At 55.2% G+C, this 87,928-nt stretch carries 77 protein-coding genes and 1 pseudogene; 45 read left to right on the forward strand and 33 right to left on the reverse strand.

Translation table 11 applies throughout. The features are described 5' to 3' along the window. The 10 genes from AC0L7R_RS18030 to AC0L7R_RS18075 form a co-directional block, all read left to right on the forward strand. Positions 1-662 (forward strand): polysaccharide biosynthesis protein (locus AC0L7R_RS18030; RefSeq protein WP_473660562.1); only part of this gene is annotated, 662 nt, incomplete at its 5' end. 11 nt (positions 663-673) lie between these two features. Beyond that, on the forward strand, positions 674-1,693 hold the full coding sequence (neuB, locus tag AC0L7R_RS18035; RefSeq protein WP_473660564.1) for an N-acetylneuraminate synthase: 1,020 nt from the start codon (positions 674-676) through the stop codon (positions 1,691-1,693). Continuing rightward, positions 1,683-2,321 carry a PglD-related sugar-binding protein gene (locus AC0L7R_RS18040; protein ID WP_473660567.1) on the forward strand — a complete coding sequence of 213 codons (639 nt, stop codon included), beginning with the start codon at positions 1,683-1,685 and terminating at the stop codon, positions 2,319-2,321. Before neuB ends, AC0L7R_RS18040 begins: the two co-directional genes overlap by 11 nt. Positions 2,322-2,323: 2 nt before the next feature. Further along, positions 2,324-3,304 (forward strand): Gfo/Idh/MocA family oxidoreductase, encoded by a 981-nt coding sequence (locus tag AC0L7R_RS18045; RefSeq protein WP_473660569.1) that lies wholly within the window; start codon positions 2,324-2,326, stop codon positions 3,302-3,304. Continuing rightward, the gene (locus AC0L7R_RS18050; protein WP_247129534.1) at positions 3,301-4,008 is read left to right on the forward strand and encodes an acylneuraminate cytidylyltransferase family protein; all 708 of its coding nucleotides are present in this window, start codon (positions 3,301-3,303) and stop codon (positions 4,006-4,008) included. The genes AC0L7R_RS18045 and AC0L7R_RS18050 overlap by 4 nt, the downstream gene beginning before the upstream one ends. Continuing rightward, positions 3,998-4,780, forward strand: a complete 783-nt coding sequence (locus AC0L7R_RS18055) for an SDR family oxidoreductase (protein WP_473660571.1) — start codon at positions 3,998-4,000, stop codon at positions 4,778-4,780. Before AC0L7R_RS18050 ends, AC0L7R_RS18055 begins: the two co-directional genes overlap by 11 nt. Further along, a complete protein-coding gene (locus AC0L7R_RS18060; RefSeq protein WP_473660573.1) occupies positions 4,774-5,724 on the forward strand; it encodes a Gfo/Idh/MocA family oxidoreductase in 951 nt (316 codons plus the stop codon). Before AC0L7R_RS18055 ends, AC0L7R_RS18060 begins: the two co-directional genes overlap by 7 nt. A 22-nt stretch (positions 5,725-5,746) precedes the next feature. Further along, positions 5,747-6,727: a Gfo/Idh/MocA family oxidoreductase gene (locus AC0L7R_RS18065; protein WP_473660576.1), complete on the forward strand. Its 981-nt coding sequence runs from the start codon at positions 5,747-5,749 to the stop codon at positions 6,725-6,727. Further along, positions 6,724-7,647, forward strand: a complete 924-nt coding sequence (locus AC0L7R_RS18070) for a GDSL-type esterase/lipase family protein (protein ID WP_473660578.1) — start codon at positions 6,724-6,726, stop codon at positions 7,645-7,647. The genes AC0L7R_RS18065 and AC0L7R_RS18070 overlap by 4 nt, the downstream gene beginning before the upstream one ends. Further along, complete coding sequence (locus AC0L7R_RS18075) at positions 7,644-8,852, forward strand: glycosyltransferase (protein WP_247129538.1); 1,209 nt, start codon at positions 7,644-7,646, stop codon at positions 8,850-8,852. The genes AC0L7R_RS18070 and AC0L7R_RS18075 overlap by 4 nt, the downstream gene beginning before the upstream one ends. Here the strand turns inward: AC0L7R_RS18075 and AC0L7R_RS18080 are convergent. After that, entirely contained in the window at positions 8,832-9,899 is a 1,068-nt protein-coding gene (locus AC0L7R_RS18080; RefSeq protein ID WP_473660580.1) for a polysialyltransferase family glycosyltransferase, read from the reverse strand. The genes AC0L7R_RS18075 and AC0L7R_RS18080 overlap by 21 nt on opposite strands. A gap of 90 nt (positions 9,900-9,989) precedes the next feature. Between AC0L7R_RS18080 and AC0L7R_RS18085 the strand changes: the two genes are divergently transcribed. Further along, positions 9,990-10,724, forward strand: a complete 735-nt coding sequence (locus AC0L7R_RS18085; RefSeq protein WP_473660583.1) for a glycosyltransferase — start codon at positions 9,990-9,992, stop codon at positions 10,722-10,724. A 31-nt stretch (positions 10,725-10,755) separates the two neighbouring features. Here the strand turns inward: AC0L7R_RS18085 and AC0L7R_RS18090 are convergent, their stop codons facing one another. Both AC0L7R_RS18090 and AC0L7R_RS18095 read right to left on the reverse strand, forming a co-directional pair. Continuing rightward, complete coding sequence (locus AC0L7R_RS18090) at positions 10,756-11,415, reverse strand: ATP-binding cassette domain-containing protein (protein WP_473660585.1); 660 nt, start codon at positions 11,413-11,415, stop codon at positions 10,756-10,758. A gap of 1 nt (position 11,416) precedes the next feature. Beyond that, positions 11,417-12,646, reverse strand: coding sequence for a KpsE/RkpR family capsule polysaccharide export protein (locus AC0L7R_RS18095; RefSeq protein ID WP_473660587.1), 1,230 nt, complete (start codon positions 12,644-12,646; stop codon positions 11,417-11,419). A gap of 99 nt (positions 12,647-12,745) precedes the next feature. Between AC0L7R_RS18095 and AC0L7R_RS18100 the strand changes: the two genes are divergently transcribed. Next, a complete protein-coding gene (locus AC0L7R_RS18100; protein WP_473660589.1) occupies positions 12,746-13,555 on the forward strand; it encodes an ABC transporter permease in 810 nt (269 codons plus the stop codon). 43 nt (positions 13,556-13,598) lie between these two features. On the opposite strand, the gene AC0L7R_RS18105 is transcribed toward AC0L7R_RS18100, so the two are convergent. The 3 genes and pseudogenes from AC0L7R_RS18105 to AC0L7R_RS18115 form a co-directional block, all read right to left on the reverse strand. Then, entirely contained in the window at positions 13,599-14,210 is a 612-nt protein-coding gene (locus AC0L7R_RS18105; RefSeq protein ID WP_473660591.1) for a sugar transferase, read from the reverse strand. Then, the gene (locus tag AC0L7R_RS18110) at positions 14,207-14,380 is read right to left on the reverse strand and encodes a hypothetical protein (RefSeq protein WP_247129545.1); all 174 of its coding nucleotides are present in this window, start codon (positions 14,378-14,380) and stop codon (positions 14,207-14,209) included. Before AC0L7R_RS18110 ends, AC0L7R_RS18105 begins: the two co-directional genes overlap by 4 nt. Positions 14,381-14,569: 189 nt before the next feature. Continuing rightward, positions 14,570-15,043: pseudogene (locus tag AC0L7R_RS18115) on the reverse strand (NAD-dependent epimerase/dehydratase family protein); the annotation flags it as partial. A 298-nt stretch (positions 15,044-15,341) separates the two neighbouring features. Between AC0L7R_RS18115 and AC0L7R_RS18120 the strand changes: the two are divergent. Then, complete coding sequence (locus AC0L7R_RS18120; protein ID WP_473660593.1) at positions 15,342-17,228, forward strand: polysaccharide biosynthesis protein; 1,887 nt, start codon at positions 15,342-15,344, stop codon at positions 17,226-17,228. A 21-nt stretch (positions 17,229-17,249) separates the two neighbouring features. Here the strand turns inward: AC0L7R_RS18120 and AC0L7R_RS18125 are convergent, their stop codons facing one another. Continuing rightward, a complete protein-coding gene (locus tag AC0L7R_RS18125) occupies positions 17,250-18,359 on the reverse strand; it encodes a polysaccharide biosynthesis/export family protein (RefSeq protein ID WP_473660595.1) in 1,110 nt (369 codons plus the stop codon). A gap of 140 nt (positions 18,360-18,499) precedes the next feature. Here AC0L7R_RS18125 and AC0L7R_RS18130 point away from each other — a divergent pair, with 140 nt between their 5' ends. Both AC0L7R_RS18130 and galE read left to right on the forward strand, forming a co-directional pair. Then, entirely contained in the window at positions 18,500-19,252 is a 753-nt protein-coding gene (locus AC0L7R_RS18130) for a metallophosphoesterase (protein ID WP_473660597.1), read from the forward strand. A gap of 33 nt (positions 19,253-19,285) precedes the next feature. Further along, positions 19,286-20,302: a UDP-glucose 4-epimerase GalE gene (gene galE / locus AC0L7R_RS18135; protein WP_473660599.1), complete on the forward strand. Its 1,017-nt coding sequence runs from the start codon at positions 19,286-19,288 to the stop codon at positions 20,300-20,302. 44 nt (positions 20,303-20,346) lie between these two features. On the opposite strand, the gene AC0L7R_RS18140 is transcribed toward galE, so the two are convergent. Beyond that, entirely contained in the window at positions 20,347-21,006 is a 660-nt protein-coding gene (locus tag AC0L7R_RS18140; protein WP_473660602.1) for a hypothetical protein, read from the reverse strand. Between the two features lie 119 nt (positions 21,007-21,125). Further along, positions 21,126-22,235 (reverse strand): glycosyltransferase family 61 protein, encoded by a 1,110-nt coding sequence (locus AC0L7R_RS18145; protein ID WP_247129551.1) that lies wholly within the window; start codon positions 22,233-22,235, stop codon positions 21,126-21,128. A gap of 196 nt (positions 22,236-22,431) precedes the next feature. Here AC0L7R_RS18145 and AC0L7R_RS18150 point away from each other — a divergent pair, with 196 nt between their 5' ends. Genes AC0L7R_RS18150 through rfbB form a run of 4 tightly spaced genes read left to right on the forward strand, consistent with a single transcriptional unit; the run spans position 22,432 to position 27,375 of the window. Next, positions 22,432-24,387, forward strand: coding sequence for a glycosyltransferase family 2 protein (locus AC0L7R_RS18150; protein ID WP_473660605.1), 1,956 nt, complete (start codon positions 22,432-22,434; stop codon positions 24,385-24,387). Further along, positions 24,384-25,721, forward strand: a complete 1,338-nt coding sequence (locus tag AC0L7R_RS18155) for a GSCFA domain-containing protein (RefSeq protein ID WP_473660607.1) — start codon at positions 24,384-24,386, stop codon at positions 25,719-25,721. The genes AC0L7R_RS18150 and AC0L7R_RS18155 overlap by 4 nt, the downstream gene beginning before the upstream one ends. Positions 25,722-25,771: 50 nt before the next feature. After that, a complete protein-coding gene (gene rfbC, locus AC0L7R_RS18160) occupies positions 25,772-26,341 on the forward strand; it encodes a dTDP-4-dehydrorhamnose 3,5-epimerase (protein ID WP_247129554.1) in 570 nt (189 codons plus the stop codon). Then, positions 26,338-27,375 (forward strand): dTDP-glucose 4,6-dehydratase, encoded by a 1,038-nt coding sequence (gene rfbB, locus AC0L7R_RS18165; RefSeq protein ID WP_473660610.1) that lies wholly within the window; start codon positions 26,338-26,340, stop codon positions 27,373-27,375. The genes rfbC and rfbB overlap by 4 nt, the downstream gene beginning before the upstream one ends. Here rfbB and AC0L7R_RS18170 read toward each other — a convergent pair. Next, positions 27,335-28,396 (reverse strand): acyltransferase family protein, encoded by a 1,062-nt coding sequence (locus AC0L7R_RS18170; RefSeq protein ID WP_473660613.1) that lies wholly within the window; start codon positions 28,394-28,396, stop codon positions 27,335-27,337. The two genes, rfbB and AC0L7R_RS18170, sit on opposite strands and share 41 nt — an antisense overlap. A gap of 21 nt (positions 28,397-28,417) precedes the next feature. On the opposite strand from AC0L7R_RS18170, the gene rfbD reads away from it, so the two are divergent. The 5 genes from rfbD to kdsA are packed head-to-tail and all read left to right on the forward strand — an operon-like array spanning position 28,418 to position 32,776. Further along, positions 28,418-29,326, forward strand: coding sequence for a dTDP-4-dehydrorhamnose reductase (gene rfbD, locus AC0L7R_RS18175; RefSeq protein ID WP_473660615.1), 909 nt, complete (start codon positions 28,418-28,420; stop codon positions 29,324-29,326). Then, the gene (gene rfbA, locus AC0L7R_RS18180) at positions 29,323-30,192 is read left to right on the forward strand and encodes a glucose-1-phosphate thymidylyltransferase RfbA (RefSeq protein WP_473660618.1); all 870 of its coding nucleotides are present in this window, start codon (positions 29,323-29,325) and stop codon (positions 30,190-30,192) included. Before rfbD ends, rfbA begins: the two co-directional genes overlap by 4 nt. A gap of 4 nt (positions 30,193-30,196) precedes the next feature. Further along, positions 30,197-31,156: a KpsF/GutQ family sugar-phosphate isomerase gene (locus AC0L7R_RS18185; protein ID WP_348107574.1), complete on the forward strand. Its 960-nt coding sequence runs from the start codon at positions 30,197-30,199 to the stop codon at positions 31,154-31,156. Position 31,157: 1 nt separating this feature from the next. Next, positions 31,158-31,946, forward strand: a complete 789-nt coding sequence (locus AC0L7R_RS18190; RefSeq protein ID WP_473660621.1) for a 3-deoxy-manno-octulosonate cytidylyltransferase — start codon at positions 31,158-31,160, stop codon at positions 31,944-31,946. After that, positions 31,943-32,776 (forward strand): 3-deoxy-8-phosphooctulonate synthase, encoded by an 834-nt coding sequence (kdsA, locus tag AC0L7R_RS18195; protein WP_473660623.1) that lies wholly within the window; start codon positions 31,943-31,945, stop codon positions 32,774-32,776. The genes AC0L7R_RS18190 and kdsA overlap by 4 nt, the downstream gene beginning before the upstream one ends. Positions 32,777-32,779: 3 nt before the next feature. Here the strand turns inward: kdsA and AC0L7R_RS18200 are convergent, their stop codons facing one another. Further along, a complete protein-coding gene (locus tag AC0L7R_RS18200; RefSeq protein ID WP_473660626.1) occupies positions 32,780-35,413 on the reverse strand; it encodes a sialate O-acetylesterase in 2,634 nt (877 codons plus the stop codon). A gap of 207 nt (positions 35,414-35,620) precedes the next feature. Here AC0L7R_RS18200 and AC0L7R_RS18205 point away from each other — a divergent pair, with 207 nt between their 5' ends. Continuing rightward, positions 35,621-36,382: a DUF2793 domain-containing protein gene (locus AC0L7R_RS18205; RefSeq protein WP_473660628.1), complete on the forward strand. Its 762-nt coding sequence runs from the start codon at positions 35,621-35,623 to the stop codon at positions 36,380-36,382. Positions 36,383-36,412: 30 nt separating this feature from the next. Here the strand turns inward: AC0L7R_RS18205 and AC0L7R_RS18210 are convergent, their stop codons facing one another. After that, on the reverse strand, positions 36,413-38,062 hold the full coding sequence (locus AC0L7R_RS18210) for a methyl-accepting chemotaxis protein (protein WP_473660630.1): 1,650 nt from the start codon (positions 38,060-38,062) through the stop codon (positions 36,413-36,415). 16 nt (positions 38,063-38,078) lie between these two features. Next, positions 38,079-38,429, reverse strand: coding sequence for a hypothetical protein (locus AC0L7R_RS18215; protein ID WP_473660633.1), 351 nt, complete (start codon positions 38,427-38,429; stop codon positions 38,079-38,081). A gap of 173 nt (positions 38,430-38,602) precedes the next feature. Between AC0L7R_RS18215 and AC0L7R_RS18220 the strand changes: the two genes are divergently transcribed. Together AC0L7R_RS18220 and xrtD are read left to right on the forward strand one after the other, a co-directional pair. Continuing rightward, the gene (locus AC0L7R_RS18220) at positions 38,603-39,574 is read left to right on the forward strand and encodes an acyltransferase family protein (RefSeq protein ID WP_473660635.1); all 972 of its coding nucleotides are present in this window, start codon (positions 38,603-38,605) and stop codon (positions 39,572-39,574) included. 45 nt (positions 39,575-39,619) lie between these two features. Beyond that, a complete protein-coding gene (gene xrtD / locus AC0L7R_RS18225) occupies positions 39,620-41,212 on the forward strand; it encodes a VPLPA-CTERM-specific exosortase XrtD (RefSeq protein ID WP_473660637.1) in 1,593 nt (530 codons plus the stop codon). Between the two features lie 244 nt (positions 41,213-41,456). On the opposite strand, the gene AC0L7R_RS18230 is transcribed toward xrtD, so the two are convergent. Next, positions 41,457-42,674, reverse strand: a complete 1,218-nt coding sequence (locus AC0L7R_RS18230) for a glycosyltransferase (protein WP_473660639.1) — start codon at positions 42,672-42,674, stop codon at positions 41,457-41,459. Between the two features lie 213 nt (positions 42,675-42,887). On the opposite strand from AC0L7R_RS18230, the gene AC0L7R_RS18235 reads away from it, so the two are divergent. Continuing rightward, on the forward strand, positions 42,888-44,993 hold the full coding sequence (locus tag AC0L7R_RS18235) for a YjbH domain-containing protein (protein ID WP_473660641.1): 2,106 nt from the start codon (positions 42,888-42,890) through the stop codon (positions 44,991-44,993). After that, a complete protein-coding gene (locus AC0L7R_RS18240) occupies positions 44,990-45,646 on the forward strand; it encodes a YjbF family lipoprotein (RefSeq protein WP_473660643.1) in 657 nt (218 codons plus the stop codon). The genes AC0L7R_RS18235 and AC0L7R_RS18240 overlap by 4 nt, the downstream gene beginning before the upstream one ends. A 220-nt stretch (positions 45,647-45,866) precedes the next feature. Here AC0L7R_RS18240 and AC0L7R_RS18245 read toward each other — a convergent pair whose 3' ends face one another. Then, complete coding sequence (locus tag AC0L7R_RS18245; protein WP_473660645.1) at positions 45,867-46,841, reverse strand: glycosyltransferase; 975 nt, start codon at positions 46,839-46,841, stop codon at positions 45,867-45,869. 123 nt (positions 46,842-46,964) lie between these two features. Between AC0L7R_RS18245 and AC0L7R_RS18250 the strand changes: the two genes are divergently transcribed. The 3 genes from AC0L7R_RS18250 to AC0L7R_RS18260 are packed head-to-tail and all read left to right on the forward strand — an operon-like array spanning position 46,965 to position 49,502. Continuing rightward, positions 46,965-47,630 (forward strand): polysaccharide deacetylase family protein, encoded by a 666-nt coding sequence (locus AC0L7R_RS18250; RefSeq protein ID WP_473660647.1) that lies wholly within the window; start codon positions 46,965-46,967, stop codon positions 47,628-47,630. A gap of 1 nt (position 47,631) precedes the next feature. Further along, on the forward strand, positions 47,632-48,783 hold the full coding sequence (locus tag AC0L7R_RS18255; RefSeq protein WP_473660649.1) for a hypothetical protein: 1,152 nt from the start codon (positions 47,632-47,634) through the stop codon (positions 48,781-48,783). Then, complete coding sequence (locus tag AC0L7R_RS18260; RefSeq protein ID WP_473660651.1) at positions 48,780-49,502, forward strand: PHP domain-containing protein; 723 nt, start codon at positions 48,780-48,782, stop codon at positions 49,500-49,502. The genes AC0L7R_RS18255 and AC0L7R_RS18260 overlap by 4 nt, the downstream gene beginning before the upstream one ends. A gap of 60 nt (positions 49,503-49,562) precedes the next feature. On the opposite strand, the gene AC0L7R_RS18265 is transcribed toward AC0L7R_RS18260, so the two are convergent. Continuing rightward, complete coding sequence (locus AC0L7R_RS18265; RefSeq protein WP_473660653.1) at positions 49,563-50,918, reverse strand: phosphomannomutase; 1,356 nt, start codon at positions 50,916-50,918, stop codon at positions 49,563-49,565. Positions 50,919-51,146: 228 nt separating this feature from the next. On the opposite strand from AC0L7R_RS18265, the gene AC0L7R_RS18270 reads away from it, so the two are divergent. Then, the gene (locus tag AC0L7R_RS18270) at positions 51,147-53,225 is read left to right on the forward strand and encodes a calcium-binding protein (RefSeq protein WP_473660655.1); all 2,079 of its coding nucleotides are present in this window, start codon (positions 51,147-51,149) and stop codon (positions 53,223-53,225) included. Between the two features lie 2 nt (positions 53,226-53,227). Here the strand turns inward: AC0L7R_RS18270 and AC0L7R_RS18275 are convergent, their stop codons facing one another. From AC0L7R_RS18275 to AC0L7R_RS18290, 4 genes are all read right to left on the reverse strand, one after another. Further along, positions 53,228-53,836, reverse strand: coding sequence for a methyltransferase domain-containing protein (locus tag AC0L7R_RS18275; RefSeq protein ID WP_473660657.1), 609 nt, complete (start codon positions 53,834-53,836; stop codon positions 53,228-53,230). A 130-nt stretch (positions 53,837-53,966) separates the two neighbouring features. Then, on the reverse strand, positions 53,967-55,376 hold the full coding sequence (locus AC0L7R_RS18280) for a CAP domain-containing protein (protein ID WP_473660659.1): 1,410 nt from the start codon (positions 55,374-55,376) through the stop codon (positions 53,967-53,969). A 193-nt stretch (positions 55,377-55,569) separates the two neighbouring features. Further along, on the reverse strand, positions 55,570-56,571 hold the full coding sequence (locus AC0L7R_RS18285) for a ParB N-terminal domain-containing protein (protein WP_473660661.1): 1,002 nt from the start codon (positions 56,569-56,571) through the stop codon (positions 55,570-55,572). A 97-nt stretch (positions 56,572-56,668) separates the two neighbouring features. After that, positions 56,669-58,054, reverse strand: coding sequence for an AAA family ATPase (locus tag AC0L7R_RS18290; RefSeq protein ID WP_473660663.1), 1,386 nt, complete (start codon positions 58,052-58,054; stop codon positions 56,669-56,671). Positions 58,055-58,488: 434 nt separating this feature from the next. On the opposite strand from AC0L7R_RS18290, the gene AC0L7R_RS18295 reads away from it, so the two are divergent. Next, positions 58,489-59,475 (forward strand): replication initiator protein A, encoded by a 987-nt coding sequence (locus tag AC0L7R_RS18295; protein ID WP_196616674.1) that lies wholly within the window; start codon positions 58,489-58,491, stop codon positions 59,473-59,475. A 130-nt stretch (positions 59,476-59,605) separates the two neighbouring features. Here the strand turns inward: AC0L7R_RS18295 and AC0L7R_RS18300 are convergent, their stop codons facing one another. From AC0L7R_RS18300 to AC0L7R_RS18315, 4 genes are all read right to left on the reverse strand, one after another. Then, positions 59,606-60,283 carry a methyltransferase domain-containing protein gene (locus AC0L7R_RS18300; RefSeq protein ID WP_473660665.1) on the reverse strand — a complete coding sequence of 226 codons (678 nt, stop codon included), beginning with the start codon at positions 60,281-60,283 and terminating at the stop codon, positions 59,606-59,608. Positions 60,284-60,305: 22 nt separating this feature from the next. Continuing rightward, positions 60,306-61,607, reverse strand: coding sequence for a TonB-dependent receptor (locus tag AC0L7R_RS18305; RefSeq protein WP_473660667.1), 1,302 nt, complete (start codon positions 61,605-61,607; stop codon positions 60,306-60,308). 154 nt (positions 61,608-61,761) lie between these two features. Beyond that, entirely contained in the window at positions 61,762-62,376 is a 615-nt protein-coding gene (locus AC0L7R_RS18310) for a polysaccharide biosynthesis/export family protein (protein ID WP_247129509.1), read from the reverse strand. Positions 62,377-62,651: 275 nt separating this feature from the next. Continuing rightward, positions 62,652-65,084, reverse strand: a complete 2,433-nt coding sequence (locus tag AC0L7R_RS18315) for a tetratricopeptide repeat protein (RefSeq protein ID WP_473660669.1) — start codon at positions 65,082-65,084, stop codon at positions 62,652-62,654. A 250-nt stretch (positions 65,085-65,334) separates the two neighbouring features. Between AC0L7R_RS18315 and AC0L7R_RS18320 the strand changes: the two genes are divergently transcribed. Continuing rightward, entirely contained in the window at positions 65,335-65,670 is a 336-nt protein-coding gene (locus AC0L7R_RS18320; protein WP_247129511.1) for a hypothetical protein, read from the forward strand. 39 nt (positions 65,671-65,709) lie between these two features. Here AC0L7R_RS18320 and AC0L7R_RS18325 read toward each other — a convergent pair whose 3' ends face one another. Further along, positions 65,710-66,423, reverse strand: coding sequence for a sugar transferase (locus AC0L7R_RS18325; RefSeq protein ID WP_473660671.1), 714 nt, complete (start codon positions 66,421-66,423; stop codon positions 65,710-65,712). Positions 66,424-66,857: 434 nt separating this feature from the next. Here AC0L7R_RS18325 and AC0L7R_RS18330 point away from each other — a divergent pair, with 434 nt between their 5' ends. From AC0L7R_RS18330 to AC0L7R_RS18345, 4 genes are read left to right on the forward strand one after another with little or no spacing between them, the layout of a single operon-like run. After that, complete coding sequence (locus AC0L7R_RS18330) at positions 66,858-67,739, forward strand: ExeA family protein (RefSeq protein ID WP_247129513.1); 882 nt, start codon at positions 66,858-66,860, stop codon at positions 67,737-67,739. A 24-nt stretch (positions 67,740-67,763) separates the two neighbouring features. Then, positions 67,764-69,338 carry a Wzz/FepE/Etk N-terminal domain-containing protein gene (locus tag AC0L7R_RS18335; RefSeq protein ID WP_473660673.1) on the forward strand — a complete coding sequence of 525 codons (1,575 nt, stop codon included), beginning with the start codon at positions 67,764-67,766 and terminating at the stop codon, positions 69,336-69,338. Continuing rightward, positions 69,335-70,129, forward strand: a complete 795-nt coding sequence (locus tag AC0L7R_RS18340) for a P-loop NTPase (RefSeq protein WP_473660675.1) — start codon at positions 69,335-69,337, stop codon at positions 70,127-70,129. The genes AC0L7R_RS18335 and AC0L7R_RS18340 overlap by 4 nt, the downstream gene beginning before the upstream one ends. Continuing rightward, positions 70,113-71,003, forward strand: a complete 891-nt coding sequence (locus AC0L7R_RS18345) for a glycosyltransferase (RefSeq protein WP_473660677.1) — start codon at positions 70,113-70,115, stop codon at positions 71,001-71,003. The genes AC0L7R_RS18340 and AC0L7R_RS18345 overlap by 17 nt, the downstream gene beginning before the upstream one ends. Positions 71,004-71,070: 67 nt before the next feature. Here AC0L7R_RS18345 and AC0L7R_RS18350 read toward each other — a convergent pair whose 3' ends face one another. Further along, a complete protein-coding gene (locus AC0L7R_RS18350; RefSeq protein WP_473660680.1) occupies positions 71,071-72,246 on the reverse strand; it encodes a polysaccharide pyruvyl transferase family protein in 1,176 nt (391 codons plus the stop codon). Between the two features lie 137 nt (positions 72,247-72,383). Between AC0L7R_RS18350 and AC0L7R_RS18355 the strand changes: the two genes are divergently transcribed. Further along, positions 72,384-73,718, forward strand: coding sequence for an oligosaccharide flippase family protein (locus tag AC0L7R_RS18355; protein ID WP_473660682.1), 1,335 nt, complete (start codon positions 72,384-72,386; stop codon positions 73,716-73,718). Between the two features lie 26 nt (positions 73,719-73,744). Here the strand turns inward: AC0L7R_RS18355 and AC0L7R_RS18360 are convergent, their stop codons facing one another. Next, positions 73,745-75,304 (reverse strand): hypothetical protein, encoded by a 1,560-nt coding sequence (locus AC0L7R_RS18360; protein WP_473660684.1) that lies wholly within the window; start codon positions 75,302-75,304, stop codon positions 73,745-73,747. Further along, complete coding sequence (locus AC0L7R_RS18365) at positions 75,304-75,570, reverse strand: spike base protein, RCAP_Rcc01079 family (RefSeq protein ID WP_348107541.1); 267 nt, start codon at positions 75,568-75,570, stop codon at positions 75,304-75,306. Before AC0L7R_RS18365 ends, AC0L7R_RS18360 begins: the two co-directional genes overlap by 1 nt. 235 nt (positions 75,571-75,805) lie before the next feature. On the opposite strand from AC0L7R_RS18365, the gene AC0L7R_RS18370 reads away from it, so the two are divergent. Both AC0L7R_RS18370 and AC0L7R_RS18375 read left to right on the forward strand, forming a co-directional pair. After that, positions 75,806-77,263: an O-antigen ligase family protein gene (locus AC0L7R_RS18370; protein WP_473660687.1), complete on the forward strand. Its 1,458-nt coding sequence runs from the start codon at positions 75,806-75,808 to the stop codon at positions 77,261-77,263. 8 nt (positions 77,264-77,271) lie between these two features. Beyond that, a complete protein-coding gene (locus AC0L7R_RS18375; protein ID WP_473660689.1) occupies positions 77,272-78,252 on the forward strand; it encodes a nitroreductase family protein in 981 nt (326 codons plus the stop codon). 102 nt (positions 78,253-78,354) lie between these two features. On the opposite strand, the gene AC0L7R_RS18380 is transcribed toward AC0L7R_RS18375, so the two are convergent. The 5 genes from AC0L7R_RS18380 to AC0L7R_RS18400 form a co-directional block, all read right to left on the reverse strand. Next, complete coding sequence (locus AC0L7R_RS18380) at positions 78,355-79,248, reverse strand: hypothetical protein (RefSeq protein ID WP_247129523.1); 894 nt, start codon at positions 79,246-79,248, stop codon at positions 78,355-78,357. A 216-nt stretch (positions 79,249-79,464) separates the two neighbouring features. Continuing rightward, entirely contained in the window at positions 79,465-82,131 is a 2,667-nt protein-coding gene (locus AC0L7R_RS18385) for a hypothetical protein (protein ID WP_473660693.1), read from the reverse strand. A 9-nt stretch (positions 82,132-82,140) separates the two neighbouring features. After that, on the reverse strand, positions 82,141-82,794 hold the full coding sequence (locus AC0L7R_RS18390; RefSeq protein ID WP_473660695.1) for a PIG-L family deacetylase: 654 nt from the start codon (positions 82,792-82,794) through the stop codon (positions 82,141-82,143). Between the two features lie 26 nt (positions 82,795-82,820). After that, complete coding sequence (gene neuC / locus AC0L7R_RS18395; protein ID WP_247129526.1) at positions 82,821-83,993, reverse strand: UDP-N-acetylglucosamine 2-epimerase; 1,173 nt, start codon at positions 83,991-83,993, stop codon at positions 82,821-82,823. 9 nt (positions 83,994-84,002) lie between these two features. Then, the gene (locus AC0L7R_RS18400) at positions 84,003-84,956 is read right to left on the reverse strand and encodes a GNAT family N-acetyltransferase (RefSeq protein WP_473660698.1); all 954 of its coding nucleotides are present in this window, start codon (positions 84,954-84,956) and stop codon (positions 84,003-84,005) included. A gap of 159 nt (positions 84,957-85,115) precedes the next feature. Here AC0L7R_RS18400 and AC0L7R_RS18405 point away from each other — a divergent pair, with 159 nt between their 5' ends. The 3 genes from AC0L7R_RS18405 to AC0L7R_RS18415 form a co-directional block, all read left to right on the forward strand. Then, positions 85,116-86,282 carry a DegT/DnrJ/EryC1/StrS family aminotransferase gene (locus tag AC0L7R_RS18405; RefSeq protein ID WP_473660701.1) on the forward strand — a complete coding sequence of 389 codons (1,167 nt, stop codon included), beginning with the start codon at positions 85,116-85,118 and terminating at the stop codon, positions 86,280-86,282. Then, positions 86,279-87,349 carry a sugar phosphate nucleotidyltransferase gene (locus AC0L7R_RS18410; protein WP_473660704.1) on the forward strand — a complete coding sequence of 357 codons (1,071 nt, stop codon included), beginning with the start codon at positions 86,279-86,281 and terminating at the stop codon, positions 87,347-87,349. Before AC0L7R_RS18405 ends, AC0L7R_RS18410 begins: the two co-directional genes overlap by 4 nt. After that, a partial coding sequence (locus tag AC0L7R_RS18415) for a polysaccharide biosynthesis protein (protein WP_473660706.1) occupies positions 87,346-87,928 on the forward strand: 583 nt, incomplete at its 3' end. The genes AC0L7R_RS18410 and AC0L7R_RS18415, both read left to right, overlap by 4 nt.

Below are 87,928 nucleotides of genomic sequence, written 5' to 3' on the forward strand. Positions count from 1 at the left end.
CGGATCTTGCTTGGTCACAAAACACTGAAATCACGTCCGCTCGTTTTGCCAACGTTGCTATGTCAAATGGCTCGTTGTTACAAAGTTGGCAACTACGTCAGGCCGCAGGACAACCAATGGCATGTCCCGAAGGGTGTCGGCGTTTCTTTGTGTCTTTGGCAGAGTCCGGGCATTTATGCACACTTGCGGCGTTTCTAGGGCCCGATCGTAGCGTTGTCATTCCTGACCTAAATCCTGCAGACCATCTGGTTTTACTTCAAGATGTGGCCGCCTGGTACTTGGATGCTCAAGGACTTAAGCCGTGGTTCACCTATAACGAAGACGAAGCAAGAGCATCGGTCGCCGCATGCAGAACCCGGAACGAATGGCCGGTGTTGCTTACCCCTCTCGATACGGCCGGAGAGAAGCCCTACGAAGAATTCGTGGGAGTAGGCGAAAGTGTTCAGTCGACAAAACTTTCAACACTCAACAGTGTGGCATACCTTCCGCCAGCAGATGATCGCGTGTTCCCAGTTTTCGTAGAGAAATTACGAGTCTTTTTGACTCAAAACCAAACGTCCCCTTTGACGGAAACAATCCTCAAGGACGCCATTGCGGAAGTCGAACCGGCCTTTGCAAAGAGCCACCGCACTAGCGAGAAATCGCTGGATGCCCGCGTTTAGGAAACGAACCCATGCGCCAGCCTTGCTACGTCATTGCCGAAATCGGCGTAAACCATAATGGGTCGCTTGACCTCGCTCGCCAAATGATTGACGCGGCCGTTGACGCAAAAGCTGATGCAGTCAAATTTCAAACATTCAGAGCTGAAGATTTGGTGACCGCTTCGGCGCAAAAGGCCGACTACCAACGGGCAAATACCCACAACAACGACAGCCAATTCTCAATGTTAAAATCGCTAGAGCTTTCATCCAGCGATTTCGAAACGTTAGCACAATACTGTCAAAGCAAGGAGATCGAATTTCTTTCGACTCCATTTAGTATGGATGCTGTCGACCTTTTGGCCGAAATAGGCGTTGACCGTTACAAGGTTAGTTCGGGCGATTTGACGTACCTTGGGTTGCTGACCCATATTGCGCGAAAAGGTAAACCCGTCATCTTGTCGACAGGTATGGGAACTCTGTCAGAGGTTGAAGCGGCCGTCGCAGCGATTACGGCAAGCGGCAATACACAACTTTCACTGTTGCACTGTGTCTCGAACTACCCGGCCTCTCCGGACGACTGCAATCTTGCGGCGATAGACACGATGGCTCAAGCGTTCCAGATTCCAGTTGGCTGGTCCGACCACAGTATTGGGTCGGCTATTTCATGGGCCGCAGTTGCCCGTGGGGCGACTATTATTGAAAAGCACATCACCACGGATCAAGCTTTACCTGGACCTGACCAAAAGGCCTCTATGGAGCCTGCAGAATTCAAGTCATTTGTGGCCGGAATTCGAATGATTGAAAGCGCGATTGGAACCGGAATAAAAGCCCCAACCGCGGCCGAGAAACGTACTGCCTTGGCAGGACGGCGGTCGATTACTTCGTCGCGCGCGTTGACGCGTGGGACTGTTTTGACGGATGAATGCATCAAGATCGTCCGTCCTGGGACAGGACTCGCACCGGGCCACTTGCCGCTTGTTTTGGGCTGCGCTTTGACACGCGATATCGATGTAGATACGCCGATAACCACTGACGACATTCATGCGAGATAAGCCATTGGTGATCATAGGGGGCGGCGGGCACGCCTGTGTAGTAGCAGAGGCAGCAGTCTTGTCGGGGTGGACCATAATCGGGCATATTGCACCCGAAGCCGGATCCGACCCGCTTTTAGGGGTATGGCTCGGCGACGACGAGAAATTGATCGAAATAGTAGACAAGCATATCTCACTCGCGATTGGCATTGGGTTTGTCACCTCAAGAGGTGCTCAGATCCGTGCAGGGATCATGTCGCAAATTCCTGTAGATTGCTTAGCTACTATCACTCATCCTAACGCGACAGTCTCTCCCTCGTCCCGCGTTGATCCGGGAGTATTCGTTGCTGCCGGTGCGATTATCGGGACCGGTGCTCGCCTTGACGTCGGCGTTTTGGTTAACAGCGCTGCTGTTGTTGAACACCATTGCCATATAGGGCGTAACTCTCATGTTGCCACCGGCGCGCATATAACAGGCGCTGTCACAACAGGCTGTGATGTCCTTATTGGTGCCGGAGCAGTTGTGCGCCAAGGTCTGTCTATTGGCGATGCTGCAGTTATTGGCGCGGGTTCGGTTTTGCTTAAAAACGCTACTGTAGGGACCGTCTGGATTGGTCATCCCGCACGTCAGATTGAGCTGGAAACTTGATTGTGGACTCTATTTTGATAATTGGGTTGGGTTCGATTGGCCGGCGACATCTACGCAATGCGGCAACTCGGTTTCCGAATGCAAAACTAACGGTCTTGCGCCACCGTCAGGAACCTGATCTGGAAGCGGAAAACCTTGGGGCTACCATTATATCTGATCCTGATGAGGCGTTCGGACAGGAATTTGACATGGTCGTTCTGGCAACTCCTTCCGCAAATCACATCGATATTTTACCCGACCTTATTGCGCGTGGTTATAACCTATTGGTCGAGAAACCGGTTGTCTCAGCGGTCGCTGATTGTGATACAATCATTCAGTCCTTAAAGACCGCACCCGCTGCCACCCGCACGGCGGGTTTTAATTTTCGATACCTTCCATCATTGCAAAAGGCTAAGGATGCAATCGATACTGGCACACTCGGCCGGCCGGCGCGAGCGAATTTTACTGCCGGATTGTGGTTGCCTGATTGGCGACCGACGCAAGACTATCGAACCTGCTATTCCGCAGATGCGGCTCGTGGTGGCGGTGTCGAGTTGGATCTTGTCCACGAAATAGATGTCGCACGTTGGTTCTTTGGAGAATTGAAGCTGGAACATGCGCATTGCGCCCGCTTAAGTAATTTGGAAATAAACGCCAATGACACCGCACTGATGACACTATCGGGACAAGGTGGTGCACCGTTAATCCACGTCGCATTAGATTATGTGTCACGCCAAAGAGTGCGCCACTATGAAATCATTGGCGACGAAACAGGGCTTCAATGGGATCTTTCAGGGCATCTTAATCGCCTGACACCTAATAGTATTGAGACCGTGACGGTGCAAAACGCCGATTTCGATGTGCCACAAACCTATTTATCCATGTTTGATCGGATCGCGAGCGCTATCCAGGGTAATGCGGAACCGCACCTTCAAACACTTGAAGACGGAATCGCAAGTACACGACTAGCCTTGCAAGCACGAGACCAAGGAACATTAATATGACGACAGTTTGTACGATTTGCGCGCGCGGGGGATCCAAAGGTGTCCCGCGTAAGAACGTTCGGGACTTAATGGGTAAACCCTTGATTGTTCACAGTATAGAGCAAGCACAAAGCTGCCCCCAAATTGATGCTGTTTATGTGTCCACCGATGATGATGAAATCGCACAAGTTGCACGTGATGCCGGTGCTATCGTACCTTTCAAAAGACCCGAGTCTCTCGCAACATCGGAGGCTGGAAAATTACCGGTTATCATCCACCTTGTTGAAGAAATCATTGCCTCTGGCGTAGAAGTCACAAAAATCATTGACCTTGATCCGACTTCGCCACTGCGAACTATAGAGGATATTACTGCAGCGTTTGAATTGCTGGATAACGAAACAGACGCCGTCATTACAGGTTATGTCGCAGACAAGAACCCCTATTTCAATATGGTCGAACCGCAATCTGACGGAAATATACGGTTGGTGAAAAAAATCGAAGGTAACATCGTTTCACGACAAGTCGCACCAGACGTCTATTCTATGAACGCCTCAATCTACGTTTGGCACGAACACACCCTTGCTCTTGGTTTGTGGGAAGGACGTACGCGCTTGCATGTCATGCCACACGAACGTTCAGTCGATATCGACAATGAAATCGATTTCAAATTAGTCGAGCTTCTCATGCGCGAAGAACACGAAAGGAACATCAAAAATGGCCAATAGCACCAAGACAATTGTTTTGACCGGAGGCGGTGGATTCTTGGGAACTGCTATGACCAAAAAACTCACGTCAGATGGGCATCGCGTTGCGGTCGTTGACCGTGATTTAGCCACAGCAACTCTCTCTGCAAATGGAGCGGACCCCAACGGATTGGGCCGCGCTTATAGTTGTGACGTGTCGGATCGGGATGCGTTAGTGGATCTAAAGAAGGCCGTCGAAAATGACTTTGGGGAAGTCGATGTTTTGATCTGCGGAGCCGCAACAAAGTCTGACAATTTCTTCGAACCATTTGAGACGTTCCCACTCGAAGACTGGGACTATGTCATGCGGGTAAACCTGACCGGACCCGCTATGTGCGCGCAGGTATTTGGTGGGCCCATGGCTGTTAGAGGCAATGGAGCAATCGTGAATATCTTGTCGATCTACGGCGTTGCCGCGCCCGACCAGCGCATCTATGACGGCGCGCTTTATGAGGGACATAAAATTAACACCCCTGCAATTTACTCGGCGTCAAAAGCAGGTCTCTGGGGTCTCACAAAATATTTGGCAAGCTATTGGGGTGATCAAGGTGTCAGGGTCAATGCTGTGACACCCGGGGGCATTTTTAGCGGCCAGAATGACAAATTCGTCGATAATTATTCCGCCAGAACCATGGTTGGAAGAATGGGAGAGCCGCACGAAATCGCTGATGCCGTCGCATACCTCGCATCCGATCAGTCAAGCTATGTCACGGGACAAAACCTTATTGTAGATGGAGGGCTCACGGCATGGTGAAACAGATTTTGCTTTGCGGATGTGGGAACATCGGATTTCGCCATTTGCAGGCGATGTCCACGATGAAGACATCGGCGCATATTACAATTGTCGAGCCGTTTCATGCTGCCCACGAACGGATTTCCGATTTCATATCAAGCCAGGCAGCAAGTGACAAACATGGCTATTCGCTGGTCGCAGAAGTCCCTGCCAGCCCGCAAGCGTTTGATCTCGTGGTCATTGCGACCAATGCCGACACGCGGCAGGCTGCCTTCGAAAACATTATCGCACATCACAGTGTAGGCGTCGTCATTTTCGAGAAAATTCTATTCCAATCTGTCCAAGCTATTGATGTAGTACAGGCCGCTTTGAAGACACACAAAATTCGTGGATTTGTAAACTGCGGGCGGCGGGGATTTGATAGCTATCATGCGCTGTTTGATGAACTGTCCAAAAACCAACCAACCAACGTCAGCGTCACAGGTGGCGCATTCGGTTTGGCTTCTAACGCCGTTCACTTTTTGGATTTAGTCGAGTTTTTGAACCAATCAGGTTTGGCGACCGTCGATTTGTCCAACCTTCAACCCAATGCCGTTGAAAGTAAGCGTGCCGGGTTTTACGAGATTTTTGGTACGCTTAAAGCAACGCTGGAAAATGGTGCGGAACTGTCTGTCAACTGCGAAGACACTGATACTATGCATATCAGCATTTTGGTGCAGAACGGCGAAACAAACTATGAGATTAACGAGTTGAAGGGGACTATGACACGGGAAGGACGTATTGATCCTTTCGAAATTAAATACGTCTCTGGCATGCCTCATCTCTATGACCAAGCCTTAGAAACCGGAGATCCGGGCCTCACGCCATATGCTGACTCTGCAAACCAACACCGTCTTTACTTGCAAGCGATGTGCAAGTACCTAGGTCTGCCCGCAGCAGATGAAACTCTGTGTCCGATTAGTTAAACCAAGCGACGAAAGCCCTGATATGTCTGACCAATCTAGCGTTCTTTTAATCGGTGCTGGCGGCATGGCCGTGGCCTATGCAAACGTTCTGAAGGCAATGGACATTGTTCCCGTTGTTCTCGGACGTGGGACAGCCTCTGCTGAGAAATTCGCAGCGGAAACCGGGATCACGGCTCAAACCGGTGTTCTGGGCGAACAACTTGCGAATATTCCCACGGATGTTGCCGCGATTGTAACAGTAAATGCCCATGCTTTGGCCGAGGTCACAGGTCAACTGATCGATCACGGAATCAAACGGATATTGGTCGAGAAACCGGCTGCGTTGGATGTCGCCGAAATGTCTGTTTTACTTGCCAAGGCTCAGGCCGCAAAAGCAGAAGTTTACGTTGGCTACAATCGGCGGTTCTTAAGTTCAGTCACCGAAGCTGACCGCATCATATCCGAAGATGGTGGATTGGTGAGCCTGAGGTTTGATTTCTCTGAACCGGCACGTCGCATTGGCGCGTTGGGCAAGCACCCTCGGGAATTAGACACCTGGTTTTACGGAAACTCCACGCATGTCATCGATCTGGCATTTCACTTCTTTGGCGCACCAGACGCATTGGAAGCCCGTATCGCCGGGCAAGATGGCGTTGGTTGGCACCCCGACGCGGGTGTTTTCGTAGGCTTTGGCCATCGCGCAGATCAAGCGACGATTGCATGGCACGCCAATTGGGTTTCCCCTGGGCGTTGGGGCATGGAAGTTCTGACGAAGGAACGCCGCCTGATCCTACAGCCATTGGAAAAGCTCAGGGTTCAAACCCATGACAGTTTTGCTGAGGTGGAAATTGCACTCGACGACGAGGATGATCAGCGCTTCAAGCCTGGTGTATTGCGCCAAACCCGGGCGTTTCTAACCGGGCAAGACAAAGACCGCCTCGTTACGCTTGAGCATCACGCCGCGAACATGGACTTCTACGAAGCGATCCGGACCGGCCGTAGCTTTAGAAAGACGGATATATGACAGAAGACCAAGTATCAGTCGTCCGCGCCACAATTGAAGCTGCCTTCGAAGCTGCGCAAGCAAATGAACTGCAGATCGCGGTTCAACAGTTTGCTCTGTCACGAGCCCAAGCTCTTAATCTGGTTGATACTGATAAGCTTAAGGCTGCAATTTCGCGCGAACACGCAACATATGCGCGTGAACGTACTATGTATCGGGATTTTTATCCTCCAAAGACTGATACCTCCCGCCATGTGTTGATCATGGGTGATAGCCTTGGGCTTCCGCGTCCCAACGACAACAACGGAGAAAAGAAGGGTGCGGAGCGCACCTATACGGGTCGAATATACGAAAAATATCCTGACAGGTCTGTCACGAGTATGTGCCAACGCTTCTTTACGACGACGGAAGTCAGAAACCTGCTGTTTGAAAATGCGGATTTGGGACGGGACTCAGATTTTCTGCTTCATGTTGGTCTGAACGACTGTGCCAATCGGATGTTTTTGGAAAATGAACGCATTGCATTGTCGTTTCTTGATCCCGACACCAGAAACCGTTTGATCGAATTTTCGCGCAAGTATCGTCGCGATATTATCATTCGGTTACCGCCGCACCATTACGTGCCACCAACGCAATTCCGCGATAACCTAAGCGCGATCGTCAGTATGCTACGATCCCGGAATGCAGGGCGGATCATTCTCACGACAATTATTCTTCCCCCCGCCAAATCATGGCCAGGGACACCGTCAATGAACCGCAATTTCGCAGCGTATAATCTGGATATCATGAATACAGTGTACGACTATGGGATCGACTTAATGGATTTTGATCGCCACATCTGGCAGGCTCAAAATCGGCAAGTCCTCTTGCCCGACGGGATGCATCTGACTGATGCTGGGCACCAGCTTTTTGCGGACAAATGTGATCCGTTTCTAAGATGACATCCACACCGTTACGGGTCTGTTTTGTCATCCAAAAGCTTTTGGGTCTATCTGGCGGTGCAGAACGGGTGTTCGTTGAAACCGCTCAAGCAATGGCCGCACGCGGGATAGATGTAGAGATTCTAATCTATGATAACGGCGCAGGTCGTGCCATGTATGAGACGAACAGTATCGTTGTTAAGAACCTGTTTCCGTTCAGGCGTCCGAATCTCGACACACCGCGCACTAACAACACCCCATCGTCCATCAAGAAGCTCCCCCATGGGCACATCATGGGACATGTGAAATGGGGCCTGACGCACGAATTGTTTATCCGTACACTACGACGCCACTTACAACGGCACCCGCCCGATGTGGTCGTGGGCTTTTTGCCGCCTGCCATTACGGCCTGCGTTCGTGCCGCGGCACCTTTGAGCATTCCCGTCATTGCTTCTATTCATAACTTGCCTGAGCAGGACTTTGGAAACAGCATCCGCTGGGATCAAAATCCCATCTACCGGCGCCGTGCTAAGAAGGCTTTAACCGACGCTGATGCTGTTACGGTACTATTGGAAGATTTTAGGGATTGGTTTCCGGCACAGCAACAACCGTACATCCACGTTATCCCGAATGCAGTTGCACGGGTTTCGCCACAGGATGATCCCCGCCCAACTCGCCAAAAAACTATACTTGCGGTCGGAAGACTAACTGATGTGAAACGCTTTGATCTTTTGGTTGATGCGTGGACTTTGTTACACACAGATTTTCCAGACTGGCAGGTCAAAATATACGGTGAGGGACCAAATCATAACGCCCTGAATTCCCAGATTTCGGCCAGCAAACTTGGGTCTTCTATCCAACTTTGCGGAACGACGCCCCAGCTTGGGCCTATCTATGATCAGGCATCTATATTCTGCCATCCAGCGGCCTTCGAGGGATTCGGGCTTGTCGTTGCAGAAGCGATGGCGCACGGACTACCCGTTGTCGGTTTCGAGCACTGCACAGGGGTCAATACACTGATCCAAGACGGCATTAACGGACAGCTTGTCGGCGGCAGTGCAAAAGAGCTGTCCGATGGGTTGCGGCGCTATATTGAAAACCCCAAAAACCGCCAAAATGCCGGCAAAGCCGCCCTATCTATTGGTGAAACGTACGCACCTGAAATAATTTACACTCAATGGGAAACGTTATTGCGAGAGCTTTCTCTAAAGAGACAAGTTTTTTAATGCGGATGGCCAGTCCTGCATCAATGCTTTGCAACCTGCGGCGGTGAAAGCGTCAGGCAGCATCAGTTGCTGAACACGTTCTGCCAGCAGAAATTCACCTTCGACCAAAGACGCTGAACACAGCGCCACAGCTAAATCAAACCGAGGCAGACGCAACGCAGGCCAAAGTTCGATGGGAAAACTCGCTTGCACGGTCTTGGCATCTTCCAAAGCAAAGGAAGTGTCGGTCGGGTGATGTTTCACATAGACCTGATACCCCTGTTTCTTAAGATGTATCGCGATGTGTGTGTAAATCTGCCTTTTCTCGGTTTCCGAAGATAACCCGATCTTATCTAATGGTTGCGTCAATATCAGCGCTGCTGGCCCGTTTTGAGTATCTATCACTGGTGGATTAGGTAAAAATACCGCCGCCAATCGACAAACTTGATCGGGCTTTAAGCTTTCATAAACTTCGGTAAACCCATGTTGACGCGCTTTAACTCGCACCCGTTCAGGTAACCGGCCGGGATTAGTAACTTCGATAGCATCCACCCAGGGTTCTTCTCCCCATGTTTGCTCGCGCCATGACAATCCACAAAGCGCCCGCGTCACCGCTTTCAACCCCGACACTGGATGCGTCACATAATTGTTTAGGCCCGCCTCACGCATCACCAAATAGTCACAGCTTGCCCTTATTGGTTTGGATGTAAAAAATCCCGGATGGTAAATATACCCCGTCGTAAAACGACGTCCACCTAACATAGGCAATTTCCAACCAGTCGCGCGCGTCCCACTCGGGCGCAAATTGCGCCTCAGGATATCAGGAAAAGAGGCGGGAAATCCGGAGAAATGCGCAATCTCGGCCGCATCTGTCGAAAAAAGAACTCTGATTCTTCGCTCAAACACAGCCAATCGGGACTTCATGGCAGCATCTAAAGGTACGTCATCTTCAAGATAAACAACAACGGCACGGACATCACGTCCAAGGGCATCTGCTAATGCAAAAAACAAATGACGAGGGTTATTACAAAGATGTAATTCTACCCCTTTTCCATCTGTCTTTGTCATTTTTTTTTCCATGCACTAAAAGTAGTTGCGTCCGCTTACCGCGAGGCACACACAACCGTCAACGCCGGCACGAAAGGAGCGCGCGCGCCAATGCCAACCGTCTCAATTTTGATGCCTGCCTACAATGCTAGCACAACGATTGGCTCTGCCATTGCCTCAGTTCAGTCTCAAACTGAAACAGATTGGACCCTACACGTCATTGATGACTTATCCGATGATGATACCTTCTCGATTGTGAACGCATTGGCCATGAAAGACCCCCGTATTCAGCTGTCGCGCAACCCAGGCCCCCGCGGAGCGGCCTATGCTCGCAATCATGGACTGGACCAAGCGCAGGGGCGCTACATTGCGTTTCTCGATGCTGATGACCTGTGGAAGCCTAGCAAACTAACACGACAAATTGCACTTCTACGCCAAACAGGTGCCGTCTTAAGTTACTGCGGCTTTACCCGAAGGCGCCATGGGCACCCGGACATACATGTGCAGGTGCCAGAAAAATTAGATTATGAGACACTATTAAGGGGAAACATTATCGGATGCCTTACCGCAATCTATGATACTGAGTGCTGCGGTAAGATCCCCATGCCGTTGATCCACCGGCGTCATGATTTTGCATTGTGGTTAAAAATTTTGAACCATCATGGACCTGCGTACGGTATAAATGAACCATTAGCAGTTTTGCGTATGTCAGCGACATCTCTTTCCGCCAATAAAGTGAAAGCAACCTATGGAACATGGCGTATGTACCGCGATATCATAGGGTTATCGATAATAGCCTCAACTGCAAATCTGTGCCGCCATCTATTTCAAAGGATGTTCCGCTGAATCGCTATGGCATGCAAAGAATTTTGATAGCTTAGCCTTTGGCCATTTGGCTCTCGTATGTGGCAATACCTTCTTCAAGATTGTCGTAATATGTCAGACGCCCATTTTCCAAGATGGCCGCAGCGTCACACATTTTTCTTATCTGTGGGAGCGAATGCGTCACCACGACGGATCCTGCAGTTTCCATACGTTGGTTAAACATATCAATACTGGTTTTACGAAAAGTAGCATCGCCGACAGATGTTACCTCGTCGACCAAGTATGTATCAAAGGCGATCCCCATAGAACATCCAAACGCGAGGCGGGATCGCATTCCAGAGGAATAAGTCATGATTGGCATATGATAGTGTCCGCCTAACTTTGCGAATGTCTCGACAAAGTCTGACAATTCATCAGTATCTACCCCGTAAATGCGTGCGATAAACCGGACATTCTGCGCACCCGTTAAATCGCGGTGAAACGATCCAGCAAAGCCCACAGGCCACGATATTGTCCCTGTTGATGCGATGCGCCCCGATGTTGGATCCATCGTCCCCGATATCATCCGTAGCAGCGTCGATTTACCGGCACCATTACGCCCCAACAAAGCAACTGATCGGCCCGTCGGGAATGTCACATTGATATTATCCGCCACCAACTTGCGCGATTTTTTAAGCACAAAAGTCTTAGTTAAGTTCTCGAAACGGATCATCCTAGCGACGATCCCTGAGCGAATATGACACCAAAACAAAGATCGACCATGCCAAAAACAAAAACACCCCCACCATAGCCAACAATTGAAGCCGTTGCGGATACTGCGCCCGCTCAGCAGATGTCGGAAGCACATGCGCGGCTAGATAGCGGCTTTGGCGCCTCGCATCTGCACTCGCCGCATCGTAGCCAGCCAAGGCACCAATATAAGCCTGTTCGGCAAATTCACGATCGACGGCCAAACGTTCAAACTCACCTACAAGATCAGCAAACACTTCACCGTCTTCGACGCCATTGCCGATACCCAGTTTGCGCCGTTCTTCTTGAATACGAGCTTCGATAACTGTGACGCGGCGTTCTGCTTGGTCGATGCGCGGATCTCCTGATCGCGTAGACCCCGTCAAAATATCGAGTTCAATTAATGCCTCGGCTTGCTGTGCTTGCAAATTTCCCAACAGTCCTGCCTGTGCCTGCATGTCAACAACGGGATCTACAATTTGGGTCCGGTTACGAAAAGCGGTCAACGCCGTGCGAGCAACTTTCAGGCGTTCAACGGCTGCTGCCAATTCATCTTGTGCATAGCCCAAAGCATCTTCACGCGCAGCATCGTTGAGCGCGTTAATCATATCAGAGCTTTCAGAGAATATCACTTCAGCGATTCGGGTCGCGTCCTGCGGAGCAAACGCGAGCGAGCGAATTTCAATAAGGCCTGACCCGCTATCATAATTGATCCGAACCATCCTGTTCCAGTGGCCAACAAGATCTTCAATTGTACCTGAAGGGTCATACGCAAAAACAGGATCATTTTCCGGTTTGGACCACAAAGCACCCAGGCCGAGCTGCCTGTCCACACGGGACACGAGCTCTTGGCTTTGAATGAACTCATACAAAATGTCTGTATCTGACGAACCTGAACCGGACAAAGCGCTAATGCCGCCGAGGAGTTCAATCGGCGATGTGGCGTCTTCTGTGCGCACAGAAAACGCGACTGTGGATGCGTATTGGTCAGCCGCACGTTCATAGAGATACCAACCCGCAAAACAGGTTGGCAAAATAACGAAGACAACAAAACTAACCAGTACCCCCCAATGCCGTTTTCTTACACGTGCAGGCTTGGCCGGAGAAGCCACCATTGGTGCTGCAGCTGCAGGCCGGCGGTTCACAGCTTTCAGCGGCGGCTTTGCTTTGGCCGCAACTGGCGCATTAGGTTTTGTGGGTTTGGGTTGGGTCAAAACCTCATCCTAACAGGCAATTGCTCATTTTTCGTTCTTAGTACATAAAAGCGGCCACAATGGCTAGCCATTGCACTCCACACCTAGAGGCCGACAACTGTGGTAATCCCCCCGCCTTTACAGCCCCGTTATGCGACACCACGGCGCCGATTTGCGAGCATACGCGCTATATTAGCTCTCATGTTACGAGAGATGGCAACGACTTACGGCCGCTCGCCAGGTGGGTATATCTGGGCGGTTCTAGAACCAATTGGTGCCATTGCACTTTTAACAATCATCTTCTCATTGGGGTTTAGGGACCCTCCCCTTGGTACCAACTTTCCTATTTTTTATGCAACGGGCATGGTTCCATTTCTTATGTTTATGGATATTTCATCCAAGACGGCGACATCTTTAACATTCTCGAAAGCGTTGCTCAGCTACCCATCCGTGACCTTCATAGATGCCCTCTTGGGAAGATTCATTTTGAACGTCATGACACAAATTCTAGTCGCCTATATTGTATTCATCGGCATCCTGTTGATCTTTGAAACACGTACTACACTCTACCTGCCATCAGTCGCTTTAAGCCTCACAATGGCTGCGGTTTTGGCGATTGGTGTTGGCAGCCTAAACTGCTTTTTGTTCACAATGTTCCCGATATGGGCTCGGATTTGGTCTGTTTTGACACGACCACTTTTCATCATTTCATGCACATTGTTTCTGTTTGATACAATCCCACAGCCCTTTAGGGACGTCCTGTGGTACAACCCGCTAGTGCAAGTGGTTGGGCAAATGCGCAGTGGGTTCTATCCCAACTATGATGCTCATTATGTCAATCTACCTTATGTATTTGGCATCGGGCTAGTGCTGATGCTGATCGGTCTTTTGTTTTTGCGGCGCTATCATCGGGACCTTCTATACAAATGAACCACAGCAACCTTTCCAGCGCCGCCTACGGCAACTGGCCAGCTTACCTGCGGCGCAAGACCCGCGTTGCAGTTTCCCAAATCAGGGCTAAATCAAAACAAAAACTTTGATGACGCTGATAAATCAGATCAAGGATCGCTTTACGTGGTACGCACCGAGTACGGTAAACGTGATCAGTTTGGGCTGCAGTTGTGGTCTTAGCAAGCAGCATTTCTTCATGCGCATGGAACCGCAACGACGCAAGTCCTGTGATACCCGGACGGTTTCGAAGCACCTGAGCATATAGCGTTGGAAAGTCTTCGACATAAATACGTAGTGGTGGACGGGGGCCAACAAATGACATCTGACCGCGCAATACATTGAGCAATTGCGGAACTTCGTCAAAACGACTTTTCCGCAATGCTTTGTAGATCGGAGAAATCCGCCCTTCTTTGTCGCCCCCTGTGACGCCTGTGTTCCCAGCCGACGCCCGCATGGTACGTAACTTGATTAAAGCAAAGGCTCTGTCGGGTGTCATCATGCGCTCTGATACATAAAACAAGGGCCTGCCCTCGATTAACAAGAGTACCAGTAAGAGCATCACAAACGGAACAAACAGCAAAACACTTAATACAAGCGCCAGAATCACATCCAAGAGGCGTTTGGACCACGTCATGCCTGCCATCCCGTCGCCCGAACCTCTGCCATGATTGCAATCGGATCGGCGTCCGGCATCGCAATCAGGTGTTGTAGCTTAGTCAAATCCATATCCAACGCAGGAATGGCCGTGACGGGGGCCGGTTGCCAGTTCCACGTCGCACCGGCTGCTGTCAATAAATCAGCCATCGCGACGAGCCTAGGTTGAGCAAGGTTCAAAATTGGTGCCTTAATAGGCCCTAGAGCCAGGAGATCAACGCAGGCGCGCGCCAATGTCAAAGGTCCAATCATCATACGACGGGGTCCCTGCCCGTCACTAAATTGATCCAACTTGACTGGCCCGTGTCGCACAGCCCGCAAGAGTGCATCCGCCCCAATGACATTTCCAATCCGCAAACTCGTCACATTTGGATTATGCGTGATGGCCTGTTCTGCAGCCAGCTTAGCGCGGCCGTAGTCGGTTTGCGGTTGGCAGGGGGTTGTTTCCCTCAGAGCGCCCTGCTGAACTCCATAAACAGCTTGACTTGAAGCAAATAAAACAGGCGCACCCCGTGCAACCGCCACCGCAGCATGAGCCAAGTCTGTATTGAAGTGAATATCTGGGCCACGTGTAATTCCTGATAGACAGATGACAGCCGTTGGGGTGATATCTGGCAAAGGACCATGCAAATTATCCCACACACAAATTTGACCTCCATTTGTGTCCGGGCTCCGCATCTGCCATATCGGCGAAACTCCGAAATCAAGCAATCCTTTCATCCAAAGCTTGCGCCACATCTGACCAACTTGACCACTGGCTCCCAAAATGAGTAGCCCAGACCGTCGCGATCCGGATAAAATGGCAGAGGGCATAAGGGCTATGTTCAAACAAATAAGACAGCTAGGATCAGCCCTCCAAAAATACGCTCAGGATCAGCCTTGTCAATTAAGACCATTCCCCTGCTTACCATGCGTCAACAAAAACAACGGCGCAGCATAGTGTTCCACAGACCACCGTGACTTACGCAGACTGCGTAATACGTCCTTAACCTTGCCAAAAGACCTTTGTTTACGCTAGGCAAACCACCTGATCAGCTGTTACTAAAGTAGCTTGGAGATATAAATGTATCGATTTGTTAGCAGGCTTCCACGCTCCGCCAAATGGGTGATTATGCTTGCTTTAGATACGCTGCTTGCTCCCATTGCGCTACTGCTTGGCTTTGCCCTATTCCACAATGGATTTTCTCTTGAGCAGACCCCACTCTTTTCTGTACGTGCGATTTTACTCATTATGCTGATTTCGGGCCTGTTGGCCGTTGTAATGGATATTTACAGAATTCAACTAAAGGCTTATGAAAATAGGGCCATCGGCCTATCGGCAATTCATGCAATTGCCTTGGGACTGTCTGCAATCACGCTTGATGGTTTAACGGGACACAACAATCCAGTTTCTGGGTTTATCATATTCGCAATTATCTTCTTTTTGTTGGCTGTCGTGAGCCGCTTGGCTTTGTTACAAGTCCTGCTCAGCGTTTACCGTGACAAAGACACGAAGCAATCGCGGGTCCTGATTTATGGCGCCGGCCCGACGGGGCGGCAATTAGCGGCCGCGCTGCGGATGGACGACACGATCATTCCTGTAGCGTTCATAGATGATAACACCACACTGCAGGGCAGTATTGTACAAGGATTGCGTGTCTACTCTCCAGAGAAAGTCCGCAAGTTACAACGCACCCGGCAAGTAGACCGGGTGCTGCTCGCGATGCCTTCAATCGGCCGACCACGGATGTTGGAACTGACTAAGCAATTCAATTCATGGGACTTGGACGTACAAGCGCTGCCGTCCTTTGCACAGCTTGCACGGGGCACAACACTTGTTGGACAATTGACTACTGTCGCCCCCGGACAGTTCCTAGGACGACCCGCATTTGAAGACGATATGCTGGACGGAATAGCCACCTACCGCGACCGCTGCGTGTTTATCACAGGCGCTGGTGGGTCAATTGGGTCTGAACTGTGTCGGCAGGTGCTCGATTACAAACCTCGCTGTTTGGTTCTCCTCGAGATGAGCGAACTCGCATTGTACGAAATCGATAAAGAACTGCGGGAACAGCAGAACAATGAAACCGCAATCGAAATTGTTCCGTTCCTCGGTTCCGTCATGGATGCCCCTCTAATGCGACAGATCATGGAGCGGCACAGCGTCGAGATCGTGCTGCACGCCGCTGCCTACAAACATGTGCCTCTGGTTGAACGTAACGCCATTGTAGGCGTCAGCAACAACGTCTTTGGCACACAAACTTTGGCTATAGCTGCGGCTGAAGCGGGCGTAGCTCAGTTTATCCTTATTTCCAGCGACAAGGCCGTACGTCCAACCAATGCAATGGGTGCATCCAAACGGCTTGCCGAAATCCTGATTCAGGATCTGGCAAACCGCACGGCTCAGATAGGTCAGGGCAAAACGATCTTTTCGATGGTCCGCTTTGGCAATGTTTTGGGGTCATCGGGATCCGTCGTGCCCCTGTTCCAAGACCAAATCCGCAAAGGTGGTCCTATCACCCTGACGCATCGCGACGTGACGCGATACTTTATGACCATTCCTGAAGCGTCACGGCTAGTGTTGGCCGCAGGTGCGTTGGCCGTGGGGGGCGACGTGTTTGTGTTGGATATGGGCGATCCGGTACTAATCTACGACCTTGCGCGCCAGATGATCGAAGCCGCAGGATACACTCCACGTGATGTTAACAATCCAAACGGTGACATCGACATTGTCATGACCGGGTTACGCCCGGGTGAAAAACTATATGAAGAACTCCTCATCGGCACCGAAAGTCGACCAACCATGCATCCCAAAATTGTGCGCGCGCGCGAACCGCAATTAAGCGAAATTGAAGTCGCGGCAGTCCTTAAAGCCGTTCGATCCGCAATCAATACATTGGATGAAGACGCTTTACGGAATGCGTTAACTCAGTGGATAGAGCAGATTAGGATGACAAATCCACCGACGGTCTTACCAGTACAATCAACAGATACGTCGACGAAACCGGCATCACTTTAAAGGGGTTTCATCCCCCCGTCATCATAGCGCCGACGCCACACCCAATGTTGCGCCAAACAACGCCAGAATGCTGCGGGCCGATGTGACCGGGCTTTCGGTGCCGTAGATCAGATCGCCGGGCATCACTTCGAATGATTTGGCGCTGAACAGACCGTCAGCAGACGTCAAATCAAGCGTAAACACGACCCACGGTTTTGACGGACCGTTCTGCCCTATTGCCCGATGTGGATAGGTGCGCAGGATCAAAATGCCTTCAGCATTGGCGCGGTCTTCGGCCAAGCCGCCGATAATGGCCAAAGCGTCCAATGCGCTGACCTGATCATCGGGGAACAGATGCTGGGCTTGGGTACCCGTCGCACCCAGCGACAGGAACATCCGGTCTTCTTCTTCGACAATCACACGGTCGCGGCCCTGCAAAGTCGTGTCCAGCGCAGGGTTCGCAAACAGCCGTTCGACGGATGTGCTATAGATCCGTTCGCCGCGAAACAGTTTGATCTGCGGATTCACCAAACCGGAATCGATACCGCCGCCCTCGGACAGCAGCGATAGAACGCCATAAGACCGATCCGGCAAAGGATACCGCCCCGGCGCGCGGACACCCGATACAAGGTTCACCGTCTTGCCTTGGCCTGGCGTCATACTCAGCTGCACTTGGGCCGACGGGCTGGTGTTCAGCAGTTTTGTCTCGATCCGCGACCTTGCCGCGGCAGCCGTCAGACCTGTAACACTGACATCGCCAACAAAAGGCAGGAAAATCTCGCCGTTTGGCGCGACTTCAAGATTCTCAAGTTGCGTCACACGTTGCCCTGCCCCCACCAGCAACGAATTCTCGGCTGCATCCCAGATCGTAATCGACAACACATCACCCGCCGCAATTACCGGCGCCCCTACCCCCGCAGATCGGTTCAGCCATCCGTGCCGCGCAGGGCCCACGCGGGGCCAGCTTTGTAACACAGCCAAACGGTCGCGCGTCACAGGTTCAACGGCAAAATCATATTGGGCGTCGGCGTCATGGGTCGCGACTTCAGATGCGGCCAAAACTTCGGACTGGAAACCGGCACCCCGCGGGGCATTGCAACCCGTCAGCACAGCGCAAAGGCAAAGCGCCGTAAACCCGCGAAAAGATAGCATGAAGTGGTCCCCCTGCTGGCTGTCCAGCACCGGCGAAAATACTGCCCCCCCCGTGGGTGTCAATCACCCCTTGGGGTAAGGGACAAAACCGCTTAGGTTTGCCCGACACCGATTGACACAAAACGAACCCAAAGGCCCTTATGTCTTTTCTGAAACGTCTTTTTGGCGGCAATGCGCCACCACGCTTTGATACGCCTGTTACCCCTGACAGCCCTGCTTTCATTATCGGTGATCTACATGGATGTAAGCCTCAGTTGATGACGCTCTTGGCGAAGATGGACGCCCTTGATCCGGATGCACCGCGTGTTTTTGTCGGCGATTACGTAGATCGCGGCGAGGACAGCGCAGGCGTGCTGCGCACATTGTTCGAAATCAAAAATGATCCGCAAGTGACCTGCCTTATCGGGAACCACGAAGACATGATGTTGGGGTTCTTGGATAAACCAGAGACCAAAGGCCAGCGCTGGCTGCGCTATGGCGGGCTGCAAACGCTCGCGAGCTTTGGCATCGGTGGGGTTACCAATAGCAGCGAAGGCGCAGCCCTGATCACCGCTCGTGATGCGCTTTTGGATGCAATGGGGGCGGATATGCATGACTGGCTGCGCAATTTGCCTGCGACATGGAAAACCGGCAATCTGACCGTGGTTCATGCGGGTGCAGATCCGGTCACACCGCTTGCATTACAACCTGACAAAACCTTCAAATGGGGGCACAGGGATTTTGCAACGACACTGCGCACCGATGGCATATGGGTCGCCCATGGCCATACGATCGTGGATGCGGCAAACAGCGATGGCGGCAAGATCGCCGTGGACACAGGCGCCTATGCGACGGGCATTTTGACGGCGGCTTATGTGACCCAAGGGGATGTCACATTCGTGCAAACCCGCTAAAGACCTGATCAGATTTCAAAGAAGGCTATTGTTATGCGCGTATTGGTCACTGGTGGTGCCGGTTATATCGGGTCTCACACTTTGGTGGAACTTTTAGGTCAGGCCCATGCGGTTTGCGTACTCGATAACTACGATAATGCATCACCAGAGGTCCTGACCCGCGTCCGCGCCCTGACCAACGGACCGATCACCGCGTTTGAAGGCGACGTGCGCGACGGCACCATGCTGGACGACGTCATGTCTGATTTCAAACCGGACGTTGTGATCCATTTTGCGGGCCTCAAGGCGGTTGGGGATTCCATGACCGACCCGCTGGGCTATTACGACGTGAATGTGCGCGGCACGCTGCAATTGCTCGCCGCGATGAACCGCCACAATGTGCGCCGGATCATCTTTTCATCCTCCGCCACGGTCTACGGTGAACCTGTCTACCTGCCCTACGACGAAGCGCACCCCACCAATCCGACATCCGTCTACGGGCGGACCAAATTGATGTCCGAGCAGATCATCAGCGATTGGGCCGCGACCCACGCGGATGCATCCGCCGTGTTGCTGCGCTATTTCAATCCGGTGGGGGCACATGCCTCGACCCAGATCGGTGAACACCCCGACGGCGTGCCCAATAACCTGATGCCGTTCATCGCACAGGTGGCTGTGGGCACACGCGCCGAGCTGCAAGTCTTCGGGGATGATTACGACACACCTGACGGGACCGGCCTGCGCGATTACATCCATGTGGTCGATCTGGCGCGGGCGCATGTGGCAGCCGTTGATTACAGCCAAACTGCGACTGGTGCGCGGGTGTTTAACGTCGGCACAGGCACCAGCTATTCGGTACACGACATGGTCTCGGCCTTCGCCAAAGCATGCGGTCGCGATATCCCTTGCGTGATCAAACCACGCAGAGCCGGTGATATCGCCGCGATGCAGGCCAATGCACAACGGGCCAATTCAGAACTAGGATGGACTGCCACCCATACCCTTGATGATATGGCGCGCAGCACATGGGACTGGCAATCCGCAAATCCTAATGGATACGAAGACAGCTAGGCACACCACCTGCGTGACGCCATGATTGTTCGTTGAAAAACCGTCTAGCGTTCCGCGATAAACCCGCCGTCAAAGTTTTGATCGACGCCACCCACACTGACACCGCCCAAAGCGTTGCCACCAATGGCGTTATAGGCTCCACCTAGAAAATCGCCTTCCAGCTGCACCCCAAAATCAAGGGCATTGTCTGCCGTATCGGTCAGAACGCCAGCCACATTAACCCGCACCACAGTCGCATCACTTGCCGGATTACCATCGCGGTCCAACATGCCACCGCTGACCGCCAGCGATCCCGTCAAATCTGCGTCTTCGCTATCGACAAAATCATCGGCACTGCCGGTAAAAGACGCACCACCAGCGGTAAAGCTGGCCGTCAGGGTCAAAGACCCGATCACGCTATCGGTAATATCATCCGCTTCATTCGACAGGTTGCCGAACAGATACCCGTCATAGCTGGCCGCACCTGTTGTCGGGATCGTCGCAAGATCGGTGTAAACGGGCGGATTGGTCGGGGCCCATGTATTCAACAATGCTTGCGCTGACGCACGCTGGCCATTGGTGCTGGTATCATCGGGTGTTGTCGTGTCCGGCACATCAGGGATCGCCACATCATCAACCGGATCAGAACCACCCCCGCCGCCACAGGCCGCAAGGCCGGACAACATCACACAGGCCATCGCTGGCCGCAAAAAAGCAAAAGTCATCATAACGCCCTTGTTCCAAAGCAGTCGGCCATGAATGCGGTCAAACTCTGGCTTTTTAGCGAAAAGTGCAGACCACGCGGGATGATCTACACCTATGATGTTGCTATTCGCTTAAGGCGTTAGGGTTTGACGTAGCGCTTGAAGCCGACCTTTTGGGCCACAGCCAGTTCTGCGATCAATTCATCCAGATCAGTCTCAGAGAATGGCGCCCAACGTTCGCCCCCCGCGATAAACCCGCCTTCAAGCAGACGGTCATACAGGATGCCAAAATCAACCTCGCCAAAGGACACACGGCTTGGACGGTTATCCGTTTCTGGAATCCAGTTCTGTTTCAGCGCTGAAATCGTTGTGGTCTCGATGCCTTGGAACGCTTTCAGCTGGCGTGCGAAAATCTCGTCCAGATCACCAGCGCGGCGTGCAATACAGGCCACCTTCTGGTTCGCATCGCAAACCAAAGCCGCCATATGCAGCGGTGATCCGTCGATCGAAATGATATGCGTCGCCGCCTTATAGGCCGCGATCTGTTCTTCGAAATTGTGCTTTTGCGGATGAAACGCGGTGTAACCTTCGGCCTCTAACAACGCCTCAAGCCGTTTTTCACCCAACAAAGACCCGCGTGCAGGTGGCAAAGCCGACCGCGATACGTAGATCTTTTTCTCGCCTTGGGGGGCCACGCCTTTGCCGCCTTTGGATTTGATCCAATCGCGGAATTCAGGTGCACCTTCGATCATCTCGAACATGCCAAAGCCCTGTTGTGGGACATAGAGCGTTTCAACGCGGGTCGGATCTTCGATGTTGATGACAGGGACATCCACGCCCAGCATTTCGATCAGCGGACGGAACACACCGACCACATGCTGCGGACGGTTCTGGAATTTCGGCACAAAGGCGATCCCGTCAATCTTCCCCTTCAGGTGATCCACAGCCCAGAACCGGCAAATGCTTTCCACAAGAAAATGGCCAAAGTGACCGAACAAAGGCCCCGCGAACATATAAGACCCCTCTAGGGTCTGGATGTCCTCGGCGGCAGGCATCGGTGGTTCCAGATTGATCTGGTTGGTGTTGCGCCATGTGATCGAATTTTCAACAAACGCCCCGTCTGCATCCAGCACGCCCGATTTCTGCACCGACCTATTTTGATCGCCCTTTGGCGGGGGCACCACCAATGCGCCTTTCAAGCAGACGGTGTTATCAACAATCGGATCAGCAAGAGAAGGTGCAGTGAACATGAACGGGCCTGTTTTATCGTTTACGGCTTCCCCGATAACCTGCTCGGGGTATCAAAGCAATGAACCGCACGCACGTGGCATATCTATGGCGGCCTGTAGAATTCCCGTACAGCGCCGTTTGCTTGCGCCATATCCACGCCCTCTTTAGGGTTTAGACATAGGAAAAGCCGCATTCAGACGGACAGAGCAGATGACCATGACGACCACACTTATTGCGACAGCCCGCAACGAAGGCCCGTTTCTTTTGGAATGGGTGGCCTACCACCGTGCCATCGGGTTTGACCGGATCATCGTGCTGTCCGACATCAGCGAAGACGGGTCCGAGGTGTTGCTCGATGCGTTGGACGCTGTGGGTGCGGTCACCCATATCCCGAAATCGGCACTGACATCCGCCCCCGGAAACGGGCATCGCAACCGCGCCTATGCCTACGCACTGGCCTTGCCCGAGGTCCAAGCATCCGACTGGGTCATGGTGCTGGATATCGACGAATTCCTGAACGTGCATGCAGGCGACGGCACGGTTAGCGATCTGTTGGGCGAAATGATCGATCTGGGCGACACCGATGTAATCAGCCCGAACTGGCGCATCTTTGGCAATGCGGGTCACGCGCTTTATGCGGATCAGCCGATCATGACGACCCTGACACGCGCAAACCCCGAAACGCCCGTGCTGCATGACAAACACCTTGGCATCAAATCCATGTTCCGCCCCGGTCCTGTGACCCGCATCGGACCGCACCGCCCGCAATTGAATGGCCAGCACACCGGCGGCCAGCTACCCACCGTCTGGCGTAACGGGTCGGGCGATGATGTGACCGACAGGTTGTTGATCAAAGGTTGGTCGGTGAATGCCAAAACACGCGGGAGCGCGCTTGCGCAAATCAATCATTATATGGTCCGGTCAAACGCTGTTTTTGCTCTGCATAATCTGATTGATCCACCACTGGGGGGCGAACAAAGCCCGTTGTCGATGGCTGATCATAGCGTATTCAACACCAATCAGGTGGAAGACACATCCATCACCCGTTGGAGCAAAGCCACTGCCCGCGAAGTCAAACGCCTGCGCGGTGATGCCGCCGTTGATCAAGCGCACACAGACAGCGTTGCAGCGTTTCAGAAGCTGATTGGCCAGATGCAGATCAACGCCGCCAAAGATGCGACCGACCCGATCAATGCCCTGCTTTCGCCCGAAAAAACCCGCGCAATCATGCAGGCGCAACTGCCCAAACCAGAGACTGATGACGATGATGACAGCGTCATGCAACTGGTGGACCCCGACGATATCGCGCCACGCTGGCTGGCTGATTTGCGCAGGTCCGATCACCGCCGCGGCTGGTATTATTCGGACGAAAAATTCGCGCTGCAAATGACCTATCGCAGCACAGACACCCTAATCGTATCCTTCGACAACCTGTCATCGGTCAAGGAACCGTCGCTTGCCCGCGAAACATGGGGCTATCCGTTCTACCGCTCTGAAGGCTGGTCGCACTTGGGCGTCATGGCGTTCGAGAAGAACTGGTTCCGCGACGAGGCCCTGTTCAATTTCATCGAAGGCCAAGCCAAATCGGGTCTGTTCAAGCGTTTCCGCCGCGTCGTGATGACCGGCACCTCAATGGGGGCCTATGCGGCAACGGCGTTTTCATCCCTTGCACCGGGCTGCACCGTGATGGCGTTTTCGCCGCAATCGACATTGGATAAAAAACTGGTGCCGTGGGAAGAACGGTTCGGGTCGGGACGCAAACAGGATTGGTCAGGCCGCTACCGCGATGCGCCGGACTGTTGCGGGCAAGCAAAAGACGTCTTCATCATCTACGATCCGTATTTTGAACCGGACCGTCTGCATGCGGAACGCTACCAAGGCTGCAATATCCACCATCTGAAAAGCTGGTATTCCTCGCATAAATCAGCGCTCTTCATGCGCCGTGCCGATATGCTGAAAGGTGTGATGCAGGCCGCTGTTGCGGGCGAAATGACCCCGCATTTGTACTATCAGATGTTCCGGTCGCGCCGTGATCTGCCGTGGTATTATCACGGGCTGGCCGATCACGCGATTAAGGCGGGGCACAAAGGTCTGGCTGGCACCATGGCGGGTTATCTGGCCAAAAACGGGCGTCCCGCGATTGCCAAATCGATTGAGGCCCGCATCAAATGACCGATAAACCCCTGTCCAGCATTTCGGCCGTCGACGCCTACGCCAACGCCAAAGCGAACAAACTACGCAGCTACCCGTCCCCTGATCGGGGCGGTGACAGATTATACCCGCTGGCAAGCCCGTCTGCCAAACCATCGTTCACGATGAAACCCACCGACTCTGTGTTCACCATCGGGTCCTGTTTTGCGCGCAACGTGGAATCCGCCTTGTTAGAGACGGGTATGAAAGTCACCAGCAACGAAAATCAGCTGGGCGTGGTCGGCGACAGTCTTGGGTTCACGCCGAATTTCTTCAACAAATACTCGATCCATTCGATCTATAACGACCTGAAATGGGCGTTTGAACGCGACACCTACCCCGGCGATGACATCATCTACCCGATGCACAAAGACGGGCTGTATGCCGATATGCAGCTTGGCATGTCGAAGCTGGAATTTCCGATGGATGATATCCGCGATTTCCGCACGCGGTATTTGGATGTGATGGCACGGGCCAAAGACGCGGATGTCGTGATCATCACGCTGGGCTATGTGGAAACGTGGTATGACAATAAACTCGGGCTGTACCTGAACACATCCCCGCCACAGCCGCTGATCAAAGCGGAACCAGACCGGTTTGAATTCCGCGTGCTGTCTTACAATGACATTCTGGGTGCGCTGCACGACGTTCATGCACTGCTGCTAAAACACCGGACAAAGCCGCTGAAAATGCTGGTCACGGTCAGCCCTGTGCCGCTGCTGTCCACCTTCCGCGATGTGGATGTGCTGGTGGCCAATACATACTCTAAATCAGTGCAAAGGGCCGCAATCGACGAATTCATCCGCGATGCGGAAGGCGTGGATTACTTCCCGTCTTATGAATTTGTGATCCTGTCGAACCCTGAACTGGCATGGTCGCGCGGCGATTACCGCCATGTATCCCCCGATCTGGTCGCCCGCATCATGTCCAACGTGGTGACCCAATATGTCGAAGGGGCCGAAGACCAGACAATGACCGTGGGCGCGCTGCAAGGGTCTGCCCGCATGCTCTATAAGATCGAAGACTACGCAGGCATCAAAGCCCTGCACGCCAAACATCCGGACGTTTTCGCAAGCGACGCAGATTTGCTGGTCATGCTCGGCAATGCCCACACAAAAACCCGCGACATAGAGACTGCTTTTGGGCTGTTCGCGCAGGCCCACACGCTGGCCCCCGAAAAAGCGGCCCCTATTGAACGCCTGATCACACTGTGCCGCCCGATGCGTGATCCTGAACAGGCCCAGCGGCTGATGGTCCGCCACGAACAACTGTTCCCCAAACGGGGAAACTTCCGCAAGAATGCCACTTTTTGGTAGGGGCTGAACGCGTTACACAGCCCGTAAATTTGTTATGAAAGATTGACCCGATGCAAATCACGCCGACTGCCTTGCCCGAGGTTCTGGAGATCACCCCTGCCCGTTTTGGCGATCATCGCGGGTTTTTCTCTGAGACGTGGAACCGTAAAGCACTGGCTGAGGCAGGGATCGACATTGATTTTTGTCAGGACAACCATTCGCTGTCGGCGGAACGCCACACGTTGCGGGGCTTGCATTTTCAAGCACCACCGTCAGCGCAGGACAAGCTGATCCGCGTGATTGCCGGCACGATTCTTGATGTTGCCGTCGATATCCGCAAAGGATCCCCCACCTATGCGCAGTGGGTCGCGGTGCCGCTGTCTGCCGATGAAGGCAACCAATTGTTCGTGCCAAAGGGGTTCTTGCACGGGTTCCTCACGCTGACCCCTGACGTGCAGGTGGTCTACAAATGCTCTGACTATTACGCGCCAGAGACCGACGGCGGCATCCGCTGGAACGACCCGACCATCGCGATTGATTGGGGCGTTGATGCGGACGACGTGACCCTGTCCGGCAAAGACGCCGAGGCACCGTTCCTTGCCGATTTCGACACACCATTCACCTATGAGGCCCAATCATGAAGCTTTTGGTTACCGGCGGTGCCGGTTTTATCGGGTCAGCCGTTGTGCGCCAGGCGATCCGTGACGGGCACACCGTCGTCAATCTGGATAAGCTGACCTATGCCGCCTGCCTCGAAAACGTGGCCTCTGTCGCGGATCACGAAAACTACAGCTTTGTGCAGGCCGATATCTGCGATCGCGCTGCGTTAGACACTATTTTTGCCGATCACCAACCCGACGCGATCATGCATCTCGCTGCTGAATCGCACGTTGATCGGTCGATTGACGGCCCCGGTGAGTTCATCATCACCAACATCAACGGCACCTACACGATGCTGGAAGCGGCACGGTCTTATTGGGAAGCCAAGGGCAAACCCGACGACTTCCGGTTCCACCATATCTCGACCGACGAAGTGTTCGGGTCACTCGGCAAGACCGGCATGTTCACCGAAGATACGTCCTACGATCCGCGCAGCCCCTATTCCGCGTCCAAAGCCTCATCCGACCACCTCGTTCGCGCGTGGCATGAAACCTACGGGCTGCCTGTGGTCCTGTCGAATTGTTCGAACAACTACGGCCCCTACCATTTCCCCGAAAAACTGATCCCTGTTGTGATCCTGAACGCGCTGGCGGGCAAGCCGATCCCGATCTACGGGGCGGGCGATAACATCCGCGACTGGCTTTATGTGGAAGACCACGCCGATGCGCTGCTGACCGTGGTGCAAAAGGGCGAACTCGGCCGCAGCTACAACATCGGCGGCGAAAACGAGGCGACAAACCTTGATCTGGTCCGCATGATTTGCACCATCTTAGACACGCAAAAACCGGGTGCGGCGCCTTACGCCGACCTGATCACCTTTGTCACAGACCGCCCCGGCCATGACGCGCGCTACGCGATTGACCCTCAGCGGATCAGTAAAGAGCTCGGTTGGCGGCCCTCGGTAACCCTTGAACAGGGTCTGGAAAAGACCGTCACTTGGTATCTCGATAACGAAGACTGGTGGAAACCGCTTCTTAGCCGTGGGGGCGTAGGGCAGCGGTTGGGGAAAGCCTAAACCGACCTTCCATCGCAGGACGTTCGACCACATGCCAAGACGCCACCGCACAGATCAACGTCAGTGGGGTGGCAATCGCGATGTTCAGCCAAGGGCCTTGACCCGGGACCAACCACACGGCCAGCCCTTGCAGCGGAAACGCGTAAATATACAACCCGTAGGAATAATCACCGACCTTGTTGTAGGCGCGGATGACCCCACCGGGCACGTAAGCCAGCCAAAAAGTGGCATAGCTGATCGCGATGACAAAAGCAGGCACAGCACATACAGTATTGTGTAATAAAATCGCTGGCAGAAACCCCAGCACGGCAATCGCACCATGCAAAGGCACGCGATCACGCCACAGATAAAACGCCATGCCGATGATAAACGGCAAGGACAGCTGATGCAGGGCCGTCAGTTTGGGATGCAATGCAGTGCCGGTCATCGAAAGCCATGCAACTGCATAGATTACCCCCCCAACAGCCATCGCGCGGCGTTTGTGCAGCAGGCCCATCATGCCCACAATCAGCACACCAACGTAGCACAAGACCTCGTAGAACAATGTCCAGATTGATCCGACAACATCCGTGTAAGGTTGGGTCTCAAACACGCCGGGCAGGTGGAATTGCGGCATAGCCATCAGCACATTGTGCCACAGGAACGATCCGGTTGCAGGGTCTGACAGATAGGCGGCCAAGGGCAATGTCGTCACAATCGGACCGATGACAAAGGCCACAAAGATCACGCTGACGATCAATCCGGGGATCAAGCGACGTGCACGGGCCAGCACAAAACGGGGCACATCATCCGTGCGCACAAAGCTAAGCGTGATCAAATAACCAGAGATCGCAAAGAAAACCCAAACCGACAGGGTGCCTAAGGTCTGGCCCGTCAACGCCTTCAGCGGTTGTACAGCTTGCGGGCCTAAGGCAATCGGCCACGCGTGGCTGACCAACACGGCAAAGGCCGCGATCATGCGGATCAGATTGAGATTATTGTCACGGCTGACCGCCACCTGTCCCAGAAACACCATGCCCATCTTGCCCCATAGGTCGTTTGTATGAAAAACGTCAGGGGTAATTTGCCGAAGGATCAAAGCATTAATATGGCGTTAACCATTCTTAATTTTGGCGAGACCGGCCAAGTGGCGCAAGCCTTGCAAAAACGTGCGGGCGATGATGTGGCGATGATCTGCTTGGGCCGCGATCAGGCGGATCTTGGCACGCCCGATATGCTGCGCGCCGCGATTGAGGGCACGGATGCGGATGTGATCATTAACGCCGCTGCCTATACGGCCGTCGATAAGGCTGAGTCAGACACTGATCAGGCTGAACAAGTTAACCATTTGGCCGTCGGCACTATGGCGCGTGCCGCCGCCAAGCGCGGCATCCCCTTCCTGCATATCTCGACCGATTATGTGTTTCCGGGGGATGGCGACCAGCCATGGAAACCCGATGACGCAACCGGTGCGCTTGGCGTTTACGGTGCCACCAAACGGCGCGGCGAAGAAGCCATCGAAATGGCGGGTGGCGTTTACGCCATCTTGCGGACCTCTTGGGTGGTCTCTGCAACCGGCAATAACTTTGTGAAGACGATGCTCAAACTCGGGGCGGACCGCGATGCCCTGACCATCATCGATGATCAGGTGGGCGGGCCGACCGCAGCCGATGATATCGCCGATGCGCTGCTCACCATGGCACGCGCCTACGCAAATGGGCACACACAAAGCGGCATCTACCACTTCTCAGGCGCACCCGATTGCACATGGGCGGATTTTGCGAGCGAGATCTTCAAACAGGCGGGCATCACCTGCACCGTCACTCCGATCCCGACCACAGATTACCCGACGCCAGCCGCACGACCGCTGAACTCGCGGCTTGATTGCACTACGTTAGAGACTGATTTTGGCATCACGCGCCCCGACTGGCGGATCAGCCTAAGCACAATTTTAAAGGACCTCACCACATGACACGCAAAGGCATTATTCTGGCCGGTGGGTCCGGCACGCGGCTGTATCCGATCACCATGGCGGTTTCGAAACAGCTGCTGCCGATCTATGACAAGCCGATGATCTATTATCCGATCAGCACGCTGATGCTGTCCGGTATCCGCGAGATCGCGCTGATCACCACACCGCAAGATCAGGACCAGTTCAAACGGGTGTTGGGCGACGGGTCGCAATGGGGCGTGTCGTTCACCTACATCGTGCAAGACAGCCCTGATGGCTTGGCGCAGGCCTATCTGCTGGCCGAGGAGTTCCTTGATGGTGCGCCTTCCGCGATGGTCCTCGGCGACAACCTGTTCTTTGGACACGGGCTGACAGAACTGCTGCAAAAGGCCAATGGCAGAGACGAAAACTCGGTCTTCGGCTACCAAGTCCGCGATCCGGAACGCTACGGTGTTGTGGGGTTCGACGACGATGGTGCGGTCACCAGCATTATCGAAAAACCGGAAAAACCTGCGTCGAATTTTGCGGTCACAGGGCTTTACTTCCTCGATGGGGATGCGCCGAAAAAAGCGCGCGAGATCAAACCATCCCCGCGCGGCGAGCTGGAAATCACCACGCTGTTGGAGCTTTACCTCGCCGAGGATAACTTGAAGGTCCACAAAATGGGTCGCGGTTATGCGTGGCTGGATACCGGCACACATGCGTCGTTGCTGGACGCGGGCAACTTCGCACGTACGCTGGAAAACCGGCAAGGCCTACAAACCGGCTGCCTCGAAGAAATCGCCTTCGAGAACGGTTGGATCACCCCAGACCAACTCCGCGAACGCGCCGCACTATTTGCCAAAAACGCCTACGGTGACTATCTGCTGCGTCTCATAGACGGATAACCCCATGACAAACGACGTCTCGACCCTTGCCTTTACCCAAGCGGCCATGCGGCTGGAGGCCGACGCGATCTACAAACTCGCAGACGACATGCCCGCTGATTTCATGCCGTTGATCCAGCGGATTTTGGGCACGTCGGGGCGGTTGATCGTGTCTGGCATTGGCAAATCCGGCCATATCGCCCGCAAAATCGCCGCGACCTGTATGTCGACCGGCACGCCCTGCATGTACCTGCATCCCGCAGAGGCAAGCCATGGCGATCTGGGCATGATCCAGCGCGATGACATCTGCCTACTCGTGTCTAACTCGGGCGAAACGCGTGAATTATCCGACATCATCGCTTATACGCGTAGGTTCAACATTCCGATGGCTGCGATCAGCGCCAAGCCTGACAGCACCCTGATCAAGGCGGCCGATTATAAACTCATCCTTCCGCCGTTCAAAGAAGCCTGCCCCATGGGCCTTGCCCCCACCACATCGACGACCGTGACGCTTGCCTTAGGCGATGCGATTGCGATTGCGCTGATGGTGGAACGCGGGTTTCAGGCGGAGGATTTTCAGGTCTTTCATCCGGGCGGCAAGCTCGGCGCGCAGCTGGCCCGCGTGGGTGAGATCATGCATGGCGCAGACACTATTCCAGTGGTTTCTGCCGATATGCCGATGCCAGAGGTGTTGATCGCCATGACATCGGGTGGCTTTGGCGTGGCTTGTGTGACCCAAGATGACATCCTGCTTGGCATCGTCACCGACGGCGATTTGCGTCGCAACATGGATGATCTGATGGCGCGTAACGCAGGTGAAATCGCTACATTAGACCCTGTAACCGTGCAGATAGACACGCTCGCCGTGTCCGCCCTTGCGATCATGAACAACAGCAAAATCACCGCATTGGTCGTGGTCGACGATGCCAAACATCCCGTCGGTATGATCCATCTGCATGATCTGCTGCGGGCCGGAGTTGCCTGATATGAAAACCGCGATCCTGATCCCTGCCCGTTACGCCTCGACCCGTTATCCGGGCAAACCGCTGGTCGAACTGACGCAGCCTGACGGCACCAAAAAGTCGCTAATTGAGATGTCGTTTAACTGTGCACAACGCGTGCACAACCCGTGCACCGTGCATGTCCTGACTGACGACGACCGGATTGCGGATCATGCGCGTGGTTTTGGTGCTGATGTGATCATGACCAGCAGTGATTGCGACAACGGAACCGAACGTTGTGCAGAGGCCGCCCATCAGATCGACGCCGACCTGATCGTAAACCTGCAAGGGGACGCGCCGCTAACACCGCCGTGGTTCATCGACGATCTGATCACTGCGATGGCAAATGATCCAGACGCGATGGTTGCGACCCCTGTCTTGCGTTGCGACGCGCAGACCTACGCGCATTTCACAGCCGACCGCAAAGAGGGCCGCGTTGGTGGCACCACGGCTGTGTTTGATAACCGCGGTCACGGGCTGTATTTCTCGAAAGAAGTCATCCCTTTCATCGACCCCGGCAAACTGCCCGACCCGATCCCTGTGTTTCACCATGTTGGTGTCTACGCCTACCGCCCCGACGCGCTCAAACGTTACATGACGTGGCCGACAGGCACGTTAGAGGCCCGCGAAGGGTTGGAACAACTGCGGTTTTTGGAAAACGGCCATACAGTCGCTTGTGTCGAAGTCGATGGCAAAGGCCGCGTGTTTTGGGAACTCAACAACCCCGCTGATGTGGAGCGCATCGAAACTGCTTTGAAGGATAACACCCAATGATAGACCCTAAAATTGTGACCGTTGGCGATATCCCGATTGGCGGGTCACATCCGATTGCGATGATCACCGGCCCATGCCAGCTGGAATCCCTCGACCATGCCCGCATGATGGCCGAAAAGATCGCAGAGGCCTGCGCGGAAACCGGCACACAGTTCATTTTCAAAGCCAGCTACGACAAGGCCAACCGGTCATCCGTGACGACAAAACGCGGATTGGGCATGGAGGCAGGGTTAGAAATCCTTGGTCGCATCAAGGAAGAATTCGGCGTGCCGATCCTGACCGACGTGCATGACGCCCGCCAATGTGCGCCTGCGGCTGAGGTTTGCGATATCCTACAAATCCCCGCGTTTCTGTGCCGCCAAACCGATCTGTTGCTGGCCGCCGGTGAAACCGGTGCTGCGATCAACGTCAAAAAGGGGCAGTTTCTGGCGCCTTGGGACATGGGCAATGTGGCCGAGAAAATCGCAAGCACAGGCAACGAACGGATCATGCTCTGCGATCGCGGCACATCGTTTGGGTACAACACGCTGGTCTCTGATTTCCGTGGCCTGCCGATCATGGCGCAGACGGGTTACCCGACCGTGTTCGACGCCACGCATTCGGTCCAACAACCGGGCGGGCAAGGCACGACCAGCGGCGGGCAACGCGAATTCGCACCTGTGCTGGCACGGGCGGCCTGTGCTGTTGGGGTATCCGCGATCTTTATGGAAACCCACGAAGATCCCGATAGCGCGCCATCAGACGGGCCAAACATGATCCCTGTGGATCAGATGGCCCGCGTGATTAAGACGCTGCGCGCCCATGATGCTTTGGCGAAAGAGCCTGTTTAGACCCTAAACAAAGACGAATTGGTCTTCGTTTAACGTCTCTGGCGTGATGTCGGACAATTGCACCCGATCGTCGCCGATTTCGATGATCGTGCGCCCGTTGCCTTGGCGGATCGTGGCCCCTGCTTCAAAATCAGCGAAGTCGTCAAAGCCAAAGCCGTTCAGTTGCACCACATCGGTCGCATCAAAATCGCGAACGTAGAGTTCTTCATCGCCACGCGCAAAGATGAACGTATCAGATCCGGCACCGCCGTAGGCCTGATCATTACCACGGTTGACCAAAATCCGGTCATCGCCATCGCCACCATAAAGCCGGTCATCGCCCGCATCGCCGCGCAACACATCGTCGCCGCCGTTGCCATACAAACGGTCCGCGCCGTCATTGCCGCGCAAATCATTGCGCCCGTCAGAGCCCCAGATGTAGTTATCCGCCGCATCGCCCTGCACGTTGAACCGGCCTTCGCCATAGAAATACGCACGCGGCGCTGTTTCCGACAGGACAAAGTCACCACGGATCGATGCGTCGCCTTTGATGTGCTGGGTATCGACCACAAGCGTAACAGGCGCCCCGTCACCAAAGGCCGCCTGATCCAGAATTTCCAGACCACGGTTGCGCGGCAGTGCATCCAGACCTGTTTCAAGATCACGGTAGCTGCGGATGGCTTCGTCGAAATTGCGGTTGTTAAAAACAGTCACCAAAGGAGTGGCTTCTGTGATGGTCAGATCAATCTCGATCCGGTCACCATCAAGGTCATAATCATTGGCATAAAGAAACAGCGTGTAATTGCCCGCATGGTCATAGCTTGGCGTCAGGATCAATTCGTCTGTGTCCTGATCGGTGTTGTAGAGATAGGTGTTCCGCTTATTGAGGTATGAATAGTAATACAGGTCATCCCCTTCGGCGTCGCTAAAGAAGTCGGACACGTCCAGACGCAATTCCTGCCCTTCGGCCAATGTGATCTGGTCAGGCACAGGCGCATCAATCGCAGGCGTCGGGGCTGTGTTCGGATCAGCGACCAAGCCAGACAGGATGCCCTGCAACACATCCACATAGCGTCCTGCAAATTCAGTGAGCGATGCGCCGTTGAAATGCACACCGCTCAATTCATCCGAAATCAGCCCCGCAGAGCTGACAACGGCAATGTTAGGGTCTGTATTTTCCAGCTCGATCTCTTGCAGGGCGATGTTTTGCGCCCAGTTCACGCCTTGCTTGGACAGCTCACCAAACAGGAACGGCAGATCGTCATTCGCCCAATCGGTGCCGCGCACTTGGTCCACCAGTTCCAGCGCCAGCGCTTTGTAGGTCGCGGTCGGTAGCGGGTAATCGCTTTCGCCTTGGTGCCACAGGAACGCATCTGCGGTGTCTTGGCCCACCAGTTCCAGTGCACGGGTCACTTCGGGATTCAGGTTCGCCCAGTTTTCACCAGTGCCGCTTTCCAGCCAAGTGCTGATCACAGAGCCAGGCACCGCATGGGCCACAACCAAAACCGGTTGCCCCAGATCGGCGGCCAGTTCGGTTGCCGCAGGGAAATAGAAGTTGTTTTTCAGCGTCGATCCGGACCGTGCCGCACCGCCCGCAGGGGCTGCGTCGTAGGCTGATAGAACCAGTTCATCGTTGACCCAATCATAGGCCACAACATCATCACTGCGGATAAATTCGCCGTCTCTGGCGCTGCCTTCGGCGTTCGACTGCCCGCCCACAACCATCACAAAGTAATCGGGCGACCAATAAACACCATTGCCATCGACCAGTTTATAGCTCGCGTGCAGTGGTTCTTCAGCGCGGCGTTTATACGTCACGCCACCAATGTCGATCTCGTCCACATCATCCGCAGGCGTGTACCCCAGGTCGCCAGCATCACCGCCGCCGCCATCACCTGTGCCACCGCCATCGTTGGAGAAGCGGAAATCATCAGCATTCAGGTCCGCCAGATCAAAATCACGCAGCTGGATTTGAATGTCACCATAGCTGACGATGACATTGTCTTTGGATTGATAGGCGCGACCCCCTTTGGCCAGCAGATCATCAAGGCTGGTGGCACCCGCAAGACCACCCAGATCAATCACATCACCTGCGTCGAAATCATAGATGAACAGCTGGTTCTTGGCAGATGTATCCACCACATAGGTGTCATCGCCCGCACCGCCGTAAACACGGTTCTGGCCTGTGCCTGCGTGGATAATATCATCACCGTCACCGCCATAAGCCCTGTCGCGACCGGTACCCGTGGTCAGGATGTCATTGCCGCCGCCGCCATAAAGCACGTCGTCGCCAGTGCGCCCGTCCATCGTATCCACGCCGTCACCACCATAAAGCACGTCACGCGCGGTGTTGCCGATGTAGGTGTTATCCGCGTCGTTGCCGTAAACCCGTGTATCAACAGCGGCTGTTTGGACGGTGAAATCGCCCTCTCCTGCCAGCCGGAACAACCGGGCAATCGGGCTAAGCGTGACATCCGCCCCGTCCACATCAGCGCGCAGCGTCACACCATATTCGTCAATCGTGACATCATCGCGCACGCCGTCATCGGGACCCAAATCAATCGTATTGTTGCGCTGTAGGAAATCGAGTGCCCCTTGAAGAGCATCAAAAACACCAAGCAGCCGACCGCCAAAGAAGTCGCGAAAAATAGAAAACATTTGAATCTCTTAAATAAAAAATAACACCCCACCCCTTCGTCGCGGGTTTCGGCAATTGTGTCAAGAAAATGGCCGAAATAAGCCCACCAAGTGGTGAAACATAGCGTTGCCAAAACGGGGACAATACCGTGCGTAGGCTTGAGAAAACTTTCATGCCCTACGGGCCACCTAGGGCTGACCCACAGCTTTCGGAAAGGCGCGCGCCCCATGTCCCAGACATCAACTCATTTGAACCTGCCCTATATTCAGCCCGCGCAGGCCCAAAAACACGTCACCCACAATGAGGCGATCGAGCTGCTCGACATGATCGTTCAGCTGAGCGTGCAAGACTTTGACGCCACCACGCCGCCCGCATCGCCCGCCGAAGGGGACACATGGGCGCTGGGGCTGGCGCCCGTTGATGCCTGGGCCGGACAGGCAGGCAAAATCGCTAGTTTTCGTGGTGGTGGCTGGTTGTTTGTGACCCCGCAACTAGGATGGCAGGCCTATAACATCGCCACCAGCACGGTCAGCGTGTACACAGGCAGCGTCTGGGTCAGCACGCAGCCCACACCGTCGTTCGACAACCTGTCTGGCGTGGGTGTGAATGCATCCGCAGATGCGACCAATAAGCTATCCGTCGCATCAGAGGCCGTGTTGTTTAATCACGCAGGCGCCAGCCATCAGTTGAAGCTGAACAAAGCCAGCACTGCCGACACCGCCAGCCTGCTGTTCCAATCAAATTGGTCAGGCCGCGCCGAAATGGGGCTAGCGGGCGACGATGACTTTGCCATCAAAGTCAGCGATGGGTCCGCTTGGTTCACCGGTTTGCGCGTCATTGGCAGCACCGGTGCCGTGCAAATCAACGAAGTTCTGTCACTGCCCCCTCGCGCAGAACCGGCAAGCGGGGCCGCGGGGGACGTCTATTTTGACAGTACAACAGCCAAACTGCGGTGCCATGACGGCAGCCTTTGGCAAGACCTGTTTTGATCCCGTCAGGGCCGCACCGGTCCGCGTCTATTACGCGGCCGTTTGAACCGGCTTAGGATGGTGGGGCGCACTTGCATTGGATTGCCCGTTAAAGTGCCCCATCGCGGCCCCCAATCGTTGCACCTGATTTTTCAAGCGTTGCGATTTTTGGAAATATTCTTCCGCCGTGCCAGCCGTGCGTTGTGTTGTATGATCAATGCCCATCACGGCGGACGACATTTCGGTGATGCTGTGGGACTGATCGGTGCTGGTGGTGGCAATTTGTTTGGCCATATCCGCCACTTCCGACACCGAGGTGATGATGCTTTGCAGTGTCGTGCCAAGCAGATCAACCAGCGTCACGCCTTCGGTCACATTGGCAGAACTTTCCTCGATCAGTTCACGGATGTCGCGGGCTGAATCAGCTGATCGCATCGCAAGCGCGCGCACCTCTTGGGCCACGACGCCGAACCCCTGACCGGCATCACCTGCACGGGCCGCCTCTACAGAGGCATTCAGGGCCAGTAAATTGGTCTGGAACGCAATTTCATCGATCATGTTCACGATCTCGCGGATGCGATCCGAACTATCCGACATCTTGCGCATCGCCCCTGTCGCATCTTCTGCGGTGGTCCGGCTTGATTGCGCTTTTTGTGAGGTATCGGTGGCGACCTGCGACATCTCTTGAGCCGCATCCACATTCAGCTTTACCGACGAAGTCAGTTCCTGCATGGCCGCTGATGTTTCTTCAACCGATGCAGCCTGCTGGCCTGCCTGATCGGACAGGCCTTCGGCCCCTTGTGAAATGCCGGTTGTCTCGGTCGAGATTTCGGTGCTCACCCTGTGAATTTCGGACACCACATCACGCAATGTGCCAATGGTTGTGTTCACATTGTCCTGCAAATCACCAAAGGCCCCGGCAAAGGTCCCTTCAACATGGGCAGATAAATCACCTTTTGCCAGATTGGACATCACCAGACAGGTCGTCGAAATCCCGTGATCGACACTGCCCACAAGATCATTGGTGCCATCCGCAATCCCTTGCAAACGCGGGTCATCGAACGTGGTCGTGATCCGGTTTTTGAAATCACCCTGCACACCGGCCTGCACGACATGACCGACCGACGTTTGCAGTTGATCAATCATCTTTTCGTTCGCTTCTGCGCTTTTTTGTGCTTCCCAATTGATGGCAGCCAAAGCCTGACTTGCATAGGCAAGCGCCAATGTCGCCAGCACCAAGATCACCGCATGCATGATCGTCCGGCCAAGATCGGTGCCCCCCGGATAAATCATTTCAGGCAGCGCGAAATTCAGGATCAAATGATGTGCAGCGACCGCCGCCGCCCCTGCCAGAATAGCCCTGTGATCAACCAACAAAATCAGGATGCCCATCGTGGCAAAGAAATGCATATGCGCATCCACCTGCCACGTATGCCCGGCAAAAGCCCCCACAATCACCGCCACCTGCGCCTGTGCCAAAATCGCAAAGATTGCACGGAAAGTTGCCCTATTTTTATCGGACCACAGGCAAATGAAGCCGCCCACACCAAACGCAGATGCCAGCAGCGCGACGGCAAGCGTCGGACCACCCGTCAACACACTGGCCCCGATCGCGGCCAGCGTGTTGATCACAAGCAATCCATACAACCACCGGCGACCGTCCTGTCGAAATTGCGCTAACCTATTCATACTTTTATCCATTTCTTGATCCCGACCATCATTCTGATGTCACCACACAAAGCCCCGCTGCAAACGATCCATCCATCGCCCAAAGCGCACCATTGGCATAAAGATGCTGTGCAAAATCAGCGTCCGGACTGATGCCCACGACAACACCTTTGAACGCCCCGAAATCGATCATCGCCCCCCCGGCCTGGGTGATCCGTGCATCGATTTGATCCAAACTCCACCACGGCGGGAAAAAGATCGCGACCGGCAGACCGGTACGCGGCCAACTGGCCAGAACAACGACCGCCAACATGCAGACGGTCAGCACAGCCGCACAGGGCCAAAGCAAAAGCCTGTCAGACGGGGAATCCGTCTCAAAAGAAGGGTAAACAACGCTCATACCCTGTCGCTACACGCTAAATCTGAATTCTTTATTGAGACCAGACGCCCCATTGGGCGCGGATTAAGAAAAACATGGAAATTCAGGAAGGCCGCGTTCTTTTCCCGCAGGATTTAACCCTTTGGTAACCACAAAATCCGACACTCAACCGGCTTGCCAAAGGAGCCGCCACCATGATGTCTGACCCAATCCGCAACGCCAGCTTCGATTATGTTCGCCTGATTGCCGTGATCGGGATCATCTGGTTTCACACCGGCGCACCGCACAGTGATATCGGCTATGCGGGTCTTTCGTATTTCCTGATCCTGCTGGTCTTTCTGGCGATCCCGAAAATCAGCCATATCCGGTGCACCCGACACAGGGCCCCTGCGATTTTACGTTATGCGGCGACACGTGGGCGGCGTTTGATCCTGCCATGGTTGGCCGCATCCGCGCTTTATGGCGGGCTCAAACTGGCAGAGGTATCGCGCGGGGCCACATGGGGGTCCGAATTTGACACCACGATGTGGCTGACAGGCACGGCACAACACCTGTGGTTTTTGCCCTTTGCCTTTGTGACCTGCCTTGCACTTTGGCCTTTGGGGCGCTGGATGCCCGTGATGAAACGATCGGTGCAATTGCACCTGTGTATGACATTGATGTGCCTGTCGTTGACGACCCTTGCGATGTGGCAAATGGCAAGCTGGCCAAGCCCTGTAGCGGAATGGGCCTACGCGCTGCCTGCCGTATTGTTGGGCGCTGCACTGGCCCTGACGGGGGGCAGTGTGTTGCGGATGACCGGCGTGGCGTGTCTGTTCTTTTGCATGGCGTTGTCGGCGAATTGGACGCTGGGCCTGCTGCAATTGGGCATTGCTGTTGTGGCTTTGATCCTGTGTCAGATCATTCCTATGAGGCCGACCCAGATCTCTGCTTTCGCCGCGCGGGCGTCATTAGGGGTCTATCTGATCCATCCGGCCGTCGCAGCCGTGGTGATGCGCAGCCACCTGATTGCGGATCACAGCACGACATTCGCTGTGGTCGTCACCCTTGGGTCGCTTGGCATTGTGTCGCTTTGGGAAACAATTAGAGCCACCACATCGGGCCCAAAATTACTGCTTTCCGGTATATTTCCGCGCAGCTTACACCATCACCAAAAGTCTCCCTGATCGCGCCACCATTTTGCCCTGATTGTTGCCTAACTGGGAACAGTCATGACCGAGATCCACCATATCCCCGCGCAAGCGCGCCTACCGCAGATCAACTGGCTTGGTCTGGGTCTGCTGATTGGCCTGATCGCCATCGCATTGCCTGTCTTTTGGTCCGGCTTTGTACTGCTCGGATCGGCGTGGATCACCCCTGAATACAGCCACGGGCCGCTGATCCCGGTGATCTCGCTCTATCTGTTTTTGCGCGAACGGCGGTTGATCACCGCCCCCCATAGACCAAAACGAGCCGTGCCCGGCATCATCCTGACCCTGTTTGCACTGGCTTTGGGGGTATTTGGCAACCTCGTGGCGATCCCCGATATCGTGGCTTATGCGCTGATCCTATGGGTTGGCGGCGTGATGCTGACTTGCATGGGCTGGGACCAAGGGCGGCACCATTGGGCGCCTGTGCTACACCTGATCTTCATGCTGCCGCTGCCGCAGATCCTGTACTGGGAACTGACGATTGCGCTGCAGTTGATTTCATCAGAACTGGGGGTCTGGTTAATCCGGCTTGCCGACATTCCCGTGTTCCTTGAAGGCAATATCATCGACCTTGGGGTCTACAAACTGCAAGTGGCCGACGCTTGTTCTGGCCTGCGCTACCTGTTCCCGATCCTGTCGTTCTCCTACCTGATGGCGATCCTTTACCGCGGGCCGTTCTGGCATAAAGCGGTGCTGTTTGCGCTGGCTTTGCCCCTGACGGTCATGATGAATTCCGTGCGGATCGGGATTATCGGCATGCTGGTCAACGCCTACGGGATTGGGCAGGCCGAAGGGTTTCTGCACTTCTTTGAAGGCTGGGTGATCTTCGGGGCCTGTATCGCGATCCTGTTTGCGATGGCGCTGACGCTGCAACGGCTCACACGCGATCCCAAACCGCTGCGGGACGTGGTTGATCTGGACACAGACGGGTTGGGCGGGGAAGCGGCACAGGTGCTGACGGTTGCCCCCACACGCGGCATGGTCATGGGGCTGGTGCTGTCGACACTCATCACCGCAGCCTTCGTCTTTACCCCCGCACCACCACGGGTCATGCCTGACCGCGACGTCTTTGCGCTGTTCCCGCGCACCATCGCAGGCTGGCAAGGGCAGGTGATCCCGTTGGATCCCGATATTGAAACGACTTTGGGTGCGACCGACTACATCAACGCGACCTACCGCGCACCAGACAGTGCCGCGACAGTCAACGTCTTTGCAGCATGGTATGCGACACAAACCGACGGGGCAGGTATCCATTCGCCAGAGGTCTGTCTGCCCGTGGGTGGGTGGGAAGTTTTTTCGCTTGACCCCCACGCCATATCTTTGCCCACCACGATCTACGGTGATTTCGCAGTCAATCGGGCCGTGATCCAGAAAGGCCTGTCCAAACAGCTGGTCTATTACTGGTTCGACCAACGGGGTCGGCGCATGACAAGCGACTACGCGGCCAAAGCCACCGTGGTCTACGACAGCTTCACACGCGGGCGGACCGACGGGGCGATGGTGCGGTTCGTGACCCCAATCGCAGAGCATGAGACGACAGCACACGCCGACGCCCGTCTGCAAGGGTTCATGGCAGACGTGTTGCAAAAACTGCCCGCGTTTATTCCTGAATAGACGTCGATTGGGGGCCAGCCCCCGCCCTGCGGCCCCCCCCCGGGATTTAGAAAGACCCAAAGAAGCAAAGCGTTGATCTTATATTAACCAAACCGGTATTTAGTTCGAAAGCGGTCTAGGCAGGGATGCGGACGACCGTACCCGAAGAAGCCGCCACCCTGTTGTGATGCAACCGTATGATGACTGGGTGGCGCGCTCTGGTTTCTTTGGGTCTTTCTAAATCCCCGCGCGGCGCGCTCCCGCACTATCCCCGTTTTGCAAACACCCGATCGTAGGCTGCCAACAGATGCGGCACCGAATGCGCCCATGACAGCGCCCCAAGCACCCGTTCGCGGCCTTCTTTTCCCATCCGCGCGCGCGCGTCTGGATCGTCCATCAGTTGGGCGATCTTATCGCCAAAATCAATCGGATCATTGGCCGTCGCATACAGCGATGCGCCTTGCGCCGACACGCGTCCTTCGGTCAGGTCGAACTGCACCGTTGGTTTTTCCAGCGTCATATATTCCATGACTTTGTTCATCGTGGAAATGTCGTTCATTGCGTTCTTGGGATCAGGTGACACGCCGATGTCGATGCAATTGAGCACCGCGAGCATATCATCCCCATACAAAGGTCCCGTGAAGGTAAAATAAGGCTCTAACCCGTGGTCTTTGACGTCGGCTTGCACGATTTCCAGATGCGGCCCAAAGCCCACGATCGCAAAATGCACATCCGTTTTGCCCAGCGTATTGATCAGATGATCTGCGGCCTCCACCAGCAGATCCATGCCTTCCTGTTGGCCGATCACACCCACATAGCCCATCACGGTGCCTGCCCCCTTACGGTACGACAGATCCCCGGGGCCCGGCACAAAGTTATCCAACTTGGGCGCAGAGCGGACCACGAACACGTCATCAGGGTTCATTTTGCCGCGCCGTACCGCGATCTTCTTGAAGCTTTCGTTCGTCGCAATCGACACAGAAGCGCTCGCAAAGGTGATCCGTTCCCACACCAGCATGATCTTGTAGAAGAGACCTTTCTTTTCGAATTTGGCCTCGAACAATTCGGGACAGACATCGTGGTGATCAAACAGATAGGTGACCCCCCAAAGCCTATACCACCACGCGAGCACAAAAATCAGATCGGGCGGGTTACACCCGTGGATCACATCAAAGCCGCGCTCAACCCAGACAACACGGGCCAACCGAAACCACGCCTTCATCGCGTGCCAGTATTCCTTGATATAGGCCCCTGCCCCTGCGTGAGCTTCTGGTGGTTCCGTGTGGCGATAGATGTGCACGCCTTCGATTTCTTCATAGGTTTTATCCCACCCCTTTCCCATCGGGCAGATCACGCTGACGGCATAACCCGCCTTGACCAAGGTTGTGGCCTCAAGCCAGACGCGGCGGTCCAACGGCACAGGTAGGTTTTCCACGACGATCAGAATGCGGCGCGGGGTCGAAAATACGGGGACGGTCGTCATATTAGGTACTGCTTTTTATCTTTTGCGTCAGACTAAAAGAAAGTACCGGCCACCGATACTGGGCCGATCAAAGCACACCACACCTGTTGTGCGATTGCACAGGCCGGAAATCACACATCCTTTTCGGCAGATTCTGCCACATTTTGACGGCATGCCGTTTCCCCTGTTCCGGATATACGCTAGCCTGCGACAAAAGACGGGGAAGAGCAGCACATGCAGATCAGGCACATGATGGCCAGTGGGACCGCGATTATCGCGCTCTTGGCGGGAACCCACGCAGTGGCCCAAGACCGGAGCTATAACCTTTACGGTGTGCCGGGCTTGATCGACACGCCAAACGCACACTCCGCCCCTGATGCCGAGATTGCAGCGACTGTTGGCGGGTTTATCTTGCAACAGCGCGGGAGCTTTACGTTCCAGTTGTTGCCCAACCTGTCAGGGACGTTTCGCTATTCGGGGCTTGATGAACAAAATGGTCCTGGCACGGATGGGACTTTTGATCGCAGTTTCGACCTGCGTTATCAAATCTTGTCAGAAACCGATGTGCGTCCCGCGATTGCGGTCGGTTTGCAAGATTTTCTAGGGACCGGATATCTGGCTAGCGAATACATCGTCGCCACCAAAGCCGTCACACCCCAGATTGATGTCACGGCCGGTCTTGGTTGGGGCAGACTTGGCAGTCGCAATGGTTTTGACAACCCGCTTGGCATACTGAGTGACACCTTTTTGACGCGCCCTGCGTTGCGCAACGCCGCAAAGGGTGAAGGTGGGCAAATTGATGCGGCGCAGTTCTTTCGCGGGGATGCGGCTGTCTTTGGCGGGGTCAGCTACCGCTATTCCGACAGGCTGACCTTCAAGGCCGAATATTCGTCGGATGGATATACGAGTGAAACCGGGGTTGGGTCACTCGATTATAATTCCCCGATCAACGTCGGGCTGAACTATACCTACCGTCCCGGACTGGATGTGCAGTTGGCCTATCTCTACGGGTCCGAACTGGCCGCCGGCGCCACGCTGACACTGAACCCGCGGACCCGCCTTGCCCCCGGTGGGCGCGAAACAGCGCCGACACCTGTGCGGGTACGGCCCAACGATCTGTCGGCCGCTGCATCTTGGGGCACAGATGAACAAACCCTGATACAGACACTGAAAGACGCAGGGATTACCCTCAACGGCTATGACGTGACATCCGACACCGTAGCCCGCGTGCGCTACACCAACGACACCTTCCGGTCAGAAGCACAGGCCATGGGGCGCGTGGCGCGTATCCTGTCGGCTGAACTGCCAGCAGCGGTTGAGACCTTTGTGTTAGAGCCACAACAGCGCGGTATTCCCCTGCAAGCCACAACGATCCAGCGCCGTGATCTCGAGACGCTGGAAAACCGTGCGCAGGGTGCGGCCCTGATCGCGCAAAACAGCGTGACCACCGACGCCCAACCGGGCACCGGCCTGACCTACACCCTTGATACAGAGCCTGCGTTCACGTGGGGGCTGGGGCCATATGCCAAGCTGATCGTGTTCAACGGGGATGCGCCTGTGCAGATCGACGGCGGGATAGAGCTGAAAGCGAAGTACACATTCGCCCCCAACATCATCGCCAAAGGTGTGATCCGGCAAAGTCTGCGGGACCTGCCCTTAGCAGACGAGACTGAAAACGAAGACGACCTGCAAAACGTGCGCACCGATGGGCGGCTATACGGGCAAGACGGCAATCCTGTTATACAGACACTAACGCTGGCGCATTACGGGCGTCCCAGCACAGACCTGTATAGCCGCGTGACGGCCGGTTATCTGGAAGATCAGCACGGTGGGATATCATCCGAACTGCTATGGAAACCGGTTGATAGCCGCATCGCAGTCGGGGCCGAACTGAATTACACCGCACAACGCGACTACGACCAGTTGTTCGGGTTCCAAGACTATGACGTCGTGACCGGCCACCTGTCGGGCTACTACAGCTTTGACAACGGGTTCCACGCGCAGGTCGACGTGGGCCGGTATCTGGCGGGGGACTGGGGCGCGACCTTTGGACTGGACCGTGAATTTGACAATGGTTGGCGGGTAGGCGCGTATTTCACGCTGACCGATGTGCCATTCGAAGAGTTTGGCGAAGGGTCATTCGACAAAGGCATCCGTATCACCGTGCCGAACGACTTCTTCTTGGGAAATGCCACGCGGGACAAAGTCAGCACCAACCTACAATCCCTGCAACGGGACGGCGGGGCGCGGATCAACGTCGATGGCAGATTGTATGACATCGTGCGCGACGGACATACTGCGGGACGATTTGGCGATACATTTGGGCGGTTCTGGCGATGAATAATTTCACGAAAACCCTGTGTTCGGGTCTTATTCTGGCAGGCCTGTCGGCCTGTGGCCCCTTGAACCAAGACGGGCTTGGAACCACATTTCTGAATGCCGGGCGCTCATTGACAGGTATCGGCGCAGATGATGCACCCGCAACCCCTGCAATTTCACCCGCAGTGGCCAATGCAGCGCCCGGTGATGTGCTGCTCGTCAAGATCATCGCGCGCGACGCAGTGGCGCCCATGACCAAAGTGGCGCAGAACGGACGCAACATCACATGGATCAGCCCCGGTCAGGTCACAATGGCCTTTGAAGACGGCATTCTTGTGGGGACACGCGGGCTCGACGACGATCTGATGGGTGTGGACCCCATCGGTGTGCGGGCCGCCTTGAACGCAGGCGGCGGCACAGCCCAACGGCGGCAAAGCTTTCTGACCCCTGAAGATCAAATCGCCACGCGCGACCTGACTTGCGACATCACGCGTGTAGGACGCGAAGACGTGCAAATCATCGGCGGAGCGCGCACGGCCACGAAGTTCGAAGAAGACTGCAAAGGGCCCGCGCTAGAATTCAAAAACACCTACTGGCTGGCAGGTGGTGAAATCATCAGATCACGCCAAGCCGTATCGGCCGGTGTGGGTTTCATCCAAGCGGACCAGCTTTAGACAGATGTCGGATGGGGGCCAGCCCCCGCCCTGCGGGCTCCCCCGGGATTTGAAAAGCGTCAAAGAAACACAAAGTGCGCCGTCTCGTCGTCATGTCGTGCATAACACCCGAGACGGCGGCTTCTTCGACGACGGTCGTCCGCATCCCTGCCTAGACCGCACGATAATCAAACACAGATTTGGTAAATAAAACGCAAACGCCTAGCTTCTTTGACGTTCTCTATATCCCGGGGGGGCTGGGGGGCTGGCCCCCCAGTGTCGCGACGGGCTTTATGTCCGGCGCAAATCCGTCTTGCCACTCCGCTCGTCGTGCCCAGACCTGATACCATTCCCCTGCTTTTTCGCGGCGCACCACCGACAAGGCCAAAGCGCGCGACAACGGCCAGAACCGCAACAGATGTCGCCCCAAACCACGGGTCGTCGGCGAAAAATGCCGTTCTATCAATTCCGCCTTTGCCGAAAGCAGACGCACGACCTTATCCGCTTGCACAGTCTCTGATGCGGCCCCGTAGTGCACAATCGTCGCCGTCGGTGTGACCGTGGGCTGCATGCCTTGCGCCTTCGCGCGCAGGCATAGGTCGGCTTCTTCGCCGTACATATGAAAAATCGGGTCTAAACCACCCAAATCATCCCATGTTTGCCGTGTGAGCAAGAATAAACAGCCCGCCACGATATCGACTTCGCGTACTGTATCACGGGGCCAATCCCCAAAGGCTTCGGGGTTAAACACAGCCGATTTCGGAAACACGCCCGTCAGCCCGGATGTCCGGCAGAACAATGACCACAGCGTCATCCGCCCCCAGCATGAATAGGGGTTCAACGTCCCATCCGCATAGACCGTCCGTCCGCCCCAGATCCCCGCCGCAGGCCGTTCTTTTGCAAAGGCCAGCAGTTTGTCCAGCGCCCCGTCCAGCACCAGCGTGTCGGGGTTCAACAACAAAACCCAAGGCGCCGTCACATGGGGCATCGCAATGTGGTGCGCCCCAGCAAAGCCATGGTTGTGGGTCTCGGCCAGCACGGTCGCTTGCGGATAGGCCGCCGCAATCGCATCAGCCGATCCATCTGACGACGCGTTATCCACCACGATCACCTCAAACGGAGACTGTGTCTGCGCATAGACCGACGCGAGGCAGGCCAGCGTCATGTCCCGCGTGTTGTAGCTGATGATGATAATCGACAAGATGGGGCTGGTCATAGACGGTCCAATGGGATGATTTTGACACATCTGTAGAACAAAGGCGCTGGCGAAACTCCTATCTTCCCTGCGGACAGACTAGGCTGCGGGCGAATGTTGCAAACCGGACCCAGAAGGCAGCCTATGCGTCACGTGATCCTCAATTTCCACGGGCTTGGCGCCCCGGACCAGCGGCCGCTTGAGCCGGGCGAGGATCGCTATTGGGTTGAAGCACAGGTTTTGCGCGACACAATTGATCTGTCGCAGCAGTTGCGCAACAAGGTGGATTTAAAATTTACTTTTGATGACGGTAACTTAAGCGATTTCACCATTGGTGCGCCACTGTTGAACGCGGCAAACATCAGCGCCCAGTTCTTTGTTCTCGCCGACCGTATTGATCAGCCCGGATCGCTGAGCACCGCGCAGATACGCGAACTTGTCGCCCAAGGCCATCAGATCGGGTCACATGGTGCCGCCCATGTGAATTGGAAAACGGCTGATATGGCCCGTGAATTAGGCTCTGATACACGCCAAAAGATCGCAGATGCTGCAGGGATGCCGATCACACGGGCCGCGATCCCGTTCGGGGCTTACAATGGGCGTGTGGTGCGGGCCCTGCGCGATGCGGGGTACACGCAGTGCTATTCGTCAGACGGTGGGGCGTATGACAAATCGCAATACCCGATCCCGCGCACGTCGATCCGTGCTGATATGACGATGGACGATATCAGGGCGATTATCTTAGGCCATGAACCTGCCAAAGCCCGTGTCCGTCGCGCCCTTGCCCATTTTATCAAAAAGCGGATCTAACATGGGTCAATTGCACATCTGTATCGGCTTTGCCGAAGCTCTGCCCGCCCCCGAAGTTGTCTTTGATCTACGCAACGCAGGTTACCGTGTCTCTGCCTTTGCACGCACTGCGCGCCCGACGTTGATCCATCTTGGGGTGAACATTACCCAAATCCCCGCCCCAGAACAGGATGTGCAGGCTGCAACCGCCGCCATTCAGACCCTGATGCAGGGACATGATGCGCCTGATTATATTTTGCCGCTTGATGATACCGGGCTTTGGTTGGTCGATCGCGCCATCGGGGATGACCCGCGTAATGCCGGTGCAAGCGGGGCGCAGGCCACCGTCGCCTTGGATAAGGCCCAACAGACACGCGCGGCACAGGCTGCTGGTCTGGATGTTCCACCCACACAGATCACGGGTGAACCTGATGATACGCAGGTTCCCTATCCCGCCATTGCCCGCCCTGCCCTTGCGGTGCGTGTGACGAACAATCAGCTGGGTAAGGACGAGCCCGTTTACCTTGTTTCAGACACTGACGCTGGTCAACTTGATCCATCGAACGGCCCTTACCTGATCCAGCCGCTCATCACTGGCACGGGTGAAGGGATGTTTGGCGTCATGACCGATCAAGGTGTGATGGCCTGGTCAGGGCATCGTCGTTTGCGCATGATGAACCCACATGGATCGGGGGCCTCTGCCTGCCAATCGATCACGCCTGATCCGGCACTTTGCGCCAAGATAGAGACGTTTTTGCATGATATCGGCTGGCGCGGTCCGTTTATGATTGAACTGCTGTGCGATGCGGAGGGCACGCGCTGGTTTATGGAGTTGAACGGGCGGCAATGGGGATCACTCGCGCTCGCGCGGCGTCAGGGGTTTGCTTATCCGACGTGGGCGATTGCACAGAAGACCGACGCTGATTTCACACCGCCTGCGATCAAACAGGCCCCGCGCATCCAACGCCATCTGGGGCGTGAGCTGCTGCATCTGCTTTTCGTCTTACGCGGACCCAAAAGCGACTTTCACAAAGCAAGCTGGCCGTCGTTCTGGGCGAGCCTACGGGGTGTCTTCACCCCTGCCCCGCTGTCCAGTTTCTACAATTACGATCCAAAGCATCGCGGGTACCTGATCCGCGACACACTTGCGACGCTGAAGAAGGTGCTGCGATGACCCAGATCCGCGTTGTTCTGCATGCCCATTCCACATGGTCCTATGACGGGCGACACCGCCTACGCCAGATCGCGCGGCTTTACGGCGCGCTTGGGGTGCGGGCGGTGATGATGACGGAACATGACACGGGTTTTGCGCCTGATCAGTTCGACGCATACCGACAGGCCTGTGCGGATGCGTCCACCAAGCGCTGCACCCTGATCCCGGGTATCGAATATTCCAGCCCTGATAACCGCGTGCATATTCTGACATGGGGGCTGGATCGTTTCCTAGGGGAACATCGCCCTGTGTTAGAGACCCTTCGTGATGTGCAGACCGCTGGTGGCGTCGCGATCTTTGCGCATCCGGTCCGGCAAGACGCATGGCAGGTATTTGATCCGGCTTGGGTGCCATATCTGGCGGGGATCGAGTTGTGGAACCGCAAATCCGATGGGATCACATGGGGTACACGGGCCCAAGATCTGATTGCGCGGACCGGCCTGCCTGCAACGGTGGGGCATGATTTTCATCGACTGCGGCAGATCTATCCGTTGACGCAACGCTTTGATGTGGATGAAAGCGCTGCGTTAGAGCCACAATTGGTGACCGACTTGGCCAAGGGCAACAGCAGCCCGCAGGCGTTTCGCGGCGATCTATCTTTGGGCAGCGCACTGCATCCGCGGCTGGAACAGATACGGCGAAAAGCCCGTGACGGTTTGCGTCGGATCAAACGGGGTTAAGGGGGCCAGCCCCCGCCCTGCGGGCCCCCCGGGATTTAGAAAGACCCAAAGAAGCGAAAGCTAAGCGCGCAATTCGGATTCCAGTGCAGCAAGACCTTGTGTCAGCGCCGCTTGCGCCGCGTCGGGGCTGTCGGCCTCTGCATAAAACCGGCATTCGGGGGCATTGCCGGAAGGGCGCAGATGCACAATGCGCCCGTCGGTCAGGGTCATGCGTAGACCATCTGTGCGATCAACCGTCACCTCAGTGCCGTCGATGCTTGCAAGAAATGCGGCCCGCGCGTCAAAATCAGTATCTAACACGGCCACAAAGGCGAGCGATACATCCGTTGGCACGCCTTCAACACGTCCCGTAGCGGTGAACCGCGCGGGTTGCGCTTTGACCATCGCCGCGACCCCCTGCCCTTTGGCCACCATCAGCGGCGCGATCAGCGGTAGAACAGCGTCGCGCGTCATCAGGGGCGCCAACCCGTTCGCAGCGAACCCCAACAGGAAGCCGCCATTCGCCTCGTACCCCACGATCTTACCACCGCAGTCCATTCTCGCGATCACATGGGGCGATCCGATCTTTGTGCGCAGCACGCGATCAAAAATAGTCTCTGCACCAGTGTTTGAGGACACAGGCGTGACCGCAATCTCCGCCCCAAGGAAATCACCCGTGATCTGTCCCAGCACATCGCCCGGCACAACCTGCCCCGTCGCATCCGTCAACAACGGACGGTCCCCGTCCCCGTCGAGCGACACAATCGCGTCGACCGGATGAGATGCGGCCCAAGCGATCAGCTGCGCGCGGGTTTTGGGATCAACCGCTTCCGTATCGACGGGGATGAATTTGTCGGATCGGCCCAGTTCAATCACCTGTGCGCCGAGCCGTTCAAGGATATGCATCAACAGATCGCGGCCCACCGTTGAATGGGTGTAAACGCCGATTGTCATGCCCGATAGCGCATCCCCGCCAAAGGCATCCACATAACGCGCAGCATAGGCGATAGGCACCGCGATATCGTGGCCACGCGGGGCGGGTTTGACGTCTATTTTCGACCCTAACGCGGACAAAATGGCTGTCTCGTGGTCTTTGGTGATTTCGCCTTCAGGCGTATAGAACTTCAACCCGTTGCGGTCCGCCGGAATATGGCTGCCTGTGATCATCACAGCCGCGGCCCCTGCGTTCATCGCAGCAAGCGCAAGCGCGGGCGTCGGCACATCACCGCAATCCACCACAGGGACACCCGCAGATGTCGCCGCCTGCATCACCATGCCCGCGATCTTGGGCGACGATGGCCGCAGATCACGCCCCACCCAGATGCCCGTCCCCACAGGGCAGGCCGCAATAAACGCCTGCACGTGATCGGCCACCAAAGCCGGGGTGAGTTCCACAACAAGGCCACGCAGGCCGCTGGTTCCAAACTTAGGGGGCATCAGATCAACTTTCGCAAAATACGGGTGCCTGTGCTGTATCCCAAATGGGTTCCCAAATGGAAAACACCAAATTGAGGTAAATACGCGTAGGCGTTTAACATATCCGGCTTTCGTAAAAACGTGGGCAAGGTCCGCATCACGGCCACATTTGTGCCGCCCCGCCAGCACAGCAATCACCGACATCTTAGATACCAGCCCGGGGTGACCGGGCGCAGTTGGCCAACACAGATGCCCGCGTTCACACTTGCCCAGATGATCCAGCGTCCAACAGACGCAGGCACGTCGCGGATCACTGATCTTGCGCTCGGGACAGGTGCGTTGTCGGATGTGCTGTATAGCACGACGCGCTATGACGGGCAGATCGACAGTTGGGATATTGCAGGCAACGGAATAGTCGCGCTGGACAGTGACAGCTTTGCGATTGGGCCGATTGCCGGGAATAACCCACGACTGACCTTTGTGGATGGACAATTGTTGACGGGCGGCGGGGCTGGCGGTGCGTTGACGTTGCGCAGCCTTGGCACAGACGGCAGCCTTGGGGCGGCGGTTGATTTGGCTGGCACCACAGGTTTTGACGGATCGTTGATTGATCCGATTGTCACGACGCTCGCGAATGGGAATACCAGTGTCTATGCCGGTCTTTCGAACGGCTCCGGCATAGTCCAGATCGTGTTGGACAGCGCAGGTAATGTGATCAGCACCGCCGAGATTGACGACAAAGGCCGCACCGCTGCAGACGAGACCACCGCGATGACCACAAGCGTGATCGACGGGGTCAGCTTTGTCTTCACCGCGAGCGCCTCTGATCTGGGGATCAGCGCATGGCAGGTCCGCGACGCAGGCAACATGACCGCACGCGAAACATTGCGACCGGAAACGGGATTATGGGCCTCTGCCCCGACCGCGATAGAAGCGATCACTGTGAATGGTCAAGACTATGTGGTGATGGCCGCCGCAGGGTCCAGTTCGTTGAGCGTGATATCAACGGGGCCTGTGGGCGAATTGGTTGTGGTGGATCATGTGATCGATGACCGCACCACCCGCTTTGACGGGGTCACGGCGATCACCACGACCACACATCAGGGTCAAACATGGGTATTTGCTGGGGGTGCGGACGACGGGATCACCGCGTTTCAGGTTCTGGATGGCGGCAGATTGCTGGCGCGTGCCCATATCGCAGACACAACGACGATGACGCTGGCCAATGTCAGTGCACTGGCTGCACGGTCCAACGGGGCGACAATCGATATCTTTGCGGCCTCTGCGACAGAGGTCGGTTTGACCCGCCTAAGCCTCGACATAGACCCTGATGAGGACGTCATTATAGACACCGCGCAAAGCGATACGTTGACCGGGGGGGCAGGTGCCGATGTGTTTGTCATGACCGCAGACGGGCAGGTGGATACGGTCAGTGATTTCACATTGGGCGAAGACACGCTTGATCTGACCGATTGGAATGGGCTGCGCGGTATCAACCAGCTATTTTTCGACCCTATATCAGGGGGAATCCAGATCACTTACGGGGACGAGGTTCTGATCCTGATCAGTGCGGACGGGTCCGATATTGCAGCCTCCAGCTTCACGCAAACCGACCTGATTGCGCCCGCCCGCATTCCGCAGGTGATCACACCCGGCCATCCTGGTCCCATCACCGAGGTGCCTGATCTTCCCCAGCGTCCCGAACTGGGCGATCCTGTGCCTGATCTGGTGGACCTGCCGCAGACCATCGCGTTGTATGGCACCCGCAATGCGGACACGATCACGGGCACGGACGATAATGACCTGATCTACGGTATGGGCGCAGATGACCGGCTTTCAGGTGGGGCAGGGGCCGATCTTTTATTTGGGGGGCAGGGCAGCGACCTGCTGCGCGGGGATGCGGGCCATGATTATCTGTTTGGCGGTGACGGGCGCGATGGCGGCTGGCAAAACCCGTTGCGCCCTACCGCATCCACAAACGCAGACAGGTTAGAAGGCGGAACAGGCAATGATGAACTGTACGGGCAAGCCGGGGCTGACCGTCTTGATGGCGGGCAGGGGAATGATCTGCTGTCAGGTGGTGGCGGGCGCGACACCTTTGTGTTTCGCAGCGGACAAGACAGGGCTGTGGATTTCAATCCTGTGACGGATCGGATTGCGTTGGATGATGCGTTATGGGCTGGCACATTAACCGCCACACAGGTCGTGGATCGTTATGCGACAGACACCGGATCAGACACTATTCTGGCGTTTGAGGGCGGAAATAGCCTGCACCTTGATGATTTTGACGATCTTGGCGTGCTCGCCGATCGGATCGATATCTTTTAGGATCATGACGCCTGCGACTGCGTCAACCAAACCGTTGCGCCCCCACAGTCCGGATCTTCTGAAATATGTTTGATGACCGCAAATCCATGGTGTGCCAGCAAGCTGCGGTATTCATCCGGATCAAGGCTGGCGTGATACAGTGGTTCGCCTTCGAACGTCCCGATTGCTTCGCCGTCAGATGGACCACTGGTGAACATCAAAGCCGCGCCCGGTGCCGCATGACGTTGGAACACAGCAAACATGGCGCGTTGGTCGTCTTGGGACAGGTGAAAGAAACTGTGCCACGCCAAAATGCCCGCAAATTGTGTGTCTAACGCGAGGCTACGCATGTCGGCTGGGATCCAAGTGGCCTCTGGCAGGCCCTTTGTGGCGATTGCCAGCAGCTCTGGTGAGGTATCAACGCCCGTCACGGCATGACCTTGCCCGATGATATGACGCGCATTCGGCACACCCGTGCCGCATCCCACATCCAACACATGTGCCTGCGCTGGCAAAAGGGCGGTGAACCGGTCCATCCAGATCGCTTCGCCCGGGATGCCCTGTCGCCGTTTATGCCATGCCTGCGCATGACGGCGGTAAAGCGAGATGATATTGGCGGCGGATGGATGCATACCGTCTTGTACCGCGCCTGGGCTGACCTGCAAAGCGGTGTCACTGTTCGCCGCGAAACAGGCTCTGTTTCATGCAAAAAGGCCCCAATCACACTGGATCAGGGCCTTTTGTAAAGCTGTTGGTCAGTCTCTAGTAAACCAGCAGGTCGTTCATCAGCAGGTCCAGATTATCCACGTCATTGATCCGCAAGCTGTCACTGCCAAAGTCAAAGACCGCATTGCCGTTGACGATCTGGCCAAGCGCCAGTGCTTCATCAACCGTGGTCACACCCAAGGCATCACCATCCAACTGAATGCTGTCCACGTTATCGGTGAAATCGAGGATCACATCATCGCCGTCGGCAAAAACGAACGTGTCACGCCCGCCGCCACCGGTCATCCGGTCATCGCCCGCGCCACCGTTCAGCACATCCGCACCGGATTGGCCATGTAAGCGGTCGTCGCCTGCCCCACCACTGAGCATATCAGCATTGGCAGCGGCATCCGCACCGTCGTGATCCAGACTATCCCAACTGACATCACGGCCTTCGCCGCCTTTCAGCACGTCAGAACCATCACCGCCATAGAGCCGGTCGGCCCCTTCGCCGCCCAAAAGCTTATCGTCACCGTCGCCGCCATCCAGCGTGTTTTCACCGCTGTTGCCCGTCAGGACGTTATCCGCATCGCTGCCTGTCAGGCTAAGATCACCGGCCCCGAGCAGAACCGCGTCCGCAATACCCGTATACAGGGTCGCATCTGCGGATAGGGCCAGTATCTGGCTGCCATCATTGGCCGTCACGACGTCCAGCTTGGCGTTTCCGTTGGTCATATCAATCGCAAGGGTCGCAAGCGTTGCGGCCCCAAGGCTGACTGTGACGGCAACCGCAGCATCTGCGCCAACCGCCAGACCGTAGCCGCCGGCGGCAGCCGTTGTAGTGGCAGTGCCATCTGCGGTGATCGTCAGTCCGGCCTCGCCTTCGCCGACACCGTAGAAATCATCCCCATCGCTATCGGTGTAAGCCACCCCCGTGATGAAGTAATCCGATCCGGTACTTGCGAAATTCAACGTCAGCATCGATGCGTTATAGGTGGTCCCAGACTGCGTGAAATCGCCCGCAACCTGCGCAATCCCGATTTCGCGGATATCAGAGGCAAATGTGTTCTCGCGGTGCCCTGCACTGCGGTACAGGCCTTCGTGGTGATCTTCGATCGCTTGTTCGAGGTTCACAGCACTCGTTGATCCGGTCCATGCAAGGTTTTCCCGCCATGTCCATGATCCGGTCAGCGTATATCCCGCGTCGACAATCCTGTCCCCTGGGTCCGACCCGTTGACACCCGTATGTGAAAACGTGTCTTCGTCCAGCATCCACGCCGAATGATCCAGCGCCGATTGTTCAAGGTCTGTATTGAACGCAAGCACCTGACGTGGTGTGCCCGAAATGGTCCCGGCAGAAAGACCTGCGTTTAACGATAAACCAAAGCGGGCCGCTTCGGCTTGTGGATCAAGCCGTGCCCGGTTGATCAATTCAAGTAAGTACTGTTCAGCAGCAGAAACAGTCATTGGCTTCCTTCCATCTAGTCCGCCCCCCCGAGCGGTCTAATGTGAAGCCTCTAACATCGCGTAAAACCTGACACTGCTTAGGTTCAGGTGTGTCAGAACTTGGGCAATTTAGCCTTTGTCTGAAACAGATTGTTTCGCACGCGAAACATATTATGTTCACCTAACCTTGCAGACCCTTATAAAAATAAGGGGGTCAGGTCGCATTCTTGGTTAAAAACGCCTGTAGCTTTTGCCTAAAATCAGCGTCATCTAATTGGGCGCCACTGAGAACAATGTCTCCTTTTGCCGTCCTTTTGTATCGCAAGCCCTGTCCCAGATCGCGGGGCGGCTCTGCCATGCTTTGCGCGGGTTGCTTAGGGGCGGCAGGCGCGGATTTGTCAGCAAGCGCATCCATCAGGATCGCGGTTTCCGCTTCGGCCGTTTCCGGCGCATGTGCACGCAGGGCCGTGATGATCTGATCCGCCTTACCCGCATCCGCATCAAGCGCCTGCGCCAGCGACAGCCCCACCCGTTCGGTCAGCGCCGTGGGGAACCGCAGGTGATCATCCAAAGCCCGTACGATGGTGATGAAAGACCCGATCTTGGACCGCTTGGGGCGCGATGCAGCATGGAACAGCGTCACAAGCCCCACACGGTCGGTCCGGTAGATCCCTTGATCCACCGCACGCGCCACGATGCGGGCGCGTTCATAGTAGGACAGGCCGACACGGATTTCGTTTTCTTCGACCATCGCCAGATAGGCATCCGCGCTATCGGCAGGGGTCCGGATGATCGCCAGCACATCAGCGGCCTCTAATTGGCGCAATGCCTGCAGCCGTCGCCAGCCAGAGATCAGACCGTAGCGTCCGTCGTCCAGCGCTGTGACCTCGATCGCGGTCTGCTGGCCGCGTTCCCGTAGACTGTCCACCAGCGTGGCCATTTCGGCGTCATCGACAGCGATCCGGTCACGCACCAGATAATCGTCGCTGATCCGGTCTAACGCGACCTTCTGGATCAACCGCCCTTCAGCGCGCGCATCGGTTAGGGTCTGGGCAATCTCGGTCAGGGCTGCTGACGCCGACGCATCCTGCGCCACATCCGCAATCGGCGCGCGGGTTTTGGGGGCCACACCTAGCGGGTAGCGCGGCATTGCCTTCGTTTCCAGCGCAGGCGTGTCTGTGATGACAGCGGGGGTCAGGCGTTTGCGTTTGGCCATGGGTCGTCTCCTTGTTCATGGGTCTTTTGACCCAGATGCGTGACCGAATGGGAAACCCACCGCACGCCAGATGTTTCGCACACGAAACGTATTATGTTCACTTTTTCATCTCGGCTTTCGCCGCCAATTCGTCACGTCTCCACGTCCCAAGAAGCAACGTCTTGAAGGCCGCATAGGTGTTATCAAAGGTCTCGCGACCCCGCGCATAGGTCTCGCGGTTGAAATCACGGTAATCAGCCTCGTAGATGCCCTGCACCTGTTCACCGGCCTGTCCGATGAGTGCGGTAAAGTCCTGACGGTGCGGCGACAGGGTGGTGCCAAGGTAGGCCTGCATCAAAGCTGCCAATTCAGCCTGCTGAGAGCCATCATAGCGCGTGACGACCGCACGGACCGCATCCCACTGGAACGCCATCTCAGGACGCCCTAAGGCACGTGCGGCGAGGTTTTCGCCCTCTTCAATCGAACTGAAGGTCGTGTGCAGCATGTCAAAGAACCGACCGGTACTGTCGAATTCCAAGAACGACGCGCCCACAGGGACCAGCAGGATGTCAGCGGCGGCCAACCCGTTAATGGTCAGATAGCCAAGGGCAGGGGGGGTATCGACGAAGATGATATCGTATTCATCCAACACACCGTCATCATCCAAAACATCCGTCAGCGCATCCCACAGTTTCCAGCCACGGCCCTGCATCCGCCAGACCGGCACCTGGAATTCAGCCCAATAGAGGTTCAGCTGGGCACCAATCAGATCAATGTTGGGCCAATGGGTGTCTTGGATCAGGCTTTGCGCCTTCACATCCAAAGCTTCCGTCAGGGTGTCGTCCAGCGGGATCGGATTTTCACCGCGGTCCATCCGGCGCTGATTGTCCTCGCGCAGATGGGTGGCGTAATGGCGGGCGAGCAGCGGAAAGACGGTTTTCCATTCATCTTCAACCTTGCCGCCAAAAACGGAGGTCATCGAGGCCTGTGAATCCAGATCAATCACCAGCACCTTGTAGCCATCCAAAGCGGCGGACATGGCCAGATGGGCGGCAGTACTGGTCTTGCCAACCCCGCCTTTAAAGTTCGCGACTGCGACGATCTTCGCGGGCAGACCTTCAGGACGGTAAGGTTGGTATTCTTTTGCCTTTGATCCGGTAGATCCGAAATGCGCGCGGAGTTTGAGGACCTCATCAAGGGTAAACCACTTAGCCCCACCTGTTGTCTCGGACGCGCCTTGCGGCAGATCAGGGTTCTGTTTCAGCACACGACGGAAATGAGCGGTGGCGACGGGGATCAGATAGCGGGTGATTTCCCATGTGGAAAACTTGCGCAATTTGCGCTGACCGTCTGCATTCAATCCACGGCTTGCCAGATCATCACGTCCGGCTTCACAGGCGCGAGCAATGGCGGAAAACCCGTCAGTGGACGTGGGCGCATCAAGGGCTTTGAGCGCCTCATCAGGGTTGATGCTGAAATAGGGTGGGATGTCTGTGCTGCTCATGATCGCCTGCTATGTGCGTTGTTTTTGCATAGATACCACAAAACACAGCACATGGAAGAAAAGGTTGCACACCCCCTCACTTTTCTCAGCAAAACAACGGATATCAGGGGGACAGCTGTGCGTAGAGTGGTGTGAAAACAAATAAAAGGAAAGTTAGAATCTGTTAGTATTACGTTATGGGATGCCGGCTTTTCCTCAGAAGCCACAAAAAAAAGGGCATGGGGCGACTCTGAAACGACAATGCGACTCTGAAACCCCGATAAGGCGACTCTGATCCGACGAGCCTGCGACTCTGAAACCCCATTGGATCGCGCTGGCAGGACTCGACAGATGCCTGTGGATAACTTTAGGGTGTCACTGAAACCCCGAATAGAGGGTTGGGCGATTCCATGACGGTTAATGATCGTGGGAGGCCCGAGGCAAAGGCAGGTAAGATGACAGCAATTCCCCAATCGGGAATGCGGGACTTCTTCGTATGTGACTTATTCGATGCCAGTCCAAAGGCGGACTTGGGGTCAATGGAACATCCGATGTTCTCGCTTTCCACACGGCCCGACAGGACCATCCGGTCTTATGTGCGCGGCGATGTTGAAGTGACAGTGACCCCTTCGGTGCGCGGCCGTGCGACAATCCACGACAAAGACATCCTGATCTATTGCATCAGCCAGCTGATGGCGGCGGTGAATGCGGGCCGGACTATTTCACGTAAACTGACGCTGACGGCCCATGACCTGCTGGTGGCCGTGCGGCGTGATACCGGCGGTGACAGCTACACCCGCCTGCGCGAAGCGTTTGAGCGGCTGGCAGGCACACGCATCACCACCAACATCGTGACAGGCGATGAAGAAACCACATCCGGCTTTGGTCTGATTGAGGCATGGGAAATCGTGCGCAAGACCCGTGGCGGGCGCATGGTGTCGGTGACGGTCACGCTGTCGGAATGGCTGTTCCGCGCGGTCACGGCGAAATCGGTCCTCACCCTGTCGCGTGATTACTTTTCCCTGCGCAAACCGCTGGAACGCCGCGTCTATGAAATCGCGCGCAAACATTGCGGCAACCAACGTGAATGGCGGGTGACGGTGGCGACGTTGCACGAAAAGGCCGGATCAGACGCGCCGGTCCGTGTGTTCCGTGCCGCGGTGCGCAAAATGATCGCTGCCGACAATCTGCCCGATTACACATTGGTGGAAGACGACGGCGATGTGATCCGGTTCTCGCGCAAACGTCTGGTCGAGGACGTGCCCGGCTTGCCTGCCTTCAGCACAGACACGATGGACCAAGCCCGCACCATGGCGCCCGGTTTTGACGTCTACGCGTTGGAAGCGGAATGGCGGGCGTTCTGGGTCACCGCAGGGCGTCAGAAATTGACAAACCCCGACAAGGCGTTCTTGGGCTGGCTGCGTGGCCGCGTGAAACGGTAGTTTTGTTATGAGACTGCGGGAGCCTCCGGCGGGGATTTGGAAAGACCCAAAGAAACACGGGGACTGATCCTCGCTTCTTTGGGTTTTTCTATATCCCGGGGGAGCCCGCAGGGCGGGGGCTGGCCCCCAATCAACCGAAGTTACGGTACACGATCAGGGATTTGTTGAGGCCGAAGAACTTTTCGCTCTCGTGCACGCCGTCGGGCATCAGGTGCCGCAAGAGGCGTCGTGATACGATCCGCGTGTGGTCGATCCGCACCAGCGCGTCTTCAAAGCTGCATTTGCGCGCAAAGCCTACGTTGAATGTCGAATGACACCACAGCCGCGTGGGTTCGGGCAGCCAGTGCACGAAGGGCACGCCGTAGTGCGGTTCTAGCGGAAACCAGAAGTTGGGCGTTTGCAGGTAGTAGGCGCGCCCCACTCGCATGGTCTCAGCCGCAAGGCCCGCCATATCCCGATACAGACCCACGTGTTCGATCACCGAATTGGAATGCGTCATGTCAAAAGACCCGTCGCCGTATTCCGGCATATGGGTCCCATCCCCAACAACAGTCTCTATTTTGATGCCGATATCTTCGACGCTTTCTTTACCCACGTCTTCTTCGGTGTTCAGGATCGTGATGGTAATCCGATCGTGGTATTTGGGATCAAGCAGCTTCCAATAATCGCGACGTCCCCCGATATCGAGGATCGTCGCATGATCTTTCGCCGCCAAAATCTGGTCGAGCAGTTTTTCGACCCAAACAAAGCGCGCGCGTCGCATTTTGTAACGGATTGAGGTCGGATCATTGGCGTCGGGGCGTTGCATTTTCAGTGTCTTTCAAAGGGAATTAGCGGCGCAGATCGAAGGTGCGCGCGAGGCCAAGCGATAGACTTGTGGATTCTGTCGCGGTCTCGTCACTTGGATCGCGCGATTGCATCCCGATCCCCGCAGAGGCGGTCCAATCGGGGGTCAGCGCGTAGGTCATTGACAGGTTCGCCTGTGACAGATCCACCATGTCACCGGTGGCCACATCTTCTGACCGTGCAAATCCTGCGGATAGCCGTAGGTTTGCCACTGGCGTCAGTGCATAGTTGGTGGCCACAGATAGAGACGTCACAAGGTCTTCGTCATCGCGGCCTTCGCGGGTCAGGGTCCGGTCAGCGCTGGCGGTGAAGTTGCCCCATGGGCTGTCATCTGCAAAGGTATGTTTGAAGCTGGCGGTTCCGGTCACAAACACATCATCGGTGCTGGCGCGGCTTAGCCCCAGACCAAAGCGAGCGGTGGTGTCTTCCAGTGTGAAGCTGCGCGCTGCAGACAGATGCAACTGCGATCCGTCGTCTCCGTCGGTGGCGGCGGCATCCACGGTGATCTGCCCATTGGGTTGGGTCAGGATCAGCCCTGCGTCGATCCCGTAACGGTCATAGGTGTCTGCACCAGCGGTTTGCGAGAAATGCACGCCCGCATTGGCCTGCATGACTTCGGTGATATCAAAGCGGGCTTTCGCGCTGATCCGGCCATAGGTGTAATCGGTCAGTGTGCTTGTATCAGCCAGATTGTCGTAGCTGATGTCATCGACTTGTAGGCCAAAGGTCAGTCCGAAGGGCGCGTCGTCACGCAACGACAACGTCCCGTCAAACCGCAGCCGGTTCCGGTTGCCCCCGTCTTGGGTCAAATCGGCAAAATCAGGGTCTAACGTGCCATCCGCAGTCTGGGCGAGATTCAAGATGCTGGTGTTATCCAGATCAGTCCGGCTGGCAAACAGGCTGACGCTGATCGCGCTGGCGGCTGCGTCTTGGGCATAGCTTAGCCGCAGGGTTGGATCGGTGAATTCACCGTTGATCCCATCGGTGCTTGGCCCATCCACAAAGCGGTATCCGCCGCCCAATTCAAAGTTCAGTGTCTCGGTGCGGGTTTCGGAACTGACGCGCAGGGATACATCGCTGATCGCCTGATTGGTCACGCCGTTGCTGGTGGATGTATCCGGCCCGCTGCTGTCGCGGCTGATCAACCGTTCGGCCAACCGCAGGGTCATCAGAAAGCCGCCTTCGTCACTTTGGGCGAACGCCGTAAAGGGCAGGGCCACAGTGGATGCCAAGACCCCGCATAGGGCCGCATTCCGGATGATCCGTTTGGGAAATTGCTTGCTCATGCGCCGGCCCTTTTGTCTTTGGCCCGGTTATCCGCTTGTCCGCCCTCATATGGTGGGGCAAATCAGATGCGGTAGGCACTTTATAGGGTCTATAAAAGCAAAAAACGGGCGCGCAAACAAGGTCTGCACACCAGTTGGGGGGATATCGGGGGGATTATTCGAACAGGCGTCGCTGTGGGACAACAATAATGTCACCCTCGGCCAGCACGGTCATGCCTGCGTTGCTGAGACCTGCTTCGATTGCTTTGTAATCGAGGGTCACCAGCTGTTCGGCCCCGTCCGCGGAAGGACGGCGCAATTGCACGCGGGATGATGCCGCAAACCGTGTGAAGCCGCCCATTTCGGCAAAGGCTTGCAATACGTTCGCGCCTGGATCGAGTGTGACTTTACCGGGTTTGCCGACTTCGCCCATCACGAAAATCTCGATGGTGGGATCAGGTTCAGGCGCGCGTGGTGTGACAGCGCGGCGTTCAGCCAGACGTTCAACAGCGACAAACACATTTGGCCGTGATGCGAAACTTGCGGCAAGACCAGAGGCCAGTTCACGCTGGATGTCTTCAATGGATTTACCGGATGCTTTGATCGCACCGGTCAGCGGCATCGAAATCCGCCCGTCAGGGGACACAAGAACAGACCGGTTCAACGACGGATCTTCGATCACTTCCACCCGCAGAATGTCACCATTGCGGATCTGGTAGTTGTTTTGTGCGACGGCAGTCTGTGCCCAAAGGGTCAGGGCTGCGGCGATGATCGCTGAAATGACCTTCATTGTCGTGTCTCCTTGATTGAAAGGGCCTGCACCCGGTCCAATCTGATGTGTGTCTGCCTGATAGTGGCTGCTCGTGATCCAAGGCACGGATTGATCTTGTTGTGCGCCCTTTGGAAACAATATCGCGTCAAATATGGCCGAAACTTGGTCAACATTGCGGCAAGAATGGTAAATTTTGTATTAATATTGGATGAAAATGAGGGGTAAAACACGACTTTATTCCCAGTAAAAACAGGGAATGACGCGGGTTTCGCGCAGCGCGTGTGTGAATGTGTTTACTGTAGCAGCTCGCTCAACAATGCCCGCGCATCTGTGAACTGGGGCAGGGGGCTGTCGCCTGCGAGATCAAGCGCCTGGGTCAAGGCTTGCGTGGCCTCTTCGGTGCGCCCCAAGGCATGCAGTGCTTTGCCCAAGTGGTATTGCACCAACGGATCACCAGGCAGACCTAAGGCTGCGGGTCGCAAATAATCCAACGCTTCGGCGTGATCGCCGCGCCGGTACACAATCCAGCCGTAGGTATCTTGGAACGCGGGCACATCCACACCGCGCAGGCGCCGTGCGATCCGGTAGGCCCTATCAAGGCTGGCGGTGTCATCGCGGTGCGCGGCCAAAAGGCTGGCCAGATTGTTTGCCACCACCACGTTGGAACTGTCACGCGTGTACAGGTCTTCGTAGATGCCGATGGCCCCGTCGATATCGCCGGTTTGTTCCAGTGCACCGGCTTTGATCCACAGCAGTGTTTCGGAATCCGGCAGTGTTGCCAAACCCGTCTCTAACACTTGGGCTTTCTCTGTATCGCGTCCCTGCAGGTGCAACAGCGAATACAGCAAACGCACGGCGGCTTCGGTTTCTGGGGCATCATTCAGGACCGCGCGGAACACGCTTTCGGCTTCGTCCGCATCCCCGTCCATCATCGCAACGGATCCCGACAGCATGCGCAATGTCATGTCATCAGGTCGGTCGGTGACGGCCGTGTCCAGATAGGCGCGGGCTTCTTCAAGTTTACCGGCCCGAATTTGCGCCATGGCAATGGTCAGGGCGGCCCGCCCGTCTTCGTCCATGTCTTCCAGCTGGTCTTGCAGGACCGCAAGGCTTTCGTCGGTCCGGTTTTGCGCGGACAGAATGGCGGCTTCCAGCGCTGTGGCCAATTGACCTGCACGTGGATTGCGTTCGGCCATCGCGCGCAGCTCGCCCAGAAGGGCGGTGGCGCGGGGCCAATCCTGTTCACCCAAATGCAGATCTGCCAGCACGCTGATCAGTTCCAGATCGGTGGGTGCGCTGCGACGGGCGTCAATCAACACAGCGGCTGCAGCCTGCGTGCGCCCGTCGCGCATCAAGAACCGCGCATAACGCAAGGATGGGACGGTGGCCGCGTTTGATACTTCAACGGCCAATGCCAGCCGTTCGCCGGCCAGTTCGGGAAAACCGGTGCGTTCATGGGCGGTGGCCATCAGCATCATGATATCGGGATCACGCGGTGCTTGGCTGAGCGCTGAGCGCAGATCGGTGATCGCGGCATCCGGACTATCGGCATCAATCGCCCAAGCCGCACGCATTTTCAGCGCTTCGACGTTGGTGGTGTCCTCAGCCAGGATATCGGCCACGACGGTGCGGGCTGCGGTTTCATCATCCGTGGCGATCAGCATCTGGGCATACATCGCCTTGATCCGGCGGCTTTGGTCACTGTCAGGCAGGGTTTCGGTCATGGCCTGCATCGCTGCCAGACCGGGACCTGCGGGATCGGCTTCGAACATCAGCAAGGCAGCGGTCGCTTGGTACAGGGCTTGGACATCCTGATCTGCGGTGGCGGTGGCCAATGCATTAAGTTCATCAAGGGCGGCCTGATCGCCATAGGCGCGGCGCAGGAACTGGACGACGGTCATGTGACCTTGAGGTGCGGTCACCGGATCGCCTGCCATGTCGCGCAGGATGGTTTCGGCGGCAGGGTAGTTTTGTTGTTCAAGGTGCCAGTTCACAAGGGCTGTGCGCACCTCTTGGTTTTCGGGGAACCGGTCGAACATGGTCTCGAGCTGGGCAATGGCAGCCGGATCGTCTTTCATATCGGTCAGCAGGCGCAGCTTGGCCCCGTGAAATTCAAACGATGTGGGATCAAGACTGATGGCCTGTTCCAGCAACGGCAGGGCTGTGTCAGGCAGCGGACCACGGGCGGCGGCATCAATCACAACACGCAGGGCCACCAGATTATCAGGGGTCGTGTCCAGAACCGTTTTGGCACGGGTGGTGGCCGCTTGCAGGGCGTCTGCATCATCCGCGCGCAAGGCGGTGGTATAGGCAATAGCGGCGGCGACAGCTTGGGCACGGGGCGCGTCGGGTGTCAGGGCGACACCGGCGTTGCCATGACGGCGGACTTCGTCCCAGTCGTTGCGGCCCAATGCGATTTCGGCGAGCGTCAGACGGACATCTGCCGTATCGGGATATTGTTCGATCAGGCGCAGGTATTGGCCATAGGCATCATCGCTCCTGCCCAGATCACGCAGGGTATCGGCGTAAATCTGGCGGGCCTCTTTGTGGAACCCGTCATGTTCGAACACATTGCGAAATTCGATCAGGGCGCGGTCGGTGTCGCCTGCTTCGAGCAACGCAAGGCCGGATTGGTAGAACGCCTCTGCGCGGTCTTCGGCGTCTTCACAGGCGGCCAGAAACAGGACGGCGCATAAAGCGGCCCGTTTGATCAAAGGGAATGTCATTACACTGCTCAATCTTATCGGCCGGTTGTCCGGCTCTGTCAGAGTGAAGATTAGCAGGACGGACCGCGCTTGTCGCTGCCTCGTGGTGTGTTGGGAGGCAGGTGTGGTGTGTGTGCGTCAGTGGGCGTAGCTGACTCCAATGCAGACTTTTATGGATCTTGTCGCGAATGACCGCACCAATCTGGTTTCGGTTCTTTCAATCCGCCCCAAACTATGAATGATTTATCTCGTACTAACTTTGAGAAATCTTATGCCGCCACGAACACCTCCACCTAAACTCAAGCTATCCAGACTGCGAGACATTGGTTGGTCCGTTTGGGACCCGATTGGGCTATTAGGCGCTGATCAGAGGTGGAACGACGAAGACTGTCTGCCGTTCGCGGACGAGTATGATAGCTATTTAAAGCAGGCAGCAGGCCGACTTCGCAGGGGCGAATTGACGTCGGAAGTTGCAGCTTATCTGGCTGAAATCGAAGTGGAATACATGAGCTTGGGTGGCCCGTTCCAAGATGCGTTGGCTCGGGCTGAACAAGTTGTGGAAGCAATCCAAGCCGACACGGAGCTCTGGATTTACCAAGATCGCTAAAGGCTGGTGCTTAGGCTGGATGAACGCAGCGGCGTGCCCTTAGTGACCCGTTGCCCGTGTCACGACAGCGATCGTTGCGAACAGCATCTTCAGGTCGCCTAGGAACGAACAGCTGTTGTGGTAGCCGGTGTCGTAAGCGGCGCGTTCTGCAAATGCGGTCTCGTTGCGCTCTGATACCTGCCAAGGGCCGGTGATGCCCGGCAGCAGTTTGTAATAAGCCGTACCCGGATACATGCCCTGTTGTTCAGGCATCATAGGGCGGGGGCCAACGAGGCTCATCTCGCCGCGCAGCACGTTTAGCAGTTGTGGCAGCTCATCCAGCGATGTTTTGCGCAAGATGCGGCCAAAACGTGTGATCCGTGGATCATCTTTGAGTTTTTGGGTCCGGTCCCATTCGGCGCGTGCCGCTGGATCGGACTGCAAGTGACGGGCCAGAGCCGCGTCAGCATTGGCCACCATCGACCGGAATTTCCACATTGTGTAAATGTGGCCATTCAATCCCACACGGCGCTGCGTATAAAATGGATTGCCGCCACCCAAAGCTACAAATAGCGCCAAAAGCGCCATGACAGGGATGACAAGCGGGCTGGCCATGACGATCACACAGACATCAAACACGCGTTTCAACCCAGCGCGGTAGGCGCTGTTTGGTGTGGTTGTCGCAGGCCGTACATGGCCAAGATCCAGACCTGCAAAAGCAGATGGCATGGCGACAGGAACAGCATTGCGTTGCATGTCTTTTGTAAAGTGCATCAGTGGATCCCAAGTCAGGGGTAAAGACCGTGAGATCTTTGTGAGTGTTCCTAGTGAGTACTGATGGCTTGGGTGTTTTTAAGGGAAAATTAAGGACAATTTTAAGGTTAAGATTCAGTTTCTTAACACATTTTGGCCGCAGTAAGGCGGGTTTCGCGCCATGGTTGTGGTGGATTTGGGGCTGGCACGCTAAAACCCTATAAAAAGGGGGTAGTTTTGGTCCCAAAGGGATAGTTTACGTTGGTTAACGGCCTGCGCTGTTGCTCGCACAACATTAATTTGCCCCAATATGGGAACCTTTTTGTAGGATGCTTGCAATCGCGGGCCAAAGTGCCCCATGACTTTTGGAGATAAGCGATTTTGGCCCTGACATGCATGCCATGCAGAGGATCAAGACAAGAGGCAAACAGCGCAAAGCGCTACCCGGGAGAACGATGGGACAACCCCTCGACCTGTATACGGCCCATTTCGGGCTGCGCGAACGACCCTTTTCGCTGGTGCCTGATCCGGGCTTTCTGTTCTGGTCGGATACACATGCGCGTGCGTTTTCGATGCTGGAATACGGTATCCTGACACGCGCCCCGATCACGTTGATCACAGGCGAAGTGGGCACCGGTAAAACCACGCTGATCCATCAGTTGCTTGATAGTAACCGCGAAGATGTGACCATCGGTTTGATTGCGAACGCCCATGGTGACCGCAGTGAATTGCTGCGCTGGGTGTTGATGTCATTAGGCCAGACGGCTGATCATAACGCCCATTACGTCGATCTGTTTGGCCAGTTCCAGACCTATCTAGTGTCTGAATATGCCGCTGGCCGCCGTGTTGTGCTGATCTTTGACGAAGCGCAGAACCTGACGCGTGATGTGTTGGAAGAACTGCGGATGTTCACGAATATCAATTCCGGCAAGGACGAATTGCTGCAATTGATCATCGTGGGCCAGCCCGAACTGCGTGATATTGTCTTGCGCCCCGACCTGAAACAATTCGCCCAACGCGTCGCTGCCAGTTTTCATCTGCCCGAGATGGGGCATGACGGTGTGGCCGCCTATATCCGCCACCGTCTGCATGTGGCTGGCGCCAGTGCCGATATTTTCGAAGACGGGGCGATTGCAGCTATTTACGACGTGACCCGTGGCATCCCGCGTCTGATCAACCAACTGTGTGATCTGGCCTTGGTCTATGCCTTTACGATGGATAGCCAGACTGTGCCGCGATCCGTGATTGACCAGATCATGAAAGACGGTGTGTTCTTTGGTGGCGGTCAGGAAGACCAAGGCACCGCCAGTTTTGTGCGCAGCAGGCGCCCATCATGAATATGGTGACATGAGTATGTTGGCATGAATTTTGATCTGCGGTTCTATCTGTCGCTGTTTGTCCGGCGTCTGCATTATTTTCTGATCTGTCTGGCGATTGGGTCTGCGATTGGCCTGACCTTGGCGACTGTGCTGCCGCCTGTGTTCAAGGCCAGCGCCAAGCTGATCGTGGAAAGCGAACAGATCCCCGATGAATTGGCTGCAACGACTGTGCAGACCGAAACCACGGAACAGTTGCAGATCATTCAGCAGCGCATTCTGACCCGCGATTCATTGCTGGAAATGGCCAACAGGTTGCAGATTTATGCAGCCCGTCCCGGTGAGGTCGTCAAACGTTTGCCCGCCGATGAAATCGTCGATGATCTGCGCCGCCGCATCACCATTGCCACCACGGGTGGATCAAGCCGCAATGGACAGGTCCAAGCCACGATTGTTGAAGTCAGCTTTGAAGCCCCGACCGCACTGATGTCGGCCACGGTCACCAATGAAGTCGTGACGCTGATCTTGCAGGAGAACGTCGAAATCCGGACCTCTGTGGCGGGGCAAACGCTTGAGTATTTCAACGAAGAAGTGTCACGACTGGATCAGGAACTGGCCACGCGGGGTGCCGATATTCTGGCGTTCCAAGAACGTAATCTTGAAGCGCTGCCCGATAGTCTTGATTTTCGCCGTGCCCAGCAATCCGCAGCCCAAGAACGTTTGTCACAGGTCGAACGTGATGAATTGATCATTCGTGACCGCCGCGACCGGCTGACGGCGCTTTATGAAAATACGGGCGATATCGGCGGGGTGAATACGCCGCTGTCCAGCCAGACCGCCGAGCAACGCCAGTTGCAGGGCCTGAAGGATGAATTGAACACATTGCTGGCCGTGCTGTCGCCGGAAAACCCGCGTGTGAAAGTGATGCAGGCGCAAGTGGCCGCTTTGGAAGAAACGGTGGCCGCCCAGACCACAGCCGGATTTGATACATCGCCCACCGGTGCGCCGCTGTCCGCTTTCGATATCCAGATTGCCGATCTGGACGGTCAGCTTGATTTTCTGAACGCCCAGAAGCGCACAATCGAGGCCACGATGGAAGCCCTGCGCGTCTCGATCGAGGCGACACCGGGGAATGCGATTACGCTTGATACGTTGCAGCGCGATTATGCGAACCTGCGCGCCCAATATGATCAGGCGGTGGCCAACCGCGCACGCGCCGAAACCGGTGACACGATTGAAGCTTTGGCCAAAGGGCAGCGGATTTCTGTGATCGAACAGGCGGTATCACCGCGTGAACCGGACCGGCCCAACCGTACGGCCGTGGCGGCCGCCGGTATGGGGGGCGGGTTGTTTGTCGGCCTTGCGGTGATTGTGCTGCTGGAACTGATGAACACCGCAATCCGCCGGCCTGTTGATCTGGTCAATAAGCTGGGGATTACGCCGTTTGGCACGGTGCCTTTGATCCGCACCCGTTGGGAAGTCGTCCGCCGCCAAACCATTATTTTTGCGGCTTTTGCAGTGGCGATTGTGATGATCCCTGCGCTGTTGTGGTTGATCCATGCCCAAGTCATGCCGCTGGATGTGATTTTGGACCGGATCAAGGATAAGGTGGGCCTATGAGCACGATCCAAGATGCCATCGCCAAGGCCCGCGCGACCCGCAATCTGACGCCAACCCGTCAAGAAATGGAACGGGGCGGTGATGATCCATGGGCTGCATTAACGGCCTTCAAACCGTCGATCCGACGGCTGCGCCGGAACCGGATTGTGGCGGCTGATGGTGGGCGGCCTGCGATGGATTTCGACGTGATCCGGACACGGATGATGCAGGTGATGCAGGCTAACGCCTGGAAGCGGATCGCGATCACATCACCGACGGCGGCCTGCGGAAAATCGACGATGGTGATGAACCTTGCCTATTCGCTGTCCCGCCACCGTGATCACAAAACGATGGTCCTTGAAATGGACATGCGCAAACCGTCACTGAGCCGCGCCATGCAAATTCCGGGTGAGCAACAGTTCAGTCGGGTGCTGGAAGGGCGTGCGGATTTTACTGATCATGCGGTGCGTGTCGGCGACAATATGATTTTTGCGACCAATGTAAACGCGGTGAACGGGTCTGCGGAATTGCTGCAAAGCCCGGGCACGGCGCAGGTGCTGGATGATCTATCCGCGACCTACGCGCCTGATACGATGATCTTTGATATGCCACCGATGCTGACGGGTGATGACACCATGGCGTTTCTGGCACGTGTGGATTGTGTGCTGTTGCTGGCCGCAGCCGAGCAGACCAGCATCAAACAGATCGACAAATGCGAACGTGATATCGCATCCCAGACCAATGTGATGGGCGTGATCCTGAACAAATGCCGCTACATGGATCGCGACAACGCCTATGACTACTATGAATGATCTGCGGATCTCTGTCGTCATTCCGCATCTGAACCAACCACAGATGCTGGCGCGATGTCTGGGATCGCTACGCGACGGGACACGTCCCCCTGACGAGGTGATTGTGGTCGATAACGGATCGCACACCTTACCTGATGTGCCGAAGAATGTGACCCTATTACAGGAAAACACGCCCGGTCCGGGACCTGCGCGCAACCTTGGGGTGGCCCATGCCACGGGCGATGTGATTGCCTTTATCGATGCAGATTGTCTGGCGCACTTTGACTGGCTTGATGCGGCTGCCCGCGCGATCCAGACCCATGATATTTTAGGTGGCGATGTCCGGATCGCCTATGCAGACCCCGCAAGTCTGACGGTGTTGGAAGCTTATGAAAGTATCTACGCCTACCGGATGGAACGCTATATCCGCGAAGAAGGGTTCACCGGTACGGGCAATCTGGTGGTAAAAACACCTGTATTAGAGACTGTCGGTGATTTTGCGGGGCTCGACAAAGCTGAAGACCGCGATTGGGGGCACCGTGCGACAGGCATGGGGTTTGAGATTAGCTATGTGCCGCAGATGAAGGTCTATCATCCGGCGCGGCGGTCCTTTGCGGATCTGTATCTGAAGTGGGATCGGCAGTTGGCGCATGACTACGGGATGATCGCGGGTGCGCATGGCAAGCTGCGTTGGCTGATCAAAACGCTGGCGATGGGGCTGTCGCCGCTGGCTGAAATTCCGCGCATTACAACGTCCGACCGCGTGCCCGGTGTGGTGGACAAAGTGAAAGCCTTTGCCGGATTATGCCGGATTAGGGTCTATCGCACAGGCCGGATGGTGGATTTGATGCTGCGCGGCAGGCCGGAACGCTTGGCGCAGAAATGGAACCGGTAGCGGATGATACTGCTGTCGGAGCCTCCGGCGGGGATTTAGAAGACGTCAAAGAAGCGACGGGCGGTGTCTAGGGCTTGGCCGCGATGAGCTTGGCGCAGAGGTTTTTCAGCGCCGTTTCATAGGTGGCAAGCCGCGTTTGACCTGTTTGGAGAGCGGTCTTTGTCTCGTCAGTAAGTGCCGCGCGGTTCTCGAACCCAGCGATAATCTTGGATTTGATCGCTTCGGCTGTCTCGGATGTGCAATCGACGGTGTGATTGTAGCCGATGGACCCAAAGAGCCCTGCGAATTTGCGGCTATAGGCCATCGGGATCACAGGCACGCCTGATGAAAACGCGGCGATACAGGCATGCATCCGTGCGCCCGCGAAGAAATCCATGCCAGCGATGTAGGATTTCGCGGCGGACGGGCTATCGAATGCGGGGGCGAGCACGGTGTCTGGGAATTCCGCGTGTAGGGCTTGGGAGGCACGGTAGTCGTCTTCACCTGCATTGCGCCCGTCTGCGACGATAACATGCGGGATCAGGTGGACCTCAGCGTTTAGAGACTGAAAATGGGTGATCAGATCGCGGATCAGACCCGGATAATCCATTTGCAGGCCGAATTCGTTTTTACCTGTGTAGCCGCCGCCCATCAACAGGCCCGACACGTTCAGGCCGATTTTCACAGGGCCGTCGGTTTTCGCGGGCGCATCATAAGGCAGGCGCAGCGCCACGTCGGACCCGATCACCAGATCGCGGGTGACGCCCATATCGCGGGCTGCTTTGGTGGATAGATCATCACGAGTGGTGACGATCGCGCAAAGCTTCATCGACAGTTTGGCGAAGAAGGCTGATGTCTTGTTGGTAAACGGCCCGATGGTTTGCGGCGCCATCACAAGCGGTGTGCGTGCCAGATGCGTCAGATATTTCAGGATGAACATGCGTCGCAGCCGCCGTCCGCCGTAGATATCTGCAAAGCTATCACCACCGCCGATATCGATCACCAGATCAGCGCGGCGGGCCTGCGCGAAATACCCACGCGGGTTGATCATCACGCGGCCATCCAGATCGCGGATCGTGATATCGTCCCCACCCACATAAGGCGTGCGTTTGTCGGTCCAGTCCATGACGGTGATCGCAATCGGGTGATCCAGATCGCGGGCAATATCGCGGATGATTTCCACCTCTGACACGGTCAATGCGCCAACGCCCAGGTTGTCAGAACGGGTCGAATGCAGGATCAGGCAAATCTTGAGGGGGGTCATAGCGCGGTCTTCTTTTGGACTTTTTACGGTTGAACCAAAATCCCACGGTCTTGACCAGAGTTTGCGCAGCCTCGCCCCGCTTATTGACCGGATCATTGTAAACGGGGAACAAGCGGTCAGATGAAAAGGCAAACCATATGTTGAAGTCAGCCCTGCTGATCCTGTCCGGCAATGCGGCGTTTTCCGTATTCCTGTTGATCCGCAATCTGGCGGTGGCGACGCTGATCCCGCTCGAGGACTACGCGATTGCCGCCACATTCATGATCGCGATGACAGCTGTGGAAATGGCGTCGACCTTGGGTCTGCAGCAACAGATCGTGCAGGCGGACAAGGGCGAAGATGTCCGGTTTCAGGCCGCACTACAGGGATTTCAGGTGGTTCGCGGTCTGTTGGCGGGCGTTGTTTTGTTTGTCGCTGCAGGGTCTATTGCAGGGTTTATGGGGGTGCCGCAGGTCGCATGGGCCTATCAGGTCCTGGCTGTGATCCCTGTGCTGAATGCGCTGCACCATTTCGATATGCATCGGCTCAACCGTCAGATGGTGTTTGGTCCGTTGATCTGGGCAAAGGTGGTGCCGATAGCGGCGTCTTTGCTGGTGATCTGGCCCTTGGCCACCACGCTAGGCGATTACCGCGTGATGTTATGGGCCTTGGTGGTGCAGGCGGCGGTCATGACGGTGATGTCGCATGTGACGGCGCAACGCAGCTACCGGTTGGTCTGGGACCGCGACATAATCGGGGAAAGCCTGCGGTTTGGCTGGCCGCTTTTGCTGAACAGTATATTCCTGTTCGGGGTGTTCCAAGGCGACAAGATCATTGTGGGCCATGTGTTGGGATTGGAACCGTTGGCTTTGTTTGCGATGGGTTTTACGCTGACATTGGCCCCGAGCCTTGTGATGGCCAATTCGATCCAGAACTTTTTTCTGCCGCAGCTCAGTAAGGGTGACGCCCGCTTTGGGATGCTCGCACAGGTCACATCGCAGACCGGATTGTTCGGCGGCGTGGTGCTGGTGATCGCCGTGGCCGTGTTAGGTGCACCATTGGTGGATGTGGTTTTAGGGCACAAATACGCAGGGTTAGTGCCGCTTTTGGTGCCTTTGGCTGTGTTACAAGCGATCCGGATCGCCAAGGCTGGTCCGTCAATTGCGGCCATGGCCAAGGGGCATACGACCAACGCGATGTGGGCCAATGTACCGCGCCTGATCTCTTTGGTCGTGATCTGGGTGGCGTTACACCAAGGGGCAGACCTGATCACTGTGATCTGGATTGGGTGTCTGGGCGAATTTGTGGGTCTGATCGTGGCGGGCGCGTTGATGCGTCAGCGGACCGGCGTGAAGGTGGCTGTTGTGCCGTTCATCGGGGCCTGCGCGTTTTGGGCGGCTGCCGTCATGGCACCGTGGTGGGTGATGGTGATTGTGGGGCTGGTCGGTGTCGGGCTGATGCGCGATTTCAGGCTCTATATCAGGCGAAAGTAGGGGCGCATGTGCTGCGCCCCATCTGTTTACAAACCGTATGCGATGCCATGCGCGGGGGTATCCCCGCCAGTCACACGGACAACGCAGCCTGTGATGCCCGGATGCGTGCTGTCGCCTGCGTAATAGGTGAAATCTGCGGCATCTGCGGGCGTGCTAAAGACCGTTTCGCCCCCCACAGTGATCAGATCGGTGTCGACCAATTGCACTTGGCCGTCATGCGCACTGCCCGCATCCGATGCGGTATCAATCGCAAAGGCTGGATCACGTAACAAGGCGCGATAGGCGGTGATATTGGGGTCAAGTGATGCCGCAGAGGCGATGTTGACCATCACCCGTACATCCCAACCGCGGTCCAGAATACTGGTCGCAGCCGTTCCAAAGTCATCGCTCAGATACCCCACAACATTCGCGTAGTGCTGCGCAGGTGTCAGGCCGCCGCTGGTTGAAATGTCGTTGCGCCCCAGTTCGAACGCCATGACGTTTTCCCCCGGTAGTGTGAATTGCGCCCAACCGTGTTCTGCGTCGCGTCGCTGCACCAGCTTTGCGATCTTGCTGCCAGACCCCGCCAAATTCACGACCCGCCAATCCGACCCGATCAGACCCGTACCCGGATCGGTCAGAACCATGTTGGCCGCTAGACCAGAGGTTACATCGCCGGTGCCTTCCATGATGCTATCGCCTTCCAGCACAAGCTGGTTCAGGATTGGTGTGACCGTGTAGGCGGCCATCAGATCAGCGACCAGCGCATCACCGTCAGCCGCATCAATGGCACTGTCGACCACGACCAGTTCGTACAGATCGAACCTGCCCCAATTGCCAGAACTGCCCGGACTATACGCAAAGCGGCCAATTTCACCGCCCGGCACGTCAGAGATGCGGATCGGGTTCGGGATGGCAAGACGATCATTGTTCATCCACAACATCGATCCCCCATTGGCAGGTTCGCGACCCACCATGCCGACGACTTGCATCTGCGAGCCGGTGATCATCTTTTCAGGTGTCTGGTAGCTGGTGTTGTTTGGCTTGGCGAAAGCACGCAAAAGCGGCGCGCTGTAGGTGTTCAGCGATGTCTCTAACGCGGCGGATACCGTGTTGGGGGCGGCATTGGCATTGCGCCCGAGCGACAGAACTGCGGTTCGTGTTTTCACGCGGTGGAAACGGCCGACCATAAAGACAGACATGTTGCGGGTGGATAGCGCCAATGTGTCTGCGATCTCGAGGAAAGCGTCGCCTTCGAACCGCCAGAACGGCCGACCCAGCGCATCAACCATCGCCGTAGGCCCCGCACCGGGCAAAGCGCTGACATTGGCCAGACCTTGCAGATCGCTGGCTGTCGCCACACGGGCACCATCCATGGTGACGGTTGAAAACTGCGGCGACCAGCGTGCCGTGACGGTGATGGGCAGAACGGCGGGTGTTGGATCAGGCACCGGATCAGGATCGGGTGTGGGGTCAGGATCAGGGATCGGGTCCGGATCGACCGGATTAGGCTCTATATAAGGCTCGTCCGGCACGGTGACAGAGCCACCCGTGACAGGCAGCCCCCCACCCGACAGAAAGCCAAGCGCTGTGCTGAGGCCCAGCATTACCAGCACCCCACCATGTGGTCCGCCGTGGTCCCCGTGGCCCAGACCCGTGACACACGGATCGGATGCCAGCCTTGGACCATATTCACGAAGGTTACGGTTGATCCATCTGCGATCGTCACACGCACATCGCCGCCCGTGCCCACATAAAGCGCGCGGGTCAGATGCCCAAGATCAGCGGTATCATCAGCAGTGATGCCGACCGCATGTGTGACAGGGCTTTGCATGCTGGGGCTGTAGCCTTTGAAATCATCAAGAATAGGCATGGGAATGTCTCCGGTGTTTGCAGGGAAAATCGACGCGACATTACCACCGGTCCGGATCACGTTGCCGATCACGGGGCAGGGCGGACGCAGGGGTTACAAAGGGGTTAAGGGGTCACAGGTTGGTGGTGATCTGACCGGATCGGAGGCAAAACCATCGCCACACAGATGGGTCCCCCATATAGTCAGCGCAAAGCACAGACCCATAAGAGCTTATGAATAAGCCAAAGGACGACACGTGGCCGTAAGCGACACTTTTTCACACAGACCAGCGACCCAAGGGGCCGATCCTATCGCTGTGTCCGGCAAACTGCCGTTGGTGGTGTGGCTGTATCTGTTGGCGGTGGTGATCCCCGTGGGCGTGTCGCTGGGGCCATTGGTGCTGACAGGCGTGCGGATTGTGTTGATCGTGATGATCCTGCCGTTGATGGCGCAATTGTTCATGGGCCGGTTTGGCAAATTGTTTGCGACAGATTTCCTGTTCATCGGCCATGTGCTGTGGACAGCTGTGGCTTTGGTGATGAACAACCCCTCGCAGGTGATCCAACAAACCGGGTCGGTGGGGATGGAATTCTTGGGCGGGTACGTGTTGGGCCGTGCCTATATCCGGACCCGCGAAGATTTCACGGCCCTGTCCAAAATGCTGATCCTCTTTGTGCTCGCGATGGTGCCTTTGGCCTTGTTAGAGGCCGTCACAGGCCAAGTGCTGATCATTGACCTCCTGAAAAAAGTGCCCGGTATGCGCACGATTGCCTATTCGATCCAGGAACGGCGGTTCGGGCTTGATCGCGTGCAAATGGGGTTCAGCCATCCGATCCATTTTGGTCTGTTCTGTTCGATCACCTTTTCGCTGTGTTTTGTGGCGATGGAAGGGACTTTTGGGACAGCGCGGCGCTGGATTACCGGGGCGATTATTGCGGCCACCGGATTTCTTGCGCTGTCATCTGGCGCGATCCTCGCGATTGCGTTGCAGTTCGGTTTGATCCTGTGGTCGATGATGTTTGCAAAAATCGAAAAGCGTTGGTGGATTTTGGTCGGCCTATTTGTGCTGGGCTATGTGGTGATCGATTTGCTGTCGAACCGCAAACCGATTGATGTCTTCATGAGTTATGCGACGTTTTCGGCAGAAACCGCGTATTGGCGGGCACAGATTTTTGAATGGGGCATGAAAAACGTTTGGGCTAATCCTGTGTTCGGGATCGGGCTGAACGATTGGGTCCGGCCCTGGTACATGTATACCAATTCGGTGGATAATTTTTGGCTGCTGCAGGCGATGCGCTACGGCATCCCCGGGTTTGTGACGGTAACGCTTGGCTATGTTTTGATCCTGTTCCACGTGATGCGCCGCGACCTATCGACTGATCCGGTGTTGGCGGTGTTCCGTAGAGCTTGGGTGTTTACGTTCCTTGGGCTTAGCTTCACCCTGTGCACGGTGCACGTCTGGACATCGATGTATTCGTTTGTGTTCTTCATGCTTGGGGCAGGGGTCTGGTTGATCGTGGCCCCCACACAAGAAGATCGCAACCAAGAGCCCGTGAATGCTACGCCGCGCACAGATCCCGTTTTTGTACGAAATCTAGACACACCGCCGATGACCCAGCGCACGCCCCGCGGTCTTGTGGCACCGCAACGCAAAGATGACGGGGTAAAACCCCGCGCGTCCGCCCCCCGATATTCCCGATTTGACGATAAATAGAGACTGAAATGGACCAACGTTCCCTTCCTTACCGTGCAGCGCGCGCTGTGTGGCGCAAGTTCAAATGGCTGCGGTTACAGGCCCAACTGTTAAGGGATCAGTTGTATGATCTGCGGCGTTTCGGGGCATGGTCGCATGGGACAGACGCGGACAAGACGCAGGCGCAGGCGCTACATGCGATCTACAAAAGCTATCACGGCGTTGAAAAGGGCTTGTCGCTGTCTGAACCGCGTCCCGGTTTCGGGGTTGATAAGATCGCCTTCTTGATGGGCAAGCTGCGCGATTACCGGACCAAGTTTGACCCGAACGGGGTGCCTGCGGCCACATCCGCATTGCAAAGCTATCAGGCGTTCAATGCAGGCCATGCCATCAAAAACCCGACGTTAGAGACATTTTTGGACAAGGCTGAGGACGACCGGACGGGCGGCACAAAACCTGTGACCCGCGACGACATCTTGGCAATCACGGACAAAACTGGTGCTGATTTCTTTTGGTCGCGCCATTCTGTGCGCCAATATGCAGACACGCCCGTGGCGATGGAGATGATCCACGCAGCGGTCGACATGGCCCGCAAAACCCCCAGCGTCTGCAATCGCCAAGGGGCACGTGTGCATGTCTTTGCGGATGCGCAAAAGGCACTGTCCTGGCAGCCGGGAAATACAGGGTTCGGACATCTGGCATCACGGGCCTTGATCGTGACGGCAGATTTGCAGGCGTTTTCAGGCACCGGAGAACGCAACCAACCTTTCGTCGATGGCGGCATGTTCGCGATGTCACTGCTCTACGCACTACACGCGCAAGGATTGGGGGCGTGCCCGCTTGCATGGTCGATGCGGGCAGACAAAGATCGGGATATGCGGGCGGCGCTAAATATCCCCGACAGCGAAGTGGTGATCATGATGATCAGCGTGGGGCATTTGCCAGACACGCTCGCAGTCGCAAAATCGCATAGGATGGGGTTGGAACATTATATGGTGGAGCATGACTGAACATAATCATCATTATGGGAGTTAATGATGTGCCCGGGTGCGCGCTACTTTGAAGTGCGAATCCTATTAGAAAGCAATATGTTCAAACTTCAGGAAAGCGAGCTAGCTTTCTAGAGATAGCATCTCCTCTTGGACCATCCGTAAGTCTAGTAGACTATTGTTTGCATTTTCTATATCTGGCCAAGACTCAAAGAAACTTGGGGATACCCCACCACCATATTCCGACTGTAGGCGAGAAAATTCCGGTTGATACGTTGTTATGATCGTTTGCAATTCTGCTTTGGTTAGGAGGTTATAGCGCCGTCCTTTGTACCCGTTATTCGATAGATGTTGATTGAGCTTTCCCAGATTAGCTAGCAATTTTGAAGAACGACCGAGGTCACGTTGGTATAGGCTGCGCAGTAAAAGGCTGTCGGTATCAGGAGTCTTGTTTTTGGGTTGTGGTAGCATGAAATCTTCAGCAGGTAGGTTGGTAACATGCAAAAAATCCAGAACAGCGTCACCGCCTTTTAGTTGTGATTTTTCGTAAGCTCGCAATTTTATACTGCCCGCGCCAAACAACGTTTCGAACCGTTTGATTCGCTTAGAAAATTCAAGACCTGATTTCACGAAAGGCGAATCCAAAAACTGCGACATGGTCTTGGCCCCAGTCCCGGATTTTAGCCCCTGTTGGAACCACGAATTCAGAAAGCTGTCTGGGCGGCGCAGGTAAATGAGTACAGTGACGTCATAACCTCTCAGGAGTCCTGCAAGCTTATGTGTATCGCTCCTTTTGCTATCTGCGAAGTGCCACAGACCTTCATCGGAAATGATTAAGTCATGCTTGGTATCGGTCAAGGCCTTGATGGTAGGACCTAGAACGGCAGAAGTCCGCATTGGAGGGCCGACATAGGTGTAGTTAAAGCGAGACATGACGTCAGCGTTATTGGACAACGTTTCTTGAATGGAAGTCGTACCAGTTTTCATTGTTCCTATATGAAGTATTACTTTGGGCATCAATTCTTCCTGTCGTACCGTTTCAACTTAGCGCAATATCCTCTGAGCCAAGTGACGGCAAAGGCTATTTAAATTCTATCAAAGAGTTAAGCCACCGACGCCACTATAGTAGCAAAATGTTAGGTCATGCTGGGGGTGACGCTAAAGTACCGACACTTCATTGACGCGCTCGGGCGGGCATTGCGACGCAGTCAGTTTTGGAAAGCAGTGGAGGCTCTAAACTTCATAGACCTTATGTGGGCCATCCAAGAACAGGGACTTCGGAATGTCCGCAGGTGGGCGTAAAGATTGATCAGCAGGCAATGCCAAAATATCGGTTATAGCCTCATGCAAATGCTGCGAGAAACCATCCGTAAATTGTGCTTCATTTGACAGGAACGTTTCAGGGATAGCATTGTACTTAGACGGATCGCTTAAATAGTCTCGAATGGCTTCACCCAAAGCAGAAGCAGACCCAAAACACTGGCCACCAATTACGTCGTGTTGGTTCAGAGGGTAATCTACATCTCCATTTGATACGCAAAAAACCGGGCGGCGGAGCAATGTCGCCTCAATGACTGTTGCGCTGTAGCTTGATAGAACAAGGTCTGAGGCTTCAATGATTAACTGTGCATCACCGCTTAAAACTTCGACTCGATCAAACGCATTCTCCTCATTGACGACCCGCATGTAAGCTTCTCTACGAGCTACCGTTTCCTCTGGGTGAAGTTTAAGGATCAGCAAGCAATCCAAATCTTTTGTGGCCTGAATGATTTTTGACCAAACTCCGGAGATTTGATCCCAGTTCGAGGGTTGCGCAAAGAAAGATAGCACAGCTTTTGGTGCCGTAAAATCAACAGGGTACTCCTCTGCCAAAGCCGCTCTGGCTTGCGCCGTTTTTGTAGGCAAATCATAGTGGGAGGTTGTTTCCAAGCGCGGTGATCCAATAACCGGACAGCGATCGACACTCATCCCGAATCCTTCCGCTGCAGCGGAAGCAAAAAAGCTTGAGACGACACCATAATAGTCGGCTGTAATTTTACTGTATCGACAATAGCTAGCGTTCAATCCATGTGGTTCAACGGCAAAGCTCGGTACATTAAAGTGTCTGGAAACAGCCGCTAGGGCGGCGACTCTAGGACTCCGAAAAGGTGTCAGGATAACCAGTTGGGGCAGCTGATCGTTTGCGTGTAGCTGAGCAAACCATGCATTACATAAAAAAGAATGCGCGATGTAGGATAAAAGGCCATTTGTGGCCACGTCCTTAATCCGCGTCCTCAAAACATGGGCAATATAGTTGTGATGGATCATCGAAATCTTTGAATGGAGGAAGTCCTCTAGCCAAATTTTGGTTAATTCGAATTTCCCGTGCGGAGCTTGAGGAAGTGGATAAATTTCGTCAGACGACAACGGTTCTTCCATTGTGGCAGCAAATGAAACGAGGTTGCCGCCCATAAAGGCCACACGAAGATTATGGGTTGTTGTCAAAGCATCACAATAAGCCGCGGAAGATCTGTTGTAAGCGGCAACCTGTGATGTGGCCAGCAATACCCGTGCAGCGTCTGAACTAGGCCAACCTTGAAGTTTTTCCGTGAACGCCTTCGATTTCTTTTCGAGATCTTTGATCGCGGTTTCAAGCATCAGATGCCGAGATTTCGGCATTCGTACATCTGGCGCGCCTGCCGATAGTCGGATGGTATATTGTTCGAACGCGGCTAAGGCAGAGCCCTGCATTGATGTGCAAACAAGTTCTACCCGTCTATCAGATGCAATACCATTAATGCCAAGAATCAAATCGCAAAAGCGATCATTGCTTGCTCGCTTTGAAGGGCTTGACGGATCGAAACCGATGACGACGTGATCAAATTCTTCAGACGCCATCAACTGCTGTAATGCTGTGAACTGTAAACACGGGAAAAATAGATTGTCAGCCAAAGCTAAAGCCGTCCCTGCGTCATCATTGACGGTCAATCTGGCCTTCGACGCAATGTTGAGTTCCGACACCAGGAATTCAGCGGTTTCGCGTGTTTCTTCATGTACCCGATGATACTCAGACGAGAAACGGGTTATGCGGCTTCTCGGGTGTTCGACGGAAATAACACAGTCACCCGAATGTAGTGTATCGTTGGAAAAATTCGCGCGTCCATACAGGTCGCCGATTGCAAAAACGGTCGCTTCTTCAGCACCCTGGCACAGCATGGCGATTGCAGTCACATTGGATATGTCGGGCACCACAATTAAGCGGCGTTTGGTAGCTTTTTTGAATCCGCTATTTATCAATCTGGAGCGGATGTCAGGCTCAATAGTGTTTGCGACAACAAAACCACAGCTGTCGATAACACGCAGGAAACCGCGAGAGATTTCGGGACTGCTATGAGTTGCAAGTCGTGCAAACTCCGCTGAGTGTTTATCATCTAGAAGTAAGCTCGCGAGAGACACAATCGCAGAGCTCACCATTTGACTACGTCGCATTCTGTTGGCGAGTTGAGAAGTGTTCGCTGTATCCTCGTCCAGCAAACATCTTCGAATGATTTCTTGTGTTAAGGCCGAGCGCCCCAGAGCTATTAGGACTGAAGGATTAAAGCACTTTTCGTAGGAAATTCGGACAAAGTCTTCAATGGCGTCGGGCTTATGTTCGTGCAACTCACGAAGCCGTTTGTCCACGTGCTGCCACGGACGTGTGTTACTTTGTTTCCAGAACAGTTGATTGCCGGCGGAGAAGCCTTTGAGTTTGTCCGTTGTTTGAACCATACGGTCGCGAACAAACCAGCGAGACCGTGACGCTCGGCGTTTTAATGGATCAAGGATGCGTTTATTGATGGTTCCAATTGGTGCTTGTGCGAAAGCTTTCGGCAGAATTCTAACCGCCTTCGCATATCGGACAAGAGTTGATTTAAGCTCCACAATACGCCCTCAACTTCTGGCGCGGAGCAACATGAAGCACTCAGCCGCCTGTGTTCCACTTGCGGCGCCCCTTACTTGCGCAAGAGCAGCTATGGCAGCCAGACTTCGCGGGAACGGGAAGTCTTGGATTTCAGCCCCAAACATCTGAGTGATACGCAACTTTTCTTCGAGATGGCCGGTAATATCGACATATATATTTGGTACGAAAGGCAGTGCCTGTTGAATTGCAGCGTCTGTTTCCGACAACGTCTCATAGACCAAGACCCACTTGACTGATGGATATCGGAACCATTTTGCGCACGCAGCACCTGCATCATGAACCGCAGCGTGATCGCTATGCGCGTCTCCGCGATGTGGCAAGAGCATGACTTCGGGATTGATTTCCTTAACGACGTCTCCAATGGCCGCGACTATGTCACCAATGGGAAAGGTATCGAGGCGGGCAGCTGGGAATGGGAGGATCCGTACACTCGCGAAGCCATAGGCATCAGCCACCGTTTCTATTTCGAGTTTACGCTTCGCCACTTTGCCTTCGGGCCAACCGTCTTCAGGGCGCATTTGCGTGACAATAAGCCAATGTACTTCGCGACCTGCCTTGCGTGCACGCAGAAGCGCGCCCCCTGCCCCAAGAGTTTCATCATCGGGATGCGGTGCGATGACCAAAATCGGCCCATGTCCTTGGTCAAAGATCATATGGAAGTCTCCATTACGAAACGCTTGTGCAACAAACGATCGTCGATTTCTGTTTCGCTCAAGATGTTTGCGATCTTACTACTTGCGGTTCCATCGCCATAAGGAGTTTCGCATTTCGCCAGCATCGTGCGAAAATCTGCATCTTTTGTTGCTGTCTCGATCGCGGCTGAAATCTCGTCGGGGTCATACCCTGTCCAGATCACATTGGCCGCATGTTCGCGCCCACGTTGTCGTTTACCAATGTTGATTGTAGGCAAACCGAGTGTTGGAGCTTCTAGAATGCCTGCCGAAGAATTGCCAATCATTGCATGCGCATGGCGCAGCATATTCACAAACAGGACCCGCTCCAAAAATGTAAATAGGTGAACACGGTCGCACCGTGCTGAAAGCGCTGTGAGCTCGGCAACGACGGCGTCACTGCCTGGATCTGTATTTGGCATCAGAGCGACGACGTTCAGTTCGCTTTTTTCCAATACTTGTGAGATCGTTGCCATGTGGGCTTTGGCTTCTGAGAAATCAGTAATAGTCGGATGATAAAGCAACACAAGATAAGGTCCGCATTTTTCGTCGAGACCCAGCTGTGACAGAACCTTCTCCCGACTGAGGTGTTCGACACTGATTAAGCGGTCCAGGCCAGATGCGCCGACGACATTGATCCGCCAGTCTTCTTCACCAATTGCGCGGAGCCGCTGCCCACTTAGTTCTGTCGTCGCCATGTGGATGTTTGCAATTTTGGAAACAGCGTGTCTGATCGGATTATCAACGTTACCGTCCTCTGCATGATCGCCGCCGCCGATATGGACCACAGGAATATGGTGATAGAGACCGGCAAGCGCGCCAGTCATAGATTCTTCTCGATCACCCATGACGACTAGAAAATCTGGACGTTCATTGGCAAACAAATCCGTCATACCGGACATCTGTAACGCCGCACCTTTTACCCTACCCGACAGTCCGTCAGAGGCCATTAAACTATCAATACGGGCTGCAATTCGAAATCCATCGTCTTCGATCTGCCGAACAGAATTGCCCATACGTTGTGAAAGATGTCCGCCGGACACGATGACGCTTGAGGATAGGTTTGGCATTGCATCAACGGCGCTAATGACCGGTGCGAGAATGTCGTATTCGGATCGAATGCCAGTAAGAAAATGAACTTTACGCTCCATGTTCGTCCTTTAGTATAAATCAGAGTCAAGCATAGCCAGTGACCACCGGCGGGCATCGGTAAAGTCCCCTACCGCGCTATTAAACTGACGGCCACCCAAATAAGTAACCGGGCTATTGGCGCTAAAGCCGAATCTCTCGAGGGCCAATCGTGGTCCACCTTTATTCAAACACCATGTGTTTAAGCGCTCTATTCCAGCATTTTGCGCATCGGAACAAATCGAGTGCAACAGGGCCTTCGTATGTCGCTCATCAATTGCCTGTAGATCGACGATATCTGTCTCTGCGATCCCGTAGTTCTTGGTGATCGCATAGGCTGAAATATCTGGGCGATCAGTGATTATATATCGGGTGTATGTGTTTACAGGATTGACATCGATGCGCCATTTCAACGTCTTTTCATCTTTTAACGATTGCAATCCTGTTGAGTTTGCCAGCCGGTTGTTCAAGTTTTCAAAGCGCGCATCAATCGCCGGAACCTTTTCGACAGCAGGTAAGCTTTCGGTTGCTGTATGGGCAACAGATTTTGTTGCGAGCGATAGTGTTGCTACGTCGCAGACTGGTTCCCATCCCAATTTGCGTTGCCGTGTTGCGTTGATCATTGGGTTCGGAAAACCCCAAACGGCAGCATAGCTGGCCTGACGCAGGTCTTCATAGAGTGCTTCGCCAACGGCTTCGACTAAACCACGACCTCGATGCTTGGGGTGGGTCATTGTCGACATCGACAGGGCAGCAGGCATGATTTCGCTATTGATTAAGAACGGTGCTTGGCTTGCACCGTAATGGGCAACCAAATCATCTCCAGACCACGCCAGCATCACAAGCGGACCCCCGTGTGGATGGTCGAGGTAACGCCACTTCCAAAAGTCGGCAGACAATTCGCGCCCAAAGCTATCTTTGAACAAATTCCTGATGTGGATTTCATCGCCTGACCGCCAGGGCCGTATATCGTAACCTTTTGGCATCTTGGGTCCTCGGATCAGTCACTTTTTGCATTGCGCAAATATGAGTAAGGCAGATAGCAATGTCTATCCAATTACTTGCACTTACCTGTTGCATCCGTGTATCCGAACAGTGCACTCGGAGAAAAGGCTCGTTTTCGCCAGAAAGGCACAGTTTAGCCCATGATACCTCTCGCTATTCCAAACCTTCAAGGCAGGGAAGCTGACTACTTGCAAGACTGCATTACGTCGACCTTCGTTTCGACTGTTGGGCCGTTTGTGACCAATTTCGAAGGCCAGATAGCAACCCTAAGCGGAACCCCGTCTGCAGTCGTTTTATGCAGTGGAACCACTGCTTTGCATCTTACATTAGAAGGGTTGGATATTGGAGAAAATGATCTGGTCATGTTGCCATCTTTGACCTTCATTGCGACTCCAAACTCGGTGAAACATGCTGGGGCTGACGTTTGGCTCGTAGATGTCCATGCGTCTGACTGGACAATGGATGTGTCGCTTGCGCGGGACGCCATTTTATCGAAAACGGATCCGCATGCCGATGGCCGCATTCACCGTGAAACAGGAAAAATACTTAAGGCAATTATGCCAGTGATGATTATGGGCGCAGTTCCTGATCTTGACGGCCTATGTGATCTCGCGCGCGAGTTCGGCTTGAAAGTTGTGGTTGACGCGGCGGCCGCTATTGGTACGTCAGGCATCAATGGGGTGAAGTTAGGCATGACTGGCGTTGATGCGGTATGCTATTCGTTCAATGGGAATAAGACCGTAACGTGCGGCGGGGGCGGCGCGGTTGCTTCCAATAATTCCGCACTAATTACGCGGATTAAGCACCTCAGTTCGACTGGCCGGGTCGGCGCAAATTACGACCATGATATTGTTGCATACAATTACCGTATGACCAACCTGCAGGCGGCAGTTGGCGTTGCTCAGCTGGAGCGATTGGATGAATTCCTGAACGCCAAGCAGGCTATCCGAAATACCTACGCGGAATTTGCCTCGAAATTTGAGGTTCTGGAGGCATTTCCAGAGCCAAAATTTGGACGGAATGGACACTGGTTTTCTGGGTTTTGGTATACTGGTGAAGATCCAGAGGTTGGCCAGAAATTTCAAAACCATATGAAAAGCTCTGGAATTGATTTGCGACCGTTTTGGAAGCCGATACACCTCCAGGCACCGTATCGGGCTGCTTTGGTAGAGCCAATGCATGTTGCCGGTGATTTGTGGCAGCGGATTTTTCCACTGCCTTGCTCAACTCATCTTACCCCAGAACAACTGGATACGGTCCTTGACGCCGCCTCAGTATTCTGGACAGCATACGAAGGTACCTCGTGAGACTGGCCAATTATACTGAACGAGATTTGCAGCATCTGTGTATTTTCGAAACTCAGACGGTTCTCGAAGCTATGCAAATCATGAGTAAAGCGGGCCTGCGCTTGGTACCCGTGGTTGTAGAAGAGGGTCGCCGTTTCGTTGGTGTAGTCGCGGACGGTGATTTGCGACGGTTTTTGGCGAATGGTGGCCAGACTAGCGCTTTGATCGCCGACGTCGTGAACCGTAAACCATCGATCATTGAAGCCCCAATGCCCTTGCCTGAAGTGCGCAGCCTTATGATGCAACGGGGGTTAGAATATCTGCCATTGATCCAAGATGGGTACTTAGTGTCGATGTTTGTCTTGTGGGTGGCTGCAAGCCCAGAAAAATTGAGCGCCGTTATTATGGCTGGTGGACTTGGTAGTCGCCTGGCGCCTTTGACCGACAACTGCCCAAAGCCGCTTTTGCCGATTGGTGGTAAACCGATTTTGACACACATCATCGAACATCTCAGAGACCAAGGCGTGAATCATTTTGTTCTGTCTCTCAATTATTTGGGCGACATGATAGTCAATCACTATGGCGATGGTTCGGAACTGGGTGTCAGTATCACCTATGTTCGTGAGACTATGCGTATGGGTACGGGCGGCGCATTGGGTTTGATTGATCCATCAGAGCTGTCCGAGCCCTTCTTGTGTTTGAACGGAGATATTTTGAATGATATCGATGTTGACGCACTTAAACTACAGCATATCGATAATCACTGGGACGCAACCATGATTGTCCGGAACTATTCCTATCAGGTGCCCTACGGCGTGGTGAACGTTGGGCCGCAGGAAGATTTCGTGGGCGCTGAGGAAAAGCCTACGATGAACTTTCGAATTAATGCGGGTTTCTATATGCTGTCTAAATCCATTCTTACTGTCATCCCCCGCGAAGTATTTTATGATCTACCAACGCTTTTTAGTGATCTGCAAACACGCGGTATGAAGTGCGGGACACAGGTACATCACGGGCGGTGGATCGACATTGGAAATGTCACAGAGCTCGAACGCGCACGCGCGATTTTTGAAGGATCCGAGGAATGAGCTACTATGATCTGCCCGAACTCGACGCACGTATCGTTAGTCGAAGTCAGAGCTTTTTTACGGATGATCTCATTGCGAACGAAGCGGCCCTAAGTGACATTATCAAAGGCGCCAGAATTCTGGTCGTTGGCGGAGCCGGCTCAATCGGATTTCAAACGCTCAAGACTGTCATGCGTTTTGCTCCAGCGACAGTACATGTGATTGATCACAACGAGAACGGACTCGCGGAGGTCATTCGCGCGCTCAGATCTGCAGATGAGCCGATTTTGACAGACGAAATTCTGACGTTGCCTTTCGATTACGGAGGAGCCCCTTTCCGGCAGTGGCTTGCTGCGCAAAGCCAACCGTATGATTACGTTTTGAATTTCGCCGCGCTCAAGCATGTACGGTCCGAGAAGGACCCCTATTCAATTCTTGCAATGCTCGAGACCAATGTGCTCAAAATTGTTGATCTCGCCCACGAATTACACAAAATTGGCGAGCCCAAAAAATTGTTCTGTGTCTCAACAGACAAGGCCGCAAATCCCAGTTCAATGATGGGGGCGACCAAACGATTGATGGAGCATGCCTTGTTTGTTC

It is taken from the genome of Yoonia sp. D2-7 (assembly GCF_055809435.1).

Excerpts from the sequence above, each read along its gene's own strand:
- neuB (WP_473660564.1), top strand. The coding sequence starts at position 674 with ATGCGCCAGCCTTGCTACGTCATTGCCGAAATCGGCGTAAACCATAAT.
- AC0L7R_RS18040 (WP_473660567.1), top strand. The coding sequence starts at position 1,683 with ATGCGAGATAAGCCATTGGTGATCATAGGGGGCGGCGGGCACGCCTGT.
- AC0L7R_RS18050 (WP_247129534.1), top strand. The coding sequence starts at position 3,301 with ATGACGACAGTTTGTACGATTTGCGCGCGCGGGGGATCCAAAGGTGTC.
- AC0L7R_RS18055 (WP_473660571.1), top strand. The coding sequence starts at position 3,998 with ATGGCCAATAGCACCAAGACAATTGTTTTGACCGGAGGCGGTGGATTC.
- AC0L7R_RS18060 (WP_473660573.1), top strand. The coding sequence starts at position 4,774 with ATGGTGAAACAGATTTTGCTTTGCGGATGTGGGAACATCGGATTTCGC.
- AC0L7R_RS18065 (WP_473660576.1), top strand. The coding sequence starts at position 5,747 with ATGTCTGACCAATCTAGCGTTCTTTTAATCGGTGCTGGCGGCATGGCC.
- AC0L7R_RS18070 (WP_473660578.1), top strand. The coding sequence starts at position 6,724 with ATGACAGAAGACCAAGTATCAGTCGTCCGCGCCACAATTGAAGCTGCC.
- AC0L7R_RS18075 (WP_247129538.1), top strand. The coding sequence starts at position 7,644 with ATGACATCCACACCGTTACGGGTCTGTTTTGTCATCCAAAAGCTTTTG.
- AC0L7R_RS18080 (WP_473660580.1), bottom strand. The coding sequence starts at position 9,899 with ATGACAAAGACAGATGGAAAAGGGGTAGAATTACATCTTTGTAATAAC.
- AC0L7R_RS18085 (WP_473660583.1), top strand. The coding sequence starts at position 9,990 with ATGCCAACCGTCTCAATTTTGATGCCTGCCTACAATGCTAGCACAACG.
- AC0L7R_RS18090 (WP_473660585.1), bottom strand. The coding sequence starts at position 11,415 with ATGATCCGTTTCGAGAACTTAACTAAGACTTTTGTGCTTAAAAAATCG.
- AC0L7R_RS18105 (WP_473660591.1), bottom strand. The coding sequence starts at position 14,210 with ATGACGTGGTCCAAACGCCTCTTGGATGTGATTCTGGCGCTTGTATTA.
- AC0L7R_RS18110 (WP_247129545.1), bottom strand. The coding sequence starts at position 14,380 with ATGGCTGATTTATTGACAGCAGCCGGTGCGACGTGGAACTGGCAACCG.
- AC0L7R_RS18120 (WP_473660593.1), top strand. The coding sequence starts at position 15,342 with ATGCTTGCTTTAGATACGCTGCTTGCTCCCATTGCGCTACTGCTTGGC.
- AC0L7R_RS18125 (WP_473660595.1), bottom strand. The coding sequence starts at position 18,359 with ATGCTATCTTTTCGCGGGTTTACGGCGCTTTGCCTTTGCGCTGTGCTG.
- AC0L7R_RS18130 (WP_473660597.1), top strand. The coding sequence starts at position 18,500 with ATGTCTTTTCTGAAACGTCTTTTTGGCGGCAATGCGCCACCACGCTTT.
- galE (WP_473660599.1), top strand. The coding sequence starts at position 19,286 with ATGCGCGTATTGGTCACTGGTGGTGCCGGTTATATCGGGTCTCACACT.
- AC0L7R_RS18140 (WP_473660602.1), bottom strand. The coding sequence starts at position 21,006 with ATGACTTTTGCTTTTTTGCGGCCAGCGATGGCCTGTGTGATGTTGTCC.
- AC0L7R_RS18145 (WP_247129551.1), bottom strand. The coding sequence starts at position 22,235 with ATGTTCACTGCACCTTCTCTTGCTGATCCGATTGTTGATAACACCGTC.
- AC0L7R_RS18150 (WP_473660605.1), top strand. The coding sequence starts at position 22,432 with ATGACGACCACACTTATTGCGACAGCCCGCAACGAAGGCCCGTTTCTT.
- AC0L7R_RS18155 (WP_473660607.1), top strand. The coding sequence starts at position 24,384 with ATGACCGATAAACCCCTGTCCAGCATTTCGGCCGTCGACGCCTACGCC.
- rfbC (WP_247129554.1), top strand. The coding sequence starts at position 25,772 with ATGCAAATCACGCCGACTGCCTTGCCCGAGGTTCTGGAGATCACCCCT.
- rfbB (WP_473660610.1), top strand. The coding sequence starts at position 26,338 with ATGAAGCTTTTGGTTACCGGCGGTGCCGGTTTTATCGGGTCAGCCGTT.
- AC0L7R_RS18170 (WP_473660613.1), bottom strand. The coding sequence starts at position 28,396 with ATGGGCATGGTGTTTCTGGGACAGGTGGCGGTCAGCCGTGACAATAAT.
- rfbD (WP_473660615.1), top strand. The coding sequence starts at position 28,418 with ATGAAAAACGTCAGGGGTAATTTGCCGAAGGATCAAAGCATTAATATG.
- rfbA (WP_473660618.1), top strand. The coding sequence starts at position 29,323 with ATGACACGCAAAGGCATTATTCTGGCCGGTGGGTCCGGCACGCGGCTG.
- AC0L7R_RS18185 (WP_348107574.1), top strand. The coding sequence starts at position 30,197 with ATGACAAACGACGTCTCGACCCTTGCCTTTACCCAAGCGGCCATGCGG.
- AC0L7R_RS18190 (WP_473660621.1), top strand. The coding sequence starts at position 31,158 with ATGAAAACCGCGATCCTGATCCCTGCCCGTTACGCCTCGACCCGTTAT.
- kdsA (WP_473660623.1), top strand. The coding sequence starts at position 31,943 with ATGATAGACCCTAAAATTGTGACCGTTGGCGATATCCCGATTGGCGGG.
- AC0L7R_RS18200 (WP_473660626.1), bottom strand. The coding sequence starts at position 35,413 with ATGTTTTCTATTTTTCGCGACTTCTTTGGCGGTCGGCTGCTTGGTGTT.
- AC0L7R_RS18205 (WP_473660628.1), top strand. The coding sequence starts at position 35,621 with ATGTCCCAGACATCAACTCATTTGAACCTGCCCTATATTCAGCCCGCG.
- AC0L7R_RS18210 (WP_473660630.1), bottom strand. The coding sequence starts at position 38,062 with ATGGATAAAAGTATGAATAGGTTAGCGCAATTTCGACAGGACGGTCGC.
- AC0L7R_RS18215 (WP_473660633.1), bottom strand. The coding sequence starts at position 38,429 with ATGAGCGTTGTTTACCCTTCTTTTGAGACGGATTCCCCGTCTGACAGG.
- AC0L7R_RS18220 (WP_473660635.1), top strand. The coding sequence starts at position 38,603 with ATGATGTCTGACCCAATCCGCAACGCCAGCTTCGATTATGTTCGCCTG.
- xrtD (WP_473660637.1), top strand. The coding sequence starts at position 39,620 with ATGACCGAGATCCACCATATCCCCGCGCAAGCGCGCCTACCGCAGATC.
- AC0L7R_RS18230 (WP_473660639.1), bottom strand. The coding sequence starts at position 42,674 with ATGACGACCGTCCCCGTATTTTCGACCCCGCGCCGCATTCTGATCGTC.
- AC0L7R_RS18235 (WP_473660641.1), top strand. The coding sequence starts at position 42,888 with ATGCAGATCAGGCACATGATGGCCAGTGGGACCGCGATTATCGCGCTC.
- AC0L7R_RS18240 (WP_473660643.1), top strand. The coding sequence starts at position 44,990 with ATGAATAATTTCACGAAAACCCTGTGTTCGGGTCTTATTCTGGCAGGC.
- AC0L7R_RS18245 (WP_473660645.1), bottom strand. The coding sequence starts at position 46,841 with ATGACCAGCCCCATCTTGTCGATTATCATCATCAGCTACAACACGCGG.
- AC0L7R_RS18250 (WP_473660647.1), top strand. The coding sequence starts at position 46,965 with ATGCGTCACGTGATCCTCAATTTCCACGGGCTTGGCGCCCCGGACCAG.
- AC0L7R_RS18255 (WP_473660649.1), top strand. The coding sequence starts at position 47,632 with ATGGGTCAATTGCACATCTGTATCGGCTTTGCCGAAGCTCTGCCCGCC.
- AC0L7R_RS18260 (WP_473660651.1), top strand. The coding sequence starts at position 48,780 with ATGACCCAGATCCGCGTTGTTCTGCATGCCCATTCCACATGGTCCTAT.
- AC0L7R_RS18265 (WP_473660653.1), bottom strand. The coding sequence starts at position 50,918 with ATGCCCCCTAAGTTTGGAACCAGCGGCCTGCGTGGCCTTGTTGTGGAA.
- AC0L7R_RS18270 (WP_473660655.1), top strand. The coding sequence starts at position 51,147 with ATGCCCGCGTTCACACTTGCCCAGATGATCCAGCGTCCAACAGACGCA.
- AC0L7R_RS18275 (WP_473660657.1), bottom strand. The coding sequence starts at position 53,836 with ATGCATCCATCCGCCGCCAATATCATCTCGCTTTACCGCCGTCATGCG.
- AC0L7R_RS18280 (WP_473660659.1), bottom strand. The coding sequence starts at position 55,376 with ATGACTGTTTCTGCTGCTGAACAGTACTTACTTGAATTGATCAACCGG.
- AC0L7R_RS18285 (WP_473660661.1), bottom strand. The coding sequence starts at position 56,571 with ATGGCCAAACGCAAACGCCTGACCCCCGCTGTCATCACAGACACGCCT.
- AC0L7R_RS18290 (WP_473660663.1), bottom strand. The coding sequence starts at position 58,054 with ATGAGCAGCACAGACATCCCACCCTATTTCAGCATCAACCCTGATGAG.
- AC0L7R_RS18295 (WP_196616674.1), top strand. The coding sequence starts at position 58,489 with ATGACAGCAATTCCCCAATCGGGAATGCGGGACTTCTTCGTATGTGAC.
- AC0L7R_RS18300 (WP_473660665.1), bottom strand. The coding sequence starts at position 60,283 with ATGCAACGCCCCGACGCCAATGATCCGACCTCAATCCGTTACAAAATG.
- AC0L7R_RS18305 (WP_473660667.1), bottom strand. The coding sequence starts at position 61,607 with ATGAGCAAGCAATTTCCCAAACGGATCATCCGGAATGCGGCCCTATGC.
- AC0L7R_RS18310 (WP_247129509.1), bottom strand. The coding sequence starts at position 62,376 with ATGAAGGTCATTTCAGCGATCATCGCCGCAGCCCTGACCCTTTGGGCA.
- AC0L7R_RS18315 (WP_473660669.1), bottom strand. The coding sequence starts at position 65,084 with ATGACATTCCCTTTGATCAAACGGGCCGCTTTATGCGCCGTCCTGTTT.
- AC0L7R_RS18320 (WP_247129511.1), top strand. The coding sequence starts at position 65,335 with ATGCCGCCACGAACACCTCCACCTAAACTCAAGCTATCCAGACTGCGA.
- AC0L7R_RS18325 (WP_473660671.1), bottom strand. The coding sequence starts at position 66,423 with ATGCACTTTACAAAAGACATGCAACGCAATGCTGTTCCTGTCGCCATG.
- AC0L7R_RS18330 (WP_247129513.1), top strand. The coding sequence starts at position 66,858 with ATGGGACAACCCCTCGACCTGTATACGGCCCATTTCGGGCTGCGCGAA.
- AC0L7R_RS18335 (WP_473660673.1), top strand. The coding sequence starts at position 67,764 with ATGAATTTTGATCTGCGGTTCTATCTGTCGCTGTTTGTCCGGCGTCTG.
- AC0L7R_RS18340 (WP_473660675.1), top strand. The coding sequence starts at position 69,335 with ATGAGCACGATCCAAGATGCCATCGCCAAGGCCCGCGCGACCCGCAAT.
- AC0L7R_RS18345 (WP_473660677.1), top strand. The coding sequence starts at position 70,113 with ATGACTACTATGAATGATCTGCGGATCTCTGTCGTCATTCCGCATCTG.
- AC0L7R_RS18350 (WP_473660680.1), bottom strand. The coding sequence starts at position 72,246 with ATGACCCCCCTCAAGATTTGCCTGATCCTGCATTCGACCCGTTCTGAC.
- AC0L7R_RS18355 (WP_473660682.1), top strand. The coding sequence starts at position 72,384 with ATGTTGAAGTCAGCCCTGCTGATCCTGTCCGGCAATGCGGCGTTTTCC.
- AC0L7R_RS18360 (WP_473660684.1), bottom strand. The coding sequence starts at position 75,304 with ATGCTGGGCCTCAGCACAGCGCTTGGCTTTCTGTCGGGTGGGGGGCTG.
- AC0L7R_RS18365 (WP_348107541.1), bottom strand. The coding sequence starts at position 75,570 with ATGCCTATTCTTGATGATTTCAAAGGCTACAGCCCCAGCATGCAAAGC.
- AC0L7R_RS18375 (WP_473660689.1), top strand. The coding sequence starts at position 77,272 with ATGGACCAACGTTCCCTTCCTTACCGTGCAGCGCGCGCTGTGTGGCGC.
- AC0L7R_RS18380 (WP_247129523.1), bottom strand. The coding sequence starts at position 79,248 with ATGCCCAAAGTAATACTTCATATAGGAACAATGAAAACTGGTACGACT.
- neuC (WP_247129526.1), bottom strand. The coding sequence starts at position 83,993 with ATGGAGCGTAAAGTTCATTTTCTTACTGGCATTCGATCCGAATACGAC.
- AC0L7R_RS18400 (WP_473660698.1), bottom strand. The coding sequence starts at position 84,956 with ATGCCAAAAGGTTACGATATACGGCCCTGGCGGTCAGGCGATGAAATC.
- AC0L7R_RS18405 (WP_473660701.1), top strand. The coding sequence starts at position 85,116 with ATGATACCTCTCGCTATTCCAAACCTTCAAGGCAGGGAAGCTGACTAC.